This window comes from Bacillus sp. KICET-3, from assembly GCF_033261025.1.
Lineage (GTDB): Bacteria > Bacillota > Bacilli > Bacillales > Bacillaceae > Bacillus > Bacillus sonorensis.
This window is the reverse complement of record NZ_CP137345.1, coordinates 2,471,735-2,584,963: the sequence shown is the minus strand read 5'-3', so window position 1 is coordinate 2,584,963 and position 113,229 is coordinate 2,471,735. Positions and strand designations below refer to the sequence as shown.

General features: G+C 43.9%; 122 protein-coding genes, 1 tRNA gene and 6 pseudogenes (2 of these 129 only partly in view). 93 read left to right on the top strand and 36 right to left on the bottom strand.

Annotated elements, in window-relative coordinates:
* Nucleotides 1–26, top strand: partial view of an alpha/beta hydrolase gene (locus R5H20_RS13120; RefSeq protein WP_006636276.1) — the end only. Its footprint begins 580 nt before the window's first position; the window shows 26 of its 606 coding nt (coding positions 581–606); the start codon falls outside the window, past its left edge; the stop codon is at nt 24–26.
* 41 nt (nt 27–67) lie between these two features.
* Here R5H20_RS13120 and R5H20_RS13115 read toward each other — a convergent pair whose 3' ends face one another.
* A complete protein-coding gene (locus R5H20_RS13115) occupies nt 68–688 on the bottom strand; it encodes a nitroreductase family protein (RefSeq protein WP_006636275.1) in 621 nt (206 codons plus the stop codon).
* Nucleotides 689–822: 134 nt separating this feature from the next.
* Between R5H20_RS13115 and R5H20_RS13110 the strand changes: the two genes are divergently transcribed.
* From R5H20_RS13110 to R5H20_RS13100, 3 genes are all read left to right on the top strand, one after another.
* Nucleotides 823–1,149, top strand: a complete 327-nt coding sequence (locus tag R5H20_RS13110; protein WP_006636274.1) for a transcriptional regulator YodB — start codon at nt 823–825, stop codon at nt 1,147–1,149.
* Nucleotides 1,149–1,895: an SDR family oxidoreductase gene (locus tag R5H20_RS13105; RefSeq protein WP_006636273.1), complete on the top strand. Its 747-nt coding sequence runs from the start codon at nt 1,149–1,151 to the stop codon at nt 1,893–1,895. The genes R5H20_RS13110 and R5H20_RS13105 overlap by 1 nt, the downstream gene beginning before the upstream one ends.
* 72 nt (nt 1,896–1,967) lie before the next feature.
* Nucleotides 1,968–2,267 (top strand): hypothetical protein, encoded by a 300-nt coding sequence (locus R5H20_RS13100; protein WP_006636272.1) that lies wholly within the window; start codon nt 1,968–1,970, stop codon nt 2,265–2,267.
* Between the two features lie 98 nt (nt 2,268–2,365).
* Here the strand turns inward: R5H20_RS13100 and R5H20_RS13095 are convergent, their stop codons facing one another.
* Nucleotides 2,366–3,064 (bottom strand): expansin ExlX, encoded by a 699-nt coding sequence (locus R5H20_RS13095; protein WP_006636271.1) that lies wholly within the window; start codon nt 3,062–3,064, stop codon nt 2,366–2,368.
* A gap of 276 nt (nt 3,065–3,340) precedes the next feature.
* Complete coding sequence (locus R5H20_RS13090; protein ID WP_006636270.1) at nt 3,341–3,796, bottom strand: hypothetical protein; 456 nt, start codon at nt 3,794–3,796, stop codon at nt 3,341–3,343.
* 93 nt (nt 3,797–3,889) lie between these two features.
* On the opposite strand from R5H20_RS13090, the gene rarD reads away from it, so the two are divergent.
* From rarD to bshB2, 4 genes are all read left to right on the top strand, one after another.
* Complete coding sequence (gene rarD, locus R5H20_RS13085) at nt 3,890–4,822, top strand: EamA family transporter RarD (protein ID WP_006636269.1); 933 nt, start codon at nt 3,890–3,892, stop codon at nt 4,820–4,822.
* Nucleotides 4,823–4,894: 72 nt separating this feature from the next.
* Nucleotides 4,895–5,170, top strand: coding sequence for a hypothetical protein (locus R5H20_RS13080; RefSeq protein ID WP_006636268.1), 276 nt, complete (start codon nt 4,895–4,897; stop codon nt 5,168–5,170).
* Between the two features lies 1 nt (nt 5,171).
* A complete protein-coding gene (locus R5H20_RS13075) occupies nt 5,172–5,522 on the top strand; it encodes a YojF family protein (protein WP_006636267.1) in 351 nt (116 codons plus the stop codon).
* Between the two features lie 16 nt (nt 5,523–5,538).
* Complete coding sequence (gene bshB2 / locus R5H20_RS13070) at nt 5,539–6,204, top strand: bacillithiol biosynthesis deacetylase BshB2 (RefSeq protein ID WP_006636266.1); 666 nt, start codon at nt 5,539–5,541, stop codon at nt 6,202–6,204.
* Between the two features lie 56 nt (nt 6,205–6,260).
* On the opposite strand, the gene R5H20_RS13065 is transcribed toward bshB2, so the two are convergent.
* Nucleotides 6,261–7,616 (bottom strand): MATE family efflux transporter, encoded by a 1,356-nt coding sequence (locus R5H20_RS13065; protein ID WP_006636265.1) that lies wholly within the window; start codon nt 7,614–7,616, stop codon nt 6,261–6,263.
* A gap of 1,066 nt (nt 7,617–8,682) precedes the next feature.
* Here R5H20_RS13065 and R5H20_RS13060 point away from each other — a divergent pair.
* From R5H20_RS13060 to odhB, 6 genes are all read left to right on the top strand, one after another.
* The gene (locus R5H20_RS13060) at nt 8,683–9,984 is read left to right on the top strand and encodes a C40 family peptidase (RefSeq protein ID WP_006636263.1); all 1,302 of its coding nucleotides are present in this window, start codon (nt 8,683–8,685) and stop codon (nt 9,982–9,984) included.
* A gap of 109 nt (nt 9,985–10,093) precedes the next feature.
* Nucleotides 10,094–10,687, top strand: a complete 594-nt coding sequence (locus R5H20_RS13055; protein ID WP_040347855.1) for a superoxide dismutase family protein — start codon at nt 10,094–10,096, stop codon at nt 10,685–10,687.
* A 104-nt stretch (nt 10,688–10,791) separates the two neighbouring features.
* Entirely contained in the window at nt 10,792–11,682 is an 891-nt protein-coding gene (locus tag R5H20_RS13050; protein ID WP_029418392.1) for an ATP-binding protein, read from the top strand.
* 10 nt (nt 11,683–11,692) lie between these two features.
* Complete coding sequence (locus tag R5H20_RS13045; protein WP_006636260.1) at nt 11,693–13,606, top strand: vWA domain-containing protein; 1,914 nt, start codon at nt 11,693–11,695, stop codon at nt 13,604–13,606.
* Between the two features lie 391 nt (nt 13,607–13,997).
* Nucleotides 13,998–16,832 (top strand): 2-oxoglutarate dehydrogenase E1 component, encoded by a 2,835-nt coding sequence (gene sucA / locus R5H20_RS13040; protein WP_006636259.1) that lies wholly within the window; start codon nt 13,998–14,000, stop codon nt 16,830–16,832.
* A 14-nt stretch (nt 16,833–16,846) separates the two neighbouring features.
* Nucleotides 16,847–18,118, top strand: coding sequence for a 2-oxoglutarate dehydrogenase complex dihydrolipoyllysine-residue succinyltransferase (gene odhB / locus R5H20_RS13035; protein WP_006636258.1), 1,272 nt, complete (start codon nt 16,847–16,849; stop codon nt 18,116–18,118).
* Nucleotides 18,119–18,173: 55 nt separating this feature from the next.
* Here odhB and R5H20_RS13030 read toward each other — a convergent pair whose 3' ends face one another.
* Complete coding sequence (locus R5H20_RS13030) at nt 18,174–19,142, bottom strand: bile acid:sodium symporter family transporter (RefSeq protein WP_088272859.1); 969 nt, start codon at nt 19,140–19,142, stop codon at nt 18,174–18,176.
* A gap of 232 nt (nt 19,143–19,374) precedes the next feature.
* On the opposite strand from R5H20_RS13030, the gene R5H20_RS13025 reads away from it, so the two are divergent.
* Nucleotides 19,375–20,730, top strand: coding sequence for a sodium-dependent transporter (locus R5H20_RS13025; RefSeq protein ID WP_006636257.1), 1,356 nt, complete (start codon nt 19,375–19,377; stop codon nt 20,728–20,730).
* A gap of 22 nt (nt 20,731–20,752) precedes the next feature.
* On the opposite strand, the gene R5H20_RS13020 is transcribed toward R5H20_RS13025, so the two are convergent.
* Both R5H20_RS13020 and R5H20_RS13015 read right to left on the bottom strand, forming a co-directional pair.
* Entirely contained in the window at nt 20,753–21,595 is an 843-nt protein-coding gene (locus R5H20_RS13020) for a superoxide dismutase (RefSeq protein ID WP_006636256.1), read from the bottom strand.
* Nucleotides 21,592–23,481: a terpene cyclase/mutase family protein gene (locus tag R5H20_RS13015; RefSeq protein ID WP_006636255.1), complete on the bottom strand. Its 1,890-nt coding sequence runs from the start codon at nt 23,479–23,481 to the stop codon at nt 21,592–21,594. Before R5H20_RS13015 ends, R5H20_RS13020 begins: the two co-directional genes overlap by 4 nt.
* A 528-nt stretch (nt 23,482–24,009) precedes the next feature.
* On the opposite strand from R5H20_RS13015, the gene R5H20_RS13010 reads away from it, so the two are divergent.
* From R5H20_RS13010 to R5H20_RS13000, 3 genes are all read left to right on the top strand, one after another.
* Entirely contained in the window at nt 24,010–24,954 is a 945-nt protein-coding gene (locus R5H20_RS13010; protein WP_006636254.1) for an aldo/keto reductase, read from the top strand.
* A gap of 186 nt (nt 24,955–25,140) precedes the next feature.
* Nucleotides 25,141–25,545: a cytidine deaminase gene (locus tag R5H20_RS13005; protein WP_006636253.1), complete on the top strand. Its 405-nt coding sequence runs from the start codon at nt 25,141–25,143 to the stop codon at nt 25,543–25,545.
* A gap of 36 nt (nt 25,546–25,581) precedes the next feature.
* Nucleotides 25,582–26,127 carry a GNAT family N-acetyltransferase gene (locus tag R5H20_RS13000; protein ID WP_006636252.1) on the top strand — a complete coding sequence of 182 codons (546 nt, stop codon included), beginning with the start codon at nt 25,582–25,584 and terminating at the stop codon, nt 26,125–26,127.
* Between the two features lie 462 nt (nt 26,128–26,589).
* Here the strand turns inward: R5H20_RS13000 and R5H20_RS12995 are convergent, their stop codons facing one another.
* Nucleotides 26,590–26,778: a hypothetical protein gene (locus tag R5H20_RS12995; protein ID WP_006636251.1), complete on the bottom strand. Its 189-nt coding sequence runs from the start codon at nt 26,776–26,778 to the stop codon at nt 26,590–26,592.
* A gap of 179 nt (nt 26,779–26,957) precedes the next feature.
* Nucleotides 26,958–28,445, bottom strand: a complete 1,488-nt coding sequence (locus R5H20_RS12990; protein WP_006636250.1) for an aldehyde dehydrogenase family protein — start codon at nt 28,443–28,445, stop codon at nt 26,958–26,960.
* Between the two features lie 290 nt (nt 28,446–28,735).
* Here R5H20_RS12990 and R5H20_RS12985 point away from each other — a divergent pair, with 290 nt between their 5' ends.
* Both R5H20_RS12985 and R5H20_RS12980 read left to right on the top strand, forming a co-directional pair.
* Entirely contained in the window at nt 28,736–28,945 is a 210-nt protein-coding gene (locus R5H20_RS12985; RefSeq protein ID WP_006636249.1) for a DUF6501 family protein, read from the top strand.
* Nucleotides 28,946–29,419: 474 nt separating this feature from the next.
* Nucleotides 29,420–29,764 (top strand): PH domain-containing protein, encoded by a 345-nt coding sequence (locus tag R5H20_RS12980; protein WP_006636248.1) that lies wholly within the window; start codon nt 29,420–29,422, stop codon nt 29,762–29,764.
* A 343-nt stretch (nt 29,765–30,107) separates the two neighbouring features.
* Here R5H20_RS12980 and R5H20_RS12975 read toward each other — a convergent pair whose 3' ends face one another.
* Complete coding sequence (locus R5H20_RS12975; RefSeq protein ID WP_029418397.1) at nt 30,108–31,295, bottom strand: oxalate decarboxylase family bicupin; 1,188 nt, start codon at nt 31,293–31,295, stop codon at nt 30,108–30,110.
* 147 nt (nt 31,296–31,442) lie between these two features.
* Between R5H20_RS12975 and R5H20_RS12970 the strand changes: the two genes are divergently transcribed.
* The 14 genes from R5H20_RS12970 to queC all read left to right on the top strand — a co-directional run bounded on the left by R5H20_RS12970 (nt 31,443) and on the right by queC (nt 43,509).
* The gene (locus tag R5H20_RS12970; RefSeq protein ID WP_006636246.1) at nt 31,443–31,931 is read left to right on the top strand and encodes a TraR/DksA family transcriptional regulator; all 489 of its coding nucleotides are present in this window, start codon (nt 31,443–31,445) and stop codon (nt 31,929–31,931) included.
* A gap of 137 nt (nt 31,932–32,068) precedes the next feature.
* Nucleotides 32,069–32,695, top strand: coding sequence for an FMN-dependent NADH-azoreductase (locus tag R5H20_RS12965; RefSeq protein WP_006636245.1), 627 nt, complete (start codon nt 32,069–32,071; stop codon nt 32,693–32,695).
* A 580-nt stretch (nt 32,696–33,275) separates the two neighbouring features.
* Nucleotides 33,276–33,677 carry a 6-pyruvoyl trahydropterin synthase family protein gene (locus tag R5H20_RS12960; protein WP_006636244.1) on the top strand — a complete coding sequence of 134 codons (402 nt, stop codon included), beginning with the start codon at nt 33,276–33,278 and terminating at the stop codon, nt 33,675–33,677.
* A 144-nt stretch (nt 33,678–33,821) separates the two neighbouring features.
* Nucleotides 33,822–34,901 (top strand): bis-aminopropyl spermidine synthase family protein, encoded by a 1,080-nt coding sequence (locus tag R5H20_RS12955; protein WP_006636243.1) that lies wholly within the window; start codon nt 33,822–33,824, stop codon nt 34,899–34,901.
* A gap of 12 nt (nt 34,902–34,913) precedes the next feature.
* Nucleotides 34,914–36,563, top strand: a complete 1,650-nt coding sequence (locus R5H20_RS12950) for a carbamoyltransferase family protein (protein ID WP_006636242.1) — start codon at nt 34,914–34,916, stop codon at nt 36,561–36,563.
* A 16-nt stretch (nt 36,564–36,579) separates the two neighbouring features.
* Nucleotides 36,580–37,260, top strand: coding sequence for a DUF5591 domain-containing protein (locus R5H20_RS12945; RefSeq protein WP_006636241.1), 681 nt, complete (start codon nt 36,580–36,582; stop codon nt 37,258–37,260).
* Nucleotides 37,253–38,080, top strand: a complete 828-nt coding sequence (locus tag R5H20_RS12940; protein ID WP_006636240.1) for a glycosyltransferase family 2 protein — start codon at nt 37,253–37,255, stop codon at nt 38,078–38,080. Before R5H20_RS12945 ends, R5H20_RS12940 begins: the two co-directional genes overlap by 8 nt.
* Nucleotides 38,055–38,858 carry a class I SAM-dependent methyltransferase gene (locus R5H20_RS12935; protein WP_006636239.1) on the top strand — a complete coding sequence of 268 codons (804 nt, stop codon included), beginning with the start codon at nt 38,055–38,057 and terminating at the stop codon, nt 38,856–38,858. The genes R5H20_RS12940 and R5H20_RS12935 overlap by 26 nt, the downstream gene beginning before the upstream one ends.
* A complete protein-coding gene (locus R5H20_RS12930) occupies nt 38,845–39,498 on the top strand; it encodes a PIG-L deacetylase family protein (RefSeq protein WP_006636238.1) in 654 nt (217 codons plus the stop codon). Before R5H20_RS12935 ends, R5H20_RS12930 begins: the two co-directional genes overlap by 14 nt.
* A 26-nt stretch (nt 39,499–39,524) precedes the next feature.
* Nucleotides 39,525–40,535, top strand: a complete 1,011-nt coding sequence (locus R5H20_RS12925; RefSeq protein WP_006636237.1) for an ABC transporter ATP-binding protein — start codon at nt 39,525–39,527, stop codon at nt 40,533–40,535.
* Nucleotides 40,519–41,310 (top strand): ABC transporter permease, encoded by a 792-nt coding sequence (locus R5H20_RS12920; RefSeq protein ID WP_006636236.1) that lies wholly within the window; start codon nt 40,519–40,521, stop codon nt 41,308–41,310. Before R5H20_RS12925 ends, R5H20_RS12920 begins: the two co-directional genes overlap by 17 nt.
* On the top strand, nt 41,291–42,097 hold the full coding sequence (locus tag R5H20_RS12915; protein ID WP_224254413.1) for an ABC transporter permease: 807 nt from the start codon (nt 41,291–41,293) through the stop codon (nt 42,095–42,097). Before R5H20_RS12920 ends, R5H20_RS12915 begins: the two co-directional genes overlap by 20 nt.
* Nucleotides 42,098–42,107: 10 nt before the next feature.
* Nucleotides 42,108–42,812, top strand: coding sequence for a 7-carboxy-7-deazaguanine synthase QueE (locus R5H20_RS12910; RefSeq protein WP_006636234.1), 705 nt, complete (start codon nt 42,108–42,110; stop codon nt 42,810–42,812).
* Between the two features lies 1 nt (nt 42,813).
* On the top strand, nt 42,814–43,509 hold the full coding sequence (queC, locus tag R5H20_RS12905) for a 7-cyano-7-deazaguanine synthase QueC (protein WP_006636233.1): 696 nt from the start codon (nt 42,814–42,816) through the stop codon (nt 43,507–43,509).
* 152 nt (nt 43,510–43,661) lie between these two features.
* Here the strand turns inward: queC and R5H20_RS12900 are convergent, their stop codons facing one another.
* Nucleotides 43,662–44,162: a DinB family protein gene (locus R5H20_RS12900; protein ID WP_006636232.1), complete on the bottom strand. Its 501-nt coding sequence runs from the start codon at nt 44,160–44,162 to the stop codon at nt 43,662–43,664.
* A gap of 119 nt (nt 44,163–44,281) precedes the next feature.
* Here R5H20_RS12900 and R5H20_RS12895 point away from each other — a divergent pair.
* Nucleotides 44,282–44,542 (top strand): annotated as a pseudogene (locus R5H20_RS12895) (gamma-glutamyltransferase); the annotation flags it as partial.
* 89 nt (nt 44,543–44,631) lie between these two features.
* Here R5H20_RS12895 and R5H20_RS12890 read toward each other — a convergent pair.
* The 3 genes from R5H20_RS12890 to R5H20_RS12880 form a co-directional block, all read right to left on the bottom strand.
* Complete coding sequence (locus tag R5H20_RS12890) at nt 44,632–45,090, bottom strand: YndM family protein (RefSeq protein WP_006636230.1); 459 nt, start codon at nt 45,088–45,090, stop codon at nt 44,632–44,634.
* Nucleotides 45,091–45,111: 21 nt separating this feature from the next.
* Complete coding sequence (locus R5H20_RS12885; RefSeq protein ID WP_006636229.1) at nt 45,112–45,237, bottom strand: hypothetical protein; 126 nt, start codon at nt 45,235–45,237, stop codon at nt 45,112–45,114.
* Nucleotides 45,238–45,334: 97 nt separating this feature from the next.
* The gene (locus tag R5H20_RS12880) at nt 45,335–45,940 is read right to left on the bottom strand and encodes a TetR/AcrR family transcriptional regulator (protein WP_006636228.1); all 606 of its coding nucleotides are present in this window, start codon (nt 45,938–45,940) and stop codon (nt 45,335–45,337) included.
* Nucleotides 45,941–46,115: 175 nt separating this feature from the next.
* Here R5H20_RS12880 and R5H20_RS12875 point away from each other — a divergent pair, with 175 nt between their 5' ends.
* Both R5H20_RS12875 and R5H20_RS12870 read left to right on the top strand, forming a co-directional pair.
* Nucleotides 46,116–47,309: a YhgE/Pip domain-containing protein gene (locus R5H20_RS12875; RefSeq protein ID WP_006636227.1), complete on the top strand. Its 1,194-nt coding sequence runs from the start codon at nt 46,116–46,118 to the stop codon at nt 47,307–47,309.
* Between the two features lie 14 nt (nt 47,310–47,323).
* Nucleotides 47,324–49,990 carry a phosphoenolpyruvate synthase gene (locus R5H20_RS12870; RefSeq protein ID WP_006636226.1) on the top strand — a complete coding sequence of 889 codons (2,667 nt, stop codon included), beginning with the start codon at nt 47,324–47,326 and terminating at the stop codon, nt 49,988–49,990.
* A 51-nt stretch (nt 49,991–50,041) separates the two neighbouring features.
* On the opposite strand, the gene R5H20_RS12865 is transcribed toward R5H20_RS12870, so the two are convergent.
* Nucleotides 50,042–50,227: a type Z 30S ribosomal protein S14 gene (locus tag R5H20_RS12865; RefSeq protein ID WP_006636225.1), complete on the bottom strand. Its 186-nt coding sequence runs from the start codon at nt 50,225–50,227 to the stop codon at nt 50,042–50,044.
* 576 nt (nt 50,228–50,803) lie between these two features.
* Between R5H20_RS12865 and R5H20_RS12860 the strand changes: the two are divergent.
* Nucleotides 50,804–51,128: pseudogene (locus R5H20_RS12860) on the top strand (hypothetical protein).
* A 44-nt stretch (nt 51,129–51,172) separates the two neighbouring features.
* On the opposite strand, the gene R5H20_RS12855 reads toward R5H20_RS12860, so the two are convergent.
* Nucleotides 51,173–51,796: a LysE family translocator gene (locus tag R5H20_RS12855; RefSeq protein WP_006636224.1), complete on the bottom strand. Its 624-nt coding sequence runs from the start codon at nt 51,794–51,796 to the stop codon at nt 51,173–51,175.
* Nucleotides 51,797–52,117: 321 nt separating this feature from the next.
* Between R5H20_RS12855 and R5H20_RS12850 the strand changes: the two genes are divergently transcribed.
* The gene (locus R5H20_RS12850; RefSeq protein WP_081605339.1) at nt 52,118–52,354 is read left to right on the top strand and encodes a CotD family spore coat protein; all 237 of its coding nucleotides are present in this window, start codon (nt 52,118–52,120) and stop codon (nt 52,352–52,354) included.
* A gap of 239 nt (nt 52,355–52,593) precedes the next feature.
* Here R5H20_RS12850 and R5H20_RS12845 read toward each other — a convergent pair whose 3' ends face one another.
* On the bottom strand, nt 52,594–52,803 hold the full coding sequence (locus tag R5H20_RS12845) for a hypothetical protein (RefSeq protein ID WP_006636222.1): 210 nt from the start codon (nt 52,801–52,803) through the stop codon (nt 52,594–52,596).
* Nucleotides 52,804–53,056: 253 nt separating this feature from the next.
* Between R5H20_RS12845 and R5H20_RS12840 the strand changes: the two genes are divergently transcribed.
* Nucleotides 53,057–53,890 (top strand): pentapeptide repeat-containing protein, encoded by an 834-nt coding sequence (locus R5H20_RS12840; protein WP_006636221.1) that lies wholly within the window; start codon nt 53,057–53,059, stop codon nt 53,888–53,890.
* 119 nt (nt 53,891–54,009) lie between these two features.
* Here R5H20_RS12840 and R5H20_RS12835 read toward each other — a convergent pair whose 3' ends face one another.
* Both R5H20_RS12835 and R5H20_RS12830 read right to left on the bottom strand, forming a co-directional pair.
* On the bottom strand, nt 54,010–54,804 hold the full coding sequence (locus R5H20_RS12835; RefSeq protein WP_006636220.1) for an SDR family NAD(P)-dependent oxidoreductase: 795 nt from the start codon (nt 54,802–54,804) through the stop codon (nt 54,010–54,012).
* A gap of 204 nt (nt 54,805–55,008) precedes the next feature.
* Nucleotides 55,009–55,368: a YxeA family protein gene (locus R5H20_RS12830; protein ID WP_006636219.1), complete on the bottom strand. Its 360-nt coding sequence runs from the start codon at nt 55,366–55,368 to the stop codon at nt 55,009–55,011.
* Between the two features lie 209 nt (nt 55,369–55,577).
* Between R5H20_RS12830 and R5H20_RS12825 the strand changes: the two genes are divergently transcribed.
* The 13 genes and pseudogenes from R5H20_RS12825 to R5H20_RS12765 all read left to right on the top strand — a co-directional run bounded on the left by R5H20_RS12825 (nt 55,578) and on the right by R5H20_RS12765 (nt 62,889).
* Nucleotides 55,578–55,802, top strand: coding sequence for a hypothetical protein (locus R5H20_RS12825; RefSeq protein ID WP_006636218.1), 225 nt, complete (start codon nt 55,578–55,580; stop codon nt 55,800–55,802).
* 224 nt (nt 55,803–56,026) lie between these two features.
* Nucleotides 56,027–56,506, top strand: coding sequence for a hypothetical protein (locus tag R5H20_RS12820; RefSeq protein WP_006636217.1), 480 nt, complete (start codon nt 56,027–56,029; stop codon nt 56,504–56,506).
* A 194-nt stretch (nt 56,507–56,700) separates the two neighbouring features.
* A complete protein-coding gene (locus tag R5H20_RS12815; RefSeq protein ID WP_006636216.1) occupies nt 56,701–56,907 on the top strand; it encodes a DUF1657 domain-containing protein in 207 nt (68 codons plus the stop codon).
* A 59-nt stretch (nt 56,908–56,966) separates the two neighbouring features.
* Nucleotides 56,967–57,440, top strand: coding sequence for a YhcN/YlaJ family sporulation lipoprotein (locus R5H20_RS12810; RefSeq protein WP_006636215.1), 474 nt, complete (start codon nt 56,967–56,969; stop codon nt 57,438–57,440).
* Between the two features lie 12 nt (nt 57,441–57,452).
* Entirely contained in the window at nt 57,453–57,932 is a 480-nt protein-coding gene (gene spoVAC / locus R5H20_RS12805; protein ID WP_029418406.1) for a stage V sporulation protein AC, read from the top strand.
* On the top strand, nt 57,932–58,945 hold the full coding sequence (gene spoVAD, locus R5H20_RS12800) for a stage V sporulation protein AD (protein ID WP_006636212.1): 1,014 nt from the start codon (nt 57,932–57,934) through the stop codon (nt 58,943–58,945). The genes spoVAC and spoVAD overlap by 1 nt, the downstream gene beginning before the upstream one ends.
* Complete coding sequence (gene spoVAE, locus R5H20_RS12795; RefSeq protein ID WP_006636211.1) at nt 58,946–59,296, top strand: stage V sporulation protein AE; 351 nt, start codon at nt 58,946–58,948, stop codon at nt 59,294–59,296.
* Between the two features lie 13 nt (nt 59,297–59,309).
* Nucleotides 59,310–59,516 carry a DUF1657 domain-containing protein gene (locus R5H20_RS12790; protein WP_006636210.1) on the top strand — a complete coding sequence of 69 codons (207 nt, stop codon included), beginning with the start codon at nt 59,310–59,312 and terminating at the stop codon, nt 59,514–59,516.
* A gap of 32 nt (nt 59,517–59,548) precedes the next feature.
* Complete coding sequence (locus tag R5H20_RS12785) at nt 59,549–60,409, top strand: DUF421 domain-containing protein (protein ID WP_006636209.1); 861 nt, start codon at nt 59,549–59,551, stop codon at nt 60,407–60,409.
* A gap of 328 nt (nt 60,410–60,737) precedes the next feature.
* Nucleotides 60,738–61,010 carry a hypothetical protein gene (locus R5H20_RS12780; RefSeq protein WP_006636208.1) on the top strand — a complete coding sequence of 91 codons (273 nt, stop codon included), beginning with the start codon at nt 60,738–60,740 and terminating at the stop codon, nt 61,008–61,010.
* A gap of 132 nt (nt 61,011–61,142) precedes the next feature.
* Nucleotides 61,143–61,337 (top strand): helix-turn-helix domain-containing protein, encoded by a 195-nt coding sequence (locus R5H20_RS12775; RefSeq protein ID WP_006636207.1) that lies wholly within the window; start codon nt 61,143–61,145, stop codon nt 61,335–61,337.
* Nucleotides 61,338–61,443: 106 nt separating this feature from the next.
* A pseudogene (locus R5H20_RS12770) lies at nt 61,444–61,946 on the top strand (SDR family NAD(P)-dependent oxidoreductase); the annotation flags it as partial.
* Nucleotides 61,947–62,469: 523 nt separating this feature from the next.
* Nucleotides 62,470–62,889: a hypothetical protein gene (locus R5H20_RS12765; RefSeq protein ID WP_006636205.1), complete on the top strand. Its 420-nt coding sequence runs from the start codon at nt 62,470–62,472 to the stop codon at nt 62,887–62,889.
* A gap of 82 nt (nt 62,890–62,971) precedes the next feature.
* Here the strand turns inward: R5H20_RS12765 and R5H20_RS12760 are convergent, their stop codons facing one another.
* Nucleotides 62,972–63,592: a hypothetical protein gene (locus tag R5H20_RS12760; protein WP_006636204.1), complete on the bottom strand. Its 621-nt coding sequence runs from the start codon at nt 63,590–63,592 to the stop codon at nt 62,972–62,974.
* A gap of 226 nt (nt 63,593–63,818) precedes the next feature.
* Between R5H20_RS12760 and tmrB the strand changes: the two genes are divergently transcribed.
* Complete coding sequence (gene tmrB, locus R5H20_RS12755; RefSeq protein WP_006636203.1) at nt 63,819–64,406, top strand: tunicamycin resistance ATP-binding TmrB; 588 nt, start codon at nt 63,819–63,821, stop codon at nt 64,404–64,406.
* 396 nt (nt 64,407–64,802) lie between these two features.
* On the opposite strand, the gene R5H20_RS12750 is transcribed toward tmrB, so the two are convergent.
* Nucleotides 64,803–65,183 carry a MerR family transcriptional regulator gene (locus R5H20_RS12750; protein ID WP_006636201.1) on the bottom strand — a complete coding sequence of 127 codons (381 nt, stop codon included), beginning with the start codon at nt 65,181–65,183 and terminating at the stop codon, nt 64,803–64,805.
* 279 nt (nt 65,184–65,462) lie between these two features.
* Here R5H20_RS12750 and R5H20_RS12745 point away from each other — a divergent pair, with 279 nt between their 5' ends.
* Together R5H20_RS12745 and R5H20_RS23620 are read left to right on the top strand one after the other, a co-directional pair.
* Nucleotides 65,463–66,206 carry an SDR family oxidoreductase gene (locus tag R5H20_RS12745; protein ID WP_006636200.1) on the top strand — a complete coding sequence of 248 codons (744 nt, stop codon included), beginning with the start codon at nt 65,463–65,465 and terminating at the stop codon, nt 66,204–66,206.
* Nucleotides 66,207–66,275: 69 nt separating this feature from the next.
* Nucleotides 66,276–66,456: pseudogene (locus R5H20_RS23620) on the top strand (methyl-accepting chemotaxis protein); the annotation flags it as partial.
* A gap of 149 nt (nt 66,457–66,605) precedes the next feature.
* On the opposite strand, the gene R5H20_RS12735 reads toward R5H20_RS23620, so the two are convergent.
* Together R5H20_RS12735 and R5H20_RS12730 are read right to left on the bottom strand one after the other, a co-directional pair.
* Nucleotides 66,606–66,899, bottom strand: a complete 294-nt coding sequence (locus R5H20_RS12735) for a YozQ family protein (RefSeq protein WP_006636198.1) — start codon at nt 66,897–66,899, stop codon at nt 66,606–66,608.
* A 34-nt stretch (nt 66,900–66,933) separates the two neighbouring features.
* A complete protein-coding gene (locus R5H20_RS12730) occupies nt 66,934–67,050 on the bottom strand; it encodes a biofilm-forming protein (protein ID WP_100244876.1) in 117 nt (38 codons plus the stop codon).
* Between the two features lie 151 nt (nt 67,051–67,201).
* Between R5H20_RS12730 and R5H20_RS12725 the strand changes: the two genes are divergently transcribed.
* The 3 genes from R5H20_RS12725 to R5H20_RS12715 all read left to right on the top strand — a co-directional run bounded on the left by R5H20_RS12725 (nt 67,202) and on the right by R5H20_RS12715 (nt 68,686).
* Nucleotides 67,202–67,375, top strand: coding sequence for an HNH endonuclease (locus R5H20_RS12725; protein WP_006636197.1), 174 nt, complete (start codon nt 67,202–67,204; stop codon nt 67,373–67,375).
* A gap of 55 nt (nt 67,376–67,430) precedes the next feature.
* Complete coding sequence (locus R5H20_RS12720; protein ID WP_006636196.1) at nt 67,431–67,880, top strand: SMI1/KNR4 family protein; 450 nt, start codon at nt 67,431–67,433, stop codon at nt 67,878–67,880.
* A gap of 434 nt (nt 67,881–68,314) precedes the next feature.
* Entirely contained in the window at nt 68,315–68,686 is a 372-nt protein-coding gene (locus R5H20_RS12715; RefSeq protein WP_006636195.1) for an iron chaperone, read from the top strand.
* 215 nt (nt 68,687–68,901) lie between these two features.
* On the opposite strand, the gene R5H20_RS12710 is transcribed toward R5H20_RS12715, so the two are convergent.
* The gene (locus R5H20_RS12710; protein WP_006636194.1) at nt 68,902–69,276 is read right to left on the bottom strand and encodes a YunG family protein; all 375 of its coding nucleotides are present in this window, start codon (nt 69,274–69,276) and stop codon (nt 68,902–68,904) included.
* Nucleotides 69,277–69,501: 225 nt separating this feature from the next.
* On the opposite strand from R5H20_RS12710, the gene R5H20_RS23615 reads away from it, so the two are divergent.
* Nucleotides 69,502–69,597 (top strand): peptidoglycan-binding protein, encoded by a 96-nt coding sequence (locus tag R5H20_RS23615; RefSeq protein WP_157678837.1) that lies wholly within the window; start codon nt 69,502–69,504, stop codon nt 69,595–69,597.
* Between the two features lie 94 nt (nt 69,598–69,691).
* Nucleotides 69,692–70,822, top strand: a complete 1,131-nt coding sequence (locus tag R5H20_RS12705; protein ID WP_006636193.1) for a serine hydrolase — start codon at nt 69,692–69,694, stop codon at nt 70,820–70,822.
* A 403-nt stretch (nt 70,823–71,225) separates the two neighbouring features.
* Here the strand turns inward: R5H20_RS12705 and R5H20_RS12700 are convergent.
* The 4 genes from R5H20_RS12700 to R5H20_RS12685 form a co-directional block, all read right to left on the bottom strand.
* A tRNA-Arg gene (locus R5H20_RS12700) sits at nt 71,226–71,299 on the bottom strand.
* A gap of 111 nt (nt 71,300–71,410) precedes the next feature.
* Nucleotides 71,411–71,593 carry a YjfB family protein gene (locus R5H20_RS12695; protein ID WP_373870250.1) on the bottom strand — a complete coding sequence of 61 codons (183 nt, stop codon included), beginning with the start codon at nt 71,591–71,593 and terminating at the stop codon, nt 71,411–71,413.
* A gap of 177 nt (nt 71,594–71,770) precedes the next feature.
* Entirely contained in the window at nt 71,771–72,034 is a 264-nt protein-coding gene (locus tag R5H20_RS12690) for a hypothetical protein (RefSeq protein ID WP_006636191.1), read from the bottom strand.
* 51 nt (nt 72,035–72,085) lie between these two features.
* Nucleotides 72,086–72,220 carry a hypothetical protein gene (locus R5H20_RS12685; RefSeq protein ID WP_255130855.1) on the bottom strand — a complete coding sequence of 45 codons (135 nt, stop codon included), beginning with the start codon at nt 72,218–72,220 and terminating at the stop codon, nt 72,086–72,088.
* Nucleotides 72,221–72,328: 108 nt separating this feature from the next.
* Between R5H20_RS12685 and R5H20_RS12680 the strand changes: the two genes are divergently transcribed.
* From R5H20_RS12680 to R5H20_RS12635, 10 genes and pseudogenes are all read left to right on the top strand, one after another.
* Nucleotides 72,329–72,847 (top strand): hypothetical protein, encoded by a 519-nt coding sequence (locus R5H20_RS12680; RefSeq protein WP_006636190.1) that lies wholly within the window; start codon nt 72,329–72,331, stop codon nt 72,845–72,847.
* 115 nt (nt 72,848–72,962) lie between these two features.
* Entirely contained in the window at nt 72,963–74,741 is a 1,779-nt protein-coding gene (gene recQ / locus R5H20_RS12675) for a DNA helicase RecQ (RefSeq protein ID WP_006636189.1), read from the top strand.
* Nucleotides 74,742–74,968: 227 nt separating this feature from the next.
* Nucleotides 74,969–75,775, top strand: a complete 807-nt coding sequence (locus tag R5H20_RS12670; RefSeq protein ID WP_006636188.1) for a 3D domain-containing protein — start codon at nt 74,969–74,971, stop codon at nt 75,773–75,775.
* 150 nt (nt 75,776–75,925) lie between these two features.
* Nucleotides 75,926–77,515 (top strand): solute:sodium symporter family transporter, encoded by a 1,590-nt coding sequence (locus R5H20_RS12665; RefSeq protein WP_006636187.1) that lies wholly within the window; start codon nt 75,926–75,928, stop codon nt 77,513–77,515.
* 323 nt (nt 77,516–77,838) lie between these two features.
* Nucleotides 77,839–78,819 (top strand): hypothetical protein, encoded by a 981-nt coding sequence (locus R5H20_RS12660; protein ID WP_006636186.1) that lies wholly within the window; start codon nt 77,839–77,841, stop codon nt 78,817–78,819.
* A gap of 149 nt (nt 78,820–78,968) precedes the next feature.
* Nucleotides 78,969–79,502 carry a DUF420 domain-containing protein gene (locus tag R5H20_RS12655; protein ID WP_006636185.1) on the top strand — a complete coding sequence of 178 codons (534 nt, stop codon included), beginning with the start codon at nt 78,969–78,971 and terminating at the stop codon, nt 79,500–79,502.
* A gap of 168 nt (nt 79,503–79,670) precedes the next feature.
* Nucleotides 79,671–80,897 (top strand): glycosyltransferase family 4 protein, encoded by a 1,227-nt coding sequence (locus R5H20_RS12650; protein ID WP_029418418.1) that lies wholly within the window; start codon nt 79,671–79,673, stop codon nt 80,895–80,897.
* The gene (locus R5H20_RS12645) at nt 80,894–81,622 is read left to right on the top strand and encodes a hypothetical protein (protein WP_006636183.1); all 729 of its coding nucleotides are present in this window, start codon (nt 80,894–80,896) and stop codon (nt 81,620–81,622) included. Before R5H20_RS12650 ends, R5H20_RS12645 begins: the two co-directional genes overlap by 4 nt.
* Before the next feature lie 214 nt (nt 81,623–81,836).
* Nucleotides 81,837–82,475, top strand: coding sequence for a DUF1796 family putative cysteine peptidase (locus R5H20_RS12640; RefSeq protein WP_006636182.1), 639 nt, complete (start codon nt 81,837–81,839; stop codon nt 82,473–82,475).
* A 38-nt stretch (nt 82,476–82,513) separates the two neighbouring features.
* A pseudogene (locus R5H20_RS12635) lies at nt 82,514–83,499 on the top strand (polysaccharide biosynthesis protein).
* A gap of 140 nt (nt 83,500–83,639) precedes the next feature.
* On the opposite strand, the gene R5H20_RS12630 reads toward R5H20_RS12635, so the two are convergent.
* Both R5H20_RS12630 and R5H20_RS12625 read right to left on the bottom strand, forming a co-directional pair.
* Nucleotides 83,640–84,290, bottom strand: a complete 651-nt coding sequence (locus tag R5H20_RS12630) for a lysozyme family protein (protein WP_006636180.1) — start codon at nt 84,288–84,290, stop codon at nt 83,640–83,642.
* Nucleotides 84,291–84,387: 97 nt separating this feature from the next.
* Nucleotides 84,388–85,719, bottom strand: a complete 1,332-nt coding sequence (locus R5H20_RS12625; RefSeq protein ID WP_006636179.1) for an APC family permease — start codon at nt 85,717–85,719, stop codon at nt 84,388–84,390.
* A gap of 157 nt (nt 85,720–85,876) precedes the next feature.
* Here R5H20_RS12625 and R5H20_RS12620 point away from each other — a divergent pair, with 157 nt between their 5' ends.
* The 3 genes from R5H20_RS12620 to czrA all read left to right on the top strand — a co-directional run bounded on the left by R5H20_RS12620 (nt 85,877) and on the right by czrA (nt 87,470).
* A complete protein-coding gene (locus R5H20_RS12620) occupies nt 85,877–86,128 on the top strand; it encodes a YnfE family protein (protein WP_006636178.1) in 252 nt (83 codons plus the stop codon).
* Nucleotides 86,129–86,221: 93 nt separating this feature from the next.
* Nucleotides 86,222–87,046, top strand: coding sequence for an MBL fold metallo-hydrolase (locus R5H20_RS12615; RefSeq protein ID WP_006636177.1), 825 nt, complete (start codon nt 86,222–86,224; stop codon nt 87,044–87,046).
* A 91-nt stretch (nt 87,047–87,137) separates the two neighbouring features.
* Nucleotides 87,138–87,470: a Zn(II)-responsive metalloregulatory transcriptional repressor CzrA gene (czrA, locus tag R5H20_RS12610; protein ID WP_029418421.1), complete on the top strand. Its 333-nt coding sequence runs from the start codon at nt 87,138–87,140 to the stop codon at nt 87,468–87,470.
* Between the two features lie 38 nt (nt 87,471–87,508).
* On the opposite strand, the gene R5H20_RS12605 is transcribed toward czrA, so the two are convergent.
* Nucleotides 87,509–87,889, bottom strand: coding sequence for a CcdC protein domain-containing protein (locus tag R5H20_RS12605; protein WP_224254412.1), 381 nt, complete (start codon nt 87,887–87,889; stop codon nt 87,509–87,511).
* A gap of 310 nt (nt 87,890–88,199) precedes the next feature.
* Between R5H20_RS12605 and R5H20_RS12600 the strand changes: the two genes are divergently transcribed.
* From R5H20_RS12600 to R5H20_RS12565, 8 genes are all read left to right on the top strand, one after another.
* Nucleotides 88,200–89,135, top strand: coding sequence for a helix-turn-helix transcriptional regulator (locus R5H20_RS12600; protein ID WP_006636174.1), 936 nt, complete (start codon nt 88,200–88,202; stop codon nt 89,133–89,135).
* 483 nt (nt 89,136–89,618) lie between these two features.
* Nucleotides 89,619–89,903 carry a zinc ribbon domain-containing protein gene (locus R5H20_RS12595; protein WP_006636173.1) on the top strand — a complete coding sequence of 95 codons (285 nt, stop codon included), beginning with the start codon at nt 89,619–89,621 and terminating at the stop codon, nt 89,901–89,903.
* Nucleotides 89,900–90,364 carry a GyrI-like domain-containing protein gene (locus R5H20_RS12590; protein WP_006636172.1) on the top strand — a complete coding sequence of 155 codons (465 nt, stop codon included), beginning with the start codon at nt 89,900–89,902 and terminating at the stop codon, nt 90,362–90,364. The genes R5H20_RS12595 and R5H20_RS12590 overlap by 4 nt, the downstream gene beginning before the upstream one ends.
* Before the next feature lie 79 nt (nt 90,365–90,443).
* Complete coding sequence (locus R5H20_RS12585) at nt 90,444–91,160, top strand: MBL fold metallo-hydrolase (RefSeq protein WP_006636171.1); 717 nt, start codon at nt 90,444–90,446, stop codon at nt 91,158–91,160.
* Nucleotides 91,161–91,166: 6 nt separating this feature from the next.
* On the top strand, nt 91,167–91,754 hold the full coding sequence (locus R5H20_RS12580; protein ID WP_040347811.1) for a TetR/AcrR family transcriptional regulator: 588 nt from the start codon (nt 91,167–91,169) through the stop codon (nt 91,752–91,754).
* A 296-nt stretch (nt 91,755–92,050) separates the two neighbouring features.
* The gene (locus R5H20_RS12575; RefSeq protein ID WP_006636169.1) at nt 92,051–92,536 is read left to right on the top strand and encodes a DinB family protein; all 486 of its coding nucleotides are present in this window, start codon (nt 92,051–92,053) and stop codon (nt 92,534–92,536) included.
* A 179-nt stretch (nt 92,537–92,715) separates the two neighbouring features.
* Complete coding sequence (locus tag R5H20_RS12570) at nt 92,716–93,324, top strand: TetR/AcrR family transcriptional regulator (protein WP_006636168.1); 609 nt, start codon at nt 92,716–92,718, stop codon at nt 93,322–93,324.
* Nucleotides 93,325–93,335: 11 nt separating this feature from the next.
* On the top strand, nt 93,336–93,746 hold the full coding sequence (locus tag R5H20_RS12565; protein WP_006636167.1) for a DUF5367 family protein: 411 nt from the start codon (nt 93,336–93,338) through the stop codon (nt 93,744–93,746).
* 64 nt (nt 93,747–93,810) lie between these two features.
* Here the strand turns inward: R5H20_RS12565 and R5H20_RS12560 are convergent, their stop codons facing one another.
* Nucleotides 93,811–95,136 (bottom strand): serine protease AprX, encoded by a 1,326-nt coding sequence (locus R5H20_RS12560; protein WP_006636166.1) that lies wholly within the window; start codon nt 95,134–95,136, stop codon nt 93,811–93,813.
* 486 nt (nt 95,137–95,622) lie between these two features.
* Here R5H20_RS12560 and R5H20_RS12555 point away from each other — a divergent pair, with 486 nt between their 5' ends.
* Nucleotides 95,623–96,654, top strand: a complete 1,032-nt coding sequence (locus R5H20_RS12555) for a monodechloroaminopyrrolnitrin synthase PrnB family protein (protein WP_006636165.1) — start codon at nt 95,623–95,625, stop codon at nt 96,652–96,654.
* Nucleotides 96,655–96,771: 117 nt separating this feature from the next.
* Entirely contained in the window at nt 96,772–97,104 is a 333-nt protein-coding gene (gene csaA, locus R5H20_RS12550) for a chaperone CsaA (protein ID WP_006636164.1), read from the top strand.
* Nucleotides 97,105–97,152: 48 nt separating this feature from the next.
* Here csaA and R5H20_RS23610 read toward each other — a convergent pair whose 3' ends face one another.
* The 3 genes and pseudogenes from R5H20_RS23610 to R5H20_RS12540 all read right to left on the bottom strand — a co-directional run bounded on the left by R5H20_RS23610 (nt 97,153) and on the right by R5H20_RS12540 (nt 100,493).
* A complete protein-coding gene (locus tag R5H20_RS23610) occupies nt 97,153–98,100 on the bottom strand; it encodes a methyl-accepting chemotaxis protein (protein ID WP_373870221.1) in 948 nt (315 codons plus the stop codon).
* Nucleotides 98,101–98,142: 42 nt separating this feature from the next.
* A pseudogene (locus R5H20_RS23605) lies at nt 98,143–98,952 on the bottom strand (cache domain-containing protein); the annotation flags it as partial.
* 437 nt (nt 98,953–99,389) lie between these two features.
* Nucleotides 99,390–100,493: a GerAB/ArcD/ProY family transporter gene (locus R5H20_RS12540; protein ID WP_006637198.1), complete on the bottom strand. Its 1,104-nt coding sequence runs from the start codon at nt 100,491–100,493 to the stop codon at nt 99,390–99,392.
* Nucleotides 100,494–100,654: 161 nt separating this feature from the next.
* On the opposite strand from R5H20_RS12540, the gene R5H20_RS12535 reads away from it, so the two are divergent.
* The 9 genes from R5H20_RS12535 (at nt 100,655) to R5H20_RS12495 (ending at nt 111,920) form a co-directional block, all read left to right on the top strand.
* Nucleotides 100,655–102,229 (top strand): spore germination protein, encoded by a 1,575-nt coding sequence (locus R5H20_RS12535; protein WP_006637197.1) that lies wholly within the window; start codon nt 100,655–100,657, stop codon nt 102,227–102,229.
* A 20-nt stretch (nt 102,230–102,249) separates the two neighbouring features.
* On the top strand, nt 102,250–103,449 hold the full coding sequence (locus R5H20_RS12530) for a Ger(x)C family spore germination protein (protein ID WP_006637196.1): 1,200 nt from the start codon (nt 102,250–102,252) through the stop codon (nt 103,447–103,449).
* Nucleotides 103,450–103,776: 327 nt separating this feature from the next.
* Nucleotides 103,777–105,480, top strand: a complete 1,704-nt coding sequence (gene abc-f / locus R5H20_RS12525) for a ribosomal protection-like ABC-F family protein (RefSeq protein ID WP_006637195.1) — start codon at nt 103,777–103,779, stop codon at nt 105,478–105,480.
* Between the two features lie 122 nt (nt 105,481–105,602).
* Nucleotides 105,603–105,764: a hypothetical protein gene (locus R5H20_RS12520; protein ID WP_155910111.1), complete on the top strand. Its 162-nt coding sequence runs from the start codon at nt 105,603–105,605 to the stop codon at nt 105,762–105,764.
* Nucleotide 105,765: 1 nt separating this feature from the next.
* Nucleotides 105,766–107,331: a spore germination protein gene (locus R5H20_RS12515; protein WP_006637193.1), complete on the top strand. Its 1,566-nt coding sequence runs from the start codon at nt 105,766–105,768 to the stop codon at nt 107,329–107,331.
* Between the two features lie 27 nt (nt 107,332–107,358).
* A complete protein-coding gene (locus R5H20_RS12510) occupies nt 107,359–108,456 on the top strand; it encodes a spore germination protein (RefSeq protein ID WP_006637192.1) in 1,098 nt (365 codons plus the stop codon).
* A 41-nt stretch (nt 108,457–108,497) separates the two neighbouring features.
* The gene (locus R5H20_RS12505) at nt 108,498–109,598 is read left to right on the top strand and encodes a spore germination protein (RefSeq protein ID WP_006637191.1); all 1,101 of its coding nucleotides are present in this window, start codon (nt 108,498–108,500) and stop codon (nt 109,596–109,598) included.
* A 28-nt stretch (nt 109,599–109,626) separates the two neighbouring features.
* On the top strand, nt 109,627–110,787 hold the full coding sequence (locus R5H20_RS12500; RefSeq protein ID WP_051056669.1) for a Ger(x)C family spore germination protein: 1,161 nt from the start codon (nt 109,627–109,629) through the stop codon (nt 110,785–110,787).
* A 38-nt stretch (nt 110,788–110,825) separates the two neighbouring features.
* On the top strand, nt 110,826–111,920 hold the full coding sequence (locus R5H20_RS12495; RefSeq protein WP_006637189.1) for a GerAB/ArcD/ProY family transporter: 1,095 nt from the start codon (nt 110,826–110,828) through the stop codon (nt 111,918–111,920).
* Between the two features lie 53 nt (nt 111,921–111,973).
* Here the strand turns inward: R5H20_RS12495 and R5H20_RS12490 are convergent, their stop codons facing one another.
* Nucleotides 111,974–113,229, bottom strand: partial view of an MDR family MFS transporter gene (locus R5H20_RS12490; RefSeq protein ID WP_040348031.1) — the 3' portion only. It continues 256 nt past the right edge of the window; 1,256 of the gene's 1,512 nt are visible here — the last part of the coding sequence; its start codon lies off the right edge, out of view; its stop codon occupies nt 111,974–111,976.

Below are 113,229 nucleotides of genomic sequence, written 5' to 3'. Positions count from 1 at the left end.
GGTATGAAACATATATAATAGCATAAAAATAAACCTTAGCCTTAAAAGGGCTAAGGTTTTAAACATTTTACAGCCATGTTGACACTTCTGATACTTCGAAGCGGCTGCTTTTATGAGCCGGTTTAACCGGTTTTCCGATCGAAATCAGCATGACCGGTACATAGCGCTCATCAATCGCGAATTCTTTAACAAATGCTTCTTTGTCAAAGCCTCCCATCGCACATGTATCATAGCCTTTTGCTTTCGCTGCGATCATCAGCTGCATAGCTGCGAGCGACGCGTTGGTGAAAGCGGCGTCTCTGGCAAATGCGCTGCTTTGATATGCCCCGTTAATTTGGGAGAGCAGCGTGTTTTTAATGTCTTCCGTCATATATCCGGCTTCAGTTAAAGGACCGTAGACAGCTTCACCGTTCAAGTTAGCCTTGAGATCTCCCAAAACAGCGACAACCGCAGATGCTTGTGACACTTGTTTTTGATTGTAGGCGATTGGCAGCAGTCTGTCTTTTGATTCCTGGCTGTGGAATACGGTAAAATGCCAATGCTGAAGGTTCCAGGCGGACGGAGCTTTTGTCGTAATGCGCAGCAGCTCTGTCAGTTCCTCTTTTGAAATAGCGGCGTTTGTGTCATATTCTTTAATCGAAGTGCGTTCTGTCAATACCTTAATCATGTTGTTTTCTGATGCAGTCATGTGACTTCCTCCTTTGGGCTAAACGTGTTATGATAGAATAAGACAAAAAGTTAGAAACTTACTTTTTGTAACTTTAATGAGTATTCTAATGTTTCAATTTATATTTGTCAACTGGATATGGAGGGGTGAGAGAATTGGGGTTTACAATGTGTCCTAAAATGGAGGCCGCCTTTTCTTTGCTCGGCAAACGATGGAATGGACTGATTATTCATGTGTTATTGGATGGACCAAAACGATTTAAAGATTTAACTGAGATGATACCGATGATCAGCCAAAAAATGCTGGCTGAACGTTTAAAAGAATTGGAACACGGCGGAATCGTCGAACGTCAGGTTCTTCCTGAAACGCCGGTGAAAGTCATTTATCAATTGACGAAAAAAGGAACGGCGCTGGAACCTGTTTTGCAGGAAATACAAAAATGGGCCGAGCATCATTGTGATTCAGAAGGGGGCGGGCAGTGATGAACGAAAAAAAAGCCGCCGTTATCACCGGAGGCGCCGGGGGAATCGGAAAGGAACTTGTCAAAGCATACGCGGAAAAAGGCTATGACGTGCTGTTTGCCGACATTTTACATGAACAAGGCGGTCAATTGCAAAAGGAGCTGTCCGCATCAGGCTTGCAGGTCCGGTTTGTACACGCGGATATTTCCGATGAAGAGGATGTAAAGCGTTTAATGGATGAGGCTGTCAAGGACGGCCGTTCGCTTTCTGTCCTGATTAATAATGCGGGGAAATCAGCATGGAAATCACCGTATGATTTGACAGCCGATGAATGGGACGATGTCTTGAACACCAATTTGAAAAGCGTGTTTCTCTGCTCAAGAGAGGCCGCCAAAAAGATGAGGGGAAACGAAAATGGAGGCGCGATTGTCAATATGGCTTCGACAAGAGCCTTTATGTCTGAACCGAACAGTGAAGCATATGCCGCGTCCAAAGGGGGAATCATCGCTTTGACCCATGCATTGGCCGCTTCCTTAAGCAAGGATTCGATCGTGGTCAACAGCATTGCTCCGGGGTGGATCGAAACAGAACATTATGAAGATTTGCGGAAAAAAGATCATGAGCAGCATTTTTCAAACAGAGTCGGACGTCCGCTTGATATTGTCAAGGCATGCTTTTTTTTAACCGATCCGGACAACAGGTTTGTTACCGGCACGAACATAACGGTTGACGGCGGAATGACCAAAAAAATGATGTATGAAGAATAGCACAGAGCCCAAGCGTTTCCCGACTTTATGAATACCTTGACTATAGGCAGACATAAAGGAGGATAAATGCCGATGAACCCTCATATGTTTTATGGATACATGAGATCCAATCCAGCCGGTTATCCGGCAAGATCCCCGTTTTTCTGGGGTTTTGGAGCGCCCTTGGTTGGCGGCCTATTGGGCGGATTTCTTGGAAGCGCGCTTTTTAACTACCCGAGGCCGTACGCATACCCGCAGCCTTATGCGGGCTATGGCGGAGCGCCATATTACGGAGGAGCACCCGGACTTTACGGACCCGCCTCGTTCGGAGCGGCGCCTTACAAAGGTTTTCCTGGCGGAGCTCCATACGGAGGAGCAGCACCCGGCTACTGATCAAAAATGAAGCATTTTTCTAAATGATGAATAAGAAACGGCGGTCCAAAGCCGGAGGTTGTCCTCCTTTGACCGCCGTTTCGTATTGTCTGCTTTACTTAGTCAGGAAACTGTACTTTACCGGACACCATGTATGCCTGCGATGTCCCATTTTCAGGAAGCTTCGGTATCGTGTCTTTCACAACTTTCCCGCGGATGTCGGTGATTCTGACCTTTAGAGAGCCTGTCCCCAAATCGGTGCTGACGAAATGGTTGTAGTCCGTTTTCTCCATGTTGATCCATTTGCCGCCTTTGTAGTATTCCATTTTCATGACCGGATATTTGTGGTTTCTGACTTGGATCGCCGCCCACCAACGGCTGCTGCCTTCTTTAATCCGGTATGTGAAATTGCCTTTGATCGGCGCTTTGACGACCCGCCATTTAATGTTGATTTTTCCGTCTTTCATATCGCCGATTTTGCGGAAGGCATTAGGCGAAAGGTCGAGGGCTCCTGGTGCGCCTTCAGGATACAGGTCGGTAACATAGACGGTCGTTTTTCCTTTCGGCCCTTCTACTTCAAGATAGGCGCCGGCCAGAGCGGCTTTTACTCCGCGGTAATTAAGGTCTGTCGGGTTTAATGCCGTGATCTCCATATCGGAAGGAATCGGGTCAAGAAGCAAAGCCCCTCCTGAATAGCCTGATCCTGTATAGGTTGCATAACCTTTGTGCAGGTCGTTGTATGCAGCCGAAGCTTGCGGAGAAAAACAAAGGATCATCAATATCATCGCGCTGATAAGTGTGCTGATCTTCTTTTTCATATACATCCTCCTTCAATATAGGTTTCAAATGAGAACCATTATCATTATATTAATCAATCAATGCGGATTGAAAGAGGAAATAGATACATAGATTTTTTAAGGCGGATTGACTACAATACAGGGTTCATAGGACATGGTCTCACCGGATGAGGCAAATAGGATGATAGAGTTCCATCCGAGTGTTAATATGTATTATTGGAGAGCCTTGAAGGGAGAACGGCGCTTTTTTGTACGGATGACAAAGAAAAACAGCCCGTTTTTAAAACCGGGCCGTTTTCAAAACGTGATCTCGACTTCAGAGAGGCTGAAGTCTTCGTTTTTCAAAAACATCACCTCTAAAATGCCGTCCTGAAATACGGCCTTTGTACCTTTTTTCCGTACAAGAGAGGGAAGAATGACTTTTTTTTGCCGCCCTGCTTCAGGGTAATTTTCTATGATCAGGGTTTGTGAAGTATGTTTAATTTTCAGGGGGTTAAGCTGATCTCTAGTAAGCGGAATTTTAACAAATACGTGACTTGTTGTTTCAAACATGTCAATCGGTTCGGTTTCATCTGCCGCCGGTGTTTCTTTTGCGAGAGGGTCACGAAAAGGAAACTGAGCCGTATACCCCGGTCCAAAAACGCTTTTCATCACTTGGCTGATATAATGTTCAACATCTTTCGGGTCGGCGTTTCTAACGCCGTCCTTTGAAAATTGCTGCTGAAATGGAAAAAAGCGCTGCCAATCAAACACGATCACACTTCCTTTCACATAGACGGTACAGTATATGCCTTTTATGTGAAAAGCGTGCGAAGTGATGATAGAAGAAAGGAAGAGAATGGACTTATGAATCAATCAACTCACATGAAAGGGATTTATTATACAGCATGCTCTTATATATTGTGGGGGCTGCTCCCTTTATACTGGAAATTGCTCGATCATATAGGCGCGCTTGACATACTGGCTCACCGCATGATCTGGTCGTTTGTCTTTATGTGCGGGGTACTGCTGTTTTTGCGGCAATGGAAAGGCGGGATGAAGGCATTCCGTTCGCTGCTGAAAAACAGAAAAGCCCTCATTCCGCTTGTATTTTCCGCCGTGTTGATCACAATCAATTGGTATGTGTACATATGGGCAGTCAATCACGGCTTTATCCTTGAAGCGAGTCTCGGCTATTATATCAATCCGCTTGTTTCCATTTTGCTCGGGATCGTTTTTTTAAAGGAAAAGCTGTCGCGAATGCAGGCAGCCGCGGTTCTCATTGCAGCCGCTGGTGTGTTGATTTCCGCATTTCAGTACGGTTCTGTGCCGTACATCGCGCTTATACTGGCTTTCAGCTTCGGACTCTACGGATTGGCCAAAAAAAGGACGTCGCTCACAAGCGCTGTCGGACTTACACTGGAAACCATGCTGATTGCGCCGGTCGCTCTCATTTATTTGTTGTTCTTTAGCGGGCAAGGGCATTCACAGGCCGCATCCATGAGCATTGGAACGATGGCGCTGCTGTTTATGGCCGGCGTGCTGACAGCCATTCCGCTCCTTCTCTTTGCAGAAGGAGCGAAAAAGCTCCCGCTCTATCAGGTCGGAATTTTACAGTATATCGCGCCTACCATCACGCTATTCTTAGGTGTTTTTGTCTATCATGAACCGTTCAGCAGCGCAAAAGCGTTCACTTTTTCCTGCATTTGGGCGGCGCTGATTTTGTTTACTCTGTCCCAGTTCAAATGGAAAAAGCAGTCAAAGGTCATTCTGAAAAGAAAAAATTCCTATCATTCATAAGCCCTTTTTCTTTTCAATAACCGCTGATTATGTATAATTAAACATTATTGAAGGATTCGGAGGTGGCCCGGCATGGCAAACGAACCCGAACTTTTTCAAGCTTATCTGACCCTCTGGAAAAACCGGACGATGAATGGAAAGGGGAAACAGGCGCTCAATCAAGCCATCGATGATGAACTGAATGACCTCAGAACCCATCCGAGACTCAGAAAAACGAGATGTGAAAAATATGTTCAATCCGTTCAGCGGATTACCAGCTCCGCGCTTGAAGCAGATCTAAAAGTGAAGCTGATTGAACGGCATACAGAACGTTTGCAAGTATTAACAAACAAAGAAAGCAGGGAGTAGCATGAAAGCAATTATAAAAGAAGATGTTCAAGCTTCTTTAGACACATTTTTACGTGAGCCTGTCTATATTCATTTAGAAACGACAACCGGATCATATTCGGCTCATAAAAATGAACAGAACATGACAGTGGTTGCGTTTATCCGAAATGCAAAAGTCGTCTGCTCCCGTGCGAAAATCACGGGAAACGGACCTTACCGCGCAGGCTTGAAAACAGAGGAAGGCTGGATTTACGCCGAGGGTCTCACCGATTATACGATTGATGGTGAAGGACGGCTGCTCCTCGCCGGTCATTTGCCTGGAGGCAAGCTCGCCATTTCACTTCAAATCAGCAAAAAGCCATTTGCAGTCTAAAAAGAAGGTGTTATAAATGAAAAAACATTTGCTTGTGATCCTCCCGCACCCTGATGATGAATCTTTCGGAGTGGCAGGGATGATCGCTTTAAACCGAAAAGAAAATATACCTGTGACATATGCTTGTCTCACCCTCGGAGAAATGGGCAGAAATATGGGAGATCCGCTCTTTGCCAACCGTGAGACGCTTCCTCTGCTTAGAAAGCAGGAATTGATGGATGCCTGCAAGGAAATGAACATTCAAGATTTGCGAATGCTCGGGCTCCGCGACAAAACACTCGAATTTGAAGATGAAGATCTATTGGCTGACAAAGTGGAAGCAGTAATCGATGATGTAAAACCGAGCCTGATTGTGACATTCTATCCCGGCCACGGCGTCCATCCAGACCATGACGCCTGCGGAGCGGCGGTTATCCGTGCGCTGTCCCGGAAAAAGAAAGAAGACCGGCCGCGCGTGTTATGCATGGCGATCACCCATCATCGAGAAGAAGTATTAGGCAAGCCTGATGTTGTTCTTGATATTAAAGAAGTAGCCGATGTCAAAATGAACGCTTTAAAAGCGCACAAGTCACAGACAGGCGGCCTTCTCAAAGAGATTGAGAAAAAAATAGCGAACGGCGAGCCTGTCGTTGAAACATGGTTTGAAAAAGAAACATTTTGGACATATCAGTGGAACGATTAAAGGAAATATAAAAAAGGTATAGAGCGTTTCCGCTCTATACCTTTTTTTGACCGCTATCAGCCGTGCTGTCTGATCAAGCGGCTTTGAATGAGCCTGAGCCTGAGGAAAAGCCCTGCGGCTCCGGCTGCAAGCCCGGTGATCAATCCTATCCAGTATCCGTACGCCCCGAATGAAGTGTACGTACCAATGACAAAACCGGCAGGAAGCCCGATGATCCAGTAGGAGACAAGAGCGGTGACAAGCGTATAGTTGACGTCTTTATACCCTCTGAGCGCTCCTTGGATCGGTGCGGCGATGGCGTCTGAAAGCTGAAAAAACAAGGCATACAATAAGAAGTGCTTTGTCAGGTGCAGCACGTCGGGATCCCCCGTATACATTCCGGCAATCTGCTGTCTGAACAATAAAATGACAAAAGCGGTGAATAGCGAAAATCCAACCGCAATCGAGATGCCGAGGTAGCTGTAAGCCTTAGAATGCTCAAACCGTTTTGCGCCGGCTTCAAAACCGACGACGATCGTCAATGTCATTGAAACACTGAGCGGCAGCATATAAAGAAGCGATGCAAAATTCATCGCTGCCTGGTGGGAAGCGATCGTTACCGTGTCAAAGTGGCTCATCAGCAAGGTGACCGCAGCGAAAATGCTCGTTTCAAAGAAGATCGCAAAACCGATGGGCAAGCCGATTTTCAACAGCTTCAGACTTTCGGGCAAGGAAAATGAATAGAACGTCCCGAAAATCTTAAACTGGTAAAATGGCGTTTTTCGGTGAACGATCAATAAAGAAATCAGACATATGCACCAATACGTCAAACCGGAGGCCAATCCCGCGCCGGCTCCTCCCAATTTGGGAAATCCGAAGTTTCCGAAGATGAATAGATAATTGAGTACAAAATTAATAGGCAGGGCGCATAAGGTAATCAGCATCGTCACTCTCGTTTTGCCGAGAGAATCAATAAACGAACGCATAACGTTGTACACAAACAGCGGCAGGATGCCGATGCCAAGATATAATAAATACTGATGTGCGACGAGCGATACTTTATCCTCAAGCTGAAGTGTTTCCAGGATCGGATCGATTATGAAAAATCCGAAAAAAATGACCAGCAGGCTGAGGATCACCGCCACATAGATCGATTGAACCACAGTGTACGGCACATCTTTTTGCTGTTTGCCCCCCATTAATTGGGCGACAATAGGTGTCACAGCCGTCAAAATGCCCGCAAGCCCCGTATAGACAGGCGTCCACAAGCTCGACCCGATTGCAACGCCGGCGAGATCGGCAGCGCTGACCTTACCGGACATCACCGTGTCGAGAAACGTGATCAAAGACAATCCGGCCTGTGTAATTAAAATCGGGATTAAAATCGTTATAAACAGTTTTGCCTTTTCCTTTACATCCTTTGTTTCCCTCATCGTTGTTCCCCGTTTCTTTTGGATAACGAGAGAAATTATAACATGTTATGTATAAAATGCAATAAATGTCTGTTCAATCTTTTTTCGGATGTTTCGTTTTTTTAAACATCTGCACATATATAAATGAAAGAGAAATAACGCCAAGCAGGGAACATAAATATTGGAAACATTTTTGGATCACCATGTCGTCACCTCCTATGGCTTAAGATGTGATACAAAGGACGGAAGAATACATATAAAATGGAAAAAAATGATGTCCTGACAAACAATCGATTAAAGCCGAACTATGAAAGTTATCGGGAATTAAGACGTAAGGGTCTTTTTGCTCATCTTGAAATTAGCATTAACTAGGTTTTTCGGTATAGATTCATGTTTTCCGCTTTTTGAAGGCGGGTTTTTAATACTAAAAAATAAAAATGTAAAACGTCGGATGATCTAAATGAAAGATATGCCCTATTCCGGATGCTGGCAAAAAAAATGTATGATATAGTCAATTTGTGGTTTCAAGGAGGAATTTTATGATGAAAAATAGAATTGTATGGAGGAGCATGATCGAGAGTCTGCACCCGGATAACAGATGAGGATGATCGATTGGTGCCTAAGTTGCCCTCATTTGCTGCCGGATTCCCATCTATGGCCGGCCCGGCCATCAGCGGGTCTTGCCCAAGTCCAGCAAGCTTCGACCGACAAGCATCGATAAAAGCCGCATATAACCGCCGAAGACAGGCGCTTTTTCAGCCGGACTGTCCCATACATCTTTTCTGTATTTCCTTCAAACAGCTTTTACGGCGTTTCCTTCTTAGAAAATCAACACAATCAACATACCCGAAAAAACATCTTTGCGTTGCTATTGAAAAAATGGATTTATAAAAAACTATTAAAAAAAATCGAAATCAGCCGATACAAATCGTGAATTGCATTTTTGCTTAAGAACGAAAAGGGGGTCTCGTTCGCTTAAAGCAAGAGGTGATCACGTCACCCGCTTGGCAGGCGGACGGCGTTTTAAGCAAAGCAAGTGTAATGGATACATAGAGAGAAATAAAATTGAGGCGGGAGGTTAAAAGGTATGAAGAAGAAGATAGCAGTAGGTTTGGCGGCCTCTGCAGTAGTTGGAACTTCGTTGGCTGCGACACCGGCGGAAGCCCAGACAATCAAGGTGAAAAGCGGAGATTCCCTATGGAAGCTTTCAACAGAGTACAACACAAGCATTTCTGCACTGAAATCAGCCAACAATCTATCATCAACGGTCATTTATGTTGGACAAACCTTGGAAATTCCAGACGGAAAGGCAAAAAACAGCAACAAAAAATCAAGCAGCTCAAGCTCAAGTTCTGCAACAACGACTTACACCGTCAAATCAGGAGATTCTCTGTGGCTGATCGCCAGTGACTACAAAACGAGCGTCCAGGAGATCAAAAAGTTAAACGGCCTAAGCAGTGATATGATTTATCCGGGCCAGAAGCTTGTTGTTAAAGGAAAAGCAACGAGCTCAAGCTCAAGCAAGGGCAGCAAGTCGTCATCGTCAAGCTCAAGTTCGTCTTCGAAATCAAGCGGGTCAACGAGTTCAAGCAGCACGTACAAGGTCAAGCTGGGCGACTCTTTATGGAAAATCGCCAATCATTTGAATATGACCGTCGCCGAGATTAAAACGCTGAACAACTTGAAGTCGGATACGATTTATCCAAATCAAGTCCTGAAGGTAAAAGGGACTGCTTCAAGCGGAAGCAAAAAGCCGTCTTCCGGTTCGTCTTCAAGTTCTTCATCAGGGAAAACGGGCTCAAGCAGCGGTTCAAAAACGACGACTTATACCGTCAAGGCAGGCGATTCCTTATGGAAGATTGCAAACTCTATGAATGTGACCGTCCAAAGCATCAGAGAAGCCAACAACTTAAAGACTGATGTTATACAAGTCGGGCAAAAGCTGAAAATTTCCGGAGCGTCAAAATCAACGTCTTCAGGAAGCTCTTCGTCTAAAACGCCAAATACTTCATCAGGCATTTCACAAGGAACGAAGGTGGAACGAATGATTGCCGAAGCCGAAAATCAGCTTGGCGTTCCATACAGATGGGGAGGCAACAATCCTTCAGGTTTTGACTGCAGCGGTTTTATCTATTATGCGCTCAACAAAGTCACATCTGTTTCAAGACTGAGCGCAGCCGGATATTGGAGTATCATGACGCCTGTCAGCCAGCCTTCAAGAGGGGATTTCGTGTTCTTCTCTACATATAAGCCAGGTCCTTCCCATGTCGGCATTTACTTAGGCAGCGGAAAATTCATCAATGCCAATGATTCGGGAGTCAGCATCAGTGATATGAACAATTCTTATTGGAAGCAGCGCTATCTCGGTGCAAAGCGCTATTCTTTCTAAAAAAGCCATTTTTATGGCTTTTTTTTGTGCAATCAATCCCTATAGAGGAAAGGTTTATCAGATTCTGCCGTTGTCTAAACTAAAGGAAAAAGACAAAGGGGAGCTCGACATGAATCGATTGTACAAAGCGCTGCTCATATGTGTTTCCATCTGTCTGGCATCGGCGTGCGCACAGCAAAAAGAGCTTGATCATGAGGCTGTCGAACATGAGCATAAAGAAACATTTGAACCTGTGACACAGCCGATTCAGGTGCCGCTGATCAAACGCGATGGAACAAAAACCGGTTTTATAGAGGTTTCTGAATCTGCCGCCGAAGGCCTTGATATAAGGGTGGCCGCCCATGATCTGCCGCCCGGATTGCTCGCTTTTCACATCCATGAAACAGGCCAGTGCCGAACACCTGATTTTGAAAGCGCCGGCGCCCATTTCAATCCAGCGCAAAAGGAGCACGGGTTCAACAATCCGAAAGGGCCTCATGCCGGGGATCTGCCGAATATAGAAGTCGGGGCCGACGGGAAAGTCGATGTCATCGTCAATGCGCCTGACGTCACACTGGATAGGAAAAGCAAATTCAGTCTGCTTGACCAGGATGGAAGTGCTTTTATTATTCACGAAAAGCAGGATGATGATTTAACAAATCCGTCCGGAAATTCAGGCGGGCGAATGGTGTGCGGCGCTCTATCACATGACAGCAAAAAATAATCCATTTTTCCGATAAAACGGCAGCAGTCATATATATTGAGGAAAACAAAGGTTGTTAGTATACTTGATGCAGAAGACGTTTTTTAGAAAGGAACTTACAACGAATGAAATACGACCTACACGAACTACAGCTGCCGGAAAAAATAAAGGAGAGGCTGATGCAGTCCGCAAACCGGACACCAGGACAGGAATTTCAATCTCTGATCGGAAAGCCCGGTTATGAGGCAGAGGACAATGCGGTCCTTTACGATGCGATCATCGCCCTCTCGCTCGGCAAAAATGTTTTGCTGAAAGGGCCTACAGGCTCGGGGAAAACAAAGCTCGCCGAAACGTTGTCCGCCTACTTTCAACAACCGATGCACAGTGTCAATTGTTCGGTTGACCTTGACGCCGAGGCGCTTGTCGGCTATAAAACGATTGACAATACAGACGGGCAGGCTTCCATAGAATTTATTGAAGGCCCTGTTACCAAAGCGATGAAACACGGGCATTTTTTATATATTGATGAAATCAACATGGCGAAGCCCGAGACACTGCCGATTTTAAACGGGGTGCTTGACTACCGAAAAACGATGACAAATCCGTTTACCGGCGAGGTCATCAGAGCGGAAGGCGGCTTCGGCGTCATTGCCGCCATTAATGAAGGCTATGTCGGAACCGTGCCGTTAAACGAGGCATTAAAAAACAGATTTGTCATTATCGATGTTCCGTACATTAAAGGGGACCTGCTGAGACACGTGCTTGAAACACAGTCTGAATTAAAGGATCAGAAGCTGCTCAGCCGGTTTGTCACCTTGTCTTCTGACCTTATGACACAGGCGCACAATGGACAGGTGTCTGAAGAAGCGGCTTCTATCAGGGCTCTTTTGGATACATGCGACCTTTCAACATACATTCCGCCGCTGCGCGCGATAGAACGGGGCATCGTAGAAAAGCTGGATGATGAGCGCGAGAAAGCGGCTGTCCGAAATATTGCCCAAACTTTATTTGAATGAGGGTTCTTTCATGAAGTTTATTAAATTTAATGACAGCAAGATCGACTCTCTCTTATTTATGGAGCTGACGGATTTAGCCAAGACGCTCGCAAAAAGCGATCAGGTTGAAGTGGAGTACGGCGTTCAGTCCTATTACAATCCCTTTGAGAAAAAGATCTATATGAGCCATTTTTGGAAGGATCGTGATGAACGGGATATGGTTGCCGGGCTGAAGAGCGATGTGTACCTGCGCTCCGTCGGAACCCGCTACAGCTCAATGACTGATTTCGCGGAGATGCTTGCTGCGATCCGCCAATTCCAGTTTAAGAGTTTAGCAAAACAATTGTTTATGCTTTTTGAAGATATCAGAATTGAAGAGTGCATCAAAAAGGAGAGGCCGGGAACAAAATCCGTGTTTCTCAGCCGCAAATCGATGTACCGGAAACATTTTAAGACACAGCTGACGCTGAATTTGGAGCGGAGCATTTTTACGGACGCCCTGTTCTGCGCCATCTATGTCAAGCTTGCGGCCGAGTCGCCGCTGGAGGATATACCGCATATCCATGAATCGATTGATCCGCTGAAAGGATTTATTGAACAGCAGCTGAGCCGCGTATATGAAGCGCGTTCCACCAGGGAGATCGCATCAATTGTCAACATCTTAATGGAAGGCTTTGAAGAGGTTCTTGAAAAAGATATGCTGAACACGTATTTCTTTTTTCCTGAGCTTGAATACGGCGAGGTTGAAGAAGACTCCCTTTTCCATGATGTAAAAGCGAAGTCGAAACTCAGCGACGATCTGACTTTGGATGAGAAAAGCGATGGGGACGAGGAAGTCCTTGATGAGGAAATGCCGACATGGCACAGGGAAACGGAAGCGCCTGCCAAAAGTTTTCTCCAATTCGATTTGGAGCACGGTGCGAAAACGGATATTGCAGGCGGCGCTTTAAGAGAGGGCGAGGACGGCGACCAGGCCCTCGGTGCGGTCCAGGGAACGGCTAAACAGACAAAAAGGAAAGATTACTCAAAACTCGAATCCCTTGATTCCGTTCAGGATGAACCGAATGCAGGCGGAATGGCGGCCGGAAAAGAAAACCGCTACGCCTTTTCAATTTTTAAAACGCCTGATTATCCCACAGCTGAAGAAACACAGGCATATCACGAGCAGGCAAAGACGATCGAATCCTATCAAAAACGTCTGAAGCAAATGATCCAAAAAACGCTGGAGCATAAAAAAACGCTGCCAAGAACCGATTTGCACGCGGGCAGATTGAACAATAAGCTGCTTCGCTACTTTACGGAGCGGAATCCGCGGCTTTTCTACAAAAAACAGGAGCCGTCAACCGAAATTGATGCCGTCTTTACATTGCTTGTCGACTGCTCCGCCAGCATGCATGACAAAATGGAGGAGACAAAGCGGGGCATCGTGCTGTTTCATGAAGCGCTCAAATCTGTATCCGTCCCCCATCAGATTGTCGGGTTTTGGGAGGATACAAATGATGCGACAGAGACGAGCCAGCCCAATTATTTTCATACCGTCGTCTCCTTCAGGGATTCTTTAAAAGAGAACGCAGGGCCGCGCATTATGCAGCTTGAACCGGAGGAAGACAACCGGGACGGCTTTGCGATCAGACAAATGGCGAAAACGCTCATTCAAAGAAGCGAAGGGCAAAAATTTCTGATCGTCTTTTCAGACGGGGAGCCTGCTGCTTTCAATTATGAACAAAACGGGATTGTCGATACACATGAAGCGGTGATGGAAGCGAGAAAAAGAAAAATCGAAGTCATCAATGTATTTTTATCAAACAGTGAAATCGAAGAATCGCAAGTGAAAACGATCCAGGATATGTACGGCAAGTACAGTCTGTTCGTCCCTGATGTCGATCAGCTTCCTGATGTGCTGTACCCGCTGTTAAAAAAGCTGTTGAACAAAAGTATAGGATAGGTATGACAGATGGCTGCACGGCTTGCGGCCATCTGTTTTTATTGGCGGAATAAACCAATTTTTATTATCTTTATCAACTTTAATTTTTGAAATTTTGTTTTTTCGAATGTCGTTCATTCAGTGGTTTAAAAAATTTCCGGAAAGGGAAAATTCAAAGCGAGTTCAAAGAGTGTCCATAAGTTTTCAATCTGAATGTTCAAAATTATGAAATATTTTATTTTTCAAGATGATTTTTTAATTTTATTTGAACAATCTGTGTAGAAACGAATGAGAATCAGTGGTAAAATGTACGTGGAAGCGTTTTTATTACATATTTCTGGGCAAAGGGTTCAGAAGATATATTAAGATAGTGAATCATTCACTTGATTATTAGGTTGGGGGTAATGTTCAAATGTTTCAAAATAGTATGAAACAAAGAATGACTTGGGAAGAATTTCACGGTCCGAACCTCGGCTATGTGCTGGAGCTTTATGATCAGTATGTCAAGGATCCAGAGAACATCGATCCTGACTTAAAAGGGATGTTTGACGATCTCGGAGCTCCCCCGGGCGACATAAGGGCCGCCTCTGGAAAGACTGAAGAGGCACATTTCACGGCAGATTCTATTGAAAAAATCGCATCCGCGGTAAAACTTGCAGAAGATATTAGAACCTATGGCCATTTAAACGCTTCCGTCAATCCATTACGAAAAACGCAAGAAAAACAGGAGCTTTTTCCGCTTGCCGAGTACGGTCTGACCGAACAGGATGTGGAAAAAATCCCGGCATCTGTGATTTGCAAAGATGCCCCTAAAGAAGTAATGAACGGTTTAGAAGCCATCCAGTACTTAAGGAACACATACAAAAAATCGATTTCTTTTGAATTTGACCATGTGCATATTTTTGAAGAGCGCAATTGGCTGATGAAAAAGATCGAGTCGGGAGAATTATTCGCCCCGAAATCGAAAGAGAAATTAATAGATGTCCTAAGACGGCTGACAGAAGTTGAGGGATTGGAGCAGTTTTTGCACAAAACGTTTGTCGGGCAAAAGCGCTTCTCCATTGAAGGGCTTGATGCGCTTGTACCTATGCTGGATGATATTATCGCCGAGTCGGTTTCTTCGGGAACGACGAGCATTAATATCGGAATGGCGCACAGGGGCCGGCTGAACGTCTTGGCTCATGTGCTCGGAAAACCTTATGAAATCATCTTTTCCGAATTTCAGCATGCCCCGAATAAGGATCTCGTCCCCTCAGAGGGATCAATCGGAATCAACTACGGCTGGACGGGGGATGTCAAATACCATCTCGGCGCAAAACGCCAGATTCAGGGTGAGCAGACAAAAACGGCGCGGATTACCTTGGCGAACAACCCGAGCCATCTTGAGTTCATCGATCCGATTGTCGAGGGCAGCACAAGAGCCGCCCAGGAAACGAGAACAGAGAGCGGCTATCCGGTTCAAGATGTCAAAAAATCCTTGGCGATCCTGATCCATGGTGACGCGGCGTTCCCTGGCGAAGGCATCGTCTCCGAAACCTTGAACCTCAGCCAGCTGAAGGGCTATCAGGTCGGCGGAGCGATCCATATCATCGCCAACAATATGATCGGCTTCACAACCGAAAGCAATGAGTCAAGATCGACGAAATATGCGAGCGATCTTGCCAAAGGCTTTGAAATCCCGATTGTCCACGTCAACGCCGATGATCCGGAAGCATGCCTGTCAGCGGTTCAGCTTGCGGTTGAATACCGCGAGACTTTTAATAAGGACTTTTTAATCGATCTGATCGGCTACCGCCGCTTTGGACACAATGAAATGGATGAACCGGCGGCGACACAGCCGATGCTCTATGATGCGGTTAGAAAACATCCGACTGTCAAAAATATTTTTGCAGAAAAGCTGATCAGTAAAGGCATTATTGAAAAAGACACCGTTTCAAAAATACAAGACTCGGTGATGAAGCGTTTGGAAGAAGCGTACCGAAAAGTGCCGGCCAAAAAGGAAGATATGGTACATGAAATCGTCTTGCCGGAGCCGGTATCCAACGGGTTTCCGAATGTCGATACATCGGTTGATTTTGATGTCCTGCGCAAAATTAACAAAGAGCTGATCGCATGGCCTGAAAACTTCAACGTTTTCGACAAGTTAAAACGAATCCTCGAAAGGCGCGCCAAAGCGTTTGAAGATGACCGCAAAGTCGATTGGTCTTTGGCCGAGGTGATGGCGTTTGCGTCCATTTTGAAAGACGGCACGCCTGTAAGGCTGACCGGCCAGGATTCAGAACGCGGCACATTCGCACATCGCAACCTTGTTCTTCATGACAGCAAGACAGGGGATGAATTCATCGCCCTGCATCACCTTGCAGATACAAAAGCGGCATTTGCGGTTCATAACAGCCCGCTTTCTGAAGGATCTGTCCTCGGCTTTGAATACGGCTATAACGTTTCTTCGCCGGAAACGATGGTGATCTGGGAAGCGCAATTCGGAGACTTCGCGAATGCGGCTCAAGTCTATTTTGACCAGTTTATTTCCGCAGGAAGGGCAAAATGGGGGCAAAAATCAGGGCTTGTCGTCCTGCTTCCGCACGGATATGAAGGACAGGGGCCTGAGCATTCGAGCGGCAGAACGGAGCGCTTTCTGCAGCTTGCGGCGGAAAATAACTGGACCGTCGCCAATCTGACGAGTGCGGCGCAATATTTCCATATTTTAAGAAGGCAGGCCAAAATGCTGCTTCGTGAGGAGATCCGCCCGCTCATCATTATGACGCCGAAAAGCCTGCTGAGAAATCCGAATACGGTGTCCGAAGTGCAGGAGCTCAGCGAAGGCGGCTTTAAGCCGGTATACGAAATGTCAGGTCTTTCTCATCAATATGAAAAGGTGACGCGTCTCATTCTTTCGAGCGGTAAAGTCTCAATCGACATCAGCGATTACTTTAATAAGATGGAGGCTGAAAAAGACTGGCTCCACATCGCGCGTGTAGAAGAGCTTTATCCTTTCCCTGCGAAGCATATAAAGGCGATCTTCGCCAAGCTTCCGCATTTGGAAGAGATCGTTTGGGTTCAGGAAGAGCCGCAAAATATGGGCGCCTGGAATTATATTGAGCCTTATTTAAGAGAGGTCGCACCAAAAGGCGTGAACGTGCGCTACATTGGAAGAAGAAGACGTTCAAGTCCGGCAGAAGGGGATCCGACCGTTCATAAGAAGGAACAGGAACGAATTGTATCTGAGAGCTTGACTCGCAAAAATTAAGGGGGAACTAAAAAATGGCGGAAATTAAAGTACCTGAATTAGCGGAATCAATTTCAGAAGGAACGATAGCCCAATGGCTGAAACAACCGGGAGATTATGTAGAACAAGGGGAATTCCTGCTTGAACTGGAAACCGATAAAGTCAACGTGGAATTAACGGCAGAACAGTCCGGGGTTCTTCAGGAAGTGCTGAAAGACTCCGGTGATACAGTTCAAGTCGGCGAAGTGATCGGAACGATTTCAGAAGGCGAAGGAAAAGGAGGCGGGGACTCCGCTCCTCAAGCCGATGCTGAAAAAAGCGCAGAGGCTCCGGAAGTAAAGCCGGCTGCGCCTGAAGTGAAGGCTGACACTCCGGATCGCGCGTCAGGCCGGGAGGAGAACGGGAAAACAAGACCGGTCGCTTCTCCGGCTGCCAGAAAGCTTGCCCGGGAAAAGGGCATTGATTTATCAGAAATTCCAACTGGCGATCCGCTCGGAAGGGTCAGAAAACAAGATGTTGAATCCTACCAAAAGAACGAGCAGCCGCCTAAAGCTCCGGCCGCGCCAAAACCTCAAGGAAAGGCCGCTAATTCTGAGGATTCGGCAAAACCGGTTGAACGGCAGAGAATGTCCCGCAGGAGACAAACGATTGCCAAACGCCTCGTTGAAGTCCAGCACACCGCCGCTATGCTGACGACTTTTAACGAAGTGGATATGACGGCGGTTATGGATCTCAGAAAGCGCCGTAAAGACCAATTCCTTGAACAGCACGATGTAAAGCTTGGATTTATGTCCTTCTTTACAAAAGCCGTTGTCGCCGCCCTGAAAAAATATCCGCTTCTCAATGCGGAAATTCAAGGTGACGAGCTTGTCATCAAGAAGTTTTATGATATCGGAATTGCGGTCGCCGCTGCTGAAGGGCTTGTCGTTCCGGTCGTCCGTGATGCGGATCGTAAAACGTTTGCCGATATTGAAAAAGACATCGGCGAGCTTGCCAAAAAAGCGAGAAACAATAAACTGTCTCTCAGCGAGCTACAAGGGGGATCATTCACGATCACAAACGGAGGAACGTTCGGCTCTCTGTTATCGACTCCGATTTTAAACAGCCCGCAGGTCGGAATTTTGGGCATGCATAAAATCCAGCTGCGTCCTGTTGCGATCGATGAAGAGCGCTTCGAAAACCGCCCGATGATGTACATCGCTTTATCTTACGACCATCGGATCGTCGATGGAAAAGAAGCCGTCGGATTTTTAGTCACCGTGAAAAACCTGCTTGAAGATCCTGAACAGCTCCTGTTAGAGGGATAAATCAATCCATAAAAAAGCTTTGACCGTTTTGGCGGTCAAAGCTTTTTGTTTGTCATCAAAGGGAAGGGGATTCCGTCTTTTCCGGAGCGTTCTCCCGTTTTTTTGCTTTTTTGGCCCAGTATGTCGCAAGCCATGAACCGGAAAGGTTGTGCCAGACGCTGAAGACCGCGCTCGACACGGCGGCAAGCGGTGAAAAATGGGCGGTTGCAAGCGCTGCGCCGAGTCCTGAATTTTGCATGCCGACTTCAATTGAGACGGCTTTTTGCGAAGGATAATCCATTTTAAAGCACTTTGCCAACATAAAGCCGAGAAATAAACCGAGCCCGTTGTGAAGAACGACAACAGCGAAAATCAGCAGGCCGGATTGAATGATATTTTCCCGGTTTCCGCCGACGACTGCGGCTACGATCGCGACAATGCCGATGACCGACACGAGCGGCAGCACCTGCACCGCTTGTTCGACCTGTCTTTTGAAGAAAAACTGGACGAACAGCCCTGCCAGAATTGGAATCAGAACGGCCTGCAAAATCGAAACAAACAATGATCCGGGTGATACCGGGAGCCATTCTTTTGCAAACAGCAAAATGAGAAAGGGCGTTAAAAATGGCGCCAGCAATGTTGAGATCGTCGTGATCGCGACAGACAGCGCGGTATTTCCTTTAGCCAAAAATGTCATCACATTTGAAGCCGTTCCGCCGGGACAGCAGCCGACCAGAATGACGCCGACGGCAATTTCCGAAGGGAGGTTGAGCCCGTAGGCCAGTCCAAAAGCAGTGAGAGGCATAATCGTATATTGAACGAGCACGCCGATCAGCACCTGCAGCGGCCTTCTCAACAGTTCTTTGAAATCATCGGCAGACAGGGTCAATCCCATGCCAAACATAATGACGCCAAGCAGAATCGTAATATAGGGGCTGATCCAGGTAAATTGGGAAGGAAACGCAAACCCGAGCACCGCGAATAGGATCACCCATAGGGCAAAGGTTTTTCCGGTAAATTGACTGATCTTGATTAAATGACTCATGTGTCCAGCTCCTTACGCGTGGTGTAGAAAATCTAACGAAAATAGTATTCTCTTATTATAATTAATCTTCTGAATAATTCAACACCAGGAAGGTTTTTGTTTTATTAAACGATAAATATATTATGTAAACTGAAAGAAATGTTTGAAAACCTTGACGAATTCGTTTATGATTTTTAAAATGATAGTTTGTAGCCTGATGTGCAGGTTAGACATGAGAAGAAGAGGTGCTTTAGTGGAAAATAAACAAAATATATGGTCATCAAAGCTTGGATTCATCTTAGCTTCGGCCGGCTCGGCAATCGGGCTCGGCGCGATATGGAAGTTCCCTTATGTTGCCGGAACCAGCGGCGGCGGGGCATTTTTACTTATTTTTATTCTTTTTACATTATTAGTTGGGCTTCCTTTATTGTTGGCTGAATTTATTATCGGCAGAAAGACCCAAAAAGACGCAGTTGAATCTTATAAGGAGCTGGCGCCCGGTTCGCTCTGGCACTGGATAGGACGGCTCGGCATCATCACGTGCTTTATTCTGCTGTCGTTTTACAGCGTTGTCGGAGGCTGGATTATCATTTATATTTTCAAAGGATTGACGGGAGAGCTTTCAAGAAGTGCGGATTATGCAGCCCTTTTTGGGGAAACGATTGCCAATCCTTATCTCGTCCTGGCCAGCCAGTTCCTCTTTATCATCATTACGATCGTTGTTGTTGCAAAAGGAGTCAGCAGTGGAATTGAAAAGGCGAGCAGGTTTATGATGCCGGCCCTTTTCATCATCTTTCTCCTCTTAATTGTGCGCTCGGTCACGCTGCCTGGCTCAATGGAAGGGATTGAGTTTTTCTTAAAGCCTGATCTTTCACATATCAAAGCCGAGACCGTGCTGTTTGCCATGGGACAATCCTTTTTCTCCTTGAGCGTCGGGGTGTCCGTCATGGTGACGTACAGCTCTTATTTATCCAAAAAAGAAAATATCGTGCAGTCGGCTGTTTCCGTCACGCTTTTAAACGTATCAGTGGCGATCCTTGCAGGAATCGCGATTTTCCCGGCCGTGTTTTCATTCGGTTTATCTCCTGATGCCGGACCGATGCTATTATTTAATGTGCTTCCGTCCGTATTCCATCAGATGCCGTTTGGAATTCTCTTTTTATTGGCGTTTCTTTTATTATTTTTATTTGCGACGCTTACGTCAGCTTTTTCGATGCTTGAAATTCTGGTTTCCGTTCTGTCAAAAGGAGACGCGAGAAAAAGGCGAATATTCGCCTGGGCGGGAGGCATCGCGATTTTCCTGTTCGGCATTCCGTCAGCCTTATCATACGGAGCGCTTCAGCATGTTTCCATTTTCGGCCTGTCAATCTTTGATGCGGCGGATTATCTCGTCAGCAATATTTTAATGCCGGTCGGAGCGTTTTTAATCGCTGTTTTCGTCCCGCTGAAAATACCTAAGGACGAGCTGTTCGCGGAATTAAAAGAGGGCTCAAAAATCAGCCGCAAATGGTTCGCTGCCTGGCTTCTGTTAATCCGCTACGTAGCGCCGGTCGTCATTATTATCGTCTTTTTAGATGTGATCGGAGTTTTCAAATCCCTAAACCTTTAAGTTTAGGGATTTTTTCTGCCGATTAATATGGCTCCCACAGGATGTGTTTCGCCGCGGCGAAGCGTCTTTCCGGCTCCCGCCAATCAACGACGTTCCACCAATTGTCCACATATTTCGCCTTTTCATTTTTATATTGGAGATAGTAGGCATGCTCCCATACGTCAAGGGGGAGGAGCGGAATGACGTCCCATTGGCTCATCAGCTGGTGCTTTTCCGCGATCAAAATTTCAAGGCGGTGTGAGCGCGGGGCCCATACGAGAATCGCCCAGCCGACGCCTTCCACATGTTTGGCCGCTTCTGAAAAATGTTCTTTAAAAGCGGAATAACTGCCAAACGAACGGTTGATCATCTCAAGCAGCTCACCAGTCGGTCTTCTTTTGCCTTTCGGATTCATCGCATACCAGAAAATTGTATGCAAATAGTGCCCGGCGCCATGAAAAGCAAGCTCCCGTTCCCAATGGTTCACAAGCTGAAATTGTTTTGTCTGCCGCGCCTCTTGCAGCTCCCGTTCGGCTTTGTTCAGCCCGTCGACATAGCTCTGATGGTGTTTCGTGTGATGAAGGAACATAATCTCTTTTGAAATAAAAGGCTCAAGAGCCGAGTAGGAATAGGGAAGCCTTGGGAGGCGGTGGCCTCCGATCGGAACCATTCTGTACTGCTGCGGGTTTTTTGAAGCGCTGCTTCGGCTGATTGCTTCATAAACGGCTTCCGCCTGTTCATACCATTCCTGTTCAGTCGCATCAGCATCATCGAGCAATCGAAAAAGCTGATCTAAACAGCTTTCCAAAGAAGAATCATGTTTTACCTGTTCTTTCAGGCCGCTGGCCCAGGACGTCAATTCCTCCTTGTATACATCTCTGTTCAACGTTTCTCCCTCATTTCCATTTGTTTAATAAACGCGCTTAATGCCAAAAGAGGAAACACAAAAGGATAGCTGTGATAATAAATGTAAAATTGTTTTGGAAGCCCGATGCCCGTCGGATAGACGAGGTGTTTTGGCTGGTGGAGGCCATCGTCAATGAGAAAGCGGAACCCTTTTTGGATCAGAGGTTCGCGTGGATCCTCGTATTGCAGCAAAGCCTCAAGCGCCCATGCGGTTTGAACGGCCGTGCCATAGGCAAGGGGCGCAAACGTTTTGATTTCACAGCTTTTGCATGATTCACCCCAGCTCCCGTCAGGAAGCTGAATCGATTTAAGCCAGGACAGGGCTTTTTTGACGGAAGGGTGTTCTCCGCTTACGCCGACAGCTTTCATCCCGGTCAAAGCCGCCCATGTTCCGTAAATATAGCAAACGCCCCAGCGGCCGTACCATGAGCCGTTTTTCTCCTGGCGGCGATAAAGCCAATGCAGTGCCCGCCTGACAGCCGAATGGTTTTCCGTATATCCCGCTTTCAGACCAAGTGCGTGCAGAGCGCGGCCCGTCAAATCGGCTGTCGACGGATCAACCGCCGCTTCATCAGCAGATTCAATCGGCAGTCTGCGGATCAATGGATGATCGACGTTTTTTTCAAAGGCGGCAAATCCGCCGTCCTTGTTTTGCATGGACAAGAGCCAGGCAAGCCCCCGGGTCCAGTCGGCCGGCCTTCTGTTTAAAGGGATCGCTTTTAATGCTGCCGCTGTATCGTCCACATCCGGATTGTTTGTGTTAAGATTTGAAAAACCCCAGCCGCCCGGCTTTGCATGAGGATTAAAGACGGCCCAATCGGCTTTTCTGATATGCTGCCTTTTTTCCAAATAATCAGCCGCAGAGGAGACGGTTGGACTTTTTTGAGACATTCCCGCTTCCTGCATCGCATAGCTTAATAATGCCGTATCCCAAACGGTTGAAGTTGAATTCTCCACATAAAGGCCTTCACCGCCGCACGGCGCAACAAGTCCTTTTACTCCGCTAACCGCTTTTCTGATGACAGGGTCGTTTTTGGAGATCCCCAGTGATAGCAGACTGTAAACCATAAAAATCGTCGCGCTGGCATAGCTGTACAGTGTACCGTCTTGTTCAATTCTGTCCAGCATGTATCTTTTCCCGGCTTCGAACCCGAGGTTATGAACATAAACCGGCCATTTCAGAAGCTCCTTCCATTGCAGATTGAAAGGATAAAAGTTACGTTCATCAAAAGAGCGGATGCTGAGCCAATCGAGCGGATTTTTTGACATATTTTCATCCAAGTGGCGAAGCGAGCCGATCTGCTCGTTTTTCAGCACGTATTTTTTGTTCAAAGCTATCGCCATCGGAACGAAATGAATTCTGGCATATGCGCTGAAATGATAAAAATGCAGCGGAAACACGGGGGGAATGAGCAAAAAAGACAACGGCAAATATAATCTCGGCCACGGGTACAGTCCGTTAGCGGCCAGCATCCATTTTGTCATAAAGTGAACAGATCGAAGTCCGCCTTTTGATCTGATAAACGCCTCCGCCTTTTGCATGTGCGGTTCATCGCGGCTATAGATTCCTGAAGCCAGCATGCCGGTGTAGCCCTGCACCGTCGCCGTCAAATGCCCCTCAGCTTCATCCGGATAGTTTCGGAATGTCCCATCTTCGTTTTGCTCGGACCTGATCCGCCTGGCAAGACTGGAGATCAGAGAAGAGTCATGATCTCCGAGAGATGTCAGCAGAAGAATGAGAAAACTGTTCGTCATCACAGGCCCCTCAAAACAAAATCTCCATGATCCGTCGGTCTCCTGCCTGTTTTGAAGATCTTTCAGTGTCTTTTGTCTGAAAGCTTTCGCGTCTTCCAGTAAAGAACGCATTCTTCTCAGCTCCTTCATATTAATCTATTCGCCGGAGAAATGTGTCATGCATAGCGGATCGCAAAATAAGATGGTTATGCTGAACTTGCAGCAGAGCTTTCGGATAAATGAAAACAGAAAAACCGCGGAATACAAGCTGGGGAGAATGAATCATGGGGCGGAAGCGCTAGCCGAACAGCTTTTGCCGCAGTGACACATCGCTGATCAATTCATCAGCGAATTGCTCATTAGATCAAAATGCAAAATTCTAAAAAGCGAGGTCCGGAGAATGATTCAAAACGTCGGCATAACTAGGGAAACACAAATTTGTGAAAGTAAAAGTTACATAGCAAAAACGGCAGCCGAACCATAGAGGTTCAAGCTGCCGTTTTTGATGAAAGCTGCACTTATTTTTGGACCCACGATTACATTAGAATAACTCAAGTACAAATATAAGTCTATATTTTTAAAAAGATTTTCGATATATTTATCAATGCTTCAAGCATCCTGCAGAAATGCTCCGCAATCATATTCAATTGAGGTGGGAACATGAAAAAAAGAAAATTGGGCCGGTTAGAAGTGTCCTCCATCGGACTAGGCTGTATGAGCATGTCTGAATTTTACGGAGAAGCCGATGAAAGCGAAGCAATCTCAGCCGTTTACCAGGCTTTAGATTCCGGAGTGAATTTTTTTGATACAGCCGATATATACGGCATGGGGGAAAATGAAAAGCTGTTAGGCAAAGCGTTGAAAAATCGACGTTCAGAAGCCATCGTGTCCACAAAGTTTGGAGTTGTCCGCGATCGGCACGGAAACACGGTTGGGTTGAACGGAAGGCCCGAATACGTAAAAAAGTGCATTGAAGACAGCTTGCTGAGACTTGAAATGGAATATGTCGACTTGTACTATCAGCACATTCCCGACCCGGATGTCCCGATTGAAGAGACGGTCGGAGCCATGGCCGACCTGGTCAAAGAAGGAAAAGTCCGATTTTTGGGGCTTTCAAATGCGGGCGCAGACCTCTTGGCCCGCGCCAGTAAAGTTCATCAAATAACGGCTCTGCAATCAGAATATTCATTATGGAATCGTGATATCGAAGCAGTGCTCCCTGTAGCGCGGGAATTGGGCATTGGTATCGTCGCCCACAGTCCGCTCGGAAATGGCTTTTTAACGGGCAAACTCAAACAATACAAAGATTTTGCTGACGATGATATCAGAAGGCGCTTCACAAGGTTCCAAGAGGAGACGTTCAATCGTAATCTTCAATTAGTCGCAGAACTTGAGAGAATTGCAAAAAATCATAAGGCTGCGCCTTCCCAAATTGCGCTTGCCTGGGTATTAGCACAGGGCAGCGATATTGTCCCGATTCCCGGTACAAAACGAAAAAAATATCTGATTGAAAACAGCGGGGCAGCCAATATCACATTCACACAAAAAGACCTCGAGAGAATCAATAGGGCCGCCAATCCGTTTTTTGTTAAAAGCGAGTTATAAACCCGTAAAATCTTGGGAAGATGCGGAGATGGGTAAGATCGCCTATCAGGGTTCCCTGATGTTTTATTTACCTTCAGGGAAAAATCATGTATCGTATGAAGTAGATCCATAGACGGCAAATGATAGAGATTGTACACTGCCTTTGGAACACGTTCTGGAATATAGTAGATAATGGGGGATATAAACATGAAGATTGAACAAGCTCTTTACGAAGCCGCTGTCGACTTAATTCAAAAGAGGTATCCTACCGGATGGGGCGGAGCGGCCGCAATGTATACAGACGATGGAAGAATATTGACGAGCGTGGCTCCTGAAGTGATGAATGCTTCAACAGAACTATGCATTGAAACAGGCGCCATTCTTGAAGCGCATAAGCTGGGAGCAAAAATCACCCACTCTATTTGTGTTGTCAGAGATGATGAACATTCCGAATATAAGGTATTAACGCCTTGCGGGGTATGCCAGGAAAGGCTTTTTTACTGGGGACCGGACCTGAAAGCCGCTGTTACTGCCGCTGATGGCCGTCTCGTTTTTAAATCTTTGCAGGACATTCAGCCGTATCATTGGTCTGCTGCATATCAAGATTCATGATTGAAAGTGAACAAATCTTCAAGAGGGGGGATGGTCATGCAGGAAAGCCGCTCCGTTTATGTAAGACCCGTCAAAAAAGAAGATATGAAGAGCTTTTACAAGGCTGCTCAAGATGAAGAAATCAGGTATATGACGGGAACAAGGCATGTATTTACAATGGATCAATTGTATGAACATTATGAACGGATCATACAAGATGAGACACGCTTTGATTTCGCGATTTGCCTGCGGGATAACGATGAGCTGCTCGGCGACTTGTCGATTGTAGAAATCGACCGGGAAAATCAAAAAGCGGGCTTCAGAATTGCTTTGCACAGCAGAGGCCACTTGAATAAGGGATATGGAACAGAAGCCGTGCGGCTGGCGCTGAAATTTGCTTTTGAAACATTAAAACTAAACCGGCTTCAGCTGGAAGTGTTTTCCCATAACAGCCGCGCTCTGAGAGCATATGAAAAAGCCGGGTTTAAAAGAGAAGGAATCATCAGACAGTCTCTTTTTCTAAACAATCAATATTCAGACGAAATCATCATGGGGATGCTGAAAAAAGAATATGAAGAGCTGAAAAAGCACGATATCATTTAGGGACGGCTTTCAATCTAGGAAGCTTCGTCCTTTTTATGGCTTTTTCTCCACATTTTTTGGAGTGCAGCGGCTGTCACTGCACCGCAGCGATTGTGCTCATGCTGCGATTATGGAGAAAGCTTTTTTGATTTCGTTGCTAATCACCGCATATATCCCGCTAAACAGAAAAATCCCCTGGAACTTCATATCTCTTTTTCCCCTTTACCGTGTAAAATCACTGTCTCTTCCAATTGACGCTTTTTGAAGAGCGTGGAAAAGCAAGCGCTGCTGTTGCAAAATAAATGAATACGGCAAAGATAAAGTCTAGTACATCTACCAGTTCGTTCATCAAAGCGATCGCTGCAATCGACCGCGATGTAAAGATTGTGTCCCATGCGGGCAAGTATTGGCATCAGTTAATGAATGGAGAATAACGGTTTGGCTGATGTCTCTCATGATCGCTCCTGACTCTATTTTTTAGAGCTATTTGTATTCTAGCAGCTCTTTTTTTACAGCGATTATCACATATGTCGCCATAAGGGCCGTCAAAAAGAGAATTCCTGTATACAGGAATCCAATCAGCTCTTTCACTTTATAAACGAAGTAGCTTCCGAAAGAAAAGATTGTTCCCAATAAAGAAAATGAATTCAACCGGTTTAAACATTTACCCATTTAAAAAAAACATCCTTTTCCTTGACGGCCAACATCAGCGGTCAATCTCAAGACATGGCTTCCATTCATTTTACGATACATTGGAACGAAGAGCGGGAAGGTTATATTGTACATTCACTAACAAACACCGTCCAAGCCTGGGGACGGTGTTTGTTTGCCATATGAAACTGAAAATGTTGTTATTCGCCGACGTGAATCCATACGCTTTTGACTTCTGTGTAATTATCCAAAGCGTATGAGCCCATTTCGCGGCCGAGGCCTGACTGTTTATAGCCGCCGAACGGAGATGCTGCGTCAAACGCATTGTAGCAGTTGACCCAGACAGTGCCAGCTTGGAGCCGGTCAGCTATATAATGGGCGTTTTTCAGATTTTCCGTCCAAACCCCTGCGGCGAGCCCGTATTCTGTCCGGTTGGCCCGTTCGATTACTTCGTCAACCGTTTCATAAGGGATTGCCGCCAGGACAGGTCCGAAAATTTCTTCTTTTGCAATCGTCATGTCATCTTCGACATCTGTAAACACGGTCGGGGAAACGAAATATCCTTCTTCATAAGGGCATGTTCCGCCTGCGGCAATTTTCGCGCCTTCCTTGCGTCCTTTTTCAATATAGGAAAGGACCCGCTCATGCTGTTCTTTGCTGACAAGCGGCCCCATTTGCGTATCTGTATGAAGACCCGCGCCCTGGCGCAGGGATTTTGCATATGCGACCATTTCATCCACGACTTTGTCATACTGGTCTTTATGGATAAAGACGCGCGAACCTGCACAGCATACCTGCCCTTGATTAAACATGACCCCTGTCAATGCACCGGGAATCGCTTTTTTCAAGTTTGCGTCAGGCAGGATGATGTTCGGCGATTTTCCGCCGAGCTCGAGAGTGACCCGTTTAACGGTCTTTGCCGCTTTCCCCATAATTTTTTTGCCGATTTCGGTAGAGCCGGTGAACGCCAGTTTGTCGACGAGAGGATGGTCTGTAAGCGCTTCCCCGGCTGATTCTCCAAAGCCCGGAATGATGTTGATCACGCCCTTTGGAAAGCCGGCCTTGTCGACAAGCTCTGCTAAATACAAAGCGGAAAGAGGAGTTTGTTCTGCAGGCTTCAGGACAATCGTACAGCCTGCCGCCAGGGCGGCGCCCATTTTCCACATCGCCATCAGGAGCGGAAAGTTCCAAGGGATGATTTGTCCCACAACCCCGACAGGCTCATGGCGTGTATAGTTAAAATAAGGTCCGTTTACAGGAATCGTTTGGCCGGTTATTTTTGTCGCCCAGCCGGCATAATAACGCATGTGTTCGATAGACATCGGAATATCCCCGGCAGACGTTTCACTGATCGGTTTTCCGTTGTCAAGCGTTTCAAGCTGGGCCAATTCGTTCTTATGTTCCTCCATCAGATCGGCGAGTTTATACATGAGCCGGCTTCTCTCGGCAGGGGGCATCGTGCGCCACTCCCCGTGATCAAAAGCTTCCCTCGCTGCTTTCACCGCTTTGTCGACATCTTCGGGTCCTGCTTCGTACAAGGTGGCAAGTGTTTCTCCCGTAGCCGGGTTGGGGGTGTCAAACGTTTTGCTTGAAGCGCTTGCAACAAATTCGCCGTTGATGTAAAGCTTTTTTGTTCCCTGCAAAAATGACTCCAGCTTTTTACTGACCTGCATCGTTAAAGAACTCATGTTTGTAAACAAACCTCCCTCAAAATTTTGGTCTGTCTTCTTGTGGTTTTTTTCCTGGTGATGGGGTGTTTTATGGTTGGATCACTGAGGCGCCGAAGGTGGGGTATATTGCTGGATTTGGAACTGCACACCACTATTCTATAACAGAAATTCAAATGAAATCAATATTCATTTGCAGTTTCGGCTGTTCAGAAAGAAATGTGATGTATCTTTGCCTCATACACATTGCATTTCAGCTGAAAACCGCTACAATGGAAATATTACATCGTTATTAAAAAGGAGCTATTCATATGATTCACGAAAAATGGCAGAACAACCAAACTATAAAAAAGGTAACATGCATTCATACTGATGCGAAAAAATACATTGTCAACAGAGCTTTGACCGTTGGAAAAACTTATGAAGTCAAAAACGAGACAGAAGAGTTTTTGTTTATCATCGATAATACAAATAAAGTGGGCGGTTATTACAAAGAATACTTTGAAGATATCAAAGCCTGAATATTCCCCCTGTGATCATCACTATGAAGAGATGATCACCGAATGAAAGGGCGAATGTGGATGAAGCAAGACCGCTAATCAGAGCTCAAGAAATATCTTTGGGAAGACAGTCAGGAAAAAGCAGGAGGAAGGAATGCTGTAACGGAAGAGCAAGTGTCTGATACGTATGGAAGGCACGATAGAAAACGAAAACCGCTAAAAAGAACCGCAGAAAGGGACATCTTTCTGCGGTTCTTTTTAAGTTATGGGATAACATGCATATGATAAGTAAAAAAGTGATAAAAAGTTGAAACCTTCTATGTTTTATCAGCGTATTAAATGGTAGTAATAACATACACAGAGCGGTAAAAAAATGTAATCTGCTCGTAATTGTTTATAAAACAGGGTTATCGTATTCTATTCTTAGCAGTAACCGAAAAATACTTTTGCCTTGTGCATAAACATAAATTGGGTACATAGAAAGAGGGGTTTCGATTGGGCGTTTTTTCAGCTAGCAAAACAGCGGACGGAAAAAAGTTTGAACCGCTGCTTATTGAAGGAGAAAAAATTGAAGCTGTCTGCAGGCTAAGAATTGATCAAATTTGTTTTACCAACAAACGGATTATTTTTTTTGACAATAAACTGTTTTCCAAAAAGAAAGTCCGTGTTTTTTTGCCTTACAAATCTATTGAAGGCTTTGCGATCAGAGAAGTCAGCATGTTCAATCCTGACTCCGCTCTTTCACTGATGACAAGCAGCAAAGTCTTTGACCTGGAATTTACAAAGGATACCGACATGCTTGAAATCCAAGCGATTTTATCAAAATATTTATGCGCGTAAAGATGACAGGCCGTTTCTTCATGAGAACGGCCTTTTTTATTTGTGTTTTCACATTGCAGCAAGCTGGGTTTTTCGAGGGATGAGAAGACGCATAGAGCCGGTTGAAGTCCGTCTTTCTGAGTTGGTCTCATTGTGAAGGAGTGCACGTAAACACCGGCGGATGCAGATGGAAGTGGCCGTTGTCGAAGGATGTTGGAAAAGCGATGTTCCCGAAAAACAAAAAAATCGGGTCATGCTTTCAAAATGTAAAGCGGCTGACTTCGGATTCTTGCCGGATTCGATTTTTTCTTTGTCGGCGCTTCTATAAACATGACAATCAGATGAGTTTCCCTTTTAAACAGCTTTACGCCTCTCTGTCTGTATTGTATTTGACGACCGGCCATTTTTCCTTTCGCAAGGCGTTGATCAGCTCTGATCCTACATTCAAGTGGTCCTGCACCAACTCTTTTGGCGTCAGTGCCATCCACTGGTTTAATGAAACGTCGGCAAAGCGGCTGCTCTTAAAAATCTCTAAAAACCAAAGGCTTTGGGGGCCGGTATTTTGAATGTAATGCCCCATGGCAAAGGGGACATACCCTACATCCCCGGCCCGATAATTAAACGTCCGGGCCGTCCCGTTCGCCGCGAATACAGTCATACGCCCTGTACCAGATAGATAATACTGCCACTCATCGTTATTCGGATGCCAATGCATTTCTCTCATACCGCCGGGCTTGATTTCCACCAGCGCCGCCGCGATGGTCGTCGAGATGGGAAAGTTGGAGGAATCAACAATCCGAACCGTCCCGCCCGGAGTTATGATTGGCTCCTGTGCATGCAGGCGGTATATGAAGCTTTTTGGCACCGTCCCATAAGGATCTGATACTTTCTGGCTTTCCAGCGGGCCGGGCACCTTTGTTTGGAATATGTAGCGCTGTTTGTCGGGAATATGGGCAAAGGCGCTTTCAGGTACACCGAAATTTGCGGCAAGGACGTCCTTCGGTGTGTGTGCGAACCAGTCGGTAATCGTAAAGGTATCGAACTCTGAAAAATTCCCGTCGTCAAAGACGAGAAGGAACTCACAGCCATCACCAAGCCCTTGAATCGAATGCGGAATTCCAGCGGGAAAGAACCATAAATCCCCCGGTCCGACATCCGCTATAAAGTTCCGCCCGTCCTGGTCGACTGAGGTGATTCGGGCATGACCCAAGATCATGTAAGCCCATTCTGATTGCTTATGCCAATGCAGCTCGCGTACACCTCCGGGCGTCAGCCGCATGTTCACCCCGGCAATCGTTGTGGAAACAGGCAGCTCTCTAACTGTTATTTCACGCGACCAGCCGCCATGCTTTAACTGCATATGGGTGTCTGAGAACGAAAACTTTAAATTGGGGATTGCACCGGCATCCGTAGCCGGAGGAACGAGCATGTCGGGATTCTCGAGATCCCGCATGATGTCGCGGGGGCCAAAATCGGTTGCACCGGCGCCATCCTCCCTTATCGGATGCGGCACATGATTTTGCGAGCCTTGAGTTCCGGGCGTCTTTTTCATAAGAATGCTCCCTTCACTTGTCGTGATGTCATAATAACTGAAATTTATGATCCGGAAGCTAAAAATATATCTGAACCGTCCGCACAATAGCGCCATCACGTTTTAAGCCTCATACATCGGGAAAAGAAAAACAAAGGAGGAGATCGTATGTCATTGACAAAAGAACAAAAAGAACGCCTCTATCATAGATTGATGGATTTAAAAAAAGGACTTTCCGGTAAAAGAACAATTGATCAGACGATGAGCCAAGAAACGGGGGAATTGTCTAACGGAGTTGATAATCACCTTGCCGACCATGCCGGTGTGTATTTCGAACGGATGAGAGAGCTGACATTCCGGCAGACAGACAGGAACTTATTGCGGGAAGTGGAAGACGCGCTCAAACGGATGGAAGACGGAACATATGGAATATGCGAAAAAACCGGAAAAGAAATTCCTTATGAGCGCCTTGAAGCCGTCCCTTACGCAAGATATACGCTTGATGCCCAAGCCGAAACAGACAAAAGAGATGTAGCGGGGGAAGGGGATGACCGGGAATTTACAAGGCAAATGGAGGATTTAACAAATAAAGAAACGATGGGTCAAAAACATTCAGTTACCTATGAACGGCTTGATCAAGAGCAAGATTCAAAATAAGGCACCCGATTCCGGGTGTTTTTTTTGATAGAAAAATAATTTGATATTGAAATAAATAAGTTGACTTTCTGTCTAAAAGAAAGTAACATACTATTTGTAAGTAAATATTAAATTGTTAGCGCAGGAGGTAAAACAGAATGTCTAAAGTATTATTTGTGAAAGCGAATGACCGCACAGTTGAAGAAGCGGTATCTGTCAAACTTTACGAAGCGTTCCTTAACAGCTATAAAGAAAATCATCCTAATGATGAAATCATCGAGCTTGATCTTTATAAAGAAAACCCGCCGTACCTTGGCAGAAATGCGATTAACGGAACATTCAAAGCAGGAAAAGGCATGGAATTGACTGAGGAAGAAAAGGCGGCCGCAGCTGTTGCCGACCGTTACCTGGATCAGTTCGTTAAAGCGGACAAAGTCGTGTTTGCTTTCCCATTGTGGAACTTCGCGGTTCCAGCGGTGCTTCACACGTATATCGACTATCTATCCCGCGCAGGAGTAACGTTTACATACACTCCTGAAGGCCCTAAAGGATTAATGGGAGACAAAAAGGTTGCCCTATTAAATGCTAGAGGCGGCATCTACTCTGAAGGTCCGATGGCGGCAATGGAAATGTCTCTGAACTACATGAAAACCGTCATGGGATTCTTCGGAATTCAAGACTTGCATACGGTTGTCGTCGAAGGACACAACGCGCTTCCTGATCAAGCGCAAAAAATCATTGAAGACGGCCTTGCTGAAGCGAAAAAAGCAGCGGCTGCATTCTAATCCGGAAATCACCTGATTTAGTACACCCCTTAGATATTGGCGCCCTTTGCCGGGCCCAATCTTCTAAGGGGTGTATTTTTATGGGGAGAAGCGGCTGCTGTTTGAGAACTTGGAGACATCTAATATTTTTGAGTTTTAAGGAAAAACGACAATTTTTCCCTTACTTCGACAAAACGGCGGTGTTATATTGCAATTAGTTACATATTATGATAACGCTGGAAATCAAAGCGGCGGTTTTTTATACGCTATTTGTACAAGTGTGAACTTGTTTCAAAGCAGAAGAACCTGCAGCAGATGAACGTATCTTCTATTTTACCATCAACCGCATCGTTTTCTCTAAAAACAGTTTACAAAACAACTTTCTCCAATACGTTTCGTTTGAAACGATGCTTTCATCCTTCAATCCTCTTGGAAAACACACAACCATTTTTAAACCATGAACAATACTTCGCTTCATTGTCATTGTAACCTTTTTACACACGGATCCAAAGGCAGTAGAACCTGGATTCTATTCATCGTTTTATAATCCGGAAAATTCTGATTAATGAATAAAAGATAGCGTGAAAAAGGGGATAAAATTATGAGCGATCAATATGTCTATACGTTAACAAAACATTTCTGGATTTCTTGCGCCCATAAAGTAGCCGGTGCGGGAAAATGTGAAAGACTTCACGGCCATAACTACAAAGTGACCTTTTGCATCACCGGTTCAGCTTTAGATGAGAAAGATATGTTAATCGATTTCCGTGAAGTAAAGCATCATTTGGAAAAAAAGTATGACCATTATGTGTTGAATGATTTCGATGAATTTAACAAGGAAAAGGGAGGATATGAGCCAAGCACCGAAAGGGTCGCTCAAGTTTTTTTTGAAATCATAGAGTCATTATGCAAAACAAAGCGAAATAAACCGAATGTGAAATGGGTCGATGTCCTGGAAACAAATGAAGCCAGTGCGAGATATGAAAAATTTGAAAGGAGGTGATGGATATGGAAAAGAAACATACGGAAGAACAAGTTTCTGAAGATTTGCTCTTGACTGACGATTTGGAACTTGAAGAATATGAACTTTTTTTAACCAACGCTAAAACGATGTAACAAAAAACAGGGATCTGCAAAACGATTCGTTTTGCAGATCCCGGTACTGATAGGATGTGGTCTTATAGACATTTTAAACAAGTGCTATGAAGATTTTTTAAAGATAGATCTTGAAACAGAAATCGGACATCTTCTTAAACATAAACAGGCCGAAAAGATAGTAGGGATATGGAATCTGTGGAGCAGGATCAGCTTTCCGCGTTTTGAAACGTATGTGTGGCAGTGTGTAAATAGAGCAAACAGGCTTCAAGAGGTCATCGATATAACCGGAACGGTACACACCGCTATAAATCTCCTGTATGTGTTAAGTCATCACGGACTTTGTCAAGTTAGCCAAAACGGCGACATTGTATTTTCAAAGAAACTGAAAAACGATGAGGTTGCTGTTGATTGTGCAAATGCGGTTATACCCGAAAGGATAAAAAACAAAAGAGAACATGGACAGTTTCAAGCAACATGGAGCACTTCGGTTAAGCGTGCAAATATGATTTTTGAGCAGATACCTCCATGGAAACATATATTTTTTTGCGGTGATGACGATTTAACAAGCCTTGCTCTCGGGCAAATGAGCAGCAGCGCATGTAACATATCTGTGGGCGATATAGACCGTGATCTCATTTCTTTTATCAAAGACTACAGCGGGAGGCACGGGTTGCAAATTGAAGCATTCGAATTTGATGTTAAATATGAAGCCCCTGATCAGTATAAAAAGAAATACGACGTTTTCCATTGCGATCCGCTTGATCACGGACAAGGTATAGATTTATGGCTGCAGCGGGCGCAAGAAGTTTTAAAAGGAGAACCAGGGGATGCAATTTATCTCAATATTAGTGCAGACCGGCTTGGACAACGGGAGCATTATCTGTTTAAGCACCTGCATGAAATGGGTTTTGATTTGGAGGAAAAATATAAAAACTTCAGCAGCTATCAAGTAGCCGAAGAACCTTTTTTGAACACAGAAAAATTAAATGAGGAAATGAACAAGATAAACATCGGGTACGACACAATAAAAGATTTATATATTCATACTGATCTTTATGTTTTCATCAGAAAATCAGTTAGACCAATCTTTCTTCCTCAGGAATTTATGGAGATCAGGAGGAAAATATAATGAGGTGTTTTCATGTATGTGCTAGGGATAAATGGCTGGGATAAAGGTGTGCACGATTCGAGTGCAAGTTTATTTTATCAAGGGAAATTGCTGGCTGCCGCTGAAGAAGAGCGATTTATAAGAAGAAAAAAAGCTTTTGACACTCCCCCTTTTCATTCCATAGCGTATTGCTTGCATGAAGCAGGCATTACAGCAGATGACATCGACTACATAGCATTGGGGTGGGATGTGACAAAACTTGAAGTGGAGTATGGCGGCAAGCATGGGTTGACATCAAAGGACATCATGGGCCGCGTATTTCCAAGACATATATTTTCCCGGAAAAAGGATCCCGAGCTTCATATATACCCCCATCATCAAGCCCATGCGGCTGGAGCATATTATAGTTCCGGATTTGAAGAAGCAGCAATACTTGTCGTAGACGGTTCCGGTGAGGAAGAGTCCATCACAATCGCAAAAGGTGAAAAAGGGAAAATTGATTACATTGAAGTATATCCTTTGGAAAGTTCCTTGGGAATCTTTTATGAGGGATTGTCCAAATATATTGGTCTGGGCAGATTTAGAGAAGGAAAAACAATGGGCTTGTCTTCTTATGGCGCATGGGACGGGGATGTCCCTCTCATTGTCAATCAATATGATGAAAATAAAAGAACTTATCACCAAATTTTAAAAGATTGGATCATGTATTTTCATAAAAAGTTTGGCGAAAAAGTAAATTCAGCAAATTACTATTACGATAGCAAACAAGCCAAACTATGCGATGAGCTTGATGCCTTATCATATAAACATGTAGCTGCTTTTGGACAAAAAGCATTGGAAAAGAATCTGATCTACTTGGCCAAAAGAGCGCTGGAACTCACAGGCTGTTCCCGGATATGCCTATCGGGAGGTGTGGGACTCAACTGTGTAGGCAATAGAGAACTCCTTGAATTAGAAGAAGTGAAAGATATTTTTATACAGCCTGCCGCATCTGACGCGGGAACATCATTAGGGGCGGGAGCGTTGCTGTCTAAAGAACTGGGCTTTGAAGTCACACTTTCAAAAGATCATGTTTACTCAGGGCCGAACTTTAGTGATGGAGACATTAAAAACTTGCTGGAACAATATAAAATTAAATACGAGTTTTTTGAGACTGGCATAAACGAAGCTGCAGTCCAGCTTTTAAAAAAAGGAAAAGTCGGGGCGAGATTTGCCGGAAGAATGGAATTTGGACCAAGAGCATTAGGAAACCGGAGCATCCTGGCCAATCCGCAAAGTGAAAACATGCTTCAAAAAGTAAATGATATAAAAGAAAGGGAACAATGGCGCCCCCTTGCTCCGAGCATCAGCGCAGAAAACCAGGCGCTCGCGATTAAGGAGGAAACGGCGTCTCCTTATATGCTGTTAAACGCGACCATACACGAATCCTCGCGTGAGTTACTTCAGGCAGTCACCCATATCGATGGTTCCACAAGGCCGCAAATCGTAGATAAAGAGACAAATTTATCTTATTGGGAGCTCATTCAATGTTTTTACGAAGAAACCGGCATACCGGCTGTTTTGAATACATCTTTTAATATTGGAAATGAGCCGATCGTTTGTTCACCAAAGGATGCCATTCGTTCATTTTTTAGTTCTGAACTGGATTTTCTAATCTTAAATCATTTTTTTATCAAAAAATAGGATGAGGTGACAGATCATGAGCGCGACCTATCCCAACTTTCCAGAATACAAACTGAAGAATGTCTATAAGGGGGAAACGACCTTTAAAAGAGGGGCAACCCGCGACCATATTTTTCACGAAGAATTTGAAGAATGGCAACGGTTTTTTTGCAGTGGAGAATACGCGCCACCAGCAGGAAAAGACATTGCTTTATTTCATGTATGCACATGGGCTAAACCATACGACTTCTCCTATATCGGGAAAAAAATAAGGCAAGTGACAAATCAATATGAAAGGATACATCCGATCATATTGTCCAATGCAGGCGTTATTCCTTATGAATATCAAATGAATCCGACATTTTGCGCTTATGATTGGATACAGATGGGGGATTTATCCAAGGAAGAACATTTGAGATTGAAAAAACTATATCAACATTCGCTTTCAAATAGGATAAAGAACTATTTAACTTCAAAACAAAAGGATTATAAAGCGGTCATTCATTATTGCATGCCAATAAGAGACTCCATTGTTTCCGACATTCATCATTTTTGCGCAGAAATAGGCGTGCCATACTTTCATACACCTGAAGTGGAGACCTTCAGAAATTCAAAAGACGTTTTGGCTAAACTGAAAGATTTCGGAGAATTTTATATTTTGGATCCCGTTCTGAAAGATTTGGAAAATACTTTAAAAAAGGTGAGCAGTATTGATTGATTTGTCGATCGTAATACCGGCATATAATGATCCCAGGCTTGACGAGTGTTTAAAAAGCATAGACGCAGAGGCGGAAATAATAGTCGCGCTCAACGGTGCAACCAAACAGGTTGAAGACATAGCAAAAAAGCACAATACGAAAATGGTCCATCTGCCGGTTCCCAATCTTGCGAAGGCCTATAACGAAGGAATCAAAGCTTCCAGCAAGAACAATGTGCTGCTGATGGATTCTGATTGTATTTTTAGAAGGGGCTGTATAGCAACATTATACAAAATGTTGTCTGAACATCCGTTGGCTAAAGGAAGGGTGCTTTTTGCCTACCGGTCAAAAAGAGAAAAAATAATCGCCACTTCAAGGCATATTCATACCGCTAAAAAAAATGCGTATTCTCCGCCTTTGGCATTTAGAAAGAATATTGTCGATCAAATAGACGGCTACTATTTTGACGAGCAAATCAACTGGACGGAAGATTACGATTTTGATGCAAGGGTAAGGAAGGCTAATCTTAGTATCGGATACGATGACAGCGCGCGCGTTGTACATCCTGCTTTGTCATTGTATGGCGATTTGAAGAGCTCTTACAACTATGGCAAAGGACAAGCTAGAGGCGTTCAATTGGGAAAAGAATGGTACGCGCCTCCTGAGCGGATATTTAAAAACATGATAAAAAGCTGGACTCCTTTAAAAAATAAGTTTGGAACAGGTGTAGCTGCATATCTTGCTTTATGGCAGATTTCCTTTTTCCTGGGATTTAAAAAGGAAAGCAAAGCAACCGAAAGGGGCGTAAAAAAGAATGGCTCAGCAAATACAACAGTATGACAATATCTCAAGTGTTTATGACAAATTAATACCTGAACCGGACGGGTTATTTGATTTCTACACCAGCTTTGCAAAGGAAGGGGTCTCAATTCTTGATATCGGTTGCGGATCCGGCCGGCTGGCCTTTCAATTGGCGCAAAATGGAGCTATCGTTCATGCCATCGATATTTCAGCAGGGATGATTGAAACTGCAAAAAAGAAGCTTGCTCAATGTGATCGGAAATCTTCAGAACGCGTTCATTTTGAAGTTGCCGATATTAAGGATTTTCATTGCGTAAGCCGGTTTGATTATGTATTTATGAGCGGCGGCGTATTTGAGTATCTGTTGACTCCGAAAGACCAGGCTGAAGCGCTTCAAAAGATAAAGCAGCTGCTAAAACCAGAGGGCCGATTTATATTTGACATCATATCGCCGCCGCAAGTTTGCGCTTATGACAAAAGGCAAAAAGATTTCGGAAACACAGCTCATCCCCCAAAAGATCATCAGTATATTAAATCCCAGAATATTTTTCGCATCGATCATTACAAACAAATTGTATCAACCCGTTGTTTATTTGAAATACATCAACATGATAAAGTGACGGAAAAATACGAATTCCAATTTTTAACTCGGTATACACTGCCGACCGAAATGTTTTATCTTCTGAAGTCCAGGGGGTTCGCTGTCTTGGGTTTTTACGGAGATTACAATAAAGAGCCTTTTAAAAGAGGTAGCGAGTTTATGATTTACGTCACAAAGCTATCTTCAAGCAAGGAGAATGGAAATGCACTCAAATAAAAGCAAACATTTAGTCATTGCCCCGCACCATGATGATGAAATTATCGGATGCGGTGGAACAATAGCCAAAGCGATTCAAAATGGGGATCAAGCAAGAATCATTATCGTCACAATGGGCGAATTTTCCGGAATCGACGGCAGCATCGAAAACAATGTTGACATACGGGAGAAGGAATGCCGTAGAGCTTGCGGAATAATCGGAACGCAAGATATTCATTTTCTAAAAGAAAAAGACCGGGATCTCACCTATAGAAGAGACCTTGTTGAAAAGGTCATGATGCACATAGATGAGTATGAGCCTGACTATGTATACTATCCTCACTCAGAGGAAGCGGACCGTGATCACCGAATTGTCAATGAAGTTACCGGTGAAGCATTATTTTTAAGCCGCTCTCATTTTCTGCGAAATAAAAAAAGGACAAACAGGATCAAAAGGTGTTTGCAATACGAAGTTTGGACTCCATTAACAACGTATCAATTCGCTTGTGATATCAGCGGTGTGATCGATCAAAAAATAGAAGCGTTGAATGCCTATAAATCCCAAGGAGCCATTCTTCATTTGGAAAATGGGGTAAAAGGATTAAATGCATATAGGGGCATGCAGGCCGGCACTGATTTCGCAGAAATTTTCAAATTTTAAAATCTGACAACGGAAGGATTCGTTTCATGATTATAAAGGTGGAAAATGTATCACGTTCATTCAGCAGAGCTTCAATAGATGAAGGATTTTGGAATTCAGTGAAGAGTTTATTTCATCGCAAAAAAGAAATGGTTCATGCTGTAAAAAATGTTTCTTTTTCGATTCCAAAAGGAAAAATAATTGGTCTTATCGGTGCAAATGGCGCCGGCAAGTCGACATTAATAAAGTTGATGACGGGTTTGATTACACCCACTTCCGGCAGGATAACAGTCGATTCATTTACACCGCATAAAAAAGAACCGGCATTTTTAAGAAAAATAGGGGTGGTATTGGGACAAAAAAATCAATTGTGGTGGGATCTTACCCCATATGAAACATTTTTGCTTCATAAAGAAATATACCAGATTTCCCAAGACGAGTTCGAGCGGAGCATCGAGCGGCTGACAGCCGCTTTGCATGTGGAGCATGTTGTGAAATCGCCTGTTCGAAATCTTTCTCTCGGCGAAAGGATGAAATGCGAATTAATAGCCGCTCTCCTTCATTCACCTGACATTTTATTTTTAGATGAGCCAACAATCGGATTGGATTTTATCGCCCAAAAAAATATTAGACGATTCTTGAAGTCGTACTGCCGGGAGCGAGACGTAACGGTTATTTTAACGAGCCATTACTTGCCTGATATTGAAGAGCTTTGTGAGCATCTTCTGATTTTGCGGGATGGGGAGCTTTATTATAACGGGAGCCTCGATGGATTGCCAGGTTTGCACGATGGTGAATATAAGTTTTTGTCAATCACGTTTTCAGATAAGGACAGCCTTTCGCTGCTGAAGCAATACGGCGAAATCATCGAAGAACATGACCATACCATTCTGTTGAAAATCAGCAGAAATCTATTCAGCCAGGCTTTAAGAGATATAATCAATGATTGCGACATCATTCATTTTGAAGAGAAGCATACAGAAATACAATTTCTATTAGAGGAAATTTATAAACAATCAGAGCATGTCGGAGATGAAAAAATTGAAAAAATATATTAAACCAGGGCTCATGTCGATACAAACCGCTTTCCAGTACCGGTTCAACACCCTGCTGTATATGGCGTTCAGCTTGCTTCCTCTAATTGCCGTCGTTTATTTATGGCAAAATGTCTATGACCATAAACAATTCATTGAGGGATATACAATTCATTCGATGATTACCTATGTCATTATTGCAAAAATGTTCGAGATCTTATTGCTGCCCACTTTTCACTGGTCGATTCAAGATGAGGTGAGCAGCGGCGAACTTTCGAAATATTTAACAAAACCCATTTCTTACTGGGGTTTTTGGTTTTCGAAAAATGCCGGAAATAAGCTGGTGCAATTCATCCTTGTCAGCATTCCCTTGGTGATCGTTGCTTTATGCAACAGAGAATATTTTTTATTTCCTGATGTTCATGATGTAGCCGGCCTGATTGCAGCCGTCGTCTTGGCGATGATTCTGTATTATAGTTTGTATTTTCTCGTTTCTCTGTTTTCCTTTTATTTTGTTGAGATTGCCTCTTTCTTTTTTACAGTAGATATTTTGCTGGAGCTGCTTTCAGGAACGTTGTTTCCATTACAGCTTTTGCCGGAACCATTTTATCTTATCGTCAAAAACCTCCCATTTGCATACTTGATTGATTTTCCTGCAAACATATATCTTGGCCGTTTGGAAGCCGGCGATATCCTATACGGTTTATTTACACAGCTGATATGGATCGGAATACTATCTGTCTTTTCGAGGTACGCTTGGAAACGGGCGATGTCAAAATATGAATCGGTTGGTGCGTGACATGAGATACATCAGTCTTTTTCTTCATATTGTTAAAATCAATAGCATCAATTTAATGATGTACAGAACCAACTTCTTTATGAATATCATTGACAGCCTGATATGGTTTGCCATCACGCTGATTTTCTTCAATACACTTTATGGCTATGTGGAAAACGTCAATGGATGGAGTATATATGAAATTTACTTATTGCTTGGAACGAGCGAGCTTTTAAAGTCTTTCATTTTTGTATTATTCATTAATAATCTTCCATATATTCCGTCATTGGTTAATAAAGGAACTTTGGATCTTCTTTTGCTAAAACCGGTAAACAGCCAGTTCATTGCATCCTTAAGGAAACTGGATATGGGTAATTTCGGTAATTTATTTCCGGCCATTGCGCTGATCATCTATGCATTGGCCCATCTAAACGTCATGTTGCACATTCATCAAATCCTGGAATACTTATTGTTTATTTTAACTGGGGTGGTACTGGCTTACTCGCTCTGGATTATCACCATGACATTATCAATCTGGTTCACGAAAGTAGACGGACTGCATGAATTGTTTTTAGGAGCTATGACGTTATTTAGATATCCGACGTCTTTTTTTAAAGGGATCGGCAAAATTATTTTTGTTTTTGTTTTTCCAATCGTAATCGTCGCTAATGTGCCGGTAGAACGCCTTTTGCAAGTGTCCCATGAAACAAATATGCTTCACTATTTCTTATATGTCGGCGGTTTTCTAGTATTCAGTGCCGTTTTTTGGAAAATTTCACTGAAGTATTATCAAAGCGCAGGAGGGTGATGAGTGTAGGATGAATTTTGACACAAATGCTTCATTACCGCTGGTGGAAATGTTCGAAACCATTGAGGGAGAAGGATCTGCTGCGGGAAAGCAGACGACATTTATCAGGCTGTTTCATTGTAACCTGCGCTGTGTATGGTGCGATACGACGTACAGTTATGCACCGAGCAAACCTGAGTTTGAAGCGACAATAGAAGAAATCGCGGAAAAAGTTCGCTGTCTGGGAAATCATTATGTTTGTTTGACCGGAGGAGAGCCGTTAATCCACGGGGAAAAATCAATGGCTTTAATTGATCGTTTGGCCAAAATCGATTGCATTCAAGATATCCATGTTGAAACAAATGGCGCTATTCTTTTAAAGCCTTTTATAAACATGAGGCGTCTCTCCACCATCATATCCAATAAAGTCCGCTTTATCATGGATTTTAAGCTTCCAGACAGCGGAGAAATGAAAAAAATGGTCTATGAAAATTTTGATTTATTAGATGAACAGGATGAAATCAAATTTGTTATCGGAACGGAACATGATTTTAACATTGCTATGGAGATCATTGACAAGCATTATAAAAAAGGCCGTCTCTTAATGAGTCCGGTATGGGAGACGATGACGCCGGCAGACCTTGTCAAAAAAGTGCTAAACAGCAGACGGAAGGATATTCAGGTTAATCTTCAAATTCATAAGATCATTTGGGATCCGCAGACAAGGGGTGTGTAACATGAAAAAGAATGAAAAGAAAGCAGTTGTTGTTTTAAGCGGGGGATTAGACAGTGCCACCTGCATGGGGATTGCCGAGAAAGAAGGCTACATGCTGCATGCCATCACATTTGACTATGGTCAGAGGCATTCCAGAGAAGTGGAACAGGCAAAAAAAATAGCAGCGCATTATCAAGTACACGATCATAGAATTGTGAATATTGAGTTTTTCAAAGAAATAGGAGGCAGCGCCTTAACTGATGAACATATAGACGTTCCGAAGAAAATGAATCAAGATGCCATTCCGGCAACATACGTACCGGCGCGGAATTTAATTTTTCTCTCTTGTGCGGCAGCTTATGCGGAAGTGATAAAAGCGGAAGCGATTTACACCGGGGTAAGCGGAGTCGACTACAGCGGATATCCCGATTGCCGTCCTGAGTTTATTGACAGCTTAAACCATACGATTCGCCTTGCGACTAAAAGAAATATCGAAGGGAAAAAAACAAACATTTATACTCCTCTTATCAACTTAAGTAAAGCGGATACGGTCACTCTGGGACTTCGGCTGCATGTGCCGTACGAACTTACCACCTCCTGCTATAACGGAGAAGAATACGCTTGCGGTGAATGTGACAGTTGCACATTAAGGCTGAAAGGGTTTAAAGAAGCCGGCTGTAAAGACCCTATCCCGTATAAAAATACTCAAGTCATTTAAGCTCAAAACTGTCGAAAAAGCAGGAATATGCACCTGCGCAGATGATCATCGCACTGTTTTAACTGGATAAAAGCGGGGGCTGTATTGACTGTAAAAGAAGTCAGATGACTCCAAAGCCAGTATTTCAGCCCCCTTGATATTGTCAATACGAGCTATTTCCATAGATAATAGGCATAATCCGTCGGGACGCTCGAATATCCCATTTGCCGCAGCATTGCTGAAATGTTGCCTCTATGATAGGTGCCGTGGTTGATGACGTGATTCATCAGCTCGGCAACGGTTGTTTCTCTCCGCCCGAGCGCCGGGTGTTCAACCGCGAGAGGTAGGTCGAGATTGTCAAGCCCCTCTAAAAAAGCTTGATATTTGGCCGCGGTGTCTTCAAAAAAAGCGATCAGTTTCTCAATGTTAGCTTCCTTTAGTTCTTCATTGCGCCGCACAGCAAGTGCCTTTGTTTCCTCATAGCCGCCTCCGGTTATAATGTCCAGCCAAAGTGAGTCTGTGACACACATGTGGATGATGACGGCTGAAACAGAAGGAAACACGCTCTTGATTTCTGTCTTGAATAGGTCTTCCGGAAGGCTTTTCAGGCGCTCAAACACCTGGCGGTTTGCCCAAATATGGTAATCGAAATGTTTGGCTAGATCATGCTTCATGCTATGTCCTCCTTGCTTTTAAAGGAATAGATTTCGACAAGGCCCTGTTCTATTTCCTTCAAGAGGAAGGATTTATTTTATTTCAATTCCGAAGCTGTAGTGGCAGGAGGGGGGAAATCATGAATTATGATCTGTTGCACTGTCCGTATCCGTCAAAGCGAAACACCGTTTATGCAAAAAAAGGAATGGTGGCGGCGTCACAGCCGCTTGCGGCCCATGCCGGCCTTGATATGTTGAAAAAAGGCGGAAATGCCGTTGATGCGGCAATTGCGGCGGCAGACTGCCTTACAGGTGTTGAACCGACATCGAACGGAATCGGCGGGGACGCCTTCGCGCTTGTATGGACAAAAGGAGAACTGTTTGGTTTGAATGAAAACGGCCTTTTGGCGGGCAGAACAGATGGGTGTATAGCCGCCTGGCAAAAGATTGAAAATCCTATCGGAACGGATGAGCCCCAATAGGATTTTCTTTATTTTTTATCGCGTTTTTTTGATGGAGTTACCGGGTAAAGTTCATCTGACGCTTCATTTTGATACTGCAAAGCTCCTCTGTTTTCCCGCTTTTTTTCGCCCTCTGTTTCGTCTAAAATATTCGCCGCCATATAGCGGTGGAAGAAATACTCAAAAATGGTCACGCCCAGTGCTGAAATGATGGCAGCCCATGCGAGCGAGGCATACGGCGGATTATCCTGCATGGCGAGAATCGCCCAGATCAGAATCAGGGAAAGGCCGAAATCTCCCATTGTCGCTGTTATATTATTTGTTCTTGGAAGCAGCATAAGGTCGCCGACAAGATAGGATACAACTCCTACAAACAATGTGAGAACAAATACGTCTCCAAAAGGAACACCAAAAAACAGAGTTAAAATCACATATAAAAGAACAAGGCTTGCAATGAACTTTACACACAATGCCCTTACATGCTTCATAAAGTTTCATCACCTTCCGTTTTATTTTAATGTCCTGCCGCTTTTTTGCTGTTTGTTGTTTTTTTGGTCTTGCTGGAATGCGCTTTCTGTTTCATGGTCATTTTGAATTTGTTCGATGCTGCTGTTTTGGATGCCTTTCTTCTCCATGTTCTCACCACCTTTTTCACTATATTTTGGTTTATTTTAGGTTTCTTATTCATATTTTCCGGCAAAAAAAGAAGACGGGGGATGTCCCCCCCGATCTTCAGCAATTTTTTCTCAGCCCCGCTACAAATGCGGGGCCCATGCCAGTCATTTTTGATAAGAAGAGCGCCATTTCATGAGGCGTTTCCTTCATGCCGCTTTCCAGCCATTGCTGTAGGACGCTGATATGGGCCCCTACAATATAGGAGATTAAATATTCTTCGGGGACGAGCGTATTCGTCCTGATCGACTGTTGAATGCGTGTTAAGTTTTCGGACAACACGGATTTAAATTTGATTGGAAACGATCCCGTTCCCTTTGGGCCTAAAATCGCCTTCAAAAAGACCGCGTTCTCTTTAAAGTATTCAAAAATGTCGACTACAAATGGAAGAGGCGCTTCAATGACAGGCGTCTTCAATGCCCCCATCGATTCAATCGATTGTTTGGCGATCTCCCGTATTTCATCGATGATTTCTTCCTCGCTCTGATCCAATAAGTCGTATTTATCTTGATAATGCAAGTAAAATGTTCCCCTGTTAATGTCCGCTTTTTTTGTCATATCGGTTACGGTGATTTCTTCAAATGCTTTTTCCTCCATCAGCTCTGATAGAGCATCTCTGATCATCCTTTTTGTGCGGTTGATTCTTCTGTCCGTCTGTTTTGCCATACATACCAGCCTTTCGCCGCTTTATTTTTTCAGTTATAAACAATGTTCTTCTTTTTGTTGAGAAATGAACATTTGCGGATTTATCGTTCATTGAGTTTTGCCTTTATTCCATTATAATGAACGCAGTGATTGTTAATCAACACTGTGTTCATTTTTTGAAAAGGAGATCTGCCGAATGAAATTGCTGAAAGAAAAATTACTCTTATTCTCGCCGTTTATCGTATGCCTGGTGGTTTTGATTTTTTCTCTCACATTGATTCCATCAGTCCATCCAACCCCCCAACATCTTCCGATAGCGATTGTGAATGAAGATCAGGGCGCTGATATGCCGAATCAGGGAAACATAAACGCAGGCGCCGCTATTGTCCGCAACATAAAAGATGTACAAAAAGCAAATCATGACGGTACATCAGCGGTGAAATGGGTCGAAATAAAAAATGAAAAAACCGCCCGTGAAGGGCTGAACGATCGTAAATATTATGCCGCTCTTTTGATTCCGAAGGATTTCAGCCGAAAACAAGCCTCATTACAAACGCCGAATCCGTCCGGGGCAAAAATGACGGTTCTTGTGAATCAAGGCGCCAATCCAATCGCGGCGAATGCGGCGGGGCAAATTGTGAATCAAGTCGTCGATCACATCAATCATCAGTTCAGAGAAGAAATCATGACGGGATTCGAAAAACAAGGGAAGACCCTCACTGTGAAACAGGCTGCCGCATTGTCATCACCCGTTGCAAAGACCGTTGAGCAAGTAAATGAAACCGGGGAGCACAGCGCAAATGGAAACGCGCCGGTCTCTTTGGTTCAGCCGCTTTGGATCGCCAGTATAGCCGGGGCGCTGATCGTTTATACCGCATTAAGAAAATGGCGGTTTTCAAACGGGAGAGCGGCACTATTGTCCCGGTTTCTTCAAGGTTTAACCGGTGCGGTGCTCGCGGTTGCCGCCGGCTACAGCCTTGTATGGATCGCCGCGGATTGGGTGGGGATCTCGATTCCTCAAATTCATGATACTGCACTGTTTATCGCGATCTGCTACTTCTCTTTCTATTTAATGATCACTGCTGTTACGTCATGGATAGGTTTTCCCGGAGCCGGATTGTTCGGTCTGCTTTTTTTCTTTGGAACTCCGCTGTTAACGATGGCTCCCGAAATGATGCCGGCCTTTTACCGCGGCTGGTTTTACTCTTGGCTTCCGATGCGGTTTGCGTCAGATGGGCTGCGTGATTTGCTGTTTTTTAACAAAGGTTTGTCCATGAATCAGCCGGTTTCGGTTTTGCTGTCGATCGGCGCCGTCAGCTTCCTGGTTTTATTGGCGTCTTCTTTAAAGAATCATGCCGTGTCTAAGGAAGCCGGAATAAAGATGTTATAAAAAGGAGGAGCATCATGAATAAATATGTGCTGAGCTTCACTGAAATTGACAAAGCCCATTTGCCTCTCGCCGGCGGAAAAGGAGCGAACCTCGGTGAAATGACAAAGGCGGGCTTGCCTGTTCCAACAGGGTTTTGTATATCAACCTTTGCCTATCGTACGTTTATAAAAGCGAGCAGGGAAATGGATGGCCTGTTTGATCAGCTTGACCAGCTCACGTATGATGAATTGGAGCGGATTCGTTTCCTTGGCAAACGCATTCGTGAGCATCTTGCTTCTATTGTGATGCCTGTTGATATGAAGTCGGAGATAGTCAGGGCTCTCGATAAAACGGGGAGGGATAAAGCCTATGCCGTCCGCTCCAGTGCGACGGCTGAGGACTTGCCGACGGCTTCATTTGCGGGCCAGCAGGATACCTATTTGAATGTCCGCGGCTCTGTACAGCTGCTTCATGCTGTCCGAGACTGCTGGGCTTCATTATTTACAGATAGGGCCATTTCCTACCGGGTGAAAAACGGTTTTGATCACCGCTCTGTTTTTCTTGCCGTCGTCGTTCAAGAGATGGTGTTTCCCGAAGTTTCCGGAATCATGTTCACGGCTGATCCGATTTCAGGGCACCGGAACACGATTTCTATCGATGCCAGCTTCGGTTTGGGAGAAGCCCTCGTATCCGGTTTGGTGACTGCCGATCTGTATCAGGTTCGCGGCGGGGAGATCGTCAAAAAACAAATTTCAAAGAAAGAAGCTGCTATATATGCCGTGCCGGGAGGAGGGACCGTCACAGAACCGCTTCCATATGAAAAGCAAACATTGCAGGCGCTTCCCGATGCGAAAATTTTGGAACTGGCCGCGCTGGGGAGGAAAATTGAAGCCCATTACGGCCGGGAGCAGGACATTGAGTGGGGGCTTTCAGACGGCAGGTTCTATATTCTTCAAAGCCGGCCGATAACGTCGTTATATCCTGTACCATCTTTTTCAGATGAAAAGCTGCATGTCATGATTAATTTTGGATATATCCAAATGATGACGGATCCAATGAAGCCTTTAGGCATATCAGTTCTAAGCCGCATCCCTGATTTTTTAGCAAATGACCCGGAAGCACGGCCTATTATCCGCGAAGCCGGAGGAAGGGCGTTTGTCGACATCACGGGAGCCCTTTCAAGCAAATTCGTGCGGAGCCGAATCCTTACTGTATTAAATGGCATGGATCAATTGATGGCATCGGCCGTTTCTGAAGCCATGAAACGCATAGAATTCCAATATGGATCTGCAAGGGAAAGATTCCGGATTGCTGCGAGATTGGCTCCAATCATTGTGCCGGCAGCTGGAAAGGTGTTCGCCAACTTGTTCTTCAAAGCTCCGGAAAAGGCGGAACAACAAGCAGCTGCCTTTATTGCAAATATCGTAGAAGAAACAAGGGGAAAACTGAGCGGAGCTTCAGGTGCGGAAACGATACGCCTGATCAAGAGAGAGATGGGAAATCTGCTGCCGGACGTTCTTTCTAAAGTTGCGGTTTATGTTTTGACAGGAGTCATTGCATCAGGAAAACTGGAAAAGAAACTTAAGAAAAAAACTGGAAATGAGCAAAGCGCTGTCTTATTAAGCAAATTGTACAAATCCTTGCCTCACAATGTCACAACCGAAATGGGGCTTGAGCTCGCCGATCTTTCCGATCAGGCAAGGAAGCATCCTGAGCTGATCCGGTACTTGCGGGAAGCAAAAAGCGAAGGCTTCCTCGAAGAATTGGCGAAAATTCCGGGAGGTGGCGACTTTGCCAACGAATTGGAATGTTTTCTGGAGAAATACGGCGTGCGGTGTGCGGGGGAAATTGACATCACAAATCCGAGATGGTGCGAGGATCCTGTCCAGCTTGCTCCTTCCATCATCAGCAATATTCAATCGGGAGCCGCCGGAGAACACAGGAGGAAGTTTAAACAAGGTGAAAAAGAGGCGGAAGAGGCCGGCTGCGAGATCATCTCCCAATTTCGTTTGTTTGAAAAAAGATGGGTATCCCGGCTTGTTCGTGTTTATCGCAGTCTGATGGGGATGAGGGAGCATCATAAATACACATTGGTGAAACTTCTCCACTTGTATAAACAAGCGATTCTAAAGGAAGCGCGCACTCTTGTCAAAGTAGGAATCCTCCAACGCGAAGAAGACGTGTTTTATTTGACGCTGGACGAAATGGCCGGATTGCTGGAAAACAGGGAGGCCGGATCGATTCAAAGCATTTTGAAAACAAGAAAACAGGAACATGCGTCAAACCAAAAGCTGAAATCGCCCCGGGTGTTGACGAGTGAAGGGGAGATCGTTGCAGGAAAGCTTCACAATGCGAAAAGCCCTGAAGGCGCTCTCATAGGGACGCCGGTTTCTGCCGGGGTGGTCGAAGGAACTGCCAGAATCATCATTAAACCGGAGGATGCAAAACTGAATCCGGGTGACATTTTGGTAGCGCCTTATACAGATCCCGGCTGGACGCCGCTCTTTACTTCAGCTGCCGGATTAATTACGGAGGTGGGGGGAATGATGACCCATGGATCAGTCGTAGCCAGAGAGTATGGCATTCCGGCTGTTGTCGGGATAGAAAAAGCGACGGAATTGATTAGGGAAGGCGTCCAGATCAGGGTGGACGGAACGAATGGATATGTACAGATCGTAAGCAAAGAGCCGTCGTCAAACTAAATCAGCAATAAAAAAAGCCAGCCTTATCGGCAAGGCTGGCGAAAGCGAGTGTTACCAGCTCGCTTTTTTTATACCGGGAATCTGTCCTTTATAGGCAAGCTCGCGGAAACAAATCCGGCAAAGTTTAAACTTGCGAATGACAGAATGCGGTCTGCCGCACCGTTCACAGCGTGTATATTCCCGGACTTTAAACTTTTGCTCACGCTTTTGTTTGACGATCATAGATGTTTTAGCCATTGTTTTTCCCTCCTTTAATCATGATGATGTATATAAACAAAAGATGTTAAGGATTCTTTAAAACATTCATTATAACATATCATATGGTGAAAGTACACCATTTCAAAATATATCATTCAAATATACTGTTTTTCTATCTTGATATTAAGCGTTCGCATCAGTTTCCATTTACGTAAACGATCCTCTCTTACATGATTGAAAATGAATCATTTTGATCATGCTGAAAGCGATGTTGAATTAAAGCTCCCGACAGAAGTAAATGCACTATTCATTTTATCAAAAAAGGCCCAATTGATTGATAAGACCTATCGATCTGTCCCGCGTTATATTTTTTCTTTCTTCCGCTGTGATGATTTCCGTCTGATCAGAAAACACCCGTTTTGCATCATTATTCCAAATTGGAAACTTTGTATACTTGACTCAAGGAAAGGGGGATAGAGCAAGAAACAAGCTATTCTGTTATTTGCTTATTGATCTAACGCTCCCGTTTAAAAGCGCATCTGTTTGATCGCTTCTTTCTGTCTGCCGATTTTTGCCCATGCTGAAGAAAAAGAGACTGACCATACTGTCTCATCAATACCGACAGCTAAAGAAGCGATCAATCTTCAACAGCTAAAGCCCAGCGCCGCTGCTGTTGAATCTTGACGTCCTTGGCATAGCAAATTCAATTCGAGATACAGTTGTGCAAAACGCAAATCGAAGCGGTTTTGTCAAAAACATGATGGAGTCTGCCTTTTACTCCGTTATAATGTTATGGTATTTCATTTAAGCCAACAATACGAGGATCACTTCAATGAAGTCAAATATCTTAACGGAGAGGTGTACGGCATCTGGGATAACTGGGCTTTCCGAGACCGGTTTGACAGAAAGGGGAAAACATGTTGGATTTTATCAGCCGTAAGCCGTCAAAAAAGGTGTGCAGCCTTTTTCAACTGCACACCTTTTTTATTTTTGGCTGAACGCAATTTTAAGACCGATCAGCGCAAACAAAGTTCCTTGTATCAAATTTATCTTTTTCGATAGTGACGGACGTTTTCGCAATACATCTCCGAGTTTCCCGGCAAATAGGCTGATGAGGGCAAAGATGATCAAAGCCTGAATCAAGAAGATCAGTCCGTATATCAGCATTTGTTTGGATACAGAACCGGCCCCATCATTTATAAATTGCGGTAAAAAAGCAAGGAAAAATAATGAAACCTTTGGATTTAACAGATTCATAATAATCCCTTTTTGATATAGCGATTGATAGCTTAATGATGTTTTATCTTCAAGGTGAACGCCGGTGCTTTTTTCCCGAAATGACTGATAGGCTAAATACAGCAAGTAAGCCGCACCCGCGTATTTCACCAGTGTGAAGGCAAGAGCGGATTTGTAAATAAGCGCTGAAATTCCGATTGCTGCGGCAGAAATATGTACAATTAGTCCTGTACAGAGCCCAAAGGCGGTTGAAATTCCCGCGTATTTCCCATTCGATATGCTTTGAGCCAAAACGAACAGATTGTCTGGACCAGGCATGATGGTGAGCAATATTGACGCTCCTAAAAAAGAAGCTGCTGATAGAAAGTCCATAATACCACTCCGTTTCAATACAACGCTTTTTAATGCCATTATAACATGCAGAACACAGCAGAAGATGTCAATTCCTGTATCAGTCTTAAGGAAATCAATCATCATCTGCATTTCTCCGTTTTTTATCGCGCCAATGCCGCATGGATCATCGTGAGAAATAGATATCCACCGTTGTGCTACACTATGGATTGATTCATGGAAATAGAGCGGAAAACGATAAAAAGCGATAGTGAGTTTGGTTTTTTATACTAGTACAGATTATCACTATTCCACATAGTTTAATAATGTAAAAGTATTAAAAGACAGAAAGGGAGAGTGCTCATGTACCATTGCAGACCAAATGTAGCTCGGCCTGTTGTCCATCCTACCAAGTACTGTGAGAATCATTCGTTTTCTAAAACAATCGTTCCTCATATTCACCCACAGCATGTGACGAATGTGAATCACCATAAATATGAACATGTTCATTACTATCCTACTTCTTATTCCAAATATGATCCAGTCACGCACCATCATTCCCATTGCGGGAAGCCGTGTGATCATAAAGGCTACTGGTAACGGCTCTTCGGAAGCATAAATATGCGGACGGAAAAAGCACCCTTCGGGGTGCTTTTTGGCGCGGGGGGTGTCCGGCAAGAGACCGAATGCGCCTTTCATAAACTTCCGGGAAAAGAAGGGAAAAAGAGGGCGCTGATGCACCCTCCTCAAAAGAGATGGCCATCCCCCGGCATAATATGAGGGATTTCAAAAGTGCGCCTCACGCTTTGCAGCAGACAGGGGAGGCCATTGTATTTGTTCTAGTAATGCTTCTTACAAGGATCAAAACACTTAAAATAATATTTGTCGTAATCATGTTTTTTGTCGTAGTCGTAGTCAAACTTTTTGTCATGATCATACTCATAATATTTCTTATGATCATCGTGTTTCTTACAATGATCAAAATACACTTTCTTGCACTTGAACCAGAAGTAATCCTCGTGCTTTTTATCATATTCGTAATAGCTCATATTCGTTTCCCTCCTTTCTCTCTTATCGCTTTTATTCTATGTCATTTCAACGAAAGAGTTTGTGCATTTGAAACAGATCATGAAAACAGGCGTTTTACCGGCATATGCTGCTTGTGATCGGCACATAGAGTGATGGTCATGCCCTTTTAGGCTCTCTGAAAAAACGATATACAAAGTGAATATTTCATATATAATTTAAGAGAATGATTGAACCTGAAGCTATTAAAGGTTCCCCAGGAAAGAGGGAGAGAACATGAACGACATGATGCCAAATGATTTGCGCGCCGATTGCAGCAATTGTTTTGGACTATGCTGTGTAGCTTTGCCGTATGCGAAATCTGCGGATTTTGCGTTTGACAAAGACGGGGGGACGCCCTGCCGCAACCTGCAATCCAATTTTCACTGTGCAATACATCAGGATCTTCGAGAAAAAGGGTTTCGAGGCTGTGCCGCCTATGAATGCTTTGGCGCCGGACAAAAGGTGTCTCAAGTTACGTTTGAAGGGCATGACTGGCGGCATGACACGTCATCAGCTAACGAAATGTTTGCAGTATTTCCCATTATGCAGCAGCTTCACGAAATGCTTTGGTATATAAAAGAAGCGCTTTCAATAGATGCCGCTCAATCCATTCATCGCGATCTGGTCGCCGTCTTTGAAGAGACAGAGAATCTGACCAGACAGAGTAAGGAATCAATTTTGAATTTGGACGTACATGAACATCGGGCAAAGGTAAATGACTTGCTTTTGCGTACAAGCGAGCTAGTGCGTGCCAAAGCTGTACATAAAAACCGGCCGAAAAAAATCGGCCGGGGCAGCAGTCTCATCGGCGCCAAGCTAAAAGGAGCAGACCTTAGGGGAGCAAACCTGAGAGGAGCGCTATTGATAGCTGCCGATCTGAGAAATTGTGATGTAAGAATGGCTGATTTTATCGGCGCGGACCTGCGGGATGCAGACCTTAGCGGCGCTAATCTTACCGGAAGCATTTTTCTGACGCAAGCGCAGGTCAATGCGGCGAAAGGCGACATTCATACAAAATTACCGCCGTCTTTGCGGATTCCCGATCATTGGAAAAAGGTTTTATCGTGATGTGAAGAAGAAAGCAGCCGGAATCTTGAGACAGAGGCATGCGGAAGTTTTTCGGGAGCTCTGAAGTATTGCGGGGAGGGAAGCGGCAGAAGAAAAAACCCCTCCCGGCAGGAGAGGTTTTAAAAAACGCTGCGGACCAATCCGCCATCCGCCCGTAATGCGGCGCCATTGATCGCTGAAGAAAGCGGGCTGCATAAAAACGTGACAAAATGGGCGATTTCTTCCGGCCGGATCAGCCTTTGGATAATGGAAGTCGGGCGGTTTTCCTTCATAAACCGCTTCTCCGCTTCCTCAACCGTCAGATTTTCGCCAGGGTAGAGAGAATGCAGCATCGCCTCAACCCCCTCCGTCAAGGTTGAGCCCGGCATAACGGTATTAACGGTGACATTTGTGCCGGTCGCAAGCTCTGCCAAGCTTCTGGAAATGGAAAGCTGCATGGTTTTCGTTGCACTGTAATGCGCCATTTCCTGAGACGGCATAACCGCAGCTTCACTTGCAATGAAGATGACCCGGCCTTCCTTTTTCTCTATCATGCTGTGCAAATACTTGCGTGAGAGCCTTACTCCGCTCATAATATTCACTTCGAAAAAGCGGAACCACTCTTCATCCGGAATATCAAAGTATTCAGCCGGTTCAAAAATTCCTAAATTATTGACCAAAATGTCAACATGGGGAAATGCTTCAAATAGTGCGTTGCATCCTTTTTCCGTGCCAAGATCAAAAGCGGCAGGATAAAGAACGGCCTCAGGATATTGTTCTTTCAATTCGTCTATCGTTTGATTGACTTTTTCTTCCCGGCGTCCATTGATGATGACAGAGGCGCCTTCATCGGCCAGCGAAGCAGCGATCGCTTTGCCGATTCCTGATGTGGACCCTGTCACCAATGCTGTTTTGCCTTGCAAGTTCAGTTTCATGATACATCCCTCCGTCTTTGTTTCCTCTTATTTATGAACAACTTAAACACGTTCTATTATCATGATGCAACAGAAAGGTGCAATATGGAAGTACGCACTTTTCAGGTATATAGGCACTTTTTGGTGCCTATAAGAAAAGCCCTTCAAAAGGGCTGATTTGCGGCTGACTTCTTGAAAAGAAGTTTCCCGCATTGCGGCTCATTGCTATTCCCGCGTATTTAATTTTTTCACAATATCCTGATTGATTTCCTTCTCACTTATATGCTCTTTGCTTGAAATGATTTCTCTTCTATTTTCCCAATGAATGATATAATATTGACCCTTTTTCATTTTATCTAGGGAAGAAAGCCTCAGTTTCTTAGGTTTTCCTGTTTTATCATAACCGGTAACATCATAGTTATAAGTTATATCAGTGTACCCGTCGCTCGCCTTCTCTTTGACGACTTCCGGATCTGTTTTAATTTTCACATAATAATCTTCTGTGGAATAATAAGAAGAGAAGAAAAAATATCCGCCTGCGAACATGATCAAGATCGCCGCAATCATTCCTAGAAACCATTTCATGATTCATCACCTCGAAAAAATCATACTTTAAACCGGCGGCTGGAACTATCGGTTTTCCTTACATTTTGATTACACGTGTGTAAGCTTTAATCAACACAGCTTCATTTTCAAAAAAGACCGGCACCATAAATGGAGTAGGCGAACATATTTCCTTCAGAGATCACATCATGTTGTCAAAATAAGAGGAGATGGGCTTTAGGAGGAATGAGATGAAGTCTATTAAGTCAATCACTGTTCATTCTGACACCTATATTGTGGGGGAGCCGTGCCATTCTTTACATTTTAAAGGCGGCACGGTGATAAGGATTGAAGAAAAAAACAAGTTTTTTGGACGGATTAGCGGCTTTGTCGTTCATTTTGACACGAAAGCTGAACTTCATATTCATTCGAATGATGTGACGGTTCATTGGGATGATAAGGGAGAGCGCGTTTAGGACAGGGACCAGCCGTATACCGCTCGATGTCAATCATCAATATCTCCCTGCATAATAGAATCTTAATGATGAGGAGCATGTAGTAAAAGAGCCGCAGAAAACGGCTCTTTTTTAATTTCTTAAAACAGGTCACCTGCGTCTCCTTCATCCTAAAAATTCCTTACATCTTTTTTGACAAGATGAAAATGATAAGGATGTGATCAATTTTAAGGAGGATTTTTCGAATGACAAAAAATAATCAACAGAAAAACCAGCCGCAAAAGGAAAAGCAAAAACATTCCCAACTGCTTGGGGCAAACATTACAGATACTGAACTTGCTCAAGAACTTGGAAGCTTACAACAGCAGCTTGCCCAATTAGAACAAAATGTATCCCAATTAGGCGGAGCTCAACAACAAAGCGGCCAAGCTCAGCAGGGCTCTCAAATGAATCAAGGCATCAATCAATTAAAGCAGCAAATCCAGCAGTTCAGTTCTCAATCTCAACAGCAAATGCAGCAGACTGATCAACAAATTCAGCAAAATATCCAGCAAGCTGTTCAACAGCTTAATCAAGCCCTTCAAGGGATTCAAACCAATCAGGCAATGAACCAGATGAGCCAGGCTCTTCAAAACGCTCAACAATCATTTAATCAACAAGGCCAGCAAGGTCAACAAAGTCAACAAGGCCAGCAAAATCAACAGAACCAACAGACTTTACAATAACACTTCGTTATCCTAAAAAGCCCTTTTTAGAAAGAGAGGGCTTTTTTGAATGTATCATTCAGCCGTATTAAAAGGGGCCGTTCACAATCGGCTTTTTTATTTCTGTGAAAATAGAAAAAACTGGATTGGATAAAATTCAAAAATTTATTCATTCTACAATTAGATATAGTATTTGTAAAAAGGAGGGAACACACATGACTGTCATCAATCAAGTCAAACAGGCTCTAGCCAGTCTGAAAAGCGCTCAGGCAAGTTTAGAAACATTTTCATTAAGCACTGATAACCAAGATGCCAAGCAGCTTTATCAACAAGCAGCTCAACAAACCCAATCCATCGTTGAATCACTTGAGCCGCGCGTGCAGCAAATCGAACAAGAAGAACCGCAATATAAACAACAGTAAGCATTAAAAGGGTTGGTTGCTTTTTTGCCAACCTTTTTCCTGAAAGGAAGGTGATGCGGATGAAAGCTCTCTATCATTATTTGCTTATAACAGTTGTCTTGCTTTTTATAAATACCATCACCATTGGCTGTCAAAATGCAAATGAAAACGCCGCTCAAAATCAATCGGCAGCGGTCCGGAATGTAAATGCGAAAAATGAAAAAACAGATCAAACCGCGGCAAATAAAGCAAAAAAACGATTATTAAAGCTGGAAGAGGTGACGGAAGCCAGAGGAGCCAACAGCAAAAACGATTTGGTTCTTGCTGTACAAATCGAACATTTTGACCGTTTTCAGCTGAAGGAGATCGAGAAAAAATCGAAAGAAATGCTAAAAAAAGAATTTTCCGGTTACACCATTGAAGTTTCGACAGATCAAAAGATCTTTTGGGAGCTTGATAAATTAGAAAAGCAGCTTGAAACGAAAAAAGTCAGTGAAAAAAAACTAAACGATAAGCTTCGTCAAATAAAAAAATTGATGAAGGAAAAGCCTTAAAGAGGTGGTCGAATGGCTGATCAAAAAAAGAAAAAGTTAACGCCTGTCATGCAGGAATATCAACAATTTGCAAAAGAACGCGAAGTGAAACGGCCTGTTCTAAAAAATTGCTTGAATGCTTTTATAACAGGAGGAATCATCTGTTTAATCGGACAAGCGATCCAAATGTTTTATATGTATTACTTTAATTTCACAACTCTGACTGCCGGCAATCCAACGGTGGCGACGATGATTTTTATATCCATGCTGCTGACCGGGTTCGGGGTTTACGATCGGATCGCACAATTTGGGGGGGCCGGTTCGGCCGTACCTGTGACTGGATTTGGAAATGCCGTCATTTCAGCAGCGATTGAACACCGCACTGAAGGATTTGTGTTAGGGGTTGGCGGCAATATGTTTAAATTGGCCGGGTCTGTCATTTTGTTTGGCGTTTTTTCCGCATTTGTGTTGGCGACGATTAAAACAATCCTCACCACCTGGGGGGGACTGTAATGCTTTCCGGTCACCGTACTTGGATGTTTGACCGCAAACCGGTTATTGCAGCGACTGGAACAGTCGCAGGGCCATTTGAAGGAAATGGGAACATCCCGGAAGACTTCGATCTTTTGCACAAAGATATCTGGCTGAATCAAGATTCTTTTGAAAAAGCCCAGCAGGTTCTTTTGGAAGATGCGTGCGAAACAGCGATAAAAAAAGCGGGTATCCAAAAGGATCAGGTGCAGTTTTTTCTCGGCGGAGATTTAGTGAATCAAATCACACCTACCAGTTTTGCGACAAAAACACTGGGCGCTTCTTATATTGGACTGTTTGGAGCGTGTTCGACATCAATGGAAGGCCTGGCCTTAGGCGCTTTTCTCATTAATCATCATGGGGCTGATTGTTTGCTGACAGGGGCGGCCAGCCATAATGCGGCGGTTGAAAAACAATTCCGCTATCCCACTGAATACGGCTCGCAAAAGCCGCCCACCTCACAATGGACTGTCACCGCTGCCGGTGTTGCACTGCTAAAGAATAAAGGAGATGGTCCTGTGGTGACATCCGCCACAATCGGCAGAATTATCGATATGGGACTGACAGATCCTTTTAATATGGGCGGCGCGATGGCGCCTGCTGCTGTAGATACGATTGAAACCCATTTAAAAGAGCGGGGGGTTGATCCTTCCTATTATGATGTCATCGCAACAGGCGACCTGGGCCACATCGGCCGGGAAATTGCGCTCGATTTATTCAAGAAACACGGGACGCCGATTCATGAAAAGCAATTTCAGGACTGCGGCTTAATGATATACAGGGAAGGGCAGCCCGTTCTTGCCGGAGGAAGCGGGGCGGGATGTTCAGCAGCCGTTGCATACGGGCATTTATTGAATCGGATGAAAAAGGGTGAAATCAAGCGCCTTCTTGTGGTTGCGACCGGAGCGTTGCTATCGCCATTGTCATATCAGCAAAAGGAAACGATTCCGTGTATTGCCCATGCTGTTTCAATTGAGCGCGGAGGTGAAGGATAAGTGATATTTTTCTGGGCATTTGTTGTCGGAGGACTGATATGTGTCATCGGACAAATTATGTTCGATGTGTTTAAGCTGACACCGGCTCATACGCTGTCAATTCTCGTCGTTCTCGGAGCATTGCTTGATGCGTTTGGACTTTATGAGCCGTTTATTGATTTTGCAGGGGCCGGGGCGACCGTGCCGATTGTCAGCTTTGGCAACCAGTTATTCCATGGAGCGATGGAAGAAGCGGATCAATATGGTCTCATCGGAGTCATCACCGGCATGTTTAGGGTAACGAGTTCCGGCATTTCAGCTGCGATCATCTTTGGAATGATTGGAGCACTTCTTTTCAAACCAAAAGGGTAAGGGGGTTTTACATATGACAATTGGAGCTCAGGTGAAACAATGCTTGGCCAGTCTTAAGAGCATCGAAGCCGGTTTATCAGCATTGGCGCTAAAATCACGGGATGAAGAAGCAAAACGTCTTTTTCATGAAACCATGATGGTGAGCGAAGAAGTGATGTCAGATTTGAAAAAGCGCGTCGGTGAGCTTGAAAGAGAGGAGTATCAATATAAGGGATTTTAATTTCGAATTTATTTCTGGCAGGAGGGGTCAATATGCCTGATTGGTTAGATGTTGTCGTCCGTTCTATCATTTTTGTGATCGTTTTGTTTGTCATGACGAAGATGCTGGGAAAAAGACAGCTGGCGGAACTTTCCGTTTTCGAATATATTGCCGGAATTACGATAGGGGGCATTACATCCGAGGTCGTCATGGGGCTCGAAAGAAGCATCATAAACGCTGTTATCGCTATTGTTATTTTCTCATCGGTTCCTTTCCTTGTGGAATGGATCTCATTAAAAAATAAAACAATCCGGGATTTTCTTGAAGGAACAGGAACGGTTTTTATTAAAGACGGAAAAATCATGGAAGATAATTTAAAAAAAGAAAAATACTCGTCAGACGAGCTGCTGGAACTTTTACGCAAAAAAAATGTATTTCGCATTTCCGATGTTCAATTTGCCATTCTTGAACAAAGCGGTGATTTAAATGTCCTGCTAAAAAAAGAGCACAGACCGGTGACAATCAAGGATCTGCAGATGCCTTATCAATCAGAGAAAGAGCCGCAAACCGTCATCATGGACGGAGAAATTTTAGACGAGCCGCTGGCTGAAGCCGGATTAAATCGGCGCTGGCTGAACGAAGAGCTTGAAAAATTAGGCGTTGCACAAGAAAACGTATTTCTCGGGCAGGTCGATTCAGACGGACAATTGACTGTGGATCTGTATGATGACCAAATAAAAGTTCCGGCTCCCCAGGAAAAGCCTCTATTGCTGGCGACGATCAAAAAATGTCAGGCCGATCTGGAATTGTTTGCACTGGCGACTGACTCAAAATCGGCAAAAGCCATGTATGCCAAAAATGCAAAAAAATTAAAGGATATGATTCAAAAGCTTGAACCCGCGTTACATGACTGACGATCATCGAATGATCATACCTTTGTGATGTAAACCGCAATTCGCTTTTGTGTTTAGGCATCACCGATTCCCCGTTTGGCATGTTCATGTTCCGGCAGGCTAAGTTCATTGCTCTGTTTCATAATGGGGAAAAGCGTCAAACCGATTCAGTCAAAGCAGAAATTGCGATCTCCTCTTTCATTCCTTCAATTTCATTGGGATATATCTTCTTCAAGCTAGCTTATAGTGATTTTTGGAAATACATCCTGAAACAGACCAGCATAAACAATTCCCAGTTGAGAACATTAATTAGCGAAGTTAATTTTAAATGGTAAGGAAGTGAGAAAAATTGAATTTTCAGTGGATGACAACGTTGTTTAAAAATAGAGATCTTCTATTAGGCAGGAGAAGAAACAGGGGGACCATGTGGGTGTCGTTATTAGGGCTGGGAATTAGTCTGGCCGCCCTCCTGCTCAGAAGAAACGGAAACCAAAATAACGTGTTGCAAAATGCTATAAAAAATTTTACAAAACAAAACAATTTACAGCAAACTGCGTTGACCAATGAGTTTTCAAATGAATTAAAACCTGATCAACAAGCATTTAACAACAAGAACAACTAACATACAAGAGGATAGCATCTGAACATGAAGAGCCGCCGTAAAAAGCGGCTCTCTTCTGGATCGCCTTATATAGGCTTGCCGAATGACAAAAGGCATTGTTGAAACTATAATGGTTACAACAGTGGTGATGGAATGCAGATCAGCACACGCTTTTCAATTGCTGTACATACTCTTGATCTTATTTCTTTATGCCCTGAACAGTGTACAGGGGATATCATTGCAAACAGCGTCAATACAAACCCTGTAGTCATCCGGAGAATGATAGGAATGCCGAAGAAAGAAAGCTGGTCAAGGTTCGTCCAGGAGTTGGCGGCGCTTCTTTGCTGAAAGATATCGATGTTTATCGGGCTGTAAATGCCACAGAGGAAAACCAGTTGTTTCGGATTTATGGGAACCCCAATTTTGCTTGCACTGCCGGGCGGAAGCAGGTAACGAAGAAGCCATCTTGAAAACAGGTATCCCATACCCATTCTTACGCAACAACTGGTATTTAGAGAATGAGATATCAACCATTCAAGCTGTGCTGTCAGGTGCTCCATGGGTGACATCAGCCGGAAGAGGCAGGGTGGGCTGGGCATCCCAGCAAGATTATGCCGAGGCGGCAGCAGCAGTACTTTCTGGTGACGGACATGACAATACGATCTACGAACTTTCCGGTCAGCCACTGACCCAGAAAGAACTGGCATCTGCCCTTGGCGCTGTATTAGGCAAAGACGTGCCGGTGCAGCAGGTTAATGACGACGTATACGCCAAGATCATGAAAGGCGCCGGAGTACCGAATTTTCTCATTCCAATGCTTGTCAACATCCAGAAAGGCATCCGGGAGGGAGCGTTGGAAATCGAAAGCCATGATTTCGAGAAACTTCTCGGCCGTCAGGCTGCTCCATCAACGAAGCGCTCACTGAACTCGTAAACGGAATCTCACAATCAAAATAAAGGAACCAATTAAAACCGGCCTTTTGTTTATCAAGCAGGGCCGGTTTTTTCGATCCAGGATGACTTTGTTCATCGTCAGGATGTGGTCTTTGGCATTTTATACTTTCTCATTTCAAACACTATTTTTTAGAAATTTTTCTTGTTTTTTGAAAGGTCGTCATGAGGGCGTTATCGGTTCAATCCCAGATGTAGAATTGAAAGTCTGGCGCGCAGAATTAAAAAACCGACAAAAAAGAGTTTTTTGATTCCAAAAAGATGATGACAGAACCCCGGCTGTCTTCGAACATCAACATACATGAAAGCTACTGTCAATCATAAGAATCTTTTCCATGGAAAGACTATAACAAGCATCCATTCACGCTTTTTATAGTCTAATTATATTGGGAAGGGAATACAAACATGATCCAAACGACGCCTTTCTCATGTTTATTCAAGTCTGCTATACTTTTATCATAAATCTGCTGCGTTCCATCGGGCCAGCTGGAAACACGTGAGGAAGCTTATAAAAATCGAGAGGTAAAACATGAAAAGAATAAGAAAAGCAATTTTTTTAGGCGTTATAGCTGCAAGCATGCTTCCGACCACTTCAGCATTCGCGGCTGAGGTGCAATCGTTTGGATGGAAAACACTTGCAGACTATCAGGCGACCATTTCAAAACAGGGAAGCATGACTGGGGATTACAAATCAGATGGAGGCAATTACAGGATTTGTGTGTTTCATATTAGAATGGGAAATACAATGACGGTAAGCCTTTACGAAAGTGATCCCGAAATGCCTTTGGAGCGTGTGGGAAATAGAAAATTGATTGCTGCACCAAGCGGCTGTGCTACATGGACAAGCTTAAACAGTTGGATTGACGGCTCAAATAAAAAAGCGGAATTTAATGCGAAAATTGATTCCGAAACAGGACCTGACGCTGTGCAAGTCAAAGTTCAGGATTAAGCACAGCAGGCGGGTAAAAAAATCACTATTCTCATTCCTCTAGAGAGAATAGTGATTTTATCTGTCTTTTTGGCAATCTCGGCTACTTGATTTCGATCGCTGAAGCCTTGTTGTCCCAATCTGAAGCCATATTGGCTGTTTTGCCATACCAGTCGGAATGTCTAAACAAGACTCCCTTGCCATATCCTTGAGTAGAAGTATGCTCCCACAGCGTCGTCGAATAGCTTGAAGAAAGTGACGCCGTACTTAAGGAGGAAATTCTGTCATTCCAGCTGGAAGGCAGGTTTTTAAATCCGTCTCTCCAATATATATACTGTCCGCCTTTATTTTTATACTCATAGAAATCAGTGCAGCAAGGACCGCTCGCCATCGTCTTGAATTTGTTTTGAAGTCTCTGTTTATCTTTTTCAATAAATGCTTCTAACGCTACCTTGCTTGTAAATCCATACGCCAACATATCACCTTTTTGATTCTGTTTAGGCAGAACCATGGTTACTTTTATGTTGGAATTGTTATTTACGCGGGCTTGGGAATCCACATCTTTCCCATCCACAGCTACATAATCGAACGACTTAATCATAAAATCATCCGACTTGGCACCGCTTACATTTACGGACGCTGCGCTTGCTGGCAACGCAGACATAAAACAGGCTGCCGCAATGAGACTCGTCCCTATTGTTTTTCTGAACTTTGTTTTGAACATATTTGTCAACACTCCTTCTCTTTATTTTCCTATTTTGTGAATAGGATGGAAAGATAATAGCACTAATAGAAAGAAAATGATGTCCTTTTTTGCGGAAAAACTTTAAATTTAAATCAACAAATGTTTTCAAAAAGATGATCACAAGTGTGACAGGTAATAACGAATGTATATATAAAGTGTTTTGGTCCTTTTTCGAAAGAGAAAAAATATAAAGGGAGGATCTGTGATGATCATTTGGATAAACGGAGCCTTCGGTTCCGGAAAAACACAAACGGCGTTTGAACTGCAGAGAAGATTGAAAAAGTCTTACGTGTATGATCCGGAAAAAATGGGATTTGCGCTGCGCTCCATGATTCCGCGGGAAATCGCAGAAGATGATTTTCAGCATTACCCCTTATGGCGCGAGTTCAATTACAGCATGCTCTCCTACTTAGCCGATACATATAACGGCGTCATCATTGTGCCCATGACGATTGTGGACCCCGGCTATTTTGACGAAATCATCGGCAGGCTCAGACAAGACGGCCGAACGGTTAATCACTTTACACTTATAGCTTCAAAAGACACTTTACACAAACGTCTTCGCTCCAGAGCTGAAGGGAAAAATTCCTGGGCCGCAAAGCAAATAGACCGATGCATCAAAGGCCTGTCAGATCAAACTTTCGAAGAGCATCTCCATACGGATCATATTTCTATCCAAAACGTCGCAGAAACGATTGCCGAAAAAGCGGGCCTGGTCATTGAACCTGATACAAGAGGGAGCATGAAAAGATTTATCGACAGATTGATTGTCAAACTGAATCATATACGTTGATTAAAAAGCGATACAGGCTGACTTTGGCCTGAGATTTACAAAAGTCCCGATGAAGCACATCAACCAATCAAACAAAAAAAGAGGGACAGTGTCTGGCAAATCGGCACTGTCTTTTTTTTTTTGTAATGAACAAACGTTTCAACAAGACAGCCGGCGGCTGAGAGAGCTTGAGAAACAACTACAGTGGATGCCGATCGGGCAGGTGGGGCGGTGCTTTTTTCTGAAACGTGTTCTGCCGTGAAGCTCTTGAAGTATCAGAACATGCATTGGGGATAGAAGGGGGGGAGCCTGAACCGGCTGCGCCCCGGACCAATCATGGATGACATGCTGTATAAAAAACTTCTCCTGTGAAGAGGTCCGGTAAAATACCAATTTTCGAACACAACACACGAGATCTTAAGGCAACTGATTTAGCGTTTTTTCTTGTGCATCATAAAGTGCCAATTTGTAGTTGATTTGTTCAAGGTATTTATATAGTTCCCTCATTTTCTGTTCGATTTTTGCTTTATGGTCAATCATCATTTGTTTGCGTTTTGGAAGGGAGCTGTCCCCCTCTTTATACCAATTGACGTATTGCTTAATTTCGGAAAGGGGCATGCCGGTTGAGCGCAGTGCCACAACAAAATGAAGCCATTCTATGTTTTCCTCGTCATATGCTCTTTTTCCACTTTCATCACGCTTGACAGAAGGCAATACTCCTTCTTTTTCATAAAAACGCAGCGTGTAGTTGGATATCCCCGTCATTTCGGAAACCTCTTTAATTGTATAAGTGGCCATAGTTTTTCTCCTTTCGCTTAGAGTTACTATAATGGATTTTAAGGAATTTGAATTCTTTCGTCAATTTGCTGTTTTATGATAATCAGTGAAAAACCGCTTAATATCAACGTTTTAAAACAAAATTCAAGTTTATAAAAAGAACGTTTGACTTATAGTTTACTCTAATTTATATGATGAGAGTAACTTCCTTCGAAGGGGGCGGTGAAGCTGGTATAGCAGGTGGTTTTTATCAAGCTAAACGATGCAATCGTATACAAAATCATGAGGAGGATCTAATTTATGAGTAACGTTGCAATTATTACAGGAGCAAGTAGTGGAATGGGGGCGGCAACGGCTGAGCTGCTTGCCAAAAATGGGATGAAAGTAATGATGGCAGCACGCCGAGAAGACCGATTAAAGAAACTTCAAGAAAAAATCAGACAAGGTGGCGGGGAGGCAAGCTATAAAGTAACAGATGTTACTTCCCGTACAGATATGGAGACACTTGCGGAAGAAACCATTGAAACATATGGGAAAATTGATGTCCTAATCAATAATGCGGGCTTGATGCCGCTTTCTTTCTTCAATAAATTAAAAGTGGATGAATGGGATCGGATGATTGATGTCAATATCAAGGGAGTATTATATGGTATGGCCGCGGTATACAAACATATGGAAGAGCGCAATGAAGGCCACATTATTAATATGGCTTCCATAGCCGGCCACGTTATTTTTCCAACAAGCTCTATTTACAGTGCAACCAAACATGCAGTACGCATTTTAACAGAAGGTATGCGCCAAGAGCTTCGGGCAGACCAAAATATTCGTGTTACACTGATCTCTCCAGGAGCAATTGAAACAGAACTTTACCAAACGATCACTGATAAGGACATTCCTGGTGTCATTGAGAAATTGGGCGGAGACGAATGGAAGCAGTTGGAGCCAATGGCTATTGCTGAAACCACTTTATTTACCATTCAACAGCCACAACATGTAGCGATTAATGAGTTAATTGTCAGACCAACAACTCAAAAAAGTTTATAAAAACGATAACAGAATCATTTGAATCAAAAAAAGCTTCTTTTCCACATAGGTGGGAAGAAGCTTTCATATTTGGTGCAACAGGTCGCATCTCTAATACAAGAAGCGGCAGCGTCAACTGATACATCAGGCGTTGAAGCGATTCAGCATACAGTTCATACATTGGCCGCTGGGACAAAAGAAATGCCAGCGAATACAGAAGCTGGCTGTAAAATCATCACAGCAACAGCTCGTTTCAATGGAGGAAATCTCCTGTCCCTGCCATCTCGATTCCACTTGGAAGCTGGATTTAATTTGTGATCTGGTTAGTTAACCCATTGATTTGAGGACAGTCATTTTTACTGTGGCTGTTAATCAAAAACGGAACTAACTTACTCTTTCAAGTTAGTCCCGTTAGAATGACTAGTCCAAATTTTGATCGATAGTCCCTTCAAAATAGTCATCACTGACCTGTTCATGAGTTTCGGCCAATCCTTTTTCCAATTGCGTGGTTCCTTGATAATCCGAGGGGTCGAAATATTTTCCGGCAACATCTGTAGTGTCATTTATGTTTTCTTTGTTATGAGTTTGTGTTTCAGTGTTTACATTCTCTGTCTTAGCGCTGCTATCTAAAGATTGCTGAACATCATATTCCTTGTCTAATGAAGAAAATCTTTTGTAATCATCCGGTCTGTCTGCTCCATTTTTTTGAGTCACGTCACTCACTCCATATTATTGAAATTTTATTTTGTCAGATGGGATTAAGGCAAAAACTTATTTTAGTTCTTTTAGGAATAGAACCATGTTTTTTAGGGTCATCTGCTTTGAAAGCTGTATCAGTCTCATGGTCATTTCTTATTTGTTCAATACTTGAATTTTACATGAATCAAATGGTTTCACTCCTTTACGGCATGTGTTGAAATATCACCTTTTCTTATTCTGTCTGTTGAGATGGTATTCATTCGCTTTTTTTCGTTGACTCTTTCCCATTAGTCGAGAGAGTAGCTTTAAGCTAGCGTATGCACCCTACTGTAGAGATAGAGGGGGCAAAACCAACAAATCGTTCAGCAGCCTTTAAACAGGCAAATTTAAAGGCTGGCTTAAATAAGGACTCTGATCCGCCAGAAGGACATGCATGGCATCATCATGAAGATGGAAAAACAATGGTGCTGGTTGATAAAATAGTTCATTGAGAATTTACTCGCATTGGTGGGGTTAATACTTTTAATAAAGAGGAGGAAGTGTAATATGGCGCAAATCATTAATTCACACGATCAACTTTCATTGGAACAAATCGAACAATTTGAATCAGAAAATAATGTTAAGCTGTCAGAGCTTTATAGAGAATTTTTATTAAAATGGAATGGCGGTAAAGCAAGGCCAAATACATTTAAAATTTCAGATGAACAAGGTTCCAGTGTCTTAAATGTTTTTTATGGAATTGGGGATATGTATGATAATGTAGAGGATTTTTTGGACATAATGGAAGACCGTTTGCCTGAAGGATTTATTCCTATTGCAGAAGATCCCGCAGGAAATGTTATTTGCATAGGAACCCAAGAACCTTATTATGAAAAGATTTACTTTTGGGATCATGAAGAAGAGTCAGAGAATCCTGATGGCATGAGCAATATGTATTTTCTAGCTGATAACATCAATGAATTTTTGGACAACCTTTATGAAGATGATGAAGAATAAAATGTAATTCTAGAACCTTGATTGGCATTGCCTTTCAAGGTTTTTTATGTTCAACATCCAAGACAAACCCAACAAAAAGGGGGGATAAAATGGGGGGCTTTTTCTATTTCATTTTGTCATACGATAAACCTGAGTTCAAGGTGGAAAGCCTGCGGACGTTGATCTATTGCACATAGTTATATGTTGTTCAGCTGATTGGCGGCCGCTTTTCTATAAGGGACATGGGGGAATCGCCTTGACTCAAACTTAATAGCTGTTCTGAAAAAACCACATGGACAAAACTGTTTTCATCACAAAAAGCAGGCTTAAGAGTAGGGAAGGCCAGAATCATTCTGTGCTAAAATAGACTTCTAGCCAAAGTTCAATTGCGAAATGGCATATTGGCATGAAAAATTACACCGTTTAAAAATAAATTTATTTTAGGAGTGAACAACATGGAAGTTTTTGCAGAATATTTGGCGGGTATTGATAATCCGCAACATCGGGCCAGAACGGAAGAAGTTTTGGGTTGGGTAACTAAAAAATTTCCGAATTTAATGCCGAAAATTGCGTGGAATCAGCCTATGTTTACCGATCACGGCACATTTATTATTGGCTTTAGCGTAGCCAAACATCATATGGCTGTTGCCCCTGAAATGGCAGGGATTCATCAATTTTCAGATCAAATTGTGCAGGCCGGCTATGATCACACCAAGCAGTTGGTACGTATCCAGTGGGATAGTCCGGTTGATTACTCATTACTTGAGAAAATAATCGAGTTTAATATTTTGGATAAGGCAGACTGTTCTACTTTTTGGCGGAAATAAAAAAATAGGATAGGCGAGAGAGCTCCGTATGATGTCTGTCAGCGGTAACGGAACGCAAGGAGGAAAAACAACTAAAAAACGTTGGTTTATAAATCGATACAGCTTTTTTGACCACATATTTAAGTGTGACCACCCATTATTCAAAACACATTGAAGAGACGTGAGAAAAAGTAGGCGTAACTTTTATTTTAAAAAATAGGCTCTATTTTATGAAGCTAACGTGACTCAATATTTGAAAAAGGCAAATGATTCATAACACTTTGTTTTAAATACTTATATTGTTTCTCGTTGGTATCTGAATATGCTTCGTCTCTATTTGAGGGAATATCCATATACAGGATGTCTTCTTTAAATTGAGAAAGCGTTAAATCATATCTTTTACCATTGATAAAATTATAAAAATGCCACCCATCAGGCAGTTTTGTTTTCTTTATTTCTCCACCCAATATATCATGTACTACTAAAGTGGCTACGCCACATTGTCCCTTTGCAGGATTATCCTTACTCCATTTTGAGCTTGAGTCTAAAGACCAGGATTTAGACAATGCTTTAATTATTTGTTCGATTTGCACTGGGTAATGATTGTCCATAAAAAATCCTCCTTTTACATAGATTAACTTATTTCAATTTTAATTAAGTAAATCTGCATTGTTAGATGAACAAGGACTGCATATTGAGTTTAAACTATTATAAATATCGGTTATTTCAAATACAAATGAAGTTAATAAAAATTCCTTTGAGGTTTGTGTCTCCTTTTGAATTCACTGAGGCGAACCGGCCTCCGTTCTATCTTTGGCTGTGGCCTTGAGAAAGCCGTGAAAGCATTTCAAATGGCGAAAGGGCTGTCTGCGGATGGTATCGCCGGAAAAGCAACGTTGTTTTTAGTACCATTAAGGAACTGTTTTTATTGAAGTAACGACATAACTATATTTAAATTGAAACTTTACATCTTTTTCAGCGTAAGTATAGTAATTTGAAATGAAACATTTTATAGGGAGTGTTAAATTGAAGATTGCACTATGGGTTATCGTAGGTATAGTAATTTCTCTTGGTTTAGTAATAGGAATCGGCATTTTGATGTTTCGGAGGGAAATAAAAAAGTTAAATCATGAATATATTGTTCAGTTTGTCAAAGCAAAATCAGGAAGTAGAAATGTCTCATTATCCATAAAGCACAATGATGAAACTTGGGTAGATGTTAACGGACACGAACAGCTTCCTCTAGCAAGTACTGTCAAAATCATCTTGGCAATTGAATATGCACAACAAGCAGCAGAAGGGAAAATTGACCCGCAAAAAGAAGTAAAGTTAAAGGAATTAGATAAATTCTATATTCCGAAAACAGATGGTGATGCGCATGAGGCTTGGATTACTCAATTGAAAAAAGACAAAGAGACAGATAGTGTTCCATTATGCGAGGTAGCATACGGGATGATTGCTTACAGTTCTAATGCAAATACTGAATACTTAATGGAGGTGCTTGGCCTTCAAAACATCAACCATGTTCCAAAGAGCTTAGGTATGTTAAATCATGAGCCTATATATCCTATTGTAAGCGCACTGTACATACCTGCCCAACTGATGAATGAAAAGAACCTGTCAAAAAAAGAAGTATTAAAAGTAATAAAAAACATGGACATGTCTGAATACCGCAATAGAGCGATTGACATTCATAATAGATGGCTGAGCCAACCACTAACTGATCAAGAAAAAAACCAATTAAGAAAAACTTTGGTCATGGATTTTCAAAAAATTTGGTCCGACCGTTTGCCCCGATCAACTACTGAAGACTATGTATCAATTATGAAAAAACTAAACAGCAAAATACATTTTAATGAAAATGTATATAAATATCTTAATCCAGTAATGGAACAAATAATGGAAAACCAAAACAATCGTGAATGGCTTATTCATGCGGGACAAAAGGGAGGATCTACTCCGTTTATTCTTACAATTGCAATGTATGCGACAGATAAACAACGAAACCAGACAGAAATTGCATTTTTTGCAAATGATTTAACTGTATTAGAGCAAGCAAAACTTTCTCGAAATATGAACGGTTTTCAGCTCAAATTTTTAAAAGATGCAAAATTCCGCACACATATCAAAAAAGAATTGTCTAATCTAGATTTATAGGATAGTTAAAGGTCAATTTTTTATACGGAAATTGGCTTTTTAATTGAAATTTGCTTACCGTCCAAATTTCCGAAATGTTGTCTGTACCCCTTGAATGGTATCAACCATATTGGCAATATAGAGTTTTTTTGACCACATATTAAGCGTGACCACCAAAATGATTTTTTCAAAACACGTTGAAAATAAGAAGAGATGGCGTTTATAAAAGTGGTTTGAAAATGAAAGGAAATGAAGTTGTCGAAAAGGCATTTTTAAACGGGTGTTTCAATTATATTCGAGCATTGTTTGCATTAAAATAAATCCGCCACAAGATGATCACAGATACATGATAATCCGATCGGAATCACAAACAAAAAAGAGACAAACCCTTACGTATCAAGGATTTGTCTCTTTTCTTTCAATACGTCCCAGGAGAGATTCGAACTCCCGACACACAGCTTAGGAGGCTGTTGCTCTATCCACCTGAGCTACTGGGACACAGAACAATATTATAGTACAAAAATCCGAAAAAATAAAGGGGGAGACGGCAATTTTTTTGTTTCAGAAAAGGGCATGCATCCAGACAGGCTGACATGCATGCTCTTTGCCTTAGCCTTTCAGATCAATATGATGGCCTGAAACAGGGTGGGGCGCTTTTACCATGTCGATCAATTGCTCCGCATTTTGCTCGGCGGTGTCCAAAGCCGTTTTCGTTAAGGAAATATTCACGTTTTGGGCAAGCGCGGATTGACTCATAGCCATCGATAAAACAGCGATATCCAACTCAACCACCTCCTTACAAGTAATATCGGCCTGTACGGAAGGAGTCTTTATTCACATTTAATGGTTTGAATATTCAAATTTTTATTCCGTTATGATAATATAGATTTGGAAAAGCCTTCAGATTCAAGAGGTGTCCTTACTGCGGAGGAAAAAATCCGCAAACCTATACAGTTTGCGGACAAATTGTTAATGATGTTTCGCCATTCTGGCCAAGTTTAATAGCGTTTTTGTAGTGTCCTCGCCATAAGCGTCTTTCATTTTTTCTTCATCAATCACTGTGTATCCAGCCATTTCAACAGAGTGTTCTTTTAAAAGGGTATCGAGATCGGGATTTTGTTGCTCTTTTGAGATGTTTTTTGTAGCGGATAAGGAAGGAAAGGCGGTGATTAAAAACAAAGCTGCGATTACCGCGCCTGCCAGTCGTTTTTGCCGCTGTTTAACGTCTGTCATGTTTGTTTTCATCTCCTCTATATGCTTTTTGAAGTCAGGCGGGGAACATAGCTAGTGTTTCGTGTTTGGCGGATGACCTGTTTTTTCTTCCAATAAATCGATAATTCTATTGTTTTGTTTCACTATCGTTCTCAAGATTGTGATGATTGTTCCGATGAATCCGGCCAAAATGACGAGTATCAGCACGGTTACCTCCCTGAGCCTTTTATTCTTCTGTTCACAACATATCACCTGTGCATCAAAAAAATCAATGTCTATTAGGTTAAATATCAAGTGAGAAAGGGAGGCTGATTCATGGATTGGCTTGAATTTATATCTCATGTGATCCATTCATTGATATGGCCTGTTACATTGGTCATCATTGTATTGCTGCTTAAAGAACCTGTATCTGAACGGCTGAAGGAGCTTATGAAATTAAAGTATAAAGATTTTGAATTGGAATTCGGCATGCGGGTTCAAGCGCTTGCTGCCGCAAGGATCAAAGGAAAGGCCGGGCAGGCAGCAATCAAGTCCCGAAGCCCGTCAACAGCCGTCATAGACAGTGCGTGGTCTGAAGTGGAAGAGGCCTTGCATCAGGCCGCGAAAAGGTATGATGCCGATTCTGGCCATCATGATCTGCTGCGTGTCATCGATGTGCTTCATGAACAAGGCGCTGTCTCGAAAGAAACGGTGTCGCTAGTAAGGGAGCTTTGGAATTTAAGATTTATCGTTCAAGGCGAAGTCAGCTCCAAAAGTGCGTTGGAGTATAGAAGCCTTTGCCAAGAGGCGGCTGAAAACCTCAGATCAGTAGGAGAAGTGCCATCAACCTTTTAAACATTCTTTTTGGATCTTTATTTTACCTTTTTAGCAAAGGTGATTGTCTGCCCTTCCAAATATGATATGATGGAGGCACAGAAAGAAGACGATCTAAAGAGAGGTTTTCAGTAGTATGTTGGAGAAAGCTGAATCACTACTGCAGCGTTATTTTGGTTATCCGTCATTGCGGCCGGGGCAGCGGGAAGCCATTCAATCTGTTTTAGAAGGGCGGGATACGGCGTGCATAATGCCGACAGGCGGAGGCAAATCGATTTGCTACCAGATCCCGGCCCTGATGTTTGAAGGTACGACCCTCGTGATTTCCCCTTTAATTTCCCTGATGAAAGATCAGGTGGATGCTTTAAACCAGCTTGGCATTGAAGCTTCATACGTCAACAGCTCCCTTGATTCCCGCATGATTGAGGAACGTATGTCCATATTAAGCGAAGGCGGGTACAAGCTGTTTTATGTCACGCCTGAGCGTTTAGCCTCCCCGGACTTTATCCGTGTGATCTCACATCTTCATATTCCGCTTGCAGCGATAGATGAAGCCCATTGTATTTCCCAGTGGGGCCACGATTTCAGACCGAGCTACAGGCATATTGAAAGCTTTTTTGGCGCTCTCGGCAGCCGCCCCGTCGTGCTGGCACTGACGGCTACCGCTACTCCTGAAGTTCATGAAGATATATGCGCACAGCTTGGTATTCAAAAGGAAAATACGATTTTTACCGGTTTTTCAAGGGATAATCTGACGTTTAAAATCGTTAAAGGCGAAAACAGGGACCGTTTCATTGAAGCCTACATTGAAAAAAACCGTTCTGAAGCGGGAATTATTTATACGGCGACAAGGCGGGAGGCGGAAAGAATATCTGAAAAACTTTCGCAAAAGGGGATATCTGCCGGATGTTATCACGGCGGGATGAATGATGATGAACGGGACCGCCAGCAGGATCTGTTTTTGAATGACAGCATCAGTGTCATGGTTGCGACTTCCGCGTTTGGAATGGGTATAAATAAAACAAATATCCGCTACGTCATCCACTATCAGATTCCAAAGAACATGGAAAGCTATTATCAGGAAGCAGGAAGGGCCGGCCGCGATGGTCTTGACAGCGAATGCATTTTGTTGTTTTCCCCGCAGGACATCCGTCTTCAGCGTTTTTTAATCGAACAGTCGACAGAAGATGAAGCCATTCAGGCCCAAGACATGAAAAAGCTGAGGCAAATGGTCGATTTCTGCCATACTGAAGGCTGTCTTGAGCGGTTTATTCTCGGCTACTTCGGCGAGCAGCAGACGGAAGACTGCGGAAGATGCGGCAGCTGCCTTGATACAAGAAACGCCGCGGATGTGACAAAGGAAGCGCAGATGGTATTATCGTGTATGATCCGGATGGGGGAAAGATTCGGAAAAACAATGGTAGCACAGGTTCTTGCCGGTTCTAAAAATAAGAAAGTCATAGAAAACCAGTTTCAGCATTTATCGACGTACGGTATTTTAAGTCATCAGTCCTTGTCAGAGATCAGCGATTTTATCGAGTTTTTAATTTCCGATGATTACATACAGATGTCTGACGGGACTTATCCGATTCTCTTTGTTACAAACAAGGGACGGAACGTATTGCTCGGGAGGGAACAGGTGGCCCGTAAAGAAAAAATGGAAGCCGCCCGCATTGTTCAGGATGATCAGTTATTTGAACGTTTAAGGGTGCTGCGCCGGAAGCTTGCACAAGAACAGGGAGTGCCTCCTTTTGTTGTTTTTTCTGATGAAACATTGAAGGAAATGAGCGGCAAAATGCCATTGACAGAGGAAGAATTAATGGATGTCAAAGGAGTGGGAGAACAAAAAAAACAGAAGTACGGCGCTGTATTTTTACAGGAGCTAATAGCCTATAAAACAGAAAAAGAATCATAAAAATACGAATTTAAATGTTTTAGTAAAACTCTTTTTTAAAAAACATAAAACCTCAAAAAAACCTTGATATCGCTTAATTTATCCGGGTTTGTACAAGCGTGGAAAATCTTTCTTGTAAAAGAACTGTAATCAAAAACAAATTGTTTTGTTATTGAATTGACATTTTCATATGTTACGATAGCTCCTGTTAGCCGAACAATAAAAAGCTAACAAGGGAGGATTTACTTATGAAGAAGACGTTTATGTCCTTTGTTGCAGTTGCGGCACTGTCTACAACTGCTTTCGGAGCGAGTGCCTCTGCAAAAGAAGTAACAGTCCAAAAAGGTGATACACTTTGGGGAATCTCGCAAAAACAAGGTGTAAGCCTGCAGGATTTAAAAGAATGGAACCAGCTTTCTTCTGATGTTATTATTCCAGGCCAAAAGCTGAACGTTTCAGAAAAAACAACAGAAAAGAAACAATACACAATCAAAAAGGGAGACACTCTCTGGAAAATCGCCCAAAAATTTGGCGTCACTGTAAATGATCTCAAAAATTGGAACAACATAAAATCAGATATGATTTATCCGAATACAACGATTGCTGTTGATGGTCAGGCGACAGTTCAGGCTCAAGCTCCGGCAAAGCCTGCGGAAGCAAAAGCTCCTGTTCAAAAGAAAGTAAACACTGAACAGGCTGCTCCAGCTCAAAAGCCTGCAGCGGAAAAAGAGGCAGCATCTGATTCTAATACATCACAAAGCACTGCTAAAGAGCTGACGGTTACTGCGACAGCATACACAGCTGACGATGGCGGAATGTCAGGTGTCACAGCGACAGGAATCAATTTAAAAGCCAATAAAAACGCCAAAGTCATTGCTGTCGATCCAAACGTGATTCCGCTTGGCACCAAAGTTCATGTTGAAGGCTATGGTGAAGCGACTGCTGCAGATACCGGCGGCGCTATTAAAGGGAACAAAATTGACGTATTTGTTCCTAGCAAATCTGACGCAATAAATTGGGGCGTCAGAACGGTTAAAGTAAAAGTTTTAAAATAATACATGCGGCGATTTTGCCTGGACAATGGACACTGGACATATAATGGTCAGTGTCTTTTTTTCTGCTTTTTGATGTTTTGTCAGCTTGATAGATGGGTAGATGAATAGATATTCCAAAAGCTGATCATCATTTAAAAGGAGATGGAGACATTGCTGTGGATTGTTTTGACATTCATTATCATTAATGCGGGAATTTTTATTTTTTCTTATTTGAGGACAAAGGATATCAATTTGAAAACTTCAGACGGATATTTTCTCGGAGGCCGCAGCCTCACCGCTCTTTATATCGGGAGCTCTTTGCTTTTGACAAATTTATCGACAGAACAAATGGTCGGGTTAAACGGGCAAAGCTATGCCGGCACAATGAGCGCAATGGCCTGGGAGGTCACGGCACCGCTCGCGTTGATTATGCTGGCGTTTGTGTTTCTGCCGCGCTATCTCGGGACAGGTGTTGCGACCATTCCGGATTTTCTTGAAAAACGCTATGATCAAAGAACTCGGCAGATTGTTTCAATACTGTTGTTGCTGGGATATGCGACATCCTTTCTGCCTACGGTGCTTTATTCGGGGGCGCTCGTGCTGGATCAGGTGTTTGGCATTTCTGCTTTTCTCGGCGCAAATACGTTCACGACAGTCCTGCTGATCTCGCTATTTATCGGTGCTGCAAGCTGCTGCTACATATTTTTTGGAGGACTTAAAGCCGCGGCATCCGCTGACGCCATTTATGGGATCGGTTTGATTTTCGGCGGGCTTTTCATCTTTGTGCTCGGCATCATCGCAATCGGCGACGGCAGCCTGGCAGACGGCTATTCAAAGCTGACATCTGTACATACCGAAAAGCTGAATTCCCTATCAGCGGACAATTCCGCCGAAGTGCCATGGCCGACGATATTCACCGGCCTCTTGGTTAACAATTTGTTTTATTGGGCCGTCAATCAATCGATCGTACAGCGGGCGCTGGGGGCCAAAAATTTAGCGGAAGGACAAAAAGGGGCATTGCTGGCCGGTTTTTTTAAGACGATCGGTGTGTTTTACCTTGTTCTCCCGGGTGTGATCGCTTACCATCTTTATGGAGGAAACATTGCTAATCCGGACACCGTTTATCCGAGGCTTGTCGTTGACTTGCTGCCGACCGCGTTTGTCGGGGTTTTTGCCGCTGTTTTATTCGGGGCGATTTTGAGCTCATTCAATGGATCGCTCAACAGCACGATCACTTTATTCACATTGGATTTATATCAACCGATTTTCAAGCCTGATGCGACAGAAGAGGAGCTTGTTAAAACGGGAAGAATATTTGTCATCATCCTCGGAACCGTGTCCATCTTTATCGCGCCTTTCATATTGTTTGCACCGTCGGGGCTTTACAATTACCTTCAGGAGATGTTCGGATTTTTTAATGTGCCGGTTTTGGCGGCCGTCGTCGTCGGATTTTTCTCGAAAAAAGTGCCGGCATTAGCTGTCAAGCTCGCGATTCCAGCGCATATCATCCTGTACGCGATATCAAAAATTTATTTTGGCCACATTCATTTCTTATATATATTGGCGGTTTTATTTCCATTTTCCGTTCTGCTCATGCTCCTGGTCGGAAAGGTACGGCCGAGGGCACAGGAGTTTCAGCTTGAGATCAATCCGCAGGTTGACCTCAAGCCGTGGAAACATGTAAAACTGGCTTCCATCCTTGTGATTTGTGTGATGGCCGGAATTTATCTCATCTTTTCTCCGTGGGGGCTCGCCCGATAAAAAAGGCAGAGGAGTATGTTCCTCTGCCTTTTTGTGCTTTCGAATCTTTTAAAATATTTTCACACATGCAAAACGCAGAAATAGCCGTTCCTTTCGTTGTTTTTTACCGCTTTTTGTTCCTTAGGCAACCATTCCAGGCAAAAAGAATGGCAATTTGCCAATCTAGCTAAAAACAAATTTTAAAGTAATTTTAAGCATATTTTTCATCTGTGCGAATCTATTTTGTGATAGAATGCTTATGACTTCTGGTATATTTCGCTAGGATGAATGATCTTATATCCTCTTAAACCCAGAAAAAAACATGACAAAAGGAGCGTTTAAGTTTGAAGAAAAGAAACTGGTTTTTATTTTTAGTCGTTTCAGTTTTTATTCTTGCATTAGCTGCATGTCAGCAAGCTGATCCAAAAGGATCATACGCAGCCGCTTACAAAAAATTAGCTGAAGCGGAAAAATACGATTTTTCATCGGATATCGGCTTGAAAGTAGATGCCTCCAATATGGGAGCGGAAGATAAGCAGGTTGCCGAAATATTAAATAATTTAAAATTAACGGTCAGCGGTAAGACGGATTCAAAAACAAAACAATCAGAAATTGTTTTAAAAGGTCAAGTAAAAGTTGAAAACATGACAATGAATTTTGATGTCCCTGTGTTTATGGATGAGAAAAAACAAGTAGGGTACATAAAACTGGACAGCGTTCTTGATAATTTCGGAATCTTCCTTGGGACAGCCGGAATGAACTTTGACAGCCTGAAAGGAAAATATTTAGAATTCCCGCTTGAAGAAGATCAGTCATCATCAGGAGAAACGGAAGAAATCCAAAAGAAACTAATGGATTCAATCAAAAAAGCGGCCGATAATCTATCTTCAGATCAATTTAAGCAAGCAGACTTAACAGACAAAGAAAAAGAGCAGGGCGCCTCTGAGAAATTCACATTCAGCCTTAATGACGAAGAAATCAAAAAGGCGCTTGTGAAAATCATCGAAATTATTGGCGAAGCTTCTGAAAAAACGTTGTCAAAAGAAGACTTGAACAATGTAAAAGACAACCTGAAAGATTTGACGTTCAAGAAATATAAAGTGACAACTACGCTTGATGATAAGAAAAATATCCTTTCTGAAAAAGCCGATATCTCAATCGACTTTGACATTAAAGATTTCCCTGCATCAATCGGTATCACAACAAATTCTTCTTTTAAAGAAATCGACGGTGATGTGACATTCAGTCATAAACCGAAAAAAGCTGACATCGTGACAGAAGAAGAAGCAGAGAAGCTCATGGCCAACGATGCAATGAACTTCTAAAGACATCATTCCCTCCTGGGCGGAAAGCCCGGAGGGAATTTTTGTGTTTTCTATGTCTAAATTCCAACGAACAAAGCGAAAACATTGACAATGCCCCTGATATTGAATACGATTTTGATAGCTTGAACAAATAGGAGAGATTATCGTATATGAGCCATACAGAAAAAAATAAGAATTTTACAGGCATCGTTGTCGCTTTGACAATCATCATCAACGGTGTCATCGCATTGCTGTTTTTTATCCCGAAAGGCGACAAATTCAGCCATTTGGATCTGACGTTTTTGCCGCTGCTTAACGCCGTCTGCAACAGTTTTACGTTCATTTTTCTAGTTGCGGCGCTTATCATGATTAAGCAGAAAAACATTAAAGCGCACAAACGATTTATTTTTGCAGCGTTTACAACAACGGCGATCTTTCTCGTGTCTTATCTGACCTATCATTCGCTGATGCCTGATACCCATTTCGGAGGGGAAGGCATTATTCGGCCGATCTACTATTTTATTCTGATCACCCACATTATTTTGTCTGCCGTGATCGTTCCTCTGGCCTTGTTCACATTATTCAGGGGGCTCAGCATGCAGGTTGAACGCCACCGCAAAATCGCACGCTGGACGATGCCGCTTTGGCTGTATGTCAGCTTGACCGGCGTCCTCGTATATGTTCTCATTTCCCCTTACTATTAAAAAAGCCGGACAACCGGCTTTTTTTATTTGCTCTGATCCTTCGAAAAAATCTCTCGCTTTCTTTTTTGAAAATAATCTGTCCGAAATAGATAAACGTCCTACACAAGAATTGGATATGACAAATATAAATAATTAGAGCATTGGATAGAAATGAAAAGGGAGATGCTTATGAAAATACTACTTGCTACCTATTGGGATATTCCCCATGTAGGCGGTGTCTGGACATACATGGTCCAATTAAGAGAAAAACTCGAGTCTTTAGGGCATGAAGTAGATTTGCTGGGTTATGGGAAAGAGAACAAGATCGTTCATGTTGTAAATGAAAATCGAAGCATAGAAAAAAGCCAGCTGCTTCCTTTAATCAATACAATCATGAGCAAAGATCAGTTTCCGGAAATCTTTGCAAATCAATTGGTCAGTTATACCGAACAGCAGCGTTATGCGTATGAGATGGGCGCCGCATATTTGGGACTGGAAAAATATGATGTCGTACATGCGCAGGATATTATTTCGAGCTCAAGCATCAAAAGAGTGCTTCCAAAGAATATCCCGCTCGTCACCACCCTTCACGGCAGTGTCGCACATGAAATCAGAGCACAGCTCAAAACCATTCACAGGTCTTCCACCTCGTATCTGGCAAGAGCCTACTATGACCATCTTGAACAAACGGGGGCAATTTCCGCCGATAAGACGATTGTCGCCAACGAGTGGCTGAAAAACGTTCTGACTGAAGAATTTTCCGTGCCTGCCGGGCAAATCGAAGTATTTCAATACGGCTATGACATCAATGGTTTCTTGGAAAGAATGAACACTCAAACAAGCGAACCTCCTGCCACAGATAAAAAAGTCATCCTGTTTACGGGAAGGCTCACTGAGATTAAAGGTGTCCATGATTTAGTGAATGCGCTTGGTCAATTGAAGAATATTCGAAATGACTGGGTCTGCTGGATCGTCGGAGAAGGAGAGAAACTGGCGCCTCTCAGAATTCAAAGCAGGGAGCTTGGTCTTGAAGATGACGTGATCTTTTTGAAAAAGCGCGATGATATCCCTTATCTGCTGTCACTTGCCGATATGTATGTTCTTCCAAGTCTTTTGGAAAACCAGCCTTTATCACTCATTGAATCTCAAATAGCCGGGGTTCCTGCCATTGTCAGTGATACTGGCGGCCTGCCGGAAATGGTTGAACACGAAGTAACAGGATTGGTAGCCCCTAAAGGGGATCCGGAAGCATTGTGCAGCCATATGGATCGTTTATTGGATGACGATGATTTTAGAAGCAAATTGGGGTCAAATGCCAAGGAGTTTGCGAAGAAGCATTGGGATATGGATCAAGCGGTCAGCAAGGTTCTTAATGTTTATGAAAATGTTACTGAAACAGGGAGTGATGTTAAATGAAAACGCTAATTGTCAATCATTTGCTCGATACAATCAATAAAGAAATAGATGCCGATTGGTGGGCGGAGTATCTCGACCTGCTCTTCCAATTAGCTGAAGAACGGGCAAAACAATCATCGGAAGGTACAGAGGATACAGCGGGATCTGACTCTACGGAAGAATCCGTTTCAGAATTAAGCGAATCTGTCGACGATAGCATGAAACCATTAATCAGAGACTTAAATTCAATCTTTGACAATATGAATAATCAGATATTAGAAAATAATAATAAAGTCTTAAATGACATTATGTCAGCAGTCGCTCAAGGCATGGATCGGGAAGCTTTAGAAGAGATCATTGAATCATTGCCTAAAGTTTCTGTGGCGGGAAACACTCTGAATCGAGAAGATTCAGGAGAAATGACAGAATCATTGCCTAAAGTTTCTGTAGCAGGAAACACTTTTAATCGTTTGGATCGGGAAGATTCGGGAGAAATGAGAGAATCATTGCCTAAAGTTTCTAAAGCAGGAAACACTTTTACTGATACGGATCGAGAAGATTCGGGAGAAATAACAGAATCACTGCCTAAAGTTACTGAAGCGGCAAATACCCTTAAAGATATGGACCGGAATATAGTAGAAACACTAAGAGAAACGCTTCCTGAAGATCATACCCTGCCAAGTCCCGAAACTGTAAAAGTCCTTAAAGCCGCTCAGGAAAATCATGAGAAAAGCGGGAATGTATAAAAACTTGACTATTAATTAGCCTTCGGAAACCGGAGGCTTTTTCATGTTTGCCGGCTTCCAGACTTTTTCTCATTGAAATCCAAAAAGAGTAGGTAGCTGTCGTTTACCTTTCACTACCATAAAGCATACAATACTAAAAAGAATCCGCATGTGAAAGTTTGACATGCCTATTGGCGAGCAGATTTACAGGAGGGAAGTAAAGGGAGTTGGGAATATGAATTTACAAAACATTAAAGGGGATTATGATGCTATTTTTAGCTTAGGACACCTCTGTTTGGCGGCGATTCAGCTTAGAAAGCACGATTTAAGGCCGTTTGCAGGTCCTCTTGACTGGTTTGCTACTTATTCTTTATCAGACGTTAACCGACTTCTTCGAAATCGATTTACAGGCTTTATGGAAGCAAAAAATCTCAGGGTAGCAGGCTATAACACTGCCGAAAAAAAAGAGGGATCTACTATCTATGTGATAGATGATAATTATCATGTCGGATCGGTTCATGATTTTGATGCGGATAAAAATACACTAGATGATCTGGCTACGTATCCTGAAGTCATAGAGAAGTTCAACAGAAGGATTAACCGCTTTTTAGAAAAAATGTCAACAGGCAAGCGAATTCTATTTGTCAGGACAGAGGGCAGTTTTGAAGAGGCAAAGGAACTTGAACTCATTTTGTCAGAAATGGTTCAGCATGACTTTAGTGTCCTCCTCGTACGGCATACGAACGTCACCGGCATTGTCGAAAACCATTGGCCATTGGAGAAAGTTTGCGCTGTTGAATTACCTGGTGAAGAAATATGGGAGGCAAACCATGACTTGTGGACATCGCTGTTTGAAGGGATCAAACTCGTTTAGCCAGTTATTTTTCAGTCCAGTTCTGAGGAGGAAAAAGAATGTTTGAAAATAAAGTCATTTTCATTACCGGGGGAACAGGTTCATGGGGCCATGAGCTCATCCTTCAGTTGCTATCTTTAAATCCGAAAAAAATCATTGTATTTTCCAGAAATGAAGAGAGACAAGTTCAGATGAGAAGGGAAATTGAAGATCCGAATTAACGTTTTACATCGGCGATATCCGGGATCGGAAAGCCCTGGCGTCGGGGCTTAAAGGGGTCGATTATGTATTTCACTTAGCCGCGCTTAAGCATGTCCCGGTTTGTGAGGAACAACCGCTTGAAGCGTTAAAAACCAATGTGACAGGCACTGAAAATGTCATTGAGGCGGCAATTGAAAATGGCGTCAAAAAAGTGATCAATGTATCAACTGACAAAGCGGCCGATCCTGTTAATTTTTACGGGATGACGAAAGCGATCGGCGAAAAGCTGATTATTTATGCGAACCATTTGAATTCTGAAACGGCTTTTATTTGTGTCAGGGGAGGAAATGTGCTCGGAAGCAGCGGAAGCGTCCTGCAGCTTTTTAAAGACCAAATCCGGCAGAAGAACCAGGTAAGCATCACGGATAAAAGAATGACCCGCTTCTTTTTAACAAAGGAAAAAACGATCCAGCTTTTATTGAAAGCGGCTGTTCAAGGAATAGGCGGAGAGATTTTCATCATGAACTCGCCGGCCTGCAGGATTTTGGATATGGCGGAAGTCCTGATCGAGGCTTATGGCAGTCAACATACGTCCATCATTGAAAGCGGGGCCAGACCGGGGGAAAAACTGCATGAACTGCTGATATCCGCGCATGAGCGCCAGCATGCCGTTTCATTTACGGATGATCTTTCAGTCGTGCTGCCTTCGATCAAAATTCCGGAATTACATGCACATTACGCCGGCTACGGGCCCCTTCAAACGAAAAAATTAAGTTCGAATGATTTTTTAATCTCAAAGAAAGAAGTAAAAGAGATGTTAAAAGAGGGTGGATTTTTAGCGTAATGCGGTATGATTGATGAATCTCTTGATCATCTGCGGACTTTAAAAAGCATGGCATGCATGTTGCAGGCGATGCTTATGTTCGCTGGAAATGAACAACGAACCGGGCGCATACAAAACAGCTTGCGCCCGGTCCCGTTTTTTTAATGTTCAAGTGTTAAACCTTCAATTCTTTCTTCTACTTTTTTTGTTCGTTCCAATACTTTTTCCGAATAAGAATAATCCCCGTAGCAATATGGGTAGCGGAAGTTGTTTTTATCTCCTCCGCAGTTATACAAATCGGGATTTTTTTTCACTTGTTTTTCGGAGAATTCCTTCGCCAGTTTCTCAGTATGTTTTCCGCCATGTTTAGAGACGTAATCGATGTAGCCTGCCCCCATGTTATAGCTCTGGATGATCGTCGCCAAATCGACGCCTTTTTTCTGGCCCTTTTTGTACATATCCGAAAAATGGCGGATACCTTGCTTAATACTGGTTTCCGGATCATCAATCTGATTTCTTTTCATGCCGATAGATTCTGACGATTGCATCGGATCAGTGCCTCTGCCTTTTGACTCTTGATAGATCACTCCCAGCAAGAGTGAGGTATATTGTCCCAGCCCCTGCTTTTCAAGCTCTTTTTGTACAAGAGGCTTGTAATCTGTTAATCTCTCCATAATATTGGTTTCAGTATCGAGAGGAAGCCATTTCAGCTGCTCCTGACCGCTGAGGGCCAAGAACGCGATCAAGGGAACGAGCACAAAAAAACACAAACAGCCAGCTCCGGCAAAACACCCTGATTTCTTTCTTTTCAATGGTTTCACCTCTACAAAGCCCTAACTCGAAAACAGTACACAGCCTTTTTATTATGACATATCTTGATCCCAAGACCAAGCGATATTATCAACGTTTCTAGCGATAATCTCTATCAAATCCAAACGTGGTGTCCGGCAGGGTACGGACCCTGAACCAGAAATACAAAAATCCGGCAATCAGCCAAACGGCTCCTATGATGAGCGCGTTTTTGCTGATGCTGAGCAGCAGCAAAAACGCGGCGCCAAAAAAGGGAAGAATCAAATAGCGCACCGTGTTCAAAACGCCTTTTTGCCTCCGGCGGATATAGTAATGGGCGATGACAGACAGATGAACAAATATAAATCCGACTAATGCGCCAAAACTGATAAACGAATAAATGACCTCCAGCTCTCCGATCATGGCCGTCAGCGAAATCAGCCCGATCAAGATGATGTTGAAAACCGGGGTTTTCAATCTCGGATGGACATACCCAAAGAAACGCTTCGGCAAAGAGCTGTCGCGTCCCATTGCATACAAAAGCCTTGAAGCGCTCGCATGCGAAGAAAGCGACGATGAAATAACCGCGACCATGGTTCCGGCCAAAAAGAAAGATCGCAAAAAAGCGCCTCCGGCATAAAAAGCGATTTCCAACAATGCAGAATCGGCATGCCGAAAGCTTTCATAATTCGGATATATTTGCTGCATAAAATAAGATACAGCAGTGAACAGTACTCCACCGATGGCAACCGTTAAAAAGATGGCCAGGGGAATGTTCCTTTTCGGATGAATCGTTTCTTCAGACATTGTGGAAATCGCGTCAAAGCCCAAAAAGGAAAAACATAAAATCGTTGCCCCCGACACAATGAGGGAAGGCTCCATATCAGGCTGATAAAAAGGAGCCGCCGAGACGAGCTCTCCTGAACCGAGCCCGTTTGCAAGTCCTGTGATCATAAACCCCGTAAATGTCAAAGCAACGATGACTTGAAAGGCGACAAACAAGGACGTAATGTTTGCCGTTAATTTGATCCCCAAGATATTGACGAACGTAATCGACAAAGCGAGCAGGATCACCCAGAAGCTGTGAGGAATCTTCGGAAACGCTGCTGTCAAATAGGCGCTGCTGATCGCGAAGTTGACCATCGGAAGGAACAGATAATCAAGCATAATCGTCCATCCCGCTATAAATCCGGCGCGGGGATGAATGCTTTCAAACGCATATGTATATGCCGATCCGGCTTTTGGATAAGCTTTGACCATGCTGCCGTAGCTTAAAGCTGTCAAGAGTAGGGCGGCGACCGTGAACATATATGCCGCCGGAACATGTCCCTTTGTCATCTGGGCAACCACCCCGTAAGAATCAAATACGACAAGCGGGTCCATATAAGCGAGCCCGATGACAACGAGCGGGACAAGTGTAAGGCTTCGTTTAAGCGCAGTTTCGTTTTTCAATGACTTATAGAACTCCTTATGTGTATTGTAAATTAAGACATATTTTAAATGTTTTTTGGTGTGCTAGCAAGCGGATGAAACATCTTTTTTTCGTATAAAAACGAGCGGATTGGCAAAAGCTTTTGACTGACTTAGGAAAGCGAGGAGAATCTTTATTATGGATGAATTAAAAGGCTATGTAGAAGCTGTAAAAAGAAATATGGAAACGATGAATGCCGATGATTATGAGGGAAAAGAGGAGGATTTAAGAAGGCAGCAGGAAGAACTTGAACAGTATGAACGGCGGTTAAAGGAGCGCAGCGTTTCAGCCGAGGGGTTTGACCAAATCGTCAGTGCTGCCGTGGATTGTGCGGCAGGAGATATTTCCTTCTCACAGCTGGAAGATGTGTATCAGGACGTCAGCATATAGCATCCGAGTTCCGGATGCTTTTTTTCATGGCGCCGTACATCGAGACAGTTCGGCATCATATGGTAAAATATAGAGAAGAAAGGGGGAGAAACGATGAAAAACTTTATATGCACGACTTGCGGGGTTCAATATGAGCCAAGTCCGGCACCACCGACAGAATGCCGCATATGCAATGAAGAAAGACAATATGTCAATCCAAAAGGCCAAGCATGGACAACACTTGAAGACTTGCAGAAAAGCGGTCAGTACAAAAACGACGTCCGGTATGAGGAGAAGCGTTTACACAGTCTGACGACAACACCGGGATTTGGCATCGGCCAAACTGCTTATTTGGTTCAAGAGCCGGGCTTTAACTTACTGTGGGACTGCATTACATATTTAGATCAAGAGACGATCGACAACATCAAACAGATCGGGGGAATTCAGGCGATTGCATTATCCCATCCGCATTATTATTCCACACAGGCAGAATGGGCCGAAGCCTTTGATGCGCCGATCTATATTCATGAAGATGATAGAGAATGGGTGCAAAGACCGAGCGGACGGATCATTTATTGGTCGGGGGAATCAGTCGAGATATCCGCCGGGCTGACATTGCACCGGTTGGGCGGTCATTTTAAAGGAGGAGCCGTTTGCCATTGGAAAAATGGAAACGAAGGCAAGGGGATTTTGCTCACAGGCGATATTATTCAAGTCGTTCAAGACCAAGACTGGGTCAGCTTTATGTACAGTTATCCAAACTTGATTCCTCTTCCGGGGGAGAAGGTCAAACAAATGGCTGATCAAATAAAGGATGTTTCGTTTAACAGGCTGTACAACGCTTTCCGCCGCGTCGTTAAGAATCATGCCGGGGAGCGCGTTCAGCTGTCAGCAGACAGGTATATTCAAGCTATACAAGGGACGCTGTTTACCACATAGGCTGACAAACCTCCGCTCGGAAAACTTTTCAATCCGCTCTGTTTTGGTATATGATAAATGAGGGAAAACGATGTACGGAAAAGGTGAAAACATGAACGAGCAAAATCAAGAAATACCAGAAGAACAAAGTCGGCTTGAATTAGATGAAGAAACGTTGTTTCTCGTCTCACAGACGTTTAAAGCGCTCTCAGATCCAACGAGGATCAAAATCCTTCATTTGCTGTCACAGGGGGAACATTCGGTTAATGAAATTGCAGAAAAGCTGAGACTTTTGCAGTCGACCGTATCCCACCAGCTCAGATTTTTAAAAAATCTGCGCCTTGTCAAATCAAGAAGGTCAGGAACCTCCATTTTTTATTCCCCGGAGGATCAGCATGTGCTGGATGTCCTTCAGCAAATGATCGATCATACACAGCATGACTGATAGGCTAAAAGGCAAACTCAAGCTCCTGAGTTTGCCTTTTATAGTGAGCGGTTTTCTGCAATTTTGCCTTTTTTCAAAACAAAAAAAGAAAAGCCGACATAATAAACGGCAAGAACAAAAAAGCCAATCATCGTTGCCGGATCTTGCGCCAAAAACGTTCCGTAAGCGGCTGAACCGCCGTTTAGCAAAGCCGTCTCAAGGCCGTTGATTTCGATAAGACGCGAAAGGAACCGGTATAAAAATATGCAGAGTACGATCAGCTCAACCCACATATGGGTGCGAAAATAGATGATCCCCCCACGGTTTTCGATAGATACATGCTTTAACGCATATATCGTCAGCATCAGCCCAAGCAGAATCCCGATCAGATCGTACAGGTATGATAGAGGATGAAGGGAGCTCATCGTCAGAAGCGTCATGAAAATCCCCGAAAAAAGAACCATCCTGAATACCATGCGCGCCTTGTTTAGCGGCTGAAAACCGATGGAGCGTTTCACCCTGATATAAACGATCAGACAGATGACGAAAAACTGCGCGAAGTAAACTGCGATGTTGTTAACCTCCTTTCAAACCGAGTATATGTCCAATCTCGATCAATCGTACCCGGAAATATAATTTTAGGGCGAAAATGGGTCAAGAGATCTTGTTTTTGTTATTTTATGCTAAAATCTTTCTGTGCTATAGTAGAAGAACAAGAGAAAGGCTGTAGAGGCGAAAGGAGGGTGTGTAATGAAAATTGACCGCCTGCTGGCGATTGTCGTTTTGCTGGTCGGCAAACGGCAAGTACAGGCGAAGGAGCTTGCCGACATGTTTGAGGTTTCAGTCAGAACGATTTACCGCGATATCGAAACGATCAATCAGGCCGGCATCCCAATCGTCACGTCACAGGGAGCCGGAGGCGGGATCAGCATAATGGAGCGGTTCCGCCTGGAAAACAAGCTGCTTTCAGCTGATGAGCTGGCCGCAATCTCTACTGCGCTCGAAAGCGTCTCATCAACCTACACATCATTTCATCATGGGACCGCTTTGGAAAAAATCCGCCTTCTCGTCCCGAAAGAAGAAATGTCCCAGTTTCGTCAAAAAACGGAAAAATGGTTTTTCGATATTTCGTCCTGGGGAGAAAGCAGCGCATTAAAGGAGAAGATGCAGCTGCTGCATCAAGCGATCGACAGTGCAAACCTCGTGTCCTTTACATATGTAAACAGGGAAGGACGGACGGGAAAACGGCTTGTCGAACCCCACACCCTTGTTTTAAAGGCGCGGAACTGGTATCTCTACGCCTTCAGTCATGAAAAACAAGCGTTCCGTTTTTTTAAGCTGCTCCGAATGAAAGATGTCAGCGCTCTCCCTGACACATATCAGAGAAGGGAAGTCCATCTCGGTGATCTGCCCTGGGAGAAAACATGGCATCGGCCCGACAATATGACGGACATCACACTTCTTGTGAACCCGTCCGGGGAATCTATGGCAAGGGAATGTTTCGGTGTTGAGGCGCTTACATATGAAAACGGCAGATGCACCGCTTCCGTATCGTATCCTGAAGATGACTGGCTGTATGGGTTTTTGCTGCAATTTGGAACCCGCATCGAAATTCTCCATCCTCCTCACATTCGTGAAAAAGTAAAAGACTTGGCAAAGCAAATTGTTAACGTATATGAAACTTGAACTGTCCGGAAATATGTGTGGGGAGGGGAAGATTTGGTCCGGGGAGGAGACCGGGTTTCTCCGGCGGGAATTTTAAAAAACCCGCTGCAGATGTTGGCGGGGATTGACATTCTTGATTATTTTTTTAGTCATATGCCTCTATAAACACTGCCGCTTTTAAAGGCGGCACGTCCCCGTTCTGATGAATGAATTAGACCCTTGTGGGTTGATCGGGGCCAAGACTTGCAAATTCTCCATCCTTCCGGTCGGGCATTATAAATATACGTGCCATCGGCTGCCGGAGGCATTTTTTTAGCATGGCTCCGTCTTCTGTCCTGTAAACTTTTGCTCTCCCTCTAACCGCAATCTCTGAATCCGCCTCGGAAGTCTTGCCTTTTCCATCCGAAAATGCACCCTTTTTAACAACGATTATTTAAAGGATGAAACCTGACACAATGCTGTCAGGTTCGTTTTTGTAATATTAACATAAAGGAGGAATGAACAATGAAAATACAATTTTGCCAAAGCTGCTCGATGCCAATGGCTGACGGCCTTGCCGGAACAGAAAAAGATGGCGCCAAAAGTCCCGATTATTGTAAGTACTGCTATGTGAATGGCGTGTTTACACAGCCCGATGCCTCCCTTGAAGATATGATCGACAGCTGTGTGCCGCATATGAAAGATGAAGGCAGGACAGAGGAGGAAGCAAGAGTGCTGCTGAAAAGCACGTTGCCGTACTTAAAACGCTGGAAATCCCCAGCTGAAAAAACTGGAGGAGGGGCGGAATGAGCTTTTCTCATGTTGAACATTTGGATAAAAAGCGGTTCTCCGGAATATCGACAGTGACGAGCAATGCGGATGAAGCAGCAGGAAAGGGCAGAATTTCCGCCATGTGGGAATTATTTCGGAAGCAAATCATCAAAACAGCAACATCTGACATTATCGCCCTTTACTCTCAATATGAAACAGATGAATCTGGAACATATACGTATTCCATCGGAACGTTTTTTGACGCTTGCGAACATGGTGAGGATGTGATCACACTTCCTTCTTCCTTATATGCTGTTTTCACTTCGCGACGGGGAAGACTGGAAGAGGTTGTTTTTGAAACATGGCAGGACATTTGGTCATGGGATCAGAAAGCGTTACGCACATACACCGGTGATTTTGAGGTTTACGGTGAAACGGCGGCCAATTCTGAGGACGCCCAAGTCACGGTATACGTAGCTGTCAAACACGAAAATAAATGACTTGAAAAACTAATGATGTTAGTTTTATAATGAAAACTAACATCATTAGTTTTTTATTTCCTATAAAGAGGTGGCGTTTTTGAGACTGACCCAATATGAAACGATCTATCAGCTGACATGTTTTCCACTTTTATTTCCGGTTAATTGCTATTTGGTTGAAGAGGAGGATGGTCTTACACTCATCGATGCCGGGCTTCCAATCAGCAAAAAAGGAATTTTGGAGACCGCCGCCGGTCTTCGAAAACCGATTAAACGAATTGTACTGACACACGCCCACGGTGATCATGTCGGATCGCTTGATGCCCTAAAACAGACGCTCCCCGGCGTCAAGGTTTTTATTTCTGAACGGGATTCACGCTTGTTGCACGGAGATAAATCACTCCTTGAACATGAAGCGCAGACACCTATTAAGGGAGATATCCCAAAAAACATCATGACAACACCGGATGGGTTTTTGCACGACGGCGACCGCATCGGATCGCTGCTGACGATTTCTACACCGGGGCACACACCTGGAAGTCTGTCATTTTTTGATGAACGGCACGGGGTTCTGGTTGCGGGGGATGCCTTTCACACAAGAAGCGGAATAACGGTATCCGGGCGCTTGAAGCTCTCGTTCCCATTTCCCGCTTTTGCCACCTGGAATAAGGAAGAAGCTTTACAAAGCGCGCGAAAATTATTAGACGTCAAACCGAAAGTGCTTGCCACAGGCCACGGAAGCATCGTAAGCGGTCCAGAAGAAGGCATGAAAAAAGCGATAAGCGAAGCTGAGTCTTTATTGAACAGGAAAGGGTGAAGAATCATGTCTCCAAGAATAGGACTGAATATGCAGACGATATTGGAAGCTGCGGCAGAGCTGGCAGATCAAGAAGGTGTTCACGGGTTGACGTTGGCATCCATTTCCAAAAAGTTGAATGTTCGCCCGCCGTCTTTATACAACCATATTGAAGGACTTGGCGGCATTCGCACAGAGCTTGCGGTTTGGGGATTGACAAGCCTTTATGAAGAAATGGCGATATCGATTCAAGGCGCTCAAAAAGATGAAGCTGTCTGCAATATGGCGCGAGCGTATATCGATTTCGCCAAAAAACGGCCGGGCCTCTATGCAGCGACTTTGTTAAAACCGGCGGGTGAAGACAAACGGATAGAGGAAGCCGGCGGACAGATCGTCAATCTGGCTCTTTCAGTGCTAAAACCTTACGATTTAGACAGCGTTTCAGCGATTCATGCGGTCAGAGGATTGAGAAGCATCATGCACGGTTTTGCCGCACTTATGCAGAACCGGGCGTTCGGTCTTCCATATGATATTGAAGACAGCCTGGAAATGGCGATTTGTGCATTTTTAGCAGGACTTGACACCTGCCGGAAACATAGGCGGCAAGACATCTAAAATAGAAGAATGATTTTTGAATATTCATAATTGTTTACTTTTTCCTGAAAGTTTAGTATCATTGAATTATGGCTCATAAGTTTTTGAGTCATAGGTATGATAAGGCTTAACCAGCCACTTTCCTGCCTTGGCTCAATGCCAAGGATTTTTTTTGCCCAGCGCTTTTCTTTCGGAAATTGAGGAGTTAACAATTTTGTAAAAAGGATTACGCATGACAAACAGCGAAATAAAAAACGAAGAGCAGTCTTCTCGCCGGCACCGGCAGACTGAAGACTGAAAACGGCAGGAGGGTTGTTATGCTGAAGAACGTATTTCTCAATCAATTGAAGGCATGCTATAACGAAACAACTTGGTTTGTCTGCTTCCAAACGGCTGCCGAGGGTCTGACCGAAAACCAGGCAAAACAAAAAGGAGAAGGTACGGAAAATTCGATTTTCGAAATCACCAACCATTTAATTTTTTATAATGAGCGATATTTAAAACGGTTTAAAGGAATCCCCGTCCCGGTGTTCGATTACACAATCGATGACACGTTTGTGAACAAAAGCGGACTCGGGTGGGAAGAAAGCAGAAAGGATCTGGACCGTATTTATTCCGAATGGATACATGAGATGGCCTCATGCGAAGAATCGAAGCTGACACAGCCAGCCGAACATGAACCGGATTCCACATGGGCTGACATTTTATCCTGTCTTATTCTTCATAATGTCTATCATTTAGGGCAGATTGTCCATATGAGAAAGCAGCAGAAAAACTGGGACCCCGCAAAAGGGGTGAACTAATGCCTTGCGCCGCGGACTCCTGCGGAGTCTGGGCGCCGCTTGATGGCAATACAAAAGCCTTGCTGATTTTGGAAAACCATAAAAATATTATGTCAACCAATTAAAGATTGACAAATCCTTTTTTCCATATTAAAGTTTTCGCAGATAGTTAGTTATTTGGATAACTAAGAGGTGAGAGAATGGCAAGACCAAATGTCACATCGAAGAACATGCTGATTGAAGCTGCCAAGATGTGCATCATGGATCAGGGCTTGGAAAATCTGACGCTGAAAGCGGTCGCTGAAAAAGCAAATGTAACGCAGGGGACCGTATATTATCACTTCCGCACGAAAGAGCAGCTTGTTTTCGAAGTCGTGCAGGATGTTTGCTATATATCTTGGGAGAATTTAAAGAGCGGACAGAAGCCGGCAGCTGAAAAAATAAAGGAAGGCTTGATGTCTGCCCAGTCAAGAACAAAGGAAGATTCATATTATCATCGGTTGTTTTTGGAGTCGGTTGTTTCCGGATTTCGCAATGACATGATCAGCAGCCAATTGAGCAAGCTGATAGAGGACGAAAATATGTTTTTGACAGAACAGCTGTCTGCGCTATGGGAGCGTTCTCCGGTTGAAGGGGTTTCTTTAAAGACGTGGGGAATTCTTTTAAACGCATTGATTGACGGCCTTGCACTGCAGTCTGTTATTTCACCCGGCTTTTCTTCTGAAGAGGTATACCGGGAATTGGAGCTGGTTTTGCAGCATCTGACTGAAAAAGCGCAAGTTGCTGATCAATCTGGATCAAAGGAATAGGGAGGGCAAAAATGTTTACGCAAAAATTAGGTCTGGCGCTTCTGTTTTCATTCCTTGTCTGGTTGGGTGCCACGATGTTTTTTGTATGGTTTGGAGATTTGGTTCTCGTTGATCCCGGCCAACACAGCTTTTTGGTTCGTTTTTTGCTTCTTGAAGCGGGAACTTTTGTCCTCCTGTACGCGGTATTGTTTTTTTATCAAAAGCTTGATCAATCACGCTATGCGGTAATCAAGCTCGGGATATGGGGGTCGGCAGTCGGTTTATTTATGGACACTTTTTCAGTCTGGAACCATTCGCTGATCTTTCCGGAGCTTTCTCAAGGTCAGGTGATTGCTTTTACCATTTGGATGGTATGTGCGTATGCGATGTATTTAATAATCCCGCTCCTTCTTGTGAGGAAGGATGAGCGGGGAGTATTCTGAAATTTTCCCCAATAAAGTGTTCGCCCGTTTCCTCATGTAAAACGGGCGAATCGGTCATGCTTTGTCAGGCGGAGGGGATGGAATTTTCCGCATTGATATAGCCGGCGCCGTAGATGTTTGCGTCTTTATCCTTCCACAAATCGGCTCCTTCCATCAAAAGTCTTTTGACTTCATCAGGAGAAGCGTCGGGGACGTGTTCGAGAATCAGCGCGGCAATTCCGGCGCAAATCGGGGTTGCCATTGATGTTCCGGACATTGTCATATAATCTGTGCCGACACGGCTCGATTTTTGCAGCTTATCCAAAAAAGAACCCGGTGATCGGAGCGAAACGATATCGGTGCCCGGCGCTAAAAGGTCGGGTTTTACCTTGCCGTATATCGTCGGCCCTCTGCTGGAATAGGATGCCACATCATCATCGTCCCTGTTGACCGTGTCACGGTCATCCAAAGCGCCGACCGTAATGACTTTTCCGCTGACACCAGGGCTTGCTATCGTTTTCGCATCAGGTCCGGAATTCCCGGCTGCAACACAGACGACAATCCCTGCATCCCATGCGGCATTAACAGCTTTGACGACAGGGTCCTCTTGTTCATTTTCATATGAGAGCGCCTCTGAACCGAGCGACATTGAAATAATATCGATTGGACGATCTGGATGTTCTTCATTAAATTGAATGCACCAGTCGATCCCTTGAATGACGGTTTCCAATGTTCCGGACCCCATTTTATCCAATACTTTTACACCGATGAGCTCTGCTTCAGGCGCCGGTCCGCGGTATTTTCCGGAAGAAGCGGCACCGTTGCCTGCCACATCGCCCGCGCAATGGGTTCCGTGTCCATTGTCATCATATGGCTCTATTCTCTGATTCACAAAATCGGTAAAGGCCCTGATTCTTCCTTCAAGATCTGAATGCGGATAAATGCCGGTATCCACGACGGCTACTGTGACACCTCTTCCCGTCAGCGTTTGATTGTTTCTGACGACTTCTTTGGCATTGCTTGATTCGACAGCGACATCAAGAAGAGCTGTCACCTTCCGATTTAAATATATTTTTCGAATGTCCCCGCACTCCGAAAGAAGAGATTGTAAAACCGTTGGCGTGACTTCAGCGCTGCAGCAATTGATTTTCGGAAAATGATTCTTCATTTTATTTCGTCTTTTTTGATCGATCATCTCGTGAACAGACTGATAGCCTCTATGACAATCTCCTTCAAACTCAATAATCACTGACATCTTTTTGCGTTTCATGAGCATTTTTTCAAACAGTCCGTGCAAAAAACACGGCGTCCATTTAAAAGGTTTGTAGAGCCTTAATACTTTTTCTCTTAGCGGCCGGTCTAATTTATGGGCATTGGCGCGAACCATTTGAACCATGTAGGAACCAAACATCAGCATCCACCTCACATTGATTTTTCTTTCTGATAATCTATGAATCTGAGGCTGAATCCGTAAAGTTGGTTGTCCTCATGACAGATAAAAGGGGCCGGTTCATTATCATCCATCAGGTCCTGCATGAGGATCTGTTGAAAGAAAAGATTGCCGGAGTGCGGCGTTTTGTACAATTGTCCGCTATATATGGATATAGTTGACAAAAATAGATTGGGAGTTTATATTTATTTTATGGAAATAATGTTATGTAATGGATTTCACATATGCGGAAATCCAGGGAAGGCGCATGAGTTTCTTTTGTTAGCAGGCGTTTTTTCAAATCTTGGCTGATAGATTTGAGTTTGGTTTTTTGTTTGGACTCTGTTAACAGCGATGATGCATAAAAAATGACTCCTCGATTTCTTCTTTGGCTTATTTTAATCAGAGCCCAACACTGAGGTATTCAGCTTTAAAATCCATGCTTTTATAAAAGAAGGAGTGATTTTTATGGCTTCATCGGAAATGACCGGATCTTGTGAAAAGGCGTTGTATCCATTCGGCGAATTCAGCCGCTTTGTGGTCCATGAACTTCCCGGATATCAACAGAAGGAGGAATATGCAGAAGGAGTCAGTGCGTTACTTCACTTGATGCCATCTTTTGACGAAGTGCTGGACATCGTGTACGGTCAGCCGTTTGCAGTAAGAATCCGGGCGATAGGTGATTTGGGTATTTTTCTCGTCGCTTCTGAATTGGGTCAGTCATCTGCCTCCCGGGATATCATCAGCCGATTGAAGATGCTCGCTGCTTCTGTCGGAATGGCGCCAAGAGATACATATTCCTCCTACGTGAATTACAATCCTAAAGAAGCGCTGCGGACCTTTACAGGAGATGAAAGCGAAGTCAACTTCATCCGGCAGCTCCAAAAATCAGATGAAGCGATCCGGCCGGCAGCGGAAAAACTGCTTCTTTTAAAAAAGAACCCTTTTCATGAGAACCGCATTAATTTTCTGGAAGAAGCCGCATCCTGTGTCCGTATGTTGAAACATGAGAGTCGGACCGTTCATCAAACAGTAGACCCGGCTTTCTTTTTTCATTGTTTTCGGCGCTATTTTTTCCCGATTCAGATCGGCGGGCGGGAATACAGCGCGCCAAGCGCGGTTCATCTGGCCAATCTGATTATCATCGATATCGTGACAGGGACAGCGAGCGAATCGCACCTTCAGATGATCCAGACCTTATTCCCTTATTTTGAGCCGAAACATAAAGTGAACATCGCCCAAGCCATGTCCACGCCCTCACTTAAAGATTCCTATTTGAAGGCAAACGATATAGAAGAACTATCGTTATTGGATGAAATCTATCAATCTATTATTGAATACCGTCTGACGCATCAAGGAATCGTAAACAGATATATTAGAAAGCAAGATCCAGATGTCAAATACGGAACAGGCGGTTTCCCGTTTGATTCGTTTCTGCAAGAATTGATTGACATGGTTGAGGTTTCCCGGAAAGATATCAATGACTTTGTGAAAAAATGATAAACCAGCTTGAACCGTTTTTGCCATGTTTCTTTGAAAAGAAATGCATGATATTCTATACTTGCCAACATCTATTCAACATGGGAAAGATCTTGACTATGGCAAAGGGGTGACAACATGGCAGTCATTGAAGACTTTTTGAAGCTTGATATTCGGATCGGAACGATTGTAAAAGCTGAAATATTTAAAGAGGCGAGAGTACCGGCGATCAAACTGGAAATCGATTTTGGCGCTGAAATCGGCATGAAGAGATCGAGTGCGCAAATTACGAAGCGTTATACACCTGAAAGCCTGGAGGGCAGGCAGGTAGCGGCAGTCGTCAATTTTCCGCCGCGGCGGATTGCAGGATTTCGATCAGAGGTGCTTGTTCTTGGCGGCATCCCTGAAACAGGCGATGTGATCTTACTAACGCCTGATGAAGTAGCGCCGAATGGCACAAAGATCGGATGAAACAAAAGGGAGGCTCCCGGCTTTTGGCCGGAGAGCCTCTTTACTTGATTAAATCTTAAATTTTTTCGTCAGGTTGCGCAGATCTTCAGCCATTTGTTCAAGCGTGGCGGCGGATGAGCTGATTTCTTCCATTGATGCCAGCTGTTCTTCCGCTGATGCGGCGATATCCTGTATGCCTGCCGAGCTTTCTTTTGAAACTTCGGCTATCTCTTCGACCGCTTCCGATACTTCCTCAGAGCCTTTTGAGAGCTGTTCGACCGCTGTGTTCATCGTTTGCAGCTCGCCGGCGATCTCATTTGTCATATCATAAATATGCTTGAAGCTCGCCTCGGTGTCTTCGGTAATGTTCAGGCCTGACTGCACTTCATAATTGACCGATTGGAACATGGTGAGCGAATGTTCGATTTCTTTGACGATGTCCTGGATTAAGCTTTCAATTTCTTTGGCCGAACTGGCAGATTGGGCGGCGAGCTTTCTCACTTCTTCAGCCACAACAGAAAATCCCCGGCCCGATTCCCCGGCGCGCGCCGCTTCGATTGCGGCATTCAGCGCCAGCAGATTCGTTTGGTCGGCAATTCCGTTAATAACGCGGAGGATGGCTGTAATGTCTTTCGACTTGGCTTCAAGTCCTTTGACGACGCCTTCGGCCTGTTTGACTGACTGGTTGATTGAATTCATCTGGCCGACGGTTTTTTGCACGAGCTCTCCGCCGGTTTCGGCAATTTCCGTTGATTTGATCGATGATTCTGTGACCGCTTCTGACACTTCCGTCACTTCAAACAGCTTGCCGTTCATTTGATTGAGCTGCTGCGAGCTTGTCTCGACTTTTTCATTCTGGCTTTCGGCTCCGTTTGAGAATTGCTCGATCGCCAGTGTGATATGTTCTGTCGCCTTGCTCGTCTGATCTGCGCTTGCTGTCAGCTGTTCAGACGAAGAGGCGACATGTTCTACCGATTCCTGAATCGCGCTGATCAAAGAGCGCAGCGATTCCGCCATTTCGTTAAAGCTTGTGCCAAGCTGGCCGAGTTCGTCTTTGGAGCGGACTTCGATCGTCTGTGTCAGATCGCCGTTGCTGATGCTCTTTGCAGACGACACAAGCTGATTCAACGGCTTGCTGATGGCGCGGACAATGAAGTAGACAAGTATGCCTCCCAGCACGATCGCCGCGGCTAAAATGATCACAGCCATGTTGAAAACGGGCTGTGCCGCAGCTGTGATTTCATCTGTGACCATCGTTCCGCCGATCTTCCAGCCTGTCAGCTTGTTAGTTACAAAGACCATTTGCTTTTCTTTGCCTTCGAACGTGTATGAAAAGAGGCCTTTGTCTTTACTGTACATTTGCTTCATCCAATCGCCTTCACCTGCCGTTCCGGCCTTGGCTTTCGGGTGGGCAACGTATTTTTGATCAGCGCTTGAAATAAATGCAAATCCGCTTGTGCCGATTTTTACATCATTGGTCGCTTTAATCAGCTCGTCGATGTTCAAACTGAGCGCGGCAACCCCTGAACCGTCTTGATTTTGTTTGGCGATGGTAATGACCGTATTGCCTGTGGCGGCAGACTTGTAAGGCTCAGTGACAATGATTTCGCCTTTTTTCGCAACGGCTTCTTGATACCAGCCTCTTTCGACGGGATCATAGTTTTCCGGCATTTTTGTCCGAGGGTACTGGACATAGATGCTGTCTTTTGAACCCGTAAAAACGGCCTCGACATCTTTGTTCTGTTTTGCGTATTGCGCAAATTTTTCTCTTACAGAAGCCTGATCTTTTTCCTTGTATGTTTTGTCCTGAATCGTTTCGCTAAAATAGGCGATGGCATCGGCCTTTTTTTCGACGTTTTGATCAATCATCTTGTTTAATTGATCAACACTGTTTCTCGCGCTTATCATCATTTCGCTTTCAAGTGAACTTCCAGCCGTATAATATGAGCTGCACGCAAGTACTGCAACAGGAATTGTTAAAATGAATAAAAATGAGAATATTAATCTTTTTGAAATAGACGGACGCTTGATCCAGTCCCATAATTTCCCCATGGCCATAACTCCTTTTTTCAAGTCTATGACATGATTACCGGACGATTATCACATTTTTATATTAAATTTAAAAATTTCGTTTTCGAAATAAAAACCGATTCGTAAAAGATGATCTTCATGGGAAAAACGGGTAAAAATAAAACCATCCATATCCATGTTTTCAGCAAACATCAACGTCTGCCGATCGATTGTCATACCATCCCAGAATGTGTCGCTTGATTTTGACTTCACCAGTTTTCAACATCCACACGATTTCATGAATGCCGGGTGCTTCCGCCAAAATGCTTTTTAACCATGACGACGGCTGTCAACAAGAAAGGGATGATGAATTCAAATAAAACAAAAATCGAGCGAAGGACGATTTTTGCCTGTTCGATATGTTCGACATAGCTAGCTGCCGAAGCCATTGAAACCGTTAAAATGATGAAGCCGATCGGAGCGATAAGTGAAGCATGATGTTTCAGATTGAATAAATCGGCTGAACATATGATTGCTGCATAAGAAAAGATGGCCACTTTAAAGAAATTCCCCACGACGAGAACGATCATTGCAAATCCCTGCAAGCCCTGTATAAAACCGCCGATATTGATCTTTTCCACAAACCTCAAAAACGGAAAAGTGGAAGTTGACCATCCGTATACACCCAACACAGCGATTTCTAAGACGATCGTCATGATTAACACAAAGCCCGCAAATATCATGGCAGTCAATCCGAATTTCATCCCATTCCGTGACCTATTGATATAAGGGAAAATAACGGTAAAACAAACCAGCTCGCCGTAAGGGAAGAAAACACGTTCAAGAAATGCTGTTGTTACAACAGGCTCCCAGCCGTTTTCCAGGACGGGAAGCAGGTTTTCAAAGCGGATGACATTAGATGCCGCTAAAAAGACAAATGTCAATATAATCAGAAACAAAAGCAGCGGGAAAATCAATTCTGCCGTTCTGGCCAATACTTCTATACCTTTGTACAGCGCGTAGCAAACGAGAAGCATCGTAATTCCGCTGACGATATACATGGGGGTTTGATTGTATTGAAGCAAAAGGAGTTCGCTTGAATCCCGCAAATCTCTTGAAGCTCCATAGATAAAAAACAGAACATAAGAAAGGCCGATCAGAAAGCCGAGGTGCTTTCCCAATATCTTTTGAAAATAGCGGGTCGGCAGCAATTTAGGGTACTGTTTGTAAAGATAATAATAGTGAAAAAATAACACGGTTCCGCCGATCATACCTATCAGTTCCGCCAGCCATGCGTCTTGTTTGGCACCTATCCCCAACGGAACGATCAGAGCTGTGCCAAATTCGAATAATACAATTAAAGTAAATAGCTGTTTTGGGCTGACTTTTGCTGTTTCCAAGTTTCCTCACCCTCAAAGAACCTTTTTTGTCAATGTACAGTTAATCATTGACAAAAAAGGTTTTGGATAATCAAAGGTCTTGGATGATTCTTCTTCAAAAGGATAAAACGGAGACAATAAAGGGATAGTAAAATCAATTACAAATGAAAAGTGGGTTCATCATGAGTTTGTTTAGAAAGCGGTATAATCGATCCTTTTCCATCACAAAGCCTGCCGAAGATCATGCCGGTCCGAAAGATATATTAAGTGTAGCCCTTGCTGAAAATCTCCAGCGGGTCAAAGAAACGCTAGGAGGAAGCGATGATATTATCATTCGCGAATTTTTAATCGGTAAAGGCGCGAATGTGAAGACGGCAATCATCTATACCGAGGGCTTAATCGATGCACAATCGATTGAACATTCTATTCTCGGGTCCTTATTGTTCCACTTAAGGGACATAGACATCTCGATTGAAGAAAGCCCGCTGGAAAAGCTGAAAGAATCGGTGTTAACCGTCTCTGACATACAGGAGTTGACGGAATATGGCCGGCTTTTCAGCCTGCTCCTGAGCGGTCATGTCATCTGTCTGCTTGACGGTTATCAACGGGGATTTGCCATTGGGATGAAGGGCGGCAAAGACCGGGGGGTTACGGAAGCAACCGTTGAAAATACGGTGCGCGGCCCAAAAGAGGCATATTCGGAAAATCTGCGGACAAATACAGCATTATTGCGGCGGAAAATCAATGATCAACATCTTTGGTTTGAAACTAGGAGCATCGGCAATGTTACGAAAACGAAGGTTTCGATTGCATATATAAAAGGAATCGCAAATCAAAAGATCGTTGAGGAAGTCCGAAAACGGCTGGATCAAATCGATGTTGACAGCATTTTAGAGACCGGCTATGTCGAAGAGTTGATACAAGACGAAACATACACGCCGTTTCCCACCATTTTTCATACTGAACGCCCTGATGTGACAGCGGCAAATCTGCTCGAGGGGAGGGTCGCTATTTTTGTCGACGGAACACCTAATGCGCTGTTGGTTCCTTCTTTATTCGTGCAATTTTTTCAAACTGCTGATGATTATTACCAGAGGGCCGACATCACAACGCTGCTCCGAATTCTTCGTTTTATCGGATTTTATATAGCGCTGCTCGGACCATCATTTTACATCGCCATTACCACTTTCCATCAGGAAATGCTGCCGACCCCGCTGCTTGTCAATCTGGCTGCACAGCGTGAAGGCGTTCCGTTTCCCGCTTTTGTTGAAGCACTTTTAATGGAAGTCACGTTTGAAATCCTCAGGGAAGCCGGCGTGCGCATGCCGAAGACGATTGGACAGGCGGTCTCGATTGTCGGTACGCTTGTTATCGGTACAGCGGCAGTTGATGCAGGGATCGTGTCCGCCGCCATGGTTATTGTGGTTGCGATCACGGCGATTTCAAGCTTTATCGTCAGCTCTTTTAACCTGGCTATTGCCGTTCGAATGCTTCGGTTTATTTTTATGGGACTTGCCGCGTCATTCGGATTATTCGGGCTGATTGTGGGGCTGATTGCTCTTGCTCTTCATTTATGCAGTTTGCGGTCGTTTGGAATACCGTATATGTCCCCGTTCGCTCCTTTTATCCAGGAAGACCAAAAAGATGCGATTTTCCGGATGCCGCACTGGGGATTGTTTTCCCGCCCCCGTTTGATAAACCAGAAAAATGTCCGGCGCGAACATACAGCTTCACCAAAGCCGCGGCGAAGAAACTAAAATTGAGAGGAGGATAAGGGGTGCGAAAACACATCAGTTTATTGATGATACTATTCCTTGCATGGCCTCTGGCATCAGGCTGCTGGAACAGGCGTGAAATGAATGAGCTTGCCATTGTAGGTGCGATGGGGATTGATAAGGCGGGTGATCAAAAGGTTGTCACAACTCAGATCATCGACCCGGGACAAGTTGCCGCCAAGCAAAGTAAAACTGTGCAAACTCCGGTTATGACATATCAGGAAAAAGGCAATACGATATTTCAAGCAGTCAGAAGAATGTCAACCGAGACGGCGAGGGAGCTTTATTTTTCACATTTAAGAGTGCTGGTCATCGGCGAGGAGCTGGCGAGGGAAGGGATAGGTGAAATCCTTGATGTTTTTTCACGGGATCAAGAGGTGCGGCCTGACTTTTTTATTGTCGTCGCAAAAGATGCAAAGGCGGAAAATGTATTGAAAGTTTTAACCGGATTGGAAGACATTCCTGCAAATAAATTGTTTTCCTCTTTAGAAACGTCTGAGAAAATGTGGGCGCCTTCCATGACCGTTACCTTGGACAAGCTCATTTCCGATACGGCTAGTGATGGAGTGCAGCCTCATTTAACAGGGCTTCTGATGACCGGCTCAATGAGAAAAGGGGAAAACCAGGCAAATGTTCAAGAAATTTCACAGGATGTCAGACTAAAATACAATGGAATAGCGGTTTTTAAAGATGACAAATTGATCAGCTGGATGAATGAAAGCAACAGCAAGGCAGTGAATTACGTGTTGGGCAATGTGAGGGGAACGGTTGAAGAAGTGCCTTGTTCAGCCGGAAAAAGAAAAATTGCGCTCGAGGTCATTCGCATGAAATCGAATATGGGAGTTAAAGTCGCAAATGGTTTACCGAGAGGAACCGTTCAAGTCCATGTGGAAGCCAACATTGGTGAAGTTCAATGCAAAGTTAAGCTGATGAAATCAAAAACGATTGAAGATGTAGAGACAAGAGCGAATGAACAGCTGAAAAAGAACATTGAAGAAGCGATCAAAACAGTGCAAGAACAATATAAAATCGATATATTCGGTTTTGGAGAGGCGCTTCATCGCTCAAATCCGGTTTATTGGAAAAAGGTTAAAAACAACTGGGACGAAAAATTTGCAACAATGCCGGTACACATAAAAACCGATGTACAGATTCGACGTGTCGGCACGATCGGAAAATCACCAATGGAAAAACTGGATTGAACAGTCATCTAAAATATTGACAATGTTTCCCTTCGAATATATACTGTTTGATAAATACAGTGAAAGGAAAAGGTATAGGGGACATGATTCAGTAATCTTATTTTCCATCGTTTTTCATATGAAAAAACGGAAACTTGGAGAATAGGATACGTCTGCCCTTTTATACCTTTTTTGCATTGCCTTACACCCGCATGTTTATTTGCCATGCGGGTGTAAGGAGATCAGTTCATGCTGTTTTCACGATGCATATGTTGGCACACGATCCTCTCCGGGTTTCCGCGAGAGGTTTTTTGTTGTTCGGCCAAAAACATACAAGAGGTGAACAGTATGACAGTTTTGATGAAAATAAGAGGATTGAAAAAAAGCTTTGGAGACCAAACGGTGTTAAAGAACATTGAATTTGATTTGGCCACAAATGAACGAATTGGTTTAGTGGGATACAACGGAACGGGAAAAACGACGCTTGCCAACATCCTGGCCGGCCGCATGGACGCTGATCAGGCCTCGATTGAAACAGCGTACCCGCTTAAAATAGGCTATCTGCTGCAATCCATTGAATATTCGATCCATGATTTCAGCCAAATGTTAACTGATGATGAGAGCGGCGGATTATATAAACTGACGAGCCAAATGGGGCTGTCGAAGGTTCAGGCCTGGAAAACTGAACGGCTTCGCCACATGAGCGGCGGAGAAAAACTGAAGCTTGCCCTCGCGCATATCTGGAAAACGATGCCGGAGATTCTCATCTTGGACGAACCGACAAACCACCTGGATATAAACGGCATCAACTGGCTCCTTGAAGAGCTTGAAACGTATCAGGGCGCCGTACTGATCATTTCTCACGACCGCTATTTTTTGGATCAGTCCGTTTCGAAAATTTTAGAGCTTGAAGACGGAAGGCTGCATGCTTATCAAGGAAACTATTCCGACTACCAGCGCGAGAAAAAACGGCTGTATGAAGAGAGGCTGCATCAATATGAAGAACAGCAGAAGTATAAACAAAGAATTGAATCACAGATTGCAAACCTTCAAAACTGGTCCGGGAAAGCCCATCGGGATTCAACAAAAAAAGAAGGCTTTAAGGAATATTACCGGTTAAAGGCCAAAAAGCTCGACAACCAGGTGAAATCTAAATTAAAGCGGCTCGAACAGGAGCTGACGAAACATAAACTCGAAAAACCGAAAGAAGAAGAATCCGTCAAGTTTCAATTTTCTTCAAATGAAAAAAGAGGAAAGCGGATTATTGAGGCGAAAAACCTGGCAAAGGCTTTTGACGGCCGCACGCTGTTTGAAGACAGCAGCTTTTTTATCAAGCATGGCGAGCGGATTGGACTGGTCGGGAGCAATGGGTGCGGAAAGACGACTTTGATCAGAATGATATTGGAAGGTGAACCGGTGACGAGCGGAACCCTTTGGAAAAGCCGCTCCATGAAGGCCGCTTATTTAAGCCAGGATGTCAATGATTTAAATACAGATCAAACGATCGCACAAGCGCTGCAATTGTCTGACAGAGACAAAACGGCAACCGTGCGGACGATTTTGGCCAATATGGGCATAAAAGAAAATCGATTCGACCGGCCGATCGGGACGTTTAGCTTGGGTGAGCGCACTCGGATCAAGCTCGCGGGCATGATCGTAAAGGATTATGACATTCTCATTTTAGATGAACCGACAAATCACCTTGATTTGCCCAGCAGAGAACAGCTTGAGGAAACATTGCTTGAATTTCAGGGAACCATCATCATCGTTTCCCATGATGTATATTTCATGGAAAAATTGTGCGACAAGCTTCTTGTATTTGAAAACGGGAAAGTCCAGCGAATCGAAAGGGGTCTGAAGGACTGGCAGAACAAAAAGGAAAAACCCAAAACCGAACATGATGAAGCCGAGCGTCTGCGGATCGAAACCCGAATGACGGCGGTGCTCGGGGAGTTGGCCGGGCTTTCGCATGAGGATCCCCGATATCATGAATTGGATCAGGAATTTTCACAGCTTTTGAAAATGAAACAAGCGCTTTCCAATGAAAAATAAGGAAAGACAAAACAGCCATCTGTGTTTTTCGACGGATGGCTTTTTTTTGCTTATCCGGATCAATCGTGGTTTAAATTACCATATTTATAGAAGTCATCCAAGGCAATAATAGGTTAAAAAAGATGGTATTAGCAAAACAGACGAGGGTGATGACAATGTGGAATACGATCGTGTCCTTTCTTCCGAATTGGGTGGTTATCATGCAGGCGATTTTTGTATTTTTAATTCCGTATGCCATTTCAAAATTTTTTCATTGGATTCAAATAAAAGAGGATGAGGGATGACATGAGGTGGTGGAAATCAAAAACAAGGCGAATTACAAATCAGTCTCTTGAACGCCGTTCTACAAACAAGACGCCGTCTCAAGAATCAACCGGATTTTTCACCGGTGATTTTGATCATGATCTGAAAGTGATTAAGACGAAAATAGGACATAACTCAGATGTGCATTTCCGTGAATTTGACATCGGAAGAACCGGTACCAAAGGGGCTATCGTGTTTATCGATGGGCTTTCAGATAAAGACCTGATTAACAAACATATCATGAAATCGCTGATGGCCGATTTCTCAGACGAATATAAAATCGAGCCCTCTGCATTAAAAAACAGCCTTATTCCCCTGATTAAAAAACAAATTCTGCCCATTAGTGAATTGACAGAAATCAAGCATATCAGCGAACTGGCGCCGGAAGTATTAATCGGTTCAACAGCCCTTTTAATCGATGGTTCTGCAGAAGTATTCATATTGGGGACAGCCAAAGGAAACAAAAGGAATATTGAAGAACCCGTATCAGAAGCTTTGGTCAGGGGGGCCAGGGTGGGCTTCACTGAAGCATTGAGCACAAATACCGCCCTTTTAAGACAGCAGGGGAAAAATGAAAGTCTGACGATGATTCAGCTTCAAGTGGGAAAACGGGCCGTAAAAAGGCTTGTCATTGCCTATATTGAAGAGTTGGCTGAATCGGAGCTTGTGGAAGAGGTCAAAAAAAGAATTCAACAGATTGACATTGATAATGTTCCGGAATCAGGCTATATCGAACAGCTGATTGAAGACAATTATTTGAGCCCGTTCCCTCAGGCGCAAAGCACTGAACGTCCCGATCGGGTCATGAGCGCATTGATGGAGGGCAGGGTGGCCATTCTGCTCGATGGCACGCCTTTTGTTTTAATCGTTCCGGTTACATTCAGCATGATGCTGCAATCGCCTGAAGATTACTATGAACGCTGGTTTCCAAGCTCATTTATCCGCATCTTACGGTTTGGAGCTGCGATGATTTCGCTATTGGGGCCCGCTTTATATATTTCATTTATTTCGTTTCATCCCGGCTTGATACCGAGTGAGCTGGCGATTTCCATTACAGGGACGAGGGTCGGCGTTCCGTTTCCTTCTTTAATCGAAGCCCTCATTATGGAAGTGGCCATTGAAATCTTGCGTGAAGCCGGTTTGCGTCTGCCAAAGCCGATCGGGCAGACGATAGGAATTGTCGGCGGTCTCATCATCGGCGAGGCAGCCGTTCAAGCGGGGATCGTCAGTCCTATCATGGTCATCGTCGTAGCGGTAACCGCGATTTCTTCATTTGCGATCCCGCAATACAGCGCCGGGATTTCTCTGCGGATGCTCAGATTTGTAGCAATGTTTTGCGCGGGCGTATTTGGATTATACGGCGTTATTATGTTTTTCCTGATGCTCGCAAGCCATGCAGTGAAGCTGAAAAGTTTTGGCGTTCCATATGCAAGTCCAGCCGTGCCATACCGTTTAACCGATTGGAAGGATTTTATCATCCGCATGCCGATTTCGGTGATGAAGCGCAGGCCAAAAATGATGAAAACGAACGATTCGTCGCGCAAATGATAGCCCGGAAAGGAGTGAGGCATGAAGATGATCAGTCAGAAAGAGCGGATGACCACTTCACAGACAGCTGTTATCGTCACCAATTTCCTGCTTGGAACAGGCATCTTGACGCTCCCGAGAACTTCTGTAGCTGAAGTGAAAACGCCGGATGTTTGGATCTCACTATTATTAGGCGGCCTGATCGCCCTTATGGCGGGGATCATCATGGTGAGGCTAAATCATCATTATCCTGATAAAACGTTTTATCAATACAGCAGGGATATTGTGGGAAGTAAGCTCGGCGGATTGTTCAGTTTGTTATATATTTTTTATTTCATGGCGCACTCCGGGTTTCAGGTTCGTTCAATGAGTGAAATTACGCAGTTTTTTTTGCTGGAAGGAACCCCGCTTTGGGCGACCGCCATCATTTTTTTGTGGGTGGGGCTCTACTTGATGATCGGCGGCTTATATCCGATTGCACGTTTGTTCCAGATCATTTTTCCGATTACGGTTCTGTTGTTTTTGCTGGTAGCTTTTATGAGTATAGGGATATTTGAATTGGACAATTTACGGCCTGTAATGGGAAAAGGAGTTTCGCAGGTGCTGAAAGGTGTCAAAGTAACGGCTCTGTCTTTTTCGGGCATTGAAATTATCCTTTTCATGCTGCCCTTTATGAAAAAGCCTGATCAAGCGATAAAAGCCGTCCTGGCGGGGGCGGTTCTCCCGCTGCTCTTTTATATGATAACCGTCGTGATGGTCATCGGCGGCTTATCGGTTGAGGGGGTGGTCACCCGCACTTGGCCGACCATCGATCTGATGCGCAGCTTTGAGCTGCAGGGACTGATATTCGAACGCTTTGAATCCTTGCTGCTTGTGATCTGGATCATGCAGCTTTTTACGACCTTTGTGATTTCTTTTTACGGTGCGGCTTTAGGCATATCACAGCTCTTTCAGAAAAATATTCAGCCGATTATGTACGGGCTGCTTCCAATTATTTATTTGACGGCAATGGCTCCGAAAAATATCAACATCATGTTTGCATTCGGCGATTTCATTGGCAATAGCGGAGTGTTTTTAGGCGGTATTCTCCCGCTTTTGCTCCTTATGATTTCAAAGATTAAAAAACGAAAACAATCGAATCCATGAAATAGGGCGTGCAGAGGGATTGAAAGGAAGTGAATACATTTATGACGGCCAGTCCCAAAGACCGAATTACACTTTCTCAAACCGCCATTATCGTGACGAATTTCCTTTTAGGAACAGGTATCCTGACACTCCCCCGAACATCCGCAGCAGACGTAAAGACGCCGGATGTTTGGCTGACTGTCGTATTTGGAGGACTGATCGCCATGATCACAAGTTTTATCATGGTGAAATTGAACAAGGAATTCCCCAAAAAAACGTTTTACCAATACAGTCAGAGCATCGTTGGCAAGTGGGCGGGAGAACTGATCAGCCTGCTTTTGATTTTTTATTTCCTCATGACCTCGGGCTTTCAGGTGCGTTCGGTTTCTGAAGTGACGCAGTTTTTTTTGCTGGAAGGAACCCCGCTCTGGGCGACCGCGATGGTTTTTTCATGGTGCGGCATTTATGCAGTCATCGGCGGTATAAGCACGATTGCCCGGCTGTTTGAAATCATCTTTCCGATCACAGTCATTATTTTTTTATTGGTGGCATTTATGAGCGCGGGGGTAATTGATTTAGACAATCTGCGGCCTGTATTGGGGAAGGGCATCAAGCCCGTGATGCAAGGCGTCAAAACCACGGCATTCGCCTTTACAGGCATTGAAATCATGCTCGTTATCGGACCTTTTATGGAACGGCCGAGTCAAGCATATAAAGCTGTATTGATCGGAATATGCTTTCCCATCATTTTTTATATGATTACCGTCATCATGGTCATTGGAGCGATGTCTGTCGAAGGCGTTGTAACGAGAACATGGCCGACGATTGATCTGATGAGAAGCTTTGAAATGCCGGGCCTTATATTTGAACGGTTTGAGTCTTTGCTGCTGGTGATCTGGATCATGCAGATTTTTTCGAATTTTACGATCAGCTACTATGCTGCCGCTTTGGGGCTGTCCCAGCTTTTCAAAAAAAAGATTCAGCCGATCATATTCGGACTGCTTCCATTGATTTATGTGATTTCGATGACGCCTAAGAACATTAATCAGCTCTTTCAAATCGGAGATCTGATCGGCAACACCGCCATCTATTTATGCGGCTTGGTTCCTCTGCTGCTCCTTGTCATCTCAAAATTAAGGAGGAAAAAACTTGAAACCAATTAATAAAAAGATCTGCCTCATCTCCGCCGTTATGCTTCTGCTGTTAACCGGATGCTGGAGCAGCCAAGAAATCGAAGAGCGCGGTTTAACATTTGCCATAGGGCTTGATAAAGGAAAGGAAACTTCTCTGGAAAAATCGTTTGATAAAGAAGGTGGATATTATCCAAAAAAAGACCGGATTACCATGACCTTTCAGTATGTAAATGAACAGGCCGCCGGTTCAAAGGCATCCGGAGGAGGAGGAGGCACGCAACAAAAATCTTATATCAATGTATATGAAACAGGAGACTCCATCCAGCAAATCACGACAGAAATCGCCTTAAGAAAGGACAGACCTGTATACAACCCCCACTTAAAAGTCATTGTCATCTCCTCTGATCTCCTGCGCACTTATTCCCTGGAAGAGCTGCTTGATCAGCCTCTCCGTGATAATGAAATAAGACCAAGCAGTCTCGTCCTCATCACAAGAGGCCAGGCGAGAGATACACTTGAGCTAAAAGAAACAGGGGAAATGCCGGCGTTTCGTCTGCGCAAAATCGTTGACAATGCCAATGAGGCCAAAAAGATTCTGCCTCCTGTGACCCTTGCCAAACTGATAGGAAAAATGAGAGCGGGGACTAGCTATTTGATCCAAAATGTGGCTAGTGCCGAAGGAGAAATTAAATATGCGGGAGCCGCCGCGATCAAAGGAAAAACGAATAAACTTCTCGGATTTTTGAATGAACAGGATCTAGACGGGATCATGTGGATTATCGGAAGGGGAAGAGGCGGTGCCATTAAAAGCTATGATCCAAAAACAAAAAAACTGACCACTTTCCAGGTGGAGCACATCAATAGTAAGATCAAGCCAATTGTCAAAGGAAACCGGATCTCATTTGAGGTATCTGTTCAATCCGAAGGCCATCTTGCCGAAAAATGGGTGCCTTCTGAAAAAGCGTTTGATAACAAATTTATAGAAAAAGCAGAAAAGGATGCGGCATCTGTCGTGAAACAATTGATGGAGAAAATCACAAAGAAAATGCAGGAGGAATACAAAGCTGACCTTGCAGGCTTCGGAAATGAGCTCAGAATTACTCATCCGCGGCTTTGGGATAAGCTGAAGAAAAATTGGGATGAGACATTTACTACGATACCGATTAAATATCATGTGAAAATGAACATTAAAGATTATGGAACCGTAGGGGAGCAGTGATAGAACAGCTTTAGGGACCAGATAGGCGGTGATGAAAAATGATCAGTTCCCAGGATAAAATAACGACGCCTCAGGCAATCGTCGTCTTTGTCAGCTACATCATGGCGGCGGGGATTCTTTCGCTGCCGAGAACAGCCGCGGCGGAAGCCGGCACCCCTGATGTGTGGCTGTCCGTGATTATCGGCGGCCTTATTACGATGGTAGCAGGTGTGGTTATGACAAAATTAAGCCAGGGCTACCCCGGAAAGACCTTTTTTGAATATGGCGGAGATATTGTCGGAAAATGGCTGAGCGCGTTGATTAGCTTGTTTTTTATCGGACATTTTGTAATGATCGGAGCATTTGAAGCAAGGATCATGGCGGAAGTCATCGGCTTTTTTTTGCTGGAAGGAACCCCTCTCTGGGCAATCATCATGACGACGATATGGGTCACATTCTATGCAATAAAAGATGGCATGGGTTCAATCGCCCGTTTGGCTGAAATCATATTTCCAATCACAGTGATCATTTTTTTGACGATTGTCTTTTTGAGCAGCAGCATATTTGAACTGGATAATTTGCGGCCCGTTCTGGGAAAAGGGATCATGCCGGTCTTTAAAGGAACAAAAGCAACCGTTCTTTCCTTTATCAGCGCAGAAGTGATGGTGTTCCTTTTAGCGTTTATGAAAAAGCCGGAAAAAGGCGTCAAAGTCGTGGTAGTAGGCCTGACCATTTCTTTGGTTTTTTACTTGATAATCGTTATATTCGTCATCGGCACGCTTTCTGTAGACGGTGTGGTCACAAGAACATGGCCGACGCTTGATCTGATGCGCAGCTTTGAAATTCCCGGTTTGATATTTGAGCGGTTTGAAACATTTCTTCTCGTCATCTGGATTATGCAGCTGTTCGCGACGTTTTCGATTTCGTACTTCACGGCGTCTCTCGGCCTGTCACAGCTGTTCGGCAAAAACATCAGTCCGGTGATGTTTGGTCTGCTGCCTCTCATGTATTTGATCGCGATGACTCCCAAAAATCTTAATCATGTATTTGCGTTTGGGGATGTGGTCGGCCGAATAGCCGTTATCTTATTTGGCCTGGTGCCGATTCCGCTTCTTTTGATCTCCAAAATGAAAAAGAAAAAAGCAAAAACGTAAACAACGCTCATTTGAAAAAAGCCGGAAAAACGAGGACGTTTCTCCGGCTTTGTTTATTTGCTTTTGGCGGTTATCTGCATCCGGTCTTTCGGCATAAGGAAAACGAGTAAAAAGGCGGCAGCCGCAGACAAAATCGCCCATGAAAACGTATGGACAATAGAGTTTGACAGCGCTTCTGTTATCCAGTTTAGAATATCCGCCGGAATCGAGGATCTCGCGCTTGATAAGATCTGATTTGCATCATGCTGGGAAGAGAGCCCCGGCATTTCCGCACCTGTAAAAAGATCTGACATTTGTTCTGAAAAACTGTTCTTTTGCAGCATGCCGAAAATGCTGGCGCCGACTGTCATCCCGAGCGAACGCAGGAAGTTGCTCGTCGAAGTCGCCGAACCGCGCTGTCTTGGACCAAAATGGTGAATGGCTGCCATGCTTAACACAGAAAATGAAAACCCTACCCCTAAGCCGACAACGATCATATATCCGGTTAATAAGAGGCGGGGGGTACCGGTATGCAGCGTGCTTAATAAAGAAAAGCCCGTCACTAACAACAAGCCTGAGATCAGCATGATATTCCGGTAGCTCATCTTCGTTGTTAAAAAACCGCCGATTTGCGCGGAGATCACGGAGCCGAGCATCATCGGCAAAAGGATGAGCCCCGAATTTGTCGCTGAGTCACCATAGACGCCCTGGACAAAAATCGGAATCTGGATCGTCGCCGAAATAAACGTCGCTCCGTAACATAATGCAACTAGCGTGCTTGCGGCAAACAGGCGGTTTTTAAACATCTCAAAGGAAATGATGGGCTCGCTCGCCTTCCGCTCAATCAGAAAGAAACAAATAAATAAAATAGCTGAACCGCCAAAAAACAGAAGAATGATGCTTGAATCCCAAGCATATTTTTCACCGCCAAGCTCAAGCGCGAACATGAGGCAAACGACTGCGCCCACGAGTGTAATCGCGCCAAACCAGTCGATTTTTTGTTTTTCGTGCTGCTTTGCCTCTTTATAAAACAAGAGAATCAAAAGGAAAGAAATCAAACCGAGCGGCAGGTTAATATAAAACACCCAATGCCAACTGATGTAATCTGTGATATAAGCGCCGATGAGCGGACCGAAGATGCTTGACAGTCCAAAAACGGCGCCGAACAGCCCCGAAACCTTGCCGCGTTTTTCCGGCGGAAAGATGTCAAAAATAATCGTAAAGGCAATCGGTATCAGCGCGCCGCCGCCGATTCCCTGTATGGCACGGTAGATGCTGAGCTGCTCAATACTCGCAGCCGTTCCGCACAATGCCGAGCCGGCCATAAATA

Excerpts from the sequence above, each read along its gene's own strand:
- R5H20_RS12510 (WP_006637192.1), top strand. The coding sequence starts at position 107,359 with ATGATCAGTCAGAAAGAGCGGATGACCACTTCACAGACAGCTGTTATC.
- R5H20_RS13115 (WP_006636275.1), bottom strand. The coding sequence starts at position 688 with ATGACTGCATCAGAAAACAACATGATTAAGGTATTGACAGAACGCACT.
- R5H20_RS12885 (WP_006636229.1), bottom strand. The coding sequence starts at position 45,237 with ATGGAGAAGAAAGGCATCCAAAACAGCAGCATCGAACAAATTCAAAAT.
- R5H20_RS13005 (WP_006636253.1), top strand. The coding sequence starts at position 25,141 with ATGAAGATTGAACAAGCTCTTTACGAAGCCGCTGTCGACTTAATTCAA.
- R5H20_RS12715 (WP_006636195.1), top strand. The coding sequence starts at position 68,315 with ATGGAAGTTTTTGCAGAATATTTGGCGGGTATTGATAATCCGCAACAT.
- R5H20_RS12595 (WP_006636173.1), top strand. The coding sequence starts at position 89,619 with ATGAAAATACAATTTTGCCAAAGCTGCTCGATGCCAATGGCTGACGGC.
- R5H20_RS12785 (WP_006636209.1), top strand. The coding sequence starts at position 59,549 with ATGCCTGATTGGTTAGATGTTGTCGTCCGTTCTATCATTTTTGTGATC.
- R5H20_RS12560 (WP_006636166.1), bottom strand. The coding sequence starts at position 95,136 with ATGTTTGGTTCCTACATGGTTCAAATGGTTCGCGCCAATGCCCATAAA.
- R5H20_RS12835 (WP_006636220.1), bottom strand. The coding sequence starts at position 54,804 with ATGAAACTGAACTTGCAAGGCAAAACAGCATTGGTGACAGGGTCCACA.
- R5H20_RS12680 (WP_006636190.1), top strand. The coding sequence starts at position 72,329 with ATGGATTGGCTTGAATTTATATCTCATGTGATCCATTCATTGATATGG.
- R5H20_RS12520 (WP_155910111.1), top strand. The coding sequence starts at position 105,603 with ATGGTATTAGCAAAACAGACGAGGGTGATGACAATGTGGAATACGATC.
- R5H20_RS12900 (WP_006636232.1), bottom strand. The coding sequence starts at position 44,162 with ATGAAGCATGATCTAGCCAAACATTTCGATTACCATATTTGGGCAAAC.
- R5H20_RS12555 (WP_006636165.1), top strand. The coding sequence starts at position 95,623 with ATGGCTTCATCGGAAATGACCGGATCTTGTGAAAAGGCGTTGTATCCA.
- R5H20_RS12505 (WP_006637191.1), top strand. The coding sequence starts at position 108,498 with ATGACGGCCAGTCCCAAAGACCGAATTACACTTTCTCAAACCGCCATT.
- R5H20_RS12600 (WP_006636174.1), top strand. The coding sequence starts at position 88,200 with ATGAAAATTGACCGCCTGCTGGCGATTGTCGTTTTGCTGGTCGGCAAA.
- R5H20_RS13105 (WP_006636273.1), top strand. The coding sequence starts at position 1,149 with ATGAACGAAAAAAAAGCCGCCGTTATCACCGGAGGCGCCGGGGGAATC.
- spoVAD (WP_006636212.1), top strand. The coding sequence starts at position 57,932 with ATGCTTTCCGGTCACCGTACTTGGATGTTTGACCGCAAACCGGTTATT.
- R5H20_RS13100 (WP_006636272.1), top strand. The coding sequence starts at position 1,968 with ATGAACCCTCATATGTTTTATGGATACATGAGATCCAATCCAGCCGGT.
- R5H20_RS13080 (WP_006636268.1), top strand. The coding sequence starts at position 4,895 with ATGGCAAACGAACCCGAACTTTTTCAAGCTTATCTGACCCTCTGGAAA.
- R5H20_RS12875 (WP_006636227.1), top strand. The coding sequence starts at position 46,116 with ATGAAATTGCTGAAAGAAAAATTACTCTTATTCTCGCCGTTTATCGTA.
- tmrB (WP_006636203.1), top strand. The coding sequence starts at position 63,819 with ATGATCATTTGGATAAACGGAGCCTTCGGTTCCGGAAAAACACAAACG.
- R5H20_RS12985 (WP_006636249.1), top strand. The coding sequence starts at position 28,736 with ATGATTCACGAAAAATGGCAGAACAACCAAACTATAAAAAAGGTAACA.
- R5H20_RS13000 (WP_006636252.1), top strand. The coding sequence starts at position 25,582 with ATGCAGGAAAGCCGCTCCGTTTATGTAAGACCCGTCAAAAAAGAAGAT.
- R5H20_RS13065 (WP_006636265.1), bottom strand. The coding sequence starts at position 7,616 with ATGAGGGAAACAAAGGATGTAAAGGAAAAGGCAAAACTGTTTATAACG.
- R5H20_RS12605 (WP_224254412.1), bottom strand. The coding sequence starts at position 87,889 with ATGACGCTTCTGACGATGAGCTCCCTTCATCCTCTATCATACCTGTAC.
- R5H20_RS12655 (WP_006636185.1), top strand. The coding sequence starts at position 78,969 with ATGAGCCATACAGAAAAAAATAAGAATTTTACAGGCATCGTTGTCGCT.
- R5H20_RS12670 (WP_006636188.1), top strand. The coding sequence starts at position 74,969 with ATGAAGAAGACGTTTATGTCCTTTGTTGCAGTTGCGGCACTGTCTACA.
- R5H20_RS12810 (WP_006636215.1), top strand. The coding sequence starts at position 56,967 with ATGAAAGCTCTCTATCATTATTTGCTTATAACAGTTGTCTTGCTTTTT.
- R5H20_RS12995 (WP_006636251.1), bottom strand. The coding sequence starts at position 26,778 with ATGGGTAAATGTTTAAACCGGTTGAATTCATTTTCTTTATTGGGAACA.
- R5H20_RS12745 (WP_006636200.1), top strand. The coding sequence starts at position 65,463 with ATGAGTAACGTTGCAATTATTACAGGAGCAAGTAGTGGAATGGGGGCG.
- R5H20_RS12950 (WP_006636242.1), top strand. The coding sequence starts at position 34,914 with ATGTATGTGCTAGGGATAAATGGCTGGGATAAAGGTGTGCACGATTCG.
- czrA (WP_029418421.1), top strand. The coding sequence starts at position 87,138 with ATGAACGAGCAAAATCAAGAAATACCAGAAGAACAAAGTCGGCTTGAA.
- R5H20_RS12590 (WP_006636172.1), top strand. The coding sequence starts at position 89,900 with ATGAGCTTTTCTCATGTTGAACATTTGGATAAAAAGCGGTTCTCCGGA.
- R5H20_RS12840 (WP_006636221.1), top strand. The coding sequence starts at position 53,057 with ATGAACGACATGATGCCAAATGATTTGCGCGCCGATTGCAGCAATTGT.
- R5H20_RS12645 (WP_006636183.1), top strand. The coding sequence starts at position 80,894 with ATGAAAACGCTAATTGTCAATCATTTGCTCGATACAATCAATAAAGAA.
- R5H20_RS13045 (WP_006636260.1), top strand. The coding sequence starts at position 11,693 with ATGAAGTTTATTAAATTTAATGACAGCAAGATCGACTCTCTCTTATTT.
- R5H20_RS12960 (WP_006636244.1), top strand. The coding sequence starts at position 33,276 with ATGAGCGATCAATATGTCTATACGTTAACAAAACATTTCTGGATTTCT.
- R5H20_RS12930 (WP_006636238.1), top strand. The coding sequence starts at position 38,845 with ATGCACTCAAATAAAAGCAAACATTTAGTCATTGCCCCGCACCATGAT.
- R5H20_RS12720 (WP_006636196.1), top strand. The coding sequence starts at position 67,431 with ATGGCGCAAATCATTAATTCACACGATCAACTTTCATTGGAACAAATC.
- R5H20_RS12845 (WP_006636222.1), bottom strand. The coding sequence starts at position 52,803 with ATGAGCTATTACGAATATGATAAAAAGCACGAGGATTACTTCTGGTTC.
- R5H20_RS12495 (WP_006637189.1), top strand. The coding sequence starts at position 110,826 with ATGATCAGTTCCCAGGATAAAATAACGACGCCTCAGGCAATCGTCGTC.
- R5H20_RS12580 (WP_040347811.1), top strand. The coding sequence starts at position 91,167 with ATGTCTCCAAGAATAGGACTGAATATGCAGACGATATTGGAAGCTGCG.
- R5H20_RS12750 (WP_006636201.1), bottom strand. The coding sequence starts at position 65,183 with ATGGCCACTTATACAATTAAAGAGGTTTCCGAAATGACGGGGATATCC.
- R5H20_RS12515 (WP_006637193.1), top strand. The coding sequence starts at position 105,766 with ATGAGGTGGTGGAAATCAAAAACAAGGCGAATTACAAATCAGTCTCTT.
- R5H20_RS13060 (WP_006636263.1), top strand. The coding sequence starts at position 8,683 with ATGAAGAAGAAGATAGCAGTAGGTTTGGCGGCCTCTGCAGTAGTTGGA.
- R5H20_RS13095 (WP_006636271.1), bottom strand. The coding sequence starts at position 3,064 with ATGAAAAAGAAGATCAGCACACTTATCAGCGCGATGATATTGATGATC.
- R5H20_RS13055 (WP_040347855.1), top strand. The coding sequence starts at position 10,094 with ATGAATCGATTGTACAAAGCGCTGCTCATATGTGTTTCCATCTGTCTG.
- R5H20_RS12965 (WP_006636245.1), top strand. The coding sequence starts at position 32,069 with ATGTCTAAAGTATTATTTGTGAAAGCGAATGACCGCACAGTTGAAGAA.
- R5H20_RS12935 (WP_006636239.1), top strand. The coding sequence starts at position 38,055 with ATGGCTCAGCAAATACAACAGTATGACAATATCTCAAGTGTTTATGAC.
- R5H20_RS12690 (WP_006636191.1), bottom strand. The coding sequence starts at position 72,034 with ATGACAGACGTTAAACAGCGGCAAAAACGACTGGCAGGCGCGGTAATC.
- R5H20_RS12990 (WP_006636250.1), bottom strand. The coding sequence starts at position 28,445 with ATGAGTTCTTTAACGATGCAGGTCAGTAAAAAGCTGGAGTCATTTTTG.
- queC (WP_006636233.1), top strand. The coding sequence starts at position 42,814 with ATGAAAAAGAATGAAAAGAAAGCAGTTGTTGTTTTAAGCGGGGGATTA.
- R5H20_RS12825 (WP_006636218.1), top strand. The coding sequence starts at position 55,578 with ATGAAGTCTATTAAGTCAATCACTGTTCATTCTGACACCTATATTGTG.
- R5H20_RS12890 (WP_006636230.1), bottom strand. The coding sequence starts at position 45,090 with ATGAAGCATGTAAGGGCATTGTGTGTAAAGTTCATTGCAAGCCTTGTT.
- R5H20_RS12615 (WP_006636177.1), top strand. The coding sequence starts at position 86,222 with ATGAAAAACTTTATATGCACGACTTGCGGGGTTCAATATGAGCCAAGT.
- R5H20_RS13030 (WP_088272859.1), bottom strand. The coding sequence starts at position 19,142 with ATGAGTCATTTAATCAAGATCAGTCAATTTACCGGAAAAACCTTTGCC.
- R5H20_RS12640 (WP_006636182.1), top strand. The coding sequence starts at position 81,837 with ATGAATTTACAAAACATTAAAGGGGATTATGATGCTATTTTTAGCTTA.
- R5H20_RS13075 (WP_006636267.1), top strand. The coding sequence starts at position 5,172 with ATGAAAGCAATTATAAAAGAAGATGTTCAAGCTTCTTTAGACACATTT.
- spoVAC (WP_029418406.1), top strand. The coding sequence starts at position 57,453 with ATGGCTGATCAAAAAAAGAAAAAGTTAACGCCTGTCATGCAGGAATAT.
- R5H20_RS12865 (WP_006636225.1), bottom strand. The coding sequence starts at position 50,227 with ATGGCTAAAACATCTATGATCGTCAAACAAAAGCGTGAGCAAAAGTTT.
- R5H20_RS13015 (WP_006636255.1), bottom strand. The coding sequence starts at position 23,481 with ATGCGTTCTTTACTGGAAGACGCGAAAGCTTTCAGACAAAAGACACTG.
- R5H20_RS12535 (WP_006637197.1), top strand. The coding sequence starts at position 100,655 with ATGAGTTTGTTTAGAAAGCGGTATAATCGATCCTTTTCCATCACAAAG.
- R5H20_RS12815 (WP_006636216.1), top strand. The coding sequence starts at position 56,701 with ATGACTGTCATCAATCAAGTCAAACAGGCTCTAGCCAGTCTGAAAAGC.
- recQ (WP_006636189.1), top strand. The coding sequence starts at position 72,963 with ATGTTGGAGAAAGCTGAATCACTACTGCAGCGTTATTTTGGTTATCCG.
- R5H20_RS12925 (WP_006636237.1), top strand. The coding sequence starts at position 39,525 with ATGATTATAAAGGTGGAAAATGTATCACGTTCATTCAGCAGAGCTTCA.
- R5H20_RS23610 (WP_373870221.1), bottom strand. The coding sequence starts at position 98,100 with ATGGCGGAATCGCTGCGCTCTTTGATCAGCGCGATTCAGGAATCGGTA.
- R5H20_RS12650 (WP_029418418.1), top strand. The coding sequence starts at position 79,671 with ATGAAAATACTACTTGCTACCTATTGGGATATTCCCCATGTAGGCGGT.
- R5H20_RS12775 (WP_006636207.1), top strand. The coding sequence starts at position 61,143 with ATGCAGATCAGCACACGCTTTTCAATTGCTGTACATACTCTTGATCTT.
- R5H20_RS12725 (WP_006636197.1), top strand. The coding sequence starts at position 67,202 with ATGCACCCTACTGTAGAGATAGAGGGGGCAAAACCAACAAATCGTTCA.
- R5H20_RS12970 (WP_006636246.1), top strand. The coding sequence starts at position 31,443 with ATGTCATTGACAAAAGAACAAAAAGAACGCCTCTATCATAGATTGATG.
- csaA (WP_006636164.1), top strand. The coding sequence starts at position 96,772 with ATGGCAGTCATTGAAGACTTTTTGAAGCTTGATATTCGGATCGGAACG.
- bshB2 (WP_006636266.1), top strand. The coding sequence starts at position 5,539 with ATGAAAAAACATTTGCTTGTGATCCTCCCGCACCCTGATGATGAATCT.
- R5H20_RS13010 (WP_006636254.1), top strand. The coding sequence starts at position 24,010 with ATGAAAAAAAGAAAATTGGGCCGGTTAGAAGTGTCCTCCATCGGACTA.
- rarD (WP_006636269.1), top strand. The coding sequence starts at position 3,890 with ATGAATCAATCAACTCACATGAAAGGGATTTATTATACAGCATGCTCT.
- R5H20_RS12710 (WP_006636194.1), bottom strand. The coding sequence starts at position 69,276 with ATGGACAATCATTACCCAGTGCAAATCGAACAAATAATTAAAGCATTG.
- R5H20_RS12765 (WP_006636205.1), top strand. The coding sequence starts at position 62,470 with ATGAAAAGAATAAGAAAAGCAATTTTTTTAGGCGTTATAGCTGCAAGC.
- abc-f (WP_006637195.1), top strand. The coding sequence starts at position 103,777 with ATGACAGTTTTGATGAAAATAAGAGGATTGAAAAAAAGCTTTGGAGAC.
- R5H20_RS12945 (WP_006636241.1), top strand. The coding sequence starts at position 36,580 with ATGAGCGCGACCTATCCCAACTTTCCAGAATACAAACTGAAGAATGTC.
- R5H20_RS12830 (WP_006636219.1), bottom strand. The coding sequence starts at position 55,368 with ATGAAATGGTTTCTAGGAATGATTGCGGCGATCTTGATCATGTTCGCA.
- R5H20_RS13050 (WP_029418392.1), top strand. The coding sequence starts at position 10,792 with ATGAAATACGACCTACACGAACTACAGCTGCCGGAAAAAATAAAGGAG.
- R5H20_RS12820 (WP_006636217.1), top strand. The coding sequence starts at position 56,027 with ATGACAAAAAATAATCAACAGAAAAACCAGCCGCAAAAGGAAAAGCAA.
- sucA (WP_006636259.1), top strand. The coding sequence starts at position 13,998 with ATGTTTCAAAATAGTATGAAACAAAGAATGACTTGGGAAGAATTTCAC.
- odhB (WP_006636258.1), top strand. The coding sequence starts at position 16,847 with ATGGCGGAAATTAAAGTACCTGAATTAGCGGAATCAATTTCAGAAGGA.
- R5H20_RS12870 (WP_006636226.1), top strand. The coding sequence starts at position 47,324 with ATGAATAAATATGTGCTGAGCTTCACTGAAATTGACAAAGCCCATTTG.
- R5H20_RS12575 (WP_006636169.1), top strand. The coding sequence starts at position 92,051 with ATGCTGAAGAACGTATTTCTCAATCAATTGAAGGCATGCTATAACGAA.
- R5H20_RS12910 (WP_006636234.1), top strand. The coding sequence starts at position 42,108 with ATGAATTTTGACACAAATGCTTCATTACCGCTGGTGGAAATGTTCGAA.
- R5H20_RS12565 (WP_006636167.1), top strand. The coding sequence starts at position 93,336 with ATGTTTACGCAAAAATTAGGTCTGGCGCTTCTGTTTTCATTCCTTGTC.
- R5H20_RS12620 (WP_006636178.1), top strand. The coding sequence starts at position 85,877 with ATGGATGAATTAAAAGGCTATGTAGAAGCTGTAAAAAGAAATATGGAA.
- R5H20_RS12760 (WP_006636204.1), bottom strand. The coding sequence starts at position 63,592 with ATGTTCAAAACAAAGTTCAGAAAAACAATAGGGACGAGTCTCATTGCG.
- R5H20_RS12880 (WP_006636228.1), bottom strand. The coding sequence starts at position 45,940 with ATGGCAAAACAGACGGACAGAAGAATCAACCGCACAAAAAGGATGATC.
- R5H20_RS12500 (WP_051056669.1), top strand. The coding sequence starts at position 109,627 with ATGCTTCTGCTGTTAACCGGATGCTGGAGCAGCCAAGAAATCGAAGAG.
- R5H20_RS12855 (WP_006636224.1), bottom strand. The coding sequence starts at position 51,796 with ATGGACTTTCTATCAGCAGCTTCTTTTTTAGGAGCGTCAATATTGCTC.
- R5H20_RS12570 (WP_006636168.1), top strand. The coding sequence starts at position 92,716 with ATGGCAAGACCAAATGTCACATCGAAGAACATGCTGATTGAAGCTGCC.
- R5H20_RS12850 (WP_081605339.1), top strand. The coding sequence starts at position 52,118 with ATGTACCATTGCAGACCAAATGTAGCTCGGCCTGTTGTCCATCCTACC.
- R5H20_RS12975 (WP_029418397.1), bottom strand. The coding sequence starts at position 31,295 with ATGAAAAAGACGCCCGGAACTCAAGGCTCGCAAAATCATGTGCCGCAT.
- R5H20_RS12915 (WP_224254413.1), top strand. The coding sequence starts at position 41,291 with ATGAATCGGTTGGTGCGTGACATGAGATACATCAGTCTTTTTCTTCAT.
- R5H20_RS12790 (WP_006636210.1), top strand. The coding sequence starts at position 59,310 with ATGACAATTGGAGCTCAGGTGAAACAATGCTTGGCCAGTCTTAAGAGC.